The organism is Streptomyces sp. NPDC002573, assembly GCF_042889625.1.
Lineage (GTDB): Bacteria > Actinomycetota > Actinomycetes > Streptomycetales > Streptomycetaceae > Streptomyces > Streptomyces gibsoniae.
Genome location: NZ_JBIARC010000031.1, coordinates 1 through 111,716 on the forward strand (window position 1 = coordinate 1; position 111,716 = coordinate 111,716).

The 111,716-nt window shown below is 69.1% G+C and carries 103 protein-coding genes, 13 pseudogenes and 1 riboswitch; of the genes and pseudogenes, 65 read left to right on the forward strand and 51 right to left on the reverse strand.

The genetic code is table 11. The features are described from left to right. Nucleotides 1–95 precede the first annotated feature (95 nt). Nucleotides 96–386, reverse strand: a pseudogene (locus tag ACFYX0_RS26500) (maleylpyruvate isomerase N-terminal domain-containing protein); the annotation flags it as partial. A gap of 555 nt (nt 387–941) precedes the next feature. Between ACFYX0_RS26500 and ACFYX0_RS26505 the strand changes: the two are divergent. Both ACFYX0_RS26505 and ACFYX0_RS26510 read left to right on the forward strand, forming a co-directional pair. Next, nucleotides 942–1,244, forward strand: coding sequence for a hypothetical protein (locus tag ACFYX0_RS26505; RefSeq protein ID WP_388973673.1), 303 nt, complete (start codon nt 942–944; stop codon nt 1,242–1,244). A 266-nt stretch (nt 1,245–1,510) separates the two neighbouring features. Next, entirely contained in the window at nt 1,511–1,645 is a 135-nt protein-coding gene (locus ACFYX0_RS26510) for a hypothetical protein (protein WP_388973857.1), read from the forward strand. Here ACFYX0_RS26510 and ACFYX0_RS26515 read toward each other — a convergent pair. Next, a pseudogene (locus ACFYX0_RS26515) lies at nt 1,617–1,840 on the reverse strand (TetR-like C-terminal domain-containing protein); the annotation flags it as partial. The gene ACFYX0_RS26510 and the pseudogene ACFYX0_RS26515 sit on opposite strands and share 29 nt — an antisense overlap. A 112-nt stretch (nt 1,841–1,952) precedes the next feature. Here ACFYX0_RS26515 and ACFYX0_RS26520 point away from each other — a divergent pair. After that, complete coding sequence (locus ACFYX0_RS26520) at nt 1,953–2,102, forward strand: hypothetical protein (RefSeq protein ID WP_388973675.1); 150 nt, start codon at nt 1,953–1,955, stop codon at nt 2,100–2,102. Between the two features lie 45 nt (nt 2,103–2,147). Here the strand turns inward: ACFYX0_RS26520 and ACFYX0_RS26525 are convergent, their stop codons facing one another. After that, nucleotides 2,148–2,720, reverse strand: a complete 573-nt coding sequence (locus tag ACFYX0_RS26525) for a hypothetical protein (protein ID WP_388973677.1) — start codon at nt 2,718–2,720, stop codon at nt 2,148–2,150. Between the two features lie 264 nt (nt 2,721–2,984). Between ACFYX0_RS26525 and ACFYX0_RS26530 the strand changes: the two genes are divergently transcribed. Then, nucleotides 2,985–3,350 carry a DUF4440 domain-containing protein gene (locus ACFYX0_RS26530; RefSeq protein ID WP_388973679.1) on the forward strand — a complete coding sequence of 122 codons (366 nt, stop codon included), beginning with the start codon at nt 2,985–2,987 and terminating at the stop codon, nt 3,348–3,350. A gap of 70 nt (nt 3,351–3,420) precedes the next feature. On the opposite strand, the gene ACFYX0_RS26535 is transcribed toward ACFYX0_RS26530, so the two are convergent. The 4 genes and pseudogenes from ACFYX0_RS26535 to ACFYX0_RS26550 form a co-directional block, all read right to left on the reverse strand. Then, nucleotides 3,421–3,795 (reverse strand): winged helix-turn-helix transcriptional regulator, encoded by a 375-nt coding sequence (locus ACFYX0_RS26535; RefSeq protein WP_388973681.1) that lies wholly within the window; start codon nt 3,793–3,795, stop codon nt 3,421–3,423. Between the two features lie 237 nt (nt 3,796–4,032). Next, on the reverse strand, nt 4,033–4,902 hold the full coding sequence (locus ACFYX0_RS26540) for an aldo/keto reductase (RefSeq protein ID WP_388973683.1): 870 nt from the start codon (nt 4,900–4,902) through the stop codon (nt 4,033–4,035). Between the two features lie 75 nt (nt 4,903–4,977). After that, nucleotides 4,978–5,426 (reverse strand): annotated as a pseudogene (locus ACFYX0_RS26545) (nitroreductase family deazaflavin-dependent oxidoreductase). Between the two features lie 517 nt (nt 5,427–5,943). Next, on the reverse strand, nt 5,944–6,933 hold the full coding sequence (locus tag ACFYX0_RS26550) for a helix-turn-helix transcriptional regulator (RefSeq protein ID WP_388973685.1): 990 nt from the start codon (nt 6,931–6,933) through the stop codon (nt 5,944–5,946). A 92-nt stretch (nt 6,934–7,025) separates the two neighbouring features. Between ACFYX0_RS26550 and ACFYX0_RS26555 the strand changes: the two genes are divergently transcribed. Continuing rightward, nucleotides 7,026–7,424, forward strand: coding sequence for a VOC family protein (locus ACFYX0_RS26555; protein WP_388973687.1), 399 nt, complete (start codon nt 7,026–7,028; stop codon nt 7,422–7,424). A gap of 117 nt (nt 7,425–7,541) precedes the next feature. Here ACFYX0_RS26555 and ACFYX0_RS26560 read toward each other — a convergent pair whose 3' ends face one another. Next, nucleotides 7,542–8,009, reverse strand: coding sequence for an SDR family oxidoreductase (locus ACFYX0_RS26560; protein ID WP_388973689.1), 468 nt, complete (start codon nt 8,007–8,009; stop codon nt 7,542–7,544). 251 nt (nt 8,010–8,260) lie between these two features. Between ACFYX0_RS26560 and ACFYX0_RS26565 the strand changes: the two genes are divergently transcribed. The 3 genes and pseudogenes from ACFYX0_RS26565 (at nt 8,261) to ACFYX0_RS26575 (ending at nt 12,986) form a co-directional block, all read left to right on the forward strand. Next, the gene (locus ACFYX0_RS26565; RefSeq protein ID WP_388973847.1) at nt 8,261–12,331 is read left to right on the forward strand and encodes a beta-galactosidase; all 4,071 of its coding nucleotides are present in this window, start codon (nt 8,261–8,263) and stop codon (nt 12,329–12,331) included. Between the two features lie 54 nt (nt 12,332–12,385). Next, a pseudogene (locus ACFYX0_RS26570) lies at nt 12,386–12,514 on the forward strand (IS5/IS1182 family transposase); the annotation flags it as partial. A 34-nt stretch (nt 12,515–12,548) separates the two neighbouring features. Continuing rightward, the gene (locus ACFYX0_RS26575; RefSeq protein WP_388973691.1) at nt 12,549–12,986 is read left to right on the forward strand and encodes a PPOX class F420-dependent oxidoreductase; all 438 of its coding nucleotides are present in this window, start codon (nt 12,549–12,551) and stop codon (nt 12,984–12,986) included. 13 nt (nt 12,987–12,999) lie between these two features. On the opposite strand, the gene ACFYX0_RS26580 is transcribed toward ACFYX0_RS26575, so the two are convergent. Beyond that, nucleotides 13,000–13,644, reverse strand: coding sequence for a TetR/AcrR family transcriptional regulator (locus ACFYX0_RS26580; RefSeq protein WP_388973693.1), 645 nt, complete (start codon nt 13,642–13,644; stop codon nt 13,000–13,002). Nucleotides 13,645–13,730: 86 nt separating this feature from the next. Here ACFYX0_RS26580 and ACFYX0_RS26585 point away from each other — a divergent pair, with 86 nt between their 5' ends. Continuing rightward, nucleotides 13,731–15,230, forward strand: coding sequence for an FAD-dependent monooxygenase (locus tag ACFYX0_RS26585; protein WP_388973695.1), 1,500 nt, complete (start codon nt 13,731–13,733; stop codon nt 15,228–15,230). A 509-nt stretch (nt 15,231–15,739) separates the two neighbouring features. Continuing rightward, a complete protein-coding gene (locus ACFYX0_RS26590; RefSeq protein ID WP_388973697.1) occupies nt 15,740–16,096 on the forward strand; it encodes a hypothetical protein in 357 nt (118 codons plus the stop codon). Nucleotides 16,097–16,171: 75 nt separating this feature from the next. On the opposite strand, the gene ACFYX0_RS26595 is transcribed toward ACFYX0_RS26590, so the two are convergent. After that, on the reverse strand, nt 16,172–17,278 hold the full coding sequence (locus ACFYX0_RS26595) for a LacI family DNA-binding transcriptional regulator (RefSeq protein WP_388973699.1): 1,107 nt from the start codon (nt 17,276–17,278) through the stop codon (nt 16,172–16,174). A 108-nt stretch (nt 17,279–17,386) separates the two neighbouring features. Here ACFYX0_RS26595 and ACFYX0_RS26600 point away from each other — a divergent pair, with 108 nt between their 5' ends. From ACFYX0_RS26600 to ACFYX0_RS26620, 5 genes are all read left to right on the forward strand, one after another. Beyond that, nucleotides 17,387–18,697, forward strand: a complete 1,311-nt coding sequence (locus tag ACFYX0_RS26600; protein WP_388973701.1) for an ABC transporter substrate-binding protein — start codon at nt 17,387–17,389, stop codon at nt 18,695–18,697. Further along, nucleotides 18,694–19,635 carry a carbohydrate ABC transporter permease gene (locus ACFYX0_RS26605; RefSeq protein ID WP_388973703.1) on the forward strand — a complete coding sequence of 314 codons (942 nt, stop codon included), beginning with the start codon at nt 18,694–18,696 and terminating at the stop codon, nt 19,633–19,635. The genes ACFYX0_RS26600 and ACFYX0_RS26605 overlap by 4 nt, the downstream gene beginning before the upstream one ends. Nucleotides 19,636–19,639: 4 nt before the next feature. Beyond that, nucleotides 19,640–20,539 (forward strand): carbohydrate ABC transporter permease, encoded by a 900-nt coding sequence (locus ACFYX0_RS26610; protein WP_388973705.1) that lies wholly within the window; start codon nt 19,640–19,642, stop codon nt 20,537–20,539. Between the two features lie 44 nt (nt 20,540–20,583). Then, nucleotides 20,584–22,890, forward strand: coding sequence for a glycoside hydrolase family 3 N-terminal domain-containing protein (locus ACFYX0_RS26615; protein WP_388973707.1), 2,307 nt, complete (start codon nt 20,584–20,586; stop codon nt 22,888–22,890). A 198-nt stretch (nt 22,891–23,088) separates the two neighbouring features. Continuing rightward, nucleotides 23,089–23,556 (forward strand): hypothetical protein, encoded by a 468-nt coding sequence (locus ACFYX0_RS26620; protein ID WP_388973709.1) that lies wholly within the window; start codon nt 23,089–23,091, stop codon nt 23,554–23,556. Nucleotides 23,557–23,608: 52 nt separating this feature from the next. On the opposite strand, the gene ACFYX0_RS26625 is transcribed toward ACFYX0_RS26620, so the two are convergent. Next, a complete protein-coding gene (locus tag ACFYX0_RS26625) occupies nt 23,609–24,961 on the reverse strand; it encodes a S53 family peptidase (RefSeq protein WP_311699976.1) in 1,353 nt (450 codons plus the stop codon). A gap of 414 nt (nt 24,962–25,375) precedes the next feature. Here ACFYX0_RS26625 and ACFYX0_RS26630 point away from each other — a divergent pair, with 414 nt between their 5' ends. The 7 genes from ACFYX0_RS26630 to ACFYX0_RS26660 all read left to right on the forward strand — a co-directional run bounded on the left by ACFYX0_RS26630 (nt 25,376) and on the right by ACFYX0_RS26660 (nt 35,494). Continuing rightward, a complete protein-coding gene (locus tag ACFYX0_RS26630) occupies nt 25,376–26,671 on the forward strand; it encodes an ABC transporter substrate-binding protein (RefSeq protein WP_388973711.1) in 1,296 nt (431 codons plus the stop codon). Next, nucleotides 26,668–27,636 carry a carbohydrate ABC transporter permease gene (locus tag ACFYX0_RS26635; protein WP_388973713.1) on the forward strand — a complete coding sequence of 323 codons (969 nt, stop codon included), beginning with the start codon at nt 26,668–26,670 and terminating at the stop codon, nt 27,634–27,636. The genes ACFYX0_RS26630 and ACFYX0_RS26635 overlap by 4 nt, the downstream gene beginning before the upstream one ends. Beyond that, nucleotides 27,633–28,490, forward strand: coding sequence for a carbohydrate ABC transporter permease (locus ACFYX0_RS26640; protein ID WP_388973715.1), 858 nt, complete (start codon nt 27,633–27,635; stop codon nt 28,488–28,490). Before ACFYX0_RS26635 ends, ACFYX0_RS26640 begins: the two co-directional genes overlap by 4 nt. A gap of 10 nt (nt 28,491–28,500) precedes the next feature. Next, nucleotides 28,501–30,759: an alpha-xylosidase gene (gene yicI, locus ACFYX0_RS26645; protein ID WP_388973716.1), complete on the forward strand. Its 2,259-nt coding sequence runs from the start codon at nt 28,501–28,503 to the stop codon at nt 30,757–30,759. 31 nt (nt 30,760–30,790) lie between these two features. Beyond that, nucleotides 30,791–31,801, forward strand: coding sequence for a LacI family DNA-binding transcriptional regulator (locus ACFYX0_RS26650; RefSeq protein WP_388973718.1), 1,011 nt, complete (start codon nt 30,791–30,793; stop codon nt 31,799–31,801). A 129-nt stretch (nt 31,802–31,930) separates the two neighbouring features. Next, nucleotides 31,931–34,849, forward strand: coding sequence for a glycoside hydrolase family 3 C-terminal domain-containing protein (locus ACFYX0_RS26655; protein WP_388973720.1), 2,919 nt, complete (start codon nt 31,931–31,933; stop codon nt 34,847–34,849). 78 nt (nt 34,850–34,927) lie between these two features. Continuing rightward, the gene (locus tag ACFYX0_RS26660; RefSeq protein WP_388973722.1) at nt 34,928–35,494 is read left to right on the forward strand and encodes a GNAT family N-acetyltransferase; all 567 of its coding nucleotides are present in this window, start codon (nt 34,928–34,930) and stop codon (nt 35,492–35,494) included. 38 nt (nt 35,495–35,532) lie between these two features. On the opposite strand, the gene ACFYX0_RS26665 is transcribed toward ACFYX0_RS26660, so the two are convergent. Beyond that, nucleotides 35,533–36,300: a class I SAM-dependent methyltransferase gene (locus tag ACFYX0_RS26665; RefSeq protein WP_388973723.1), complete on the reverse strand. Its 768-nt coding sequence runs from the start codon at nt 36,298–36,300 to the stop codon at nt 35,533–35,535. A gap of 278 nt (nt 36,301–36,578) precedes the next feature. Here ACFYX0_RS26665 and ACFYX0_RS26670 point away from each other — a divergent pair, with 278 nt between their 5' ends. Both ACFYX0_RS26670 and ACFYX0_RS26675 read left to right on the forward strand, forming a co-directional pair. Continuing rightward, nucleotides 36,579–37,244, forward strand: coding sequence for a DUF4097 family beta strand repeat-containing protein (locus ACFYX0_RS26670; RefSeq protein ID WP_388973725.1), 666 nt, complete (start codon nt 36,579–36,581; stop codon nt 37,242–37,244). 162 nt (nt 37,245–37,406) lie between these two features. Further along, a complete protein-coding gene (locus ACFYX0_RS26675) occupies nt 37,407–38,225 on the forward strand; it encodes an alpha/beta fold hydrolase (protein ID WP_388973727.1) in 819 nt (272 codons plus the stop codon). A gap of 63 nt (nt 38,226–38,288) precedes the next feature. Here the strand turns inward: ACFYX0_RS26675 and ACFYX0_RS26680 are convergent. From ACFYX0_RS26680 to ACFYX0_RS26690, 3 genes and pseudogenes are all read right to left on the reverse strand, one after another. Beyond that, a pseudogene (locus ACFYX0_RS26680) lies at nt 38,289–38,441 on the reverse strand (carboxymuconolactone decarboxylase family protein); the annotation flags it as partial. A gap of 17 nt (nt 38,442–38,458) precedes the next feature. Next, nucleotides 38,459–39,190: pseudogene (locus tag ACFYX0_RS26685) on the reverse strand (MFS transporter); the annotation flags it as partial. Between the two features lie 2 nt (nt 39,191–39,192). Continuing rightward, nucleotides 39,193–39,849: a TetR/AcrR family transcriptional regulator gene (locus ACFYX0_RS26690; RefSeq protein WP_388973728.1), complete on the reverse strand. Its 657-nt coding sequence runs from the start codon at nt 39,847–39,849 to the stop codon at nt 39,193–39,195. A 216-nt stretch (nt 39,850–40,065) separates the two neighbouring features. On the opposite strand from ACFYX0_RS26690, the gene ACFYX0_RS26695 reads away from it, so the two are divergent. Beyond that, nucleotides 40,066–41,316 carry an MFS transporter gene (locus ACFYX0_RS26695; RefSeq protein WP_388973730.1) on the forward strand — a complete coding sequence of 417 codons (1,251 nt, stop codon included), beginning with the start codon at nt 40,066–40,068 and terminating at the stop codon, nt 41,314–41,316. A 293-nt stretch (nt 41,317–41,609) separates the two neighbouring features. Here ACFYX0_RS26695 and ACFYX0_RS26700 read toward each other — a convergent pair whose 3' ends face one another. Together ACFYX0_RS26700 and ACFYX0_RS26705 are read right to left on the reverse strand one after the other, a co-directional pair. Then, the gene (locus ACFYX0_RS26700; protein ID WP_388973732.1) at nt 41,610–42,341 is read right to left on the reverse strand and encodes a TSUP family transporter; all 732 of its coding nucleotides are present in this window, start codon (nt 42,339–42,341) and stop codon (nt 41,610–41,612) included. A 210-nt stretch (nt 42,342–42,551) separates the two neighbouring features. Beyond that, a complete protein-coding gene (locus ACFYX0_RS26705) occupies nt 42,552–44,168 on the reverse strand; it encodes an ADP-ribosyltransferase domain-containing protein (protein WP_388973734.1) in 1,617 nt (538 codons plus the stop codon). A gap of 187 nt (nt 44,169–44,355) precedes the next feature. On the opposite strand from ACFYX0_RS26705, the gene ACFYX0_RS26710 reads away from it, so the two are divergent. Continuing rightward, on the forward strand, nt 44,356–45,033 hold the full coding sequence (locus ACFYX0_RS26710) for a macro domain-containing protein (protein ID WP_388973736.1): 678 nt from the start codon (nt 44,356–44,358) through the stop codon (nt 45,031–45,033). Between the two features lie 104 nt (nt 45,034–45,137). On the opposite strand, the gene ACFYX0_RS26715 is transcribed toward ACFYX0_RS26710, so the two are convergent. The 9 genes from ACFYX0_RS26715 to ACFYX0_RS26755 form a co-directional block, all read right to left on the reverse strand. Continuing rightward, nucleotides 45,138–45,317, reverse strand: a complete 180-nt coding sequence (locus ACFYX0_RS26715) for a hypothetical protein (RefSeq protein ID WP_388973738.1) — start codon at nt 45,315–45,317, stop codon at nt 45,138–45,140. Continuing rightward, complete coding sequence (locus ACFYX0_RS26720) at nt 45,317–46,546, reverse strand: CaiB/BaiF CoA transferase family protein (RefSeq protein WP_388973740.1); 1,230 nt, start codon at nt 46,544–46,546, stop codon at nt 45,317–45,319. The genes ACFYX0_RS26715 and ACFYX0_RS26720 overlap by 1 nt, the downstream gene beginning before the upstream one ends. Nucleotides 46,547–46,551: 5 nt before the next feature. Further along, nucleotides 46,552–47,775 carry an acyl-CoA dehydrogenase family protein gene (locus ACFYX0_RS26725; RefSeq protein WP_355922695.1) on the reverse strand — a complete coding sequence of 408 codons (1,224 nt, stop codon included), beginning with the start codon at nt 47,773–47,775 and terminating at the stop codon, nt 46,552–46,554. A 1-nt stretch (nt 47,776) separates the two neighbouring features. Next, nucleotides 47,777–48,727, reverse strand: coding sequence for a 3-hydroxyacyl-CoA dehydrogenase NAD-binding domain-containing protein (locus ACFYX0_RS26730; RefSeq protein WP_388973742.1), 951 nt, complete (start codon nt 48,725–48,727; stop codon nt 47,777–47,779). Further along, entirely contained in the window at nt 48,724–49,470 is a 747-nt protein-coding gene (locus ACFYX0_RS26735) for an acetoacetate decarboxylase (RefSeq protein ID WP_388973744.1), read from the reverse strand. The genes ACFYX0_RS26730 and ACFYX0_RS26735 overlap by 4 nt, the downstream gene beginning before the upstream one ends. 1 nt (nt 49,471) lies before the next feature. Next, a complete protein-coding gene (locus tag ACFYX0_RS26740; RefSeq protein ID WP_388973746.1) occupies nt 49,472–50,239 on the reverse strand; it encodes a crotonase/enoyl-CoA hydratase family protein in 768 nt (255 codons plus the stop codon). A gap of 34 nt (nt 50,240–50,273) precedes the next feature. Next, a complete protein-coding gene (locus ACFYX0_RS26745; RefSeq protein WP_388973748.1) occupies nt 50,274–51,431 on the reverse strand; it encodes a CaiB/BaiF CoA transferase family protein in 1,158 nt (385 codons plus the stop codon). Nucleotides 51,432–51,581: 150 nt separating this feature from the next. After that, nucleotides 51,582–52,484, reverse strand: a complete 903-nt coding sequence (locus tag ACFYX0_RS26750; protein WP_388973849.1) for a LysR family transcriptional regulator — start codon at nt 52,482–52,484, stop codon at nt 51,582–51,584. Nucleotides 52,485–52,866: 382 nt separating this feature from the next. Continuing rightward, the gene (locus tag ACFYX0_RS26755) at nt 52,867–53,772 is read right to left on the reverse strand and encodes an NAD(P)H-binding protein (protein WP_388973749.1); all 906 of its coding nucleotides are present in this window, start codon (nt 53,770–53,772) and stop codon (nt 52,867–52,869) included. Between the two features lie 586 nt (nt 53,773–54,358). Here ACFYX0_RS26755 and ACFYX0_RS26760 point away from each other — a divergent pair. From ACFYX0_RS26760 to ACFYX0_RS26785, 6 genes and pseudogenes are all read left to right on the forward strand, one after another. Then, the gene (locus tag ACFYX0_RS26760) at nt 54,359–55,060 is read left to right on the forward strand and encodes a hypothetical protein (protein ID WP_388973751.1); all 702 of its coding nucleotides are present in this window, start codon (nt 54,359–54,361) and stop codon (nt 55,058–55,060) included. Nucleotides 55,061–55,127: 67 nt separating this feature from the next. Next, nucleotides 55,128–55,565, forward strand: coding sequence for a hypothetical protein (locus tag ACFYX0_RS26765; protein ID WP_388973753.1), 438 nt, complete (start codon nt 55,128–55,130; stop codon nt 55,563–55,565). Between the two features lie 204 nt (nt 55,566–55,769). Then, on the forward strand, nt 55,770–56,441 hold the full coding sequence (gene nthB / locus ACFYX0_RS26770) for a nitrile hydratase subunit beta (RefSeq protein ID WP_388973755.1): 672 nt from the start codon (nt 55,770–55,772) through the stop codon (nt 56,439–56,441). Next, entirely contained in the window at nt 56,438–57,040 is a 603-nt protein-coding gene (gene nthA, locus ACFYX0_RS26775) for a nitrile hydratase subunit alpha (RefSeq protein ID WP_388973757.1), read from the forward strand. Before nthB ends, nthA begins: the two co-directional genes overlap by 4 nt. Next, nucleotides 57,037–57,411 (forward strand): nitrile hydratase accessory protein, encoded by a 375-nt coding sequence (locus tag ACFYX0_RS26780; protein ID WP_355922665.1) that lies wholly within the window; start codon nt 57,037–57,039, stop codon nt 57,409–57,411. Before nthA ends, ACFYX0_RS26780 begins: the two co-directional genes overlap by 4 nt. 341 nt (nt 57,412–57,752) lie before the next feature. Further along, nucleotides 57,753–58,684: pseudogene (locus ACFYX0_RS26785) on the forward strand (Dyp-type peroxidase). 87 nt (nt 58,685–58,771) lie between these two features. Here the strand turns inward: ACFYX0_RS26785 and ACFYX0_RS26790 are convergent. Next, nucleotides 58,772–59,125 carry a hypothetical protein gene (locus ACFYX0_RS26790; protein WP_388973759.1) on the reverse strand — a complete coding sequence of 118 codons (354 nt, stop codon included), beginning with the start codon at nt 59,123–59,125 and terminating at the stop codon, nt 58,772–58,774. Nucleotides 59,126–59,378: 253 nt separating this feature from the next. On the opposite strand from ACFYX0_RS26790, the pseudogene ACFYX0_RS26795 reads away from it, so the two are divergent. The 3 genes and pseudogenes from ACFYX0_RS26795 to ACFYX0_RS26805 form a co-directional block, all read left to right on the forward strand. Further along, a pseudogene (locus tag ACFYX0_RS26795) lies at nt 59,379–59,895 on the forward strand (alpha/beta hydrolase); the annotation flags it as partial. A gap of 31 nt (nt 59,896–59,926) precedes the next feature. Next, a complete protein-coding gene (locus ACFYX0_RS26800) occupies nt 59,927–60,196 on the forward strand; it encodes a WhiB family transcriptional regulator (RefSeq protein ID WP_388973761.1) in 270 nt (89 codons plus the stop codon). A gap of 230 nt (nt 60,197–60,426) precedes the next feature. Continuing rightward, nucleotides 60,427–60,663 (forward strand): hypothetical protein, encoded by a 237-nt coding sequence (locus ACFYX0_RS26805; protein WP_388973763.1) that lies wholly within the window; start codon nt 60,427–60,429, stop codon nt 60,661–60,663. A gap of 75 nt (nt 60,664–60,738) precedes the next feature. Here ACFYX0_RS26805 and ACFYX0_RS26810 read toward each other — a convergent pair whose 3' ends face one another. Further along, nucleotides 60,739–60,909 (reverse strand): hypothetical protein, encoded by a 171-nt coding sequence (locus ACFYX0_RS26810; RefSeq protein WP_388973765.1) that lies wholly within the window; start codon nt 60,907–60,909, stop codon nt 60,739–60,741. Nucleotides 60,910–61,290: 381 nt separating this feature from the next. On the opposite strand from ACFYX0_RS26810, the pseudogene ACFYX0_RS26815 reads away from it, so the two are divergent. Further along, nucleotides 61,291–61,587: pseudogene (locus ACFYX0_RS26815) on the forward strand (fumarylacetoacetate hydrolase family protein); the annotation flags it as partial. A gap of 87 nt (nt 61,588–61,674) precedes the next feature. Further along, complete coding sequence (locus tag ACFYX0_RS26820; RefSeq protein ID WP_388973767.1) at nt 61,675–62,034, forward strand: hypothetical protein; 360 nt, start codon at nt 61,675–61,677, stop codon at nt 62,032–62,034. A gap of 105 nt (nt 62,035–62,139) precedes the next feature. Here the strand turns inward: ACFYX0_RS26820 and ACFYX0_RS26825 are convergent, their stop codons facing one another. The 5 genes from ACFYX0_RS26825 to ACFYX0_RS26845 all read right to left on the reverse strand — a co-directional run bounded on the left by ACFYX0_RS26825 (nt 62,140) and on the right by ACFYX0_RS26845 (nt 69,156). Next, entirely contained in the window at nt 62,140–62,991 is an 852-nt protein-coding gene (locus ACFYX0_RS26825) for an NmrA/HSCARG family protein (protein ID WP_388973769.1), read from the reverse strand. Nucleotides 62,992–63,163: 172 nt separating this feature from the next. Next, entirely contained in the window at nt 63,164–64,801 is a 1,638-nt protein-coding gene (locus ACFYX0_RS26830) for an ATP-binding cassette domain-containing protein (protein ID WP_388973771.1), read from the reverse strand. Next, nucleotides 64,798–66,537, reverse strand: coding sequence for an ABC transporter ATP-binding protein/permease (locus ACFYX0_RS26835; protein WP_388973773.1), 1,740 nt, complete (start codon nt 66,535–66,537; stop codon nt 64,798–64,800). The genes ACFYX0_RS26830 and ACFYX0_RS26835 overlap by 4 nt, the downstream gene beginning before the upstream one ends. After that, nucleotides 66,534–67,796: a cytochrome d ubiquinol oxidase subunit II gene (locus ACFYX0_RS26840; protein WP_388973775.1), complete on the reverse strand. Its 1,263-nt coding sequence runs from the start codon at nt 67,794–67,796 to the stop codon at nt 66,534–66,536. Before ACFYX0_RS26840 ends, ACFYX0_RS26835 begins: the two co-directional genes overlap by 4 nt. Beyond that, a complete protein-coding gene (locus ACFYX0_RS26845) occupies nt 67,789–69,156 on the reverse strand; it encodes a cytochrome ubiquinol oxidase subunit I (RefSeq protein WP_388973777.1) in 1,368 nt (455 codons plus the stop codon). The genes ACFYX0_RS26840 and ACFYX0_RS26845 overlap by 8 nt, the downstream gene beginning before the upstream one ends. 354 nt (nt 69,157–69,510) lie before the next feature. Between ACFYX0_RS26845 and ACFYX0_RS26850 the strand changes: the two genes are divergently transcribed. The 4 genes from ACFYX0_RS26850 to ACFYX0_RS26865 all read left to right on the forward strand — a co-directional run bounded on the left by ACFYX0_RS26850 (nt 69,511) and on the right by ACFYX0_RS26865 (nt 74,852). After that, entirely contained in the window at nt 69,511–70,872 is a 1,362-nt protein-coding gene (locus tag ACFYX0_RS26850; RefSeq protein WP_388973779.1) for a dihydrolipoyl dehydrogenase family protein, read from the forward strand. Nucleotides 70,873–71,116: 244 nt separating this feature from the next. Beyond that, nucleotides 71,117–71,299 (forward strand): hypothetical protein, encoded by a 183-nt coding sequence (locus ACFYX0_RS26855; protein WP_388973780.1) that lies wholly within the window; start codon nt 71,117–71,119, stop codon nt 71,297–71,299. Between the two features lie 417 nt (nt 71,300–71,716). Then, nucleotides 71,717–71,892: riboswitch (M-box (ykoK) riboswitch) on the forward strand. A 306-nt stretch (nt 71,893–72,198) separates the two neighbouring features. Beyond that, nucleotides 72,199–73,566 carry a magnesium transporter MgtE N-terminal domain-containing protein gene (locus ACFYX0_RS26860; protein WP_388973782.1) on the forward strand — a complete coding sequence of 456 codons (1,368 nt, stop codon included), beginning with the start codon at nt 72,199–72,201 and terminating at the stop codon, nt 73,564–73,566. Beyond that, nucleotides 73,563–74,852: an NRAMP family divalent metal transporter gene (locus ACFYX0_RS26865; RefSeq protein ID WP_388973784.1), complete on the forward strand. Its 1,290-nt coding sequence runs from the start codon at nt 73,563–73,565 to the stop codon at nt 74,850–74,852. Before ACFYX0_RS26860 ends, ACFYX0_RS26865 begins: the two co-directional genes overlap by 4 nt. A gap of 109 nt (nt 74,853–74,961) precedes the next feature. Here the strand turns inward: ACFYX0_RS26865 and ACFYX0_RS26870 are convergent, their stop codons facing one another. Continuing rightward, complete coding sequence (locus tag ACFYX0_RS26870; protein ID WP_388973786.1) at nt 74,962–75,117, reverse strand: hypothetical protein; 156 nt, start codon at nt 75,115–75,117, stop codon at nt 74,962–74,964. A 101-nt stretch (nt 75,118–75,218) separates the two neighbouring features. Here ACFYX0_RS26870 and ACFYX0_RS26875 point away from each other — a divergent pair. Next, a pseudogene (locus tag ACFYX0_RS26875) lies at nt 75,219–76,351 on the forward strand (thiamine pyrophosphate-binding protein); the annotation flags it as partial. A 143-nt stretch (nt 76,352–76,494) separates the two neighbouring features. Here ACFYX0_RS26875 and ACFYX0_RS26880 read toward each other — a convergent pair. Beyond that, on the reverse strand, nt 76,495–76,716 hold the full coding sequence (locus ACFYX0_RS26880) for a ferredoxin (RefSeq protein WP_388973788.1): 222 nt from the start codon (nt 76,714–76,716) through the stop codon (nt 76,495–76,497). Continuing rightward, nucleotides 76,713–77,912 carry a cytochrome P450 gene (locus ACFYX0_RS26885; RefSeq protein ID WP_388973790.1) on the reverse strand — a complete coding sequence of 400 codons (1,200 nt, stop codon included), beginning with the start codon at nt 77,910–77,912 and terminating at the stop codon, nt 76,713–76,715. Before ACFYX0_RS26885 ends, ACFYX0_RS26880 begins: the two co-directional genes overlap by 4 nt. Nucleotides 77,913–78,109: 197 nt before the next feature. On the opposite strand from ACFYX0_RS26885, the gene ACFYX0_RS26890 reads away from it, so the two are divergent. The 3 genes from ACFYX0_RS26890 to ACFYX0_RS26900 all read left to right on the forward strand — a co-directional run bounded on the left by ACFYX0_RS26890 (nt 78,110) and on the right by ACFYX0_RS26900 (nt 78,897). After that, on the forward strand, nt 78,110–78,376 hold the full coding sequence (locus ACFYX0_RS26890; protein WP_388973792.1) for a hypothetical protein: 267 nt from the start codon (nt 78,110–78,112) through the stop codon (nt 78,374–78,376). 102 nt (nt 78,377–78,478) lie between these two features. After that, nucleotides 78,479–78,622 (forward strand): hypothetical protein, encoded by a 144-nt coding sequence (locus ACFYX0_RS26895; protein WP_388973794.1) that lies wholly within the window; start codon nt 78,479–78,481, stop codon nt 78,620–78,622. Then, a complete protein-coding gene (locus ACFYX0_RS26900) occupies nt 78,619–78,897 on the forward strand; it encodes a hypothetical protein (protein ID WP_388973796.1) in 279 nt (92 codons plus the stop codon). The genes ACFYX0_RS26895 and ACFYX0_RS26900 overlap by 4 nt, the downstream gene beginning before the upstream one ends. A 79-nt stretch (nt 78,898–78,976) precedes the next feature. On the opposite strand, the gene ACFYX0_RS26905 is transcribed toward ACFYX0_RS26900, so the two are convergent. The 5 genes from ACFYX0_RS26905 to ACFYX0_RS26925 form a co-directional block, all read right to left on the reverse strand. After that, a complete protein-coding gene (locus ACFYX0_RS26905; protein ID WP_388973798.1) occupies nt 78,977–80,260 on the reverse strand; it encodes an SGNH/GDSL hydrolase family protein in 1,284 nt (427 codons plus the stop codon). 84 nt (nt 80,261–80,344) lie between these two features. After that, nucleotides 80,345–82,693 carry a glycoside hydrolase N-terminal domain-containing protein gene (locus ACFYX0_RS26910; protein WP_388973851.1) on the reverse strand — a complete coding sequence of 783 codons (2,349 nt, stop codon included), beginning with the start codon at nt 82,691–82,693 and terminating at the stop codon, nt 80,345–80,347. A gap of 243 nt (nt 82,694–82,936) precedes the next feature. After that, a complete protein-coding gene (locus tag ACFYX0_RS26915) occupies nt 82,937–84,814 on the reverse strand; it encodes an alpha-galactosidase D (RefSeq protein WP_388973800.1) in 1,878 nt (625 codons plus the stop codon). Between the two features lie 151 nt (nt 84,815–84,965). Next, on the reverse strand, nt 84,966–85,091 hold the full coding sequence (locus ACFYX0_RS26920) for a hypothetical protein (protein ID WP_388973802.1): 126 nt from the start codon (nt 85,089–85,091) through the stop codon (nt 84,966–84,968). A 2-nt stretch (nt 85,092–85,093) separates the two neighbouring features. Continuing rightward, nucleotides 85,094–86,239 (reverse strand): ROK family protein, encoded by a 1,146-nt coding sequence (locus tag ACFYX0_RS26925; protein ID WP_388973803.1) that lies wholly within the window; start codon nt 86,237–86,239, stop codon nt 85,094–85,096. Between the two features lie 217 nt (nt 86,240–86,456). Between ACFYX0_RS26925 and ACFYX0_RS26930 the strand changes: the two genes are divergently transcribed. From ACFYX0_RS26930 to ACFYX0_RS26970, 9 genes are all read left to right on the forward strand, one after another. Beyond that, nucleotides 86,457–88,610 carry an alpha-galactosidase gene (locus tag ACFYX0_RS26930; protein ID WP_388973805.1) on the forward strand — a complete coding sequence of 718 codons (2,154 nt, stop codon included), beginning with the start codon at nt 86,457–86,459 and terminating at the stop codon, nt 88,608–88,610. Nucleotides 88,611–88,847: 237 nt separating this feature from the next. Next, nucleotides 88,848–89,948: a substrate-binding domain-containing protein gene (locus ACFYX0_RS26935; RefSeq protein WP_388973807.1), complete on the forward strand. Its 1,101-nt coding sequence runs from the start codon at nt 88,848–88,850 to the stop codon at nt 89,946–89,948. Between the two features lie 35 nt (nt 89,949–89,983). Continuing rightward, nucleotides 89,984–91,072: a mandelate racemase/muconate lactonizing enzyme family protein gene (locus tag ACFYX0_RS26940; protein WP_388973809.1), complete on the forward strand. Its 1,089-nt coding sequence runs from the start codon at nt 89,984–89,986 to the stop codon at nt 91,070–91,072. Continuing rightward, nucleotides 91,069–92,151 (forward strand): ABC transporter permease, encoded by a 1,083-nt coding sequence (locus tag ACFYX0_RS26945; RefSeq protein ID WP_388973811.1) that lies wholly within the window; start codon nt 91,069–91,071, stop codon nt 92,149–92,151. Before ACFYX0_RS26940 ends, ACFYX0_RS26945 begins: the two co-directional genes overlap by 4 nt. Continuing rightward, nucleotides 92,148–93,233, forward strand: coding sequence for an ABC transporter permease (locus tag ACFYX0_RS26950; protein WP_388973813.1), 1,086 nt, complete (start codon nt 92,148–92,150; stop codon nt 93,231–93,233). The genes ACFYX0_RS26945 and ACFYX0_RS26950 overlap by 4 nt, the downstream gene beginning before the upstream one ends. A gap of 31 nt (nt 93,234–93,264) precedes the next feature. Further along, nucleotides 93,265–94,872 (forward strand): sugar ABC transporter ATP-binding protein, encoded by a 1,608-nt coding sequence (locus tag ACFYX0_RS26955; RefSeq protein WP_388973815.1) that lies wholly within the window; start codon nt 93,265–93,267, stop codon nt 94,870–94,872. After that, nucleotides 94,869–95,192 carry an L-rhamnose mutarotase gene (locus ACFYX0_RS26960; RefSeq protein WP_355921111.1) on the forward strand — a complete coding sequence of 108 codons (324 nt, stop codon included), beginning with the start codon at nt 94,869–94,871 and terminating at the stop codon, nt 95,190–95,192. The genes ACFYX0_RS26955 and ACFYX0_RS26960 overlap by 4 nt, the downstream gene beginning before the upstream one ends. Before the next feature lie 68 nt (nt 95,193–95,260). Next, entirely contained in the window at nt 95,261–96,121 is an 861-nt protein-coding gene (locus ACFYX0_RS26965; protein ID WP_388973816.1) for an amidohydrolase family protein, read from the forward strand. Between the two features lie 116 nt (nt 96,122–96,237). Continuing rightward, a complete protein-coding gene (locus ACFYX0_RS26970; RefSeq protein WP_355921105.1) occupies nt 96,238–96,948 on the forward strand; it encodes a GntR family transcriptional regulator in 711 nt (236 codons plus the stop codon). Between the two features lie 25 nt (nt 96,949–96,973). On the opposite strand, the gene ACFYX0_RS26975 is transcribed toward ACFYX0_RS26970, so the two are convergent. Next, on the reverse strand, nt 96,974–97,390 hold the full coding sequence (locus ACFYX0_RS26975) for a hypothetical protein (protein ID WP_388973817.1): 417 nt from the start codon (nt 97,388–97,390) through the stop codon (nt 96,974–96,976). A 48-nt stretch (nt 97,391–97,438) separates the two neighbouring features. After that, complete coding sequence (locus tag ACFYX0_RS26980) at nt 97,439–97,927, reverse strand: GNAT family N-acetyltransferase (RefSeq protein WP_388973853.1); 489 nt, start codon at nt 97,925–97,927, stop codon at nt 97,439–97,441. Between the two features lie 31 nt (nt 97,928–97,958). Here ACFYX0_RS26980 and ACFYX0_RS26985 point away from each other — a divergent pair, with 31 nt between their 5' ends. Then, the gene (locus tag ACFYX0_RS26985; RefSeq protein ID WP_388973819.1) at nt 97,959–98,549 is read left to right on the forward strand and encodes a helix-turn-helix domain-containing protein; all 591 of its coding nucleotides are present in this window, start codon (nt 97,959–97,961) and stop codon (nt 98,547–98,549) included. Further along, entirely contained in the window at nt 98,546–99,769 is a 1,224-nt protein-coding gene (locus ACFYX0_RS26990) for an MFS transporter (RefSeq protein ID WP_388973821.1), read from the forward strand. Before ACFYX0_RS26985 ends, ACFYX0_RS26990 begins: the two co-directional genes overlap by 4 nt. 96 nt (nt 99,770–99,865) lie before the next feature. On the opposite strand, the gene ACFYX0_RS26995 is transcribed toward ACFYX0_RS26990, so the two are convergent. Then, nucleotides 99,866–100,435, reverse strand: coding sequence for a dihydrofolate reductase family protein (locus tag ACFYX0_RS26995; protein ID WP_388973823.1), 570 nt, complete (start codon nt 100,433–100,435; stop codon nt 99,866–99,868). Nucleotides 100,436–100,567: 132 nt separating this feature from the next. On the opposite strand from ACFYX0_RS26995, the gene ACFYX0_RS27000 reads away from it, so the two are divergent. From ACFYX0_RS27000 to ACFYX0_RS27015, 4 genes and pseudogenes are all read left to right on the forward strand, one after another. Beyond that, complete coding sequence (locus ACFYX0_RS27000) at nt 100,568–101,140, forward strand: TetR/AcrR family transcriptional regulator (protein WP_388973825.1); 573 nt, start codon at nt 100,568–100,570, stop codon at nt 101,138–101,140. A 211-nt stretch (nt 101,141–101,351) separates the two neighbouring features. After that, a complete protein-coding gene (locus ACFYX0_RS27005; RefSeq protein WP_388973827.1) occupies nt 101,352–101,693 on the forward strand; it encodes a MarR family winged helix-turn-helix transcriptional regulator in 342 nt (113 codons plus the stop codon). A gap of 385 nt (nt 101,694–102,078) precedes the next feature. Beyond that, a complete protein-coding gene (locus ACFYX0_RS27010; RefSeq protein WP_388973828.1) occupies nt 102,079–102,903 on the forward strand; it encodes a serine hydrolase domain-containing protein in 825 nt (274 codons plus the stop codon). 6 nt (nt 102,904–102,909) lie between these two features. Next, nucleotides 102,910–103,167, forward strand: a pseudogene (locus tag ACFYX0_RS27015) (IS630 family transposase); the annotation flags it as partial. A 398-nt stretch (nt 103,168–103,565) separates the two neighbouring features. On the opposite strand, the pseudogene ACFYX0_RS27020 reads toward ACFYX0_RS27015, so the two are convergent. Then, nucleotides 103,566–103,877 (reverse strand): annotated as a pseudogene (locus ACFYX0_RS27020) (transposase); the annotation flags it as partial. A gap of 2 nt (nt 103,878–103,879) precedes the next feature. Between ACFYX0_RS27020 and ACFYX0_RS27025 the strand changes: the two are divergent. After that, nucleotides 103,880–104,162 (forward strand): annotated as a pseudogene (locus ACFYX0_RS27025) (transposase); the annotation flags it as partial. Nucleotide 104,163: 1 nt separating this feature from the next. Here the strand turns inward: ACFYX0_RS27025 and ACFYX0_RS27030 are convergent. From ACFYX0_RS27030 to ACFYX0_RS27045, 4 genes are all read right to left on the reverse strand, one after another. Then, complete coding sequence (locus ACFYX0_RS27030) at nt 104,164–104,673, reverse strand: HAD family hydrolase (RefSeq protein WP_388973830.1); 510 nt, start codon at nt 104,671–104,673, stop codon at nt 104,164–104,166. A gap of 138 nt (nt 104,674–104,811) precedes the next feature. Beyond that, nucleotides 104,812–105,003: a hypothetical protein gene (locus ACFYX0_RS27035; protein WP_388973832.1), complete on the reverse strand. Its 192-nt coding sequence runs from the start codon at nt 105,001–105,003 to the stop codon at nt 104,812–104,814. After that, nucleotides 105,000–105,467 (reverse strand): ATP-binding cassette domain-containing protein, encoded by a 468-nt coding sequence (locus ACFYX0_RS27040; RefSeq protein WP_388973834.1) that lies wholly within the window; start codon nt 105,465–105,467, stop codon nt 105,000–105,002. The genes ACFYX0_RS27035 and ACFYX0_RS27040 overlap by 4 nt, the downstream gene beginning before the upstream one ends. 15 nt (nt 105,468–105,482) lie before the next feature. Next, a complete protein-coding gene (locus tag ACFYX0_RS27045; RefSeq protein ID WP_388973836.1) occupies nt 105,483–105,710 on the reverse strand; it encodes a hypothetical protein in 228 nt (75 codons plus the stop codon). 363 nt (nt 105,711–106,073) lie between these two features. On the opposite strand from ACFYX0_RS27045, the gene ACFYX0_RS27050 reads away from it, so the two are divergent. From ACFYX0_RS27050 to ACFYX0_RS27060, 3 genes are all read left to right on the forward strand, one after another. Next, nucleotides 106,074–106,829, forward strand: a complete 756-nt coding sequence (locus ACFYX0_RS27050; protein ID WP_388973837.1) for a helix-turn-helix domain-containing protein — start codon at nt 106,074–106,076, stop codon at nt 106,827–106,829. Between the two features lie 606 nt (nt 106,830–107,435). Beyond that, the gene (locus ACFYX0_RS27055; protein ID WP_388973839.1) at nt 107,436–108,374 is read left to right on the forward strand and encodes a MerR family transcriptional regulator; all 939 of its coding nucleotides are present in this window, start codon (nt 107,436–107,438) and stop codon (nt 108,372–108,374) included. 318 nt (nt 108,375–108,692) lie between these two features. Continuing rightward, the gene (locus tag ACFYX0_RS27060; RefSeq protein WP_388973841.1) at nt 108,693–109,292 is read left to right on the forward strand and encodes a 2'-5' RNA ligase family protein; all 600 of its coding nucleotides are present in this window, start codon (nt 108,693–108,695) and stop codon (nt 109,290–109,292) included. Nucleotides 109,293–109,440: 148 nt separating this feature from the next. Here the strand turns inward: ACFYX0_RS27060 and ACFYX0_RS27065 are convergent, their stop codons facing one another. Further along, on the reverse strand, nt 109,441–109,848 hold the full coding sequence (locus ACFYX0_RS27065) for a DUF6896 domain-containing protein (protein WP_388973843.1): 408 nt from the start codon (nt 109,846–109,848) through the stop codon (nt 109,441–109,443). 195 nt (nt 109,849–110,043) lie between these two features. After that, a complete protein-coding gene (locus tag ACFYX0_RS27070; RefSeq protein WP_388973855.1) occupies nt 110,044–110,877 on the reverse strand; it encodes an aldo/keto reductase in 834 nt (277 codons plus the stop codon). 189 nt (nt 110,878–111,066) lie between these two features. Between ACFYX0_RS27070 and ACFYX0_RS27075 the strand changes: the two genes are divergently transcribed. After that, the gene (locus ACFYX0_RS27075) at nt 111,067–111,693 is read left to right on the forward strand and encodes a TetR/AcrR family transcriptional regulator (protein WP_355921084.1); all 627 of its coding nucleotides are present in this window, start codon (nt 111,067–111,069) and stop codon (nt 111,691–111,693) included. The last annotated feature ends 23 nt before the right edge of the window (nt 111,694–111,716 follow it).

Below are 111,716 nucleotides of genomic sequence, written 5' to 3' on the forward strand. Positions count from 1 at the left end.
TCAGGGAGCACGCACCGTCAGCGGATGCACGCCCCGGGCAGACACCCGCGCGTTCCGGGACCACGCCCGGCTACACCACTTCATGGGACGCGATCCAGTTCCTGCGTCGACGCGGCCAACCAGGCCAGCATGCCCTCGCGTTCCCGAGGCGCGGACGGGGCGCCATGCGGGGCGGACTTGGCCATGGCGTCAGGCCCTGCGGCGATGGTGGCGGCCCAGGCGCGGCGCCCCTCGCCCAGGTGCTGCACCAGATCGAACAGCGTCCACTCGGGACAGGTCGGCACCCGTACATCGAGGCTGGGGGCGGCAGCGACCGCGGCGCGGAAGGCGGCCGACCGTTCGTCGATGAGTCGCAACAGGTCAGGGAAGTCCAGAGTGTCCTGCAGGCCGGATGTCTATCACTGTGCTCCAGGCGACACGCATGCGGATTTTCACAGCGACGCGGCGGGCGCGCGGCACAGGCCGCGCACCCTCGGATGGCGCGGTGTCCCTGTTCTCATGCGCAGCATAGGTCGAGGTCGCCCGCTCGGGATTCCCGCTCGACCAACACCCCTCAACATCGGAACGACAACAGCCACTTAAGGATGCGGTGGCTGGCCCCAGTTGCCTCGTTACCGAACGCGGACAGATCTGGATGAACAACGCCTGGCCCGGCACCATCTCATGTGGTGCAGCGAAACAGCCGACTCGGCACTGTCGCTGACCGCTCGGCGGGGCCAAGGCCGGCGAGGACAACGCCAAGACCAACGGGGACAGGGCCAGACCGGCATGCGGACGCAGACGACCGCCACACACCGCACCACCACTCCACCGGCGCGCCCAAGGCGGCAACCCCTGTCTGCACCCAGACCCTGCCTGACGGCACCAAGGGCGAGATCTACAGGCTCGGTCAGCAGCACTACCTGCTCGAGATCGTCCTCCGCGGTGACGTCCTGGGAACCATGGAGGCGAACCACCAGGACGCCGGGCTCGACGCCAACGACATGTTCATCGTGCTCACGCAGGACAGCCGGGTCCAGTCCTGGATGGGCGGCGGACACGAGGGACCGGGCATCTTCAAGCTCATGGGCGGCTGGACGGCCAAGGTCACCAAGGTCGGTGAGGACCACTACCGCGCGCGGATCCTCGGCGACGCCGGGGGCGTGTCCGCCTCGCTGGACGCCAACGAGCACGACGCCGGTGTCGAGGTCAACCGTGTCTACATCGTGCTCAACGCCGGCGGTGTGATCGGCGCCCACGTGTAGCCGCCCACCGTGTTTCGGCTCAGCCCTGACCGATCCGCCGGGACCAGGGCCCGCTCGGCGAGCGGCGGGTGCCCCGTGCTGCACGGCGTCAACACGGGGCACCCTCGTGGTAGGTGCGACCGTGCGGCTGGTTACCGGCGAAGGACGTAGGCCAGTCGCCAGGCGGCGGTCCGCAGCAAGCGGGGCTTCGTGCGTGTGGCTCAGCCAGGAGAACCCCCCATGCCGGGACGGCATTGATTGTGCGTACCGTCGATGACGCTCTCCACATGAAGCAGATGCAGCCCTCGGACAGTCGCCGCGACCTCGCCTTTGCAGCTGTCTTCGCCCACGTCGACCTCTCCGACGATGTCGAAGCGGTCGACGGTGGCAGCCTCACATGGCGCGCAGGCCACGGTCGGTGAAGGCGATCAGCCACTCGAAGCTCTCGTCGATGTCGGCGACTGGAAGCCGTTGCCCGCCTGCAACGTGGCGAAGCCGTGGCAGAGGCTGCGGAGCATGCGCAGGGCGTGGTCCACGTCGGACTCTGCGATCTCGTAGCCGCGCAGGACCGCCGATCTGCTGGCTGGCAAGGTAGAGACGGCGGCCAGCGCTTGGTCCGCGCCGACGGCGTAGGAGAGGGAGGCCGCGCTCGGCGGGCCGCCCATGCCCGCCACTGCGCTGGGATAGATCCTCATCGCCGAATTCGCCATCCATGCCTGGAGTGTTGCGGTGGCCACCGGTCAGCGTCTCGACGTCCTCTTGTCCTTGGCCGAGGCCGCGTTCGACACCTACACGCGTGAGGCACTCCGTATGCGCGGCATGGGCCTCCTCGGCGAGCAGGTGCCGCAAGATGCCCCGCGCGCCTCTCTTCGACCATGACCTGGCCTTGACCGGCAGGGATCCCCGATGGGCCGCCCTCGGCTCTCAGTGGCCGGCAGGTGGCTCGAAGCAACCCGCCTCTGGGTAGGGGCCATTGGTTGACACCTGGTAGTTGGTCTTCTGTACGAACGCGGTGACGCAGGCATCGGCATGGACGCGCAGGCCCACCAGGGCGCCCTCGGGCCTGACCTCCCGGCCGTTCTCGAAACGCGAGTTCATCGGCTTGACCTGCAGTGTCCCGCGGAGCAGGTTCCCCTTGGCGTCGAAACTCTCCTCCTGGTAGCCGAGTTTGAGCATCGCGGCGCGGACCGTCTTCGGGTCCCACATCCTTTGCTGCCACAGCCGCTTGAGCACGGGCTCGATGCGGTCGGCTTCCCGCTGGGCGTCCTTGGCGCTCGCGGCGGACATGTTCCCCGCGATCCGGAAGCCGTTGTTCTCGCGGTAGTGAGGGGCGCCGTCGCCGGCCCCCGGCTCCACGTAGGGAGACGCCTTCATGGACGGGCTCGGGGTGGTGTCGGTCCCCTTGGTCATGGTCACGCCGGTCGCCCCCGCGGTCGCGTGCTCCGTGCCGCAGGCGCCGAGTGACAACGTCGCGAGTACGACCAGAGCAGCCGTCACAGCACCCCTGCCGCGCCGCCCGGACCCGCACCGTCCGGCCGCCCCGAACCCAGCAGTTCCCATGAAACCCTCCCGCATCCCTGCGTCCCCCATTTCAAGGTCAAGCTCACGATAGACGCCACCCTTTGCCCGGTCCTGAGTATCCCTACTCACTTGCGCCCGAGAGCCGATACGCAGCGGTGGCGGCGTCGGCGACGGTGTCGTAGCTCACGCTGGGTGATCTATTCGCTGGGCACCGGCGAGATGGGTCCGTAGGGTTTCGGCATGACTGGCGACAGCGAGCGAGCGGTACAAGCAGCCATCGATGGAGAAATGCGCCTGCTCGATCCCGAGGTGCGTGCTTCTGCGGCTCTTGTGCTGGAGCTTCTGGATCCGGAGTTCACCGAGTTCGGGGCGTCGGGGCGTCGGTGGGACGTGGAGTCGATCCTCGCTGTCACGAGCGCCGGAACGGTGTCATCGGAGTCTCCGGTGAAGGTCAGCGAGATGTCCGGGGTCGTTCTTGCTCCGGGCGTCGTTCATCTGACGTATTTCGCCGACAACCAGGGGCGTCGCGCCTGGCGGAGCTCCCTGTGGCGGCTGACGGAGTCCGGCTGGCGCATGTACTTCCACCAGGCGACCTTGACCAGTTGAACCCTCCCGCGACTGCGGAGTTCGGGCGGGGTCGGCTCCTGGTCGTGCAGGGCATGTACTCCGTGCGGGCTCAGCCTTCCCGGGCGGCGGCCTGGCGGAGGTCGTAGGCGGCGCGGGCCTCGTGGACCGTGGCGGCCCGCTTCTCGGTCCAAGCGCACAGGGCCCGCGTCTCCTCGGCGACCTCACGGCCGAGTTCGGTCAGTCCGTACAGCACCAGAGGCGGTGCCACCCTGGGGTCGACGCTGCGCAGGACGAGGCCGTCCCGTTCCAGGGTCCGCAGGGTCTGGGACAGCATCTTGCGGCTGATGCCGCCAAGGGACCGCTGCAGTTCGGAGTAGCGCTGGACGCCGAGCTCGCGAAGGCTCACCAGCATGAGCAGAACCCACTTGTCGGCCAGGTCCACGAACACGTCACGGCTCGGGCAGAGCGCGTCAAGAACGTTCATGGGTGGCGGGTCCGGGTCAGTGCTCGCTGAGCGCTCCTCTGCAGCCATGGCAATATCCTATACCTTGCTGCCAAATGAAGCTATATCTCCATATGAGGCCTAGTCTCTACTGGAGGTTTGTGGTCACGCCGGTGAGGTCGGCGAGACGGCGCCAGTGGGCCCGGGGCAGGGCCTCGCGTGCTTCCGAGGTGATGATCTGCAGGGCCAGGTGGTTGGCGCCGGCGGGCCGGACGTCGCCTACACGGCCTCGCTGAGCGTCTGGAACTCGGCGTTGCTCAGGGTGATCTGCGCGGCCCCGGTGTTCTCCTCGACATGGGACACGCTGGAGGTACCAGGAATGGGCAGCATGACGGGGGAGCGGTGGAGCAGCCAGGCCAGGGCCAGCTGGGAAGGGCTTGCGCCGTAGGTCTTGGCGAGCGTGTCCAGCGGGCTGCCCGGACGCGCCAACTGGCCGGTGGCCATCGGGAACCATGGGATGAAGCCCAGGTTCTCCCGCTCGGCGTAGTCGAGTACGTCCTCGGCCTGGCGGTTGGCGAGGTTGTACAGGTTCTGCACAGAGGTGATGTCCGCGATCTTCTGGGCTTCGCGGATCTGCGACACTGTCACTTCCGAGAGTCCGATGTGGCGTATCTTGCCGTCCTGCTGCATGAGGCGCAGCTCACCGATCTGGTCGGCCAGCGGTACCTGAGGGTCGATGCGGTGCAGCTGGTAGAGGTCGATGTGCTCCACGCCCAGGTGGGTGAGGCTCAGTTCGGTCTGCTGCCGCAGGTACTCGGGCTGGCCCAGGGGGCGCCAGTCGCCCGGGCCCGGGCGGGACAGTCCGCCCTTGGTGGCGATCACCAGGTCGGCGGGGTAAGGGTGCAGTGCCTTGCGGATGAGCTGCTCGCTGACGAACGGGCCGTAGGAGTCCGCGGTGTCGATGAAGTTCACGCCCAGCTCGACGGCCCGGCGCAGCACGCGCACCGCCTCCTCAGGGTCCTTCGGCGGCCCCCATACGCCGGGGCCCGTCAGCTGCATCGCGCCGTATCCGAGCCGGTTGACGGGCAGGCTGCCGCCGAGCCGGAAGACTCCGGAGGCGTCGGCGGGACGTGAGGCTACCTGTGCCATGGTGGGTACTCCCTGGTGTGGTGCGGTGTGGTGCGGGGTGGCGGTATGTGGGCGGCCCGCTGGTATGGCGGGCGCTCAGCCCTGGTCTGCGATCGGTTCCAGGACGAAGAGGGGGATGTCGCGTCCGGCCTTGGCCCGGTACTCGGGGAGAAGCGGGTAGGCGGCGTCCGCGCGCTTCCACCACTCGGCCTTCTCCTGGCCGTGGACCTCACGGGCGATCATGTCCTGCTTGACGGCGCGGTCCTGCACCTCGACGAGAGGGTGTGCGACGACGTTGCGGTACCGGGAGGGGTGCGCGTGGGCGCCGCCGTTGGAGGCGACCACCGCGTAGGCGCCGTTGCGCTCCACCCCCATCAGGGGCGTCTTGCGGATCTTTCCGGACTTCGCTCCCTTGGTGGTCAGGATGATGACCGGCAGGGGCGTCAGCAGGGCCCGCCCTCTTTGCCGTCGGTGGCCTCGTACTGCGCGACCTGCTCCCTCACCCAGTCGGTGGTGCTCGGCTCGTACTCACCGGGCAGAGGCATTGCTCGTGCTCCTAGTCGTTCTTCACGGCATGGGCGCGGGGTTCGCGGCCGGTTGCGGTACGGCCCGTGGTTTCCAAAGTAGACCCCATCTCCACTGGGGCCCAAGGGGCTCTTTGGTTCCTGGGAAGTGACCCTTCGCACGGGAGAAGGCGGGAAGAAAACGGAAGGGCTCGAAAGCAGAAGGAAGCCCTGCCGCCGGGCGGCCGATGTCGGTCGGCGGGGCGCACGGGCGGCGCCGTGGCCGGTGACCGGGCGCTCCCCGGATGCAGGTGCATCCGATCGGGTGTGTGCCTGTCCGACGGGTCGTGGACCTGGGTGAACCGGCAGAGGATCCGGCGCTTCGTGAGTCGGGGCGTGAGCAATTCGTTGGGTGTGGCAATGTGCTGTGCGGTTGCCCTGCTGCTGCTCGGCTTCGCCGTGCGGGAGGCGGCCGTGGTGCGGCGGCTCCAGCGGGCCGGTATTCGCACACACCGGGCACCCCCTAGGTGTGCTGTCCCAGGACGTTGGTAGCACGCTGTCAGGCTTGGCAGGCGTAGGAGGCGAGACGATCGGCCAGCGCGTTGACGAGGTCGCGCAGTTCGTCAGGGCGCTCGATGACGAACGGCCGGTCGAGCGCGGCGAGCACCGGAGGCAGCCAGTCGAGCCGCTCCGCCCTTATCTCCACGCGCAGCCAGCGCTCGGTCGCCTGGTCTTCGCCCGGCATGGGCTCGTGCACCTCCAGGGTCGCAACGCCGGCGGGGAGGTGGGCTCGGATCTGCTCAACTGTCCCGTGGATCCGCAAGGTCACCTCATGCCGGTACTCGGCCGTGGCGAACCCTGACAACACCCGCTGCGCCGGAGCAGGACCGGCGGGCGCCTCGAATGTGCCGGGCAGGGTTCTTGCGTCCGCGATGCGATCGAGCCGGAAGGTCCGGTCCTCGCCTATCCGGGCGTCCTTGCCCGTGACGTACCACCGGCCCGAATGGGCGACGATCCCGTACGCGTGCAGCGTGCGTTCGCTGCCCCGTCCGTCGCGGTCGGTGTAGCGGATCGAGACCGGTCGGCGGTGGCGTACCGCATCGGCGATGGTGAGCAGGACCTCAGCGTCCGGGGTGTCGAACTCACCGGGCTGATCCGTGAAGGCGAGGGCCTCCAGGAGTGCGTCGAGCCGACGGGCGATGTGTTTGGGCAGTACCCGCCGGATCTTCGCCGCTGCCGTCTCGCTCGCCGCGTGCTCCGTCGTCGTCAGCCCTGCTCGGCGGCCGGCGACCAGGCCGAGCAGCACGGCCAGCGCCTCGTCGTCGCTGAGCATGAGCGGAGGCAGGCGGTACCCGGGGGAGAGCCGGTATCCGCCGTAGCGGCCGCGCACCGACTCCACGGGCACGTCCAGGTCGATCAGCTGGTCCACGTACCGCCGAACGGTGCGCCCTTCGACGCCGAGCCGGTCGGCGAGTTCGGCCACGGTCCGGGTGCCGCCCGACTGCAGCAGCTCCAGGAGCGTCAGCACGCGAGCGGTGGGTCGAGGCATGTGTCCAGCCTACGCGAATACAGGACCGATTCTGTCCACTATTTCTCCTAGTCTGCGAAGTACACGACTCCAGCACAGCCAAGGAGATCCCCATGGACTTCGTCTCGATCCGGATCATCACCAGCGACGTCGCGCGCCTCGTCGAGTTCTACGAGCGAGCCACAGGGGTGCGGGCGATGTGGGCCACCGAGGACTTCGCCGAACTCAAGACCCCGAACGCCACCCTCGCGATCGCCGGCACCCGCACCGTCCCGCTGTTCGCCCCGGACTCTGCCCGCCCGGCGGACAACCACAGCGTGATCACCGAGTTCCTCGTCGACGACGTGGACCGCGTCCACCAGAACCTGACCGGCTTCGTCACCGACTTCGTCAGCGGGCCCACCACCATGCCCTGGGGCAACCGGTCGCTGCTGTTCCGCGACCCCGACGGCAACCTCGTCAACTTCTTCACTCCCGTCACCCCGGCGGCCATCGAGAAGTTCGCACGTTGACGCCAGGGCCAACAGCGTCGCTGACCTGGTGGAGTGGAGGCGTTGCGGCGGCAGGCCGCACCACCGGGTGACCGGTCCCCAGCAGCGCGCCCCGCGCTCAGAGGCCGACGCCTTTGATCACGCAGCCGGCAGCAGAGTCGTGCCCCGGTGATCTGGAGGGCGGCGTCGTCGGCCAGAACGGCGACCATCTCGGCGATGTCCTCGGGCGGGGAGGCCCGTCCCAGCGGTGTCGCGGACTCCGACCCGGCGGATCCATGACGCCTGGTGCTCACCGACGTTGGCGTCGGTGGGCACCAGGCCGGCCGCGACGGTGTTGACGCGGATGCCGTCCGGGCCGAGTTTGCGGGCCAGCGCCCGACCCAACGTGTGCTGGGCGGACTTGACCACGGCTCTCTCGGCGAGACCGGGTGCGCCGCCCGTTTCGGTGCCCGTCGCGCCGATGCGGATGATCGATCCGCCGCCGCGGGCGCGCATGCCCGGGACCACCAGGTGGCAGCAGAGCGGCATGTGCTGACCCGCCTTCGCCTCGCCGGTCAGCGTTGTCCGGCGGGTGGCGGCGGCACCGTACGAGCACTCAATTGCCAAGGTAACGCCGTGACTTACGGCTGCCGAGCCTCCCGCGTCACTCGGACCGCGTTGCCCCCGCCCCATTGTGCCGTGCCTCGCACCCCCTTACTGTTCGACTTTGCCTGAGTTTGTTTGATGCTGATTGCTCAGTCGGTATGGAGGCCTCAGTGCAGAGTCATCGGATCGGTTCAGAGGGCGAGAGACCCGGACGCCGTCGGTGGTGGAGGGCGGTCCTCGCCGTGGCCGCAACCATCGGCCTGTCCGCGTGCATGATCGCACCCGCCACGGCGGGAGACACCGGCAGGCAGGCGCCAACCGCCGCACCCGCCACCAGCCCGGGGGCGCACACGGTGAGTCTCGACGGCTACTCCTTCCTCGTCGATGGCAAGCGCACCTACCTGTGGTCCGGCGAGTTCCACTACTTCCGGCTCCCGAGTCCGGACCTGTGGCGCGACATCTTCCAGAAGATGAAGGCCGCCGGCTTCAACTCCACCTCGCTGTACTTCGACTGGGGATACCACTCGCCGAAGCCGGGTGTGTACGACTTCAGCGGAGTGCGTGACGTCGACAAGCTGCTCGACATGGCCCAGGAGGCCGGACTCTACGTGATCGCGCGCCCGGCGCCGTACATCAACGCGGAGGTCGACAGCGGCGGACTCCCCGGCTGGATGACCACCAAGGCCGGACACAACCGCAGTGACGACCCGCAGTTCCTGAAGTACGCGGACGAGTGGCTGACACAGATCGACCGGATCATCGCCCGCCACCAGATGACCAACGGCACCGGGTCGGTCATCGCCTACCAGGTCGAGAACGAGTACTACAACGGCTCGGCCGCCGGCCGCTCCTATATGCAGCACCTGGAGGACAAGGCCCGCGCCGACGGCATCACGGTACCGCTGACCGGCAACAACAACGGCACCTTCAACTCCGGTACGGGTGCCCTGGACGTCGACGGCCCGGACTCCTACCCGCAGGGCTTCAACTGCTCGAACCCCTCGAAGTGGAACGGCGTCCCCGACATCAGCTACGACCACCCCGCCGGCAAGCCGCTGTACTCGCCGGAGTTCCAGGGCGGCGCCTTCGACCCCTGGGGCGGTCCGGGCTACGACAAGTGCGCCCAGCTGATCAACGATCAGTTCGCCAACGTTTTCTACAAACAGAACATAGCCGTCGGCGCGACAGCGCAGAGCTTCTACATGACCTACGGCGGCACCAACTGGGGCTGGCTGGGCATGCCGGAGAACTACACGTCCTACGACTACGGCGCCGCGATCCGTGAGAACCGCCAGCTGGACCCGAAGTACTTCGAGGACAAGCTGATCGGGTACTTCACGCAGTCGGTGGCCCCGCTGACGAAGACCGAAGCGATCAGGGCCACGCCGCCGGACGACTCGGCGGTTGTCGACACCGCACGGATGAACCCCGACAGCAAGACGCAGTTCCACGTCCTGCGGCACGGGAACTCCACGTCCACAACCGTCGACAAGACCCATATCTCCCTGGACTTCAACGCCCAGCCGTCCTCGGACACCAGCTACACCTGGGACGACCCCGACTCCGCGCTGCAGTACACCGGCTCGTGGTCGCACGTGGCCAACCAGAGCTACACCGGCGGCGACTACAAGCACACTGAGTCGTTCTCCAACAAGGCCGGTGACTCGGTCACCGTCCCCTTCAACGGCACCGCGATCCGCTGGATCGGGTCGAAGACCGACAACCACGGCTACGCCGACGTCTACCTCGACGGCACCAAGGTGACGACGGTCGACGACTCCGGCAGCGAGAACCAGGCGGTGGTCTTCCAGAAGGCCGGCCTGACAGCCGGGGCGCACACGCTGAAGATCGTCGTCAACGGCGACCACAGCTCGGGCTCCTCGGACAACTACGTGGCCATCGACGCCGTCGACGTGCCGGCGGCCGCCACCGCGACACCGACCTACCCGGTCGTGCCCCAGCAGCCGGGCACCGCGATCACGCTCGACGGACGCGACTCACACGTGATCGTGGCGAACTACCGGCTCGGGGAAGCCCAGTTGCAGTACTCGACGTCGGAGATCATGACCAACGCGGCCATCGGCGACCGGGACGTCGCCGTCCTCTACGGCGACTCCGGGAGCGACGGCGAGACCGTGCTGCGCTACTCCTCCGAGCCCACCGTGACCACCAGCGGCGGCACGGCCACGACCACCTGGGACGCGGCCACCGGTGACCTGCGGCTGAACTACACGCACAAGGGCCTGATCCGCGTCAGCATCAGCGGCGGCGGAAAGCGCCCGCTGCTGCTGCTCATCGGCGACAAGGCCACCGCGGAGACCTTCTGGCGTCAGGACACGGCGTCCGGGCCGGTGCTCGTGCGCGGCACCCACCTGCTGCGCACGGCGACCAGCCGGAACGACGGCCACACCCTGGCCCTCACCGGCGACAACGCCGATGACAAGAACATCGAGGTGTTCACCTCCGCCGACCATGTCACCTGGAACGGCAGCGCGTTGGACACCCGAGCCACCGAAACCGGAAGCCTCACCGGGACGATCCCGGTCGCGGCCGCGGTCCGTCTGCCGGCACTGACGAACTGGAAGCATGCCGAGGAGTCCCCCGAAGCGGCCCCCGGTTTCGACGACTCCAGCTGGCAGGTGGCCGACAAGACGACCACCAACAGCGTCTCCGGCGTCAACTCGCTGCCGGTGCTCTACGCGGACGACTACGGCTTCCACACCGGTAACACCTGGTACCGCGGGCGCTTCCGCGCCACCGGCAAGGAGACGGGCATCCACCTGGTCTCCGACTCCGGCGGCCAGGCGCAGGCGTTCTCCGCCTGGCTCAACGGCACCTTCCTGGGCAGCTCGACGACGGGCAGCGCCGACTTCACCTTCCCGGCCGGTTCGGTCGAGTCGAAGGGCGACAACGTCATCTCCGTACTCACCGTGAACATGGGCCACGAGGAGGACTACAACTCGACCAACGGCAACAAGACCGCGCGCGGGCTGACCAGCGCCGCCCTCGTCGGGGCGCCGCTGACTTCCGTCACCTGGCGGCTGCAGGGCGTACGGGGTGGTGAGGACCAGCAGGACACGGTGCGCGGCCCGCTCTCGACGGGCGGCCTGTACGGCGAGCGGGCCGGCTGGTCCCTGCCGGGCTACCCGGACGGCAACTGGAACCGGGTGTCCCTGCCGACGACCGACACCCGCCCCGGGGTCTCGTGGTACCGCAACGACGTCACCCTGAACCTGCCGCACGGCCAGGACACCTCGCTCGGGCTGACGTTCACCGACGACCCGTCGCGCAGGTACCGTGCCACGATCTTCGTGAACGGCTGGCAGGTCGGCAACTACGTCAACTACCTCGGCCCGCAGAGCACCTTCCCGGTGCCCGACGGGATCCTGAACCCGAACGGCCGGAACAGCATCGCCATCGCGGTGTGGAACCTGGACGGCAGCACCGGCGGGCTCGGAAAGGTCTCGCTCACCGACTACGGCAGCTATGCCTCGTCCCTGAGCGTCGCCCAGAACGACAGCCCTCGCTACGACCCCCGTACGAACGCGATGCCCAAGCGTCCGGGAGCGGATGTCACCCTGGACGTACCGGACACCGCTCAGTCGGGACAGGCCTTCACGGCCCAGGCGACGGTGCGGTTGCCGCAGGACGGACCGTCCGCGTCGCGGCTGACCGGCTCGTTCCTAGCGCCCGACGGCTGGAGCGTGAGCGCCACGAGCCCCATGTCCGTCCAGCGCCTGCACCCGGGCGGTTCCGCCGTCTTCACCTGGAGGGTCAAGCCGCCGGCCGGGGAACTGCCCTCCGCCTCGGCCCTCACCGGCACGGTGGACTACCGGCAGCGCGGACGGCATGCCACCAGTGGTGACGAGCGCATCGTCGGGGGGATTCCCCCTGCTCCGCCCACCGGGAAGACCGCGGTGAGCGACCTGCCGTTCTTGTCGTCCACCAACGGGTGGGGCCCGGTGGAGCGTGACAGCAGCGTCGGCGAGCAGGCGGCCGGGGACGGCCGTCCGATCAGTATCGCCGGTGTCAGCTACCCGAAGGGGCTGGGCACCAACTCGGTCAGCGACGTCGAGCTCTACCTCGCCGGAAAGTGCTCGCGGCTGACGGCGAACGTCGGTGTCGACGACGAGACCGGTGGCGCGGGAACGGTGACGTTCTCCGTTTTCGCCGACGGCAAGAGCTTGGTCACCACGCCGACGATCAGGGGCAGACAGGCCGCGATGCCGATCGATGTCGACGTCAGCGGGGCGCAGGTGGTCGACCTCAAGGTCGGTGACGCGGGCGACGGCAACGGAAACGACCACGGCGACTGGGGCACGCCGACGCTGACGTGCGAGTAGGACGCGCCTCCGACCAGGACGTGTCCCTTTGGCGGGACGGTCTGTTGATCGGATGTGTCCGTCCGGTCAGTGATCACTGATGCGATGCGGGACCGGATCGAGCCGCTGATGTCGGCCGATCCGGTCCGTGCATGTCGACGGCCCGATCATGGGCGGATTCTTGGAGCGATCGCGTGGACATACTGCCGGGAGGAGATGACCAAGAGGAGGCGCGGCTTTGGCGGCGGAGTTGAACGAGCAGGTGCGTCAGCGGCTGGAGGAGCCGAACTTCTGGTACCTGGCCACGGTGACGCCGGACGGGGCGCCACATGTCACGCCGATGTGGGTGGGACTGGAGGACGGGCTGATCGCCTTCAACACCTCGGTCGGCCGGATCAAGGAGGAGAACCTCCGCAACGACGCCCGGGTCCACCTCTCGCACGCCGACGCCGAGAACCCGTACGACCGGGTGCAGATCTCCGGCCGCGCGGTGCGCTTCGTGGAGGGCGAGGAGGCCGAGCGCGGCATGGACCGGCTGGCCCGCAAGTATCTGGGCCTGAACGGGTACCCCTGGCTGATCGAAGGCGAGCAGCGGGTCCACGTCCTGGTCCAGCCGGAGCGGGTGCGCCACATCGTCGGCGTCGAACCGTTCCGGCCGGGAGTCATCCCTTCCTGAGGCCGGTGGTCGGTCAGCCGCCGTCACGCCGACTGCCGCGCAAGCCGTTCTCCAGCAGGGCGAACGCGTGTTCCGCGTCAGCCACCGCACCCGCGTAGCGCTCGTCGGCCGGCTCCCCGTACGCCAGGCGTGCGGCATTGTCCTGGGCCAGCGCCCACTGGACTGCGACGATCTGGACTGCGGCGAGCCGCGCCGTGAGTTCCGGGGTGTCCGCGGTCTCTTGCAGTGCCTCGGCGAGTGCGTGTTCGGCGCCGGCCTTGAACCTGGCCATCCGCGCCACCAGCGAGGGCGTGTCGAGGATCATCCGGGTGAGGCTGCGAATGTGCGGATGGTCGTTCAGCCCGGTGATCGGGTCCCGCTCGCGCAGCCCCTGGAGGAAGTGCTCGCGCAGCGCGGTCAGCGGGGCGGTCCCGGGCGGGCGGGCCCGCACGACGCGTGCGGCCTCGGTCTCGTGGTCGGCGAGGCGGTGCACCACGAGGTCCTCCTTCGCCGGGAAGTAGGCGAAGAGGGTGCGCTTGGACACCTCGGCCGCCTCGGCCACCTGAGCCACCGAGACCTGGTTGAAGCCGTGTTCGAGGAACAGCGCGATCGCCGCGTCGGAGATCGCTGCGTGGGTCCGCTGCTTCTTGCGTTCCCGTAGTCCTGGCCTGCCGTCCACGTCGTCCACCGTAGCAGAGGGCTGCACCGAGAGGATTTCTGCACCTGGTATACATTTACTCCCAGTCGAGAAATGAGGGGGCAGTGATGGTGCTGACGGAGAGTGCAGCCGAGGTCGTCGTCGCGGGCGCAGGCCCGACCGGACTGATGCTGGCCTGCGAACTGGCCCTGGCCGGGGTTGAGACCCTGGTGCTGGAGAAGCTGCCCGAGCGCATCGAGCAGGTGAAGGGCGGCGGGGTCCAGCCCCGTACCGCCGAGCTGCTGGAGTCGCGCGGGCTGCTGGAGCCGTTGCTGAAGCGGGCCCTGTCGCGTGAACCGGTGGGCGGGCATTTCGCTGCCCTGCCCGTGCCCCTGGACTGCACACCCTGGCGGACCAGGCACCCATACCCGCTCTCGATCCCTCAGTGGCAGATCGAGGAGGTGCTTGAGGAGCGGGCGACCGCCGCCGGTGTACGGGTGCTGCGTGACACCGCCGTCTCGGGGGTCGAAGCGGACGACGACGGTGTGGTCGTGACGGCGGGCGGTCTGCGGGTGCGGGCCCACTACCTGGCGGCGTGCGACGGCGGCCACAGCACGGTGCGGAAGATGCTAGGGCTGCCGTTTCCCGGCAGGCCCGGGACGCATGAGGCGGTGCTGGCCGACATCCGCCTGTCCTCCGTGTCGTCGCTGGTGCCGCGGCAGATGGGGCATATGAGCAGCCTGACCCGCCATGCGGGCGGTTATTGGGCCATGCTGGTCCCGCTCGGTCGCGACCGGTACCGCATCACCTTCGGAAACGGGGATCAGGCGGAGACGGGCCGCGACACCCCGGTCAGCCCCGAGGAGATCACTGCTGCCCTGCACGCCGTGTACGGCCAGGAGACCACCCTCGGCGCCGTGGACAACTCCTCGCGGTTCACCGACGCCACCCGGCAGTTGGAGCAGTACCGCGTGGGTCGTGTGCTGTTCGGGGGCGATGCCGCACACATCCACCCGCCGCTGGGCGGCCAGGGGCTCAACCTCGGCATTCAGGACGCGTTCAACCTCGGCTGGAAACTGGCCGCGGTCGTCCAGGACCGGGCGCCGAGCGGCCTGCTGGACAGCTACCACGACGAACGGCATCCGGCCGGGGCCCGCGTGCTGCATCACACGTCGGCGCAGCGGGTGTTGGCCCATCCGAACCCGAGCGAGGACGTGGCCGCCCTGCGCGACATTTTCACCGATCTGTTGCGGCTGCCCGACACCAACCGCCATCTGGCGGGACTGATGTCCGGACTCTCGCTGCGCTACGAGCTGCCGGGGGAGCATCCGCTGACCGGACAGCGTATGCCGGACACGGACCTGGTCACCGAAGCCGGTCCCACCCGCCTGTCGGCGCTATTCGACTCGGGGCACGCCGTCCTGCTCGACCTCGCCGAAATCGTCCCGGCCGGCCTACGGCTCCCGCCACGAGTGGACCTCGTCCGCGCCGCACGTACCGACGATGTGGGCACCGCCGCCGTGCTCATCCGCCCCGACGGCTACGTCTGCTGGGCTGCGGACACCTCCGAGGCCTGCGAGGACACTCTGATCGCCGCGATCGCCGACGGCCTCGCGAGGGTGGACTGAACCGGGTGCCTGTCACGGCGTGACGGATGCAAAGAGGAGGTGGAGCAGCCGAGGGGTGACGCTCAGCGCCACGGGTGCGGGAAGGCAGCGGCCGGGATGGGTGCGGCGGGGGTTTCTGGCCGGAAATACGCGGAGACCCGCGCCCGTTGGCGCATTACGTTCGGTCCATGATGCGGCACACCAGGAGGCCGACCAGACGGGGTTCGCGGCGGGAAAGGCGGTGGTTGGCGCCCCTGATCGCCGGGCTTGCGGGGCTCGCACTCATCGCCGCGGGTGTGGTGCTGAGCGCCGGCCCCCGTGTCGAACAGCGGACGTTCGAGCGCGCACCGTACTGCGCGACCCCTCCGCCGACTGATACAAGTCATTGCAGACTGCGGCTCTCCATGACCGTCGTCGCGCGGTCTACCTACACCACCCAGGACTGGGATCCGCCGGATCCACCGAACCCGCCGCCGGCGCCGCCCCCGCCGGCCGTCCCCCCGATATACGGTGCCGGACCGTACGTCGGTGTGCTCCGTGACCAAGTCGCCGCGGTCGGCCTCCCGTTGTTCGCAGCATCGAAGACCACGCACTACGAGATCACCGTGCGCACGGCAGACGGGCGGCGCCGCAAGTTCGAGGTCGAGCGGGATTTCTACCAGGTGGCCGAGCCCGGGACCGTCGGCAGCGTGGAGATATGGCACGGCCGTCTGCTGCGGCTGCGGATCGGCTCGCACGTCGACGAGCAGTACCCCCTTCGATGGACGATCCCGTACATGATCATCCTCGTGGGTGTGGGGTTTCTCCTCTACCCGGCGTTCCGCCTCATCCGGTCGATGTACGAAGCCGTCCGGTGGCGCCGCATTGCTCGCCGTCTGCGCCGATGACCTCCGTGGAGGAGCCCGGAGCCGTGGTGGTCCACCCCTGACTGCTGCCGGTGCCGGTCGCCCGCCCCGCGCTGCTCAGGCTTCTGCGCCCGCCTCCGAACCGCGTCCGGGCACCTCTTTCGAAACTTTCGACACCATCGCCGCAGTGTCGATCCCCGGCGAGGGCGCGGCGGTGCTGCTGCGGACGACCAGGCTGGTGGCCAGCTCCACCCGGGTCGCCACCGGTGACGGCTCCTCCCGGCCGAGATCGAGCACCAGTTTGGCCGCCGCCTCCGCCATCTCCGTCAGCGGCTGGCGCACGGTGGTCAGCGGCGGTCCCACCCAGCGGGCCACCGGCAGATCGTCGAAGCCGACCACGCTCAGGTCCTCCGGGATACGCAGGCCCAGCTCGCGGGCCGCCTCGTACAGGCCGAGCGCCTGCAGATCGTTGCCCGCGAAGACCGCGGTGGGCCGGTCGGGGCGTCGCAGCAGCTCCAGGCCGAGCCGGTAGCCCGCCTCGTGGTGGAAGTCGCCGGTCAGGACGAGTGAGGGGTCGACCGGCAGGCCCGCCGTCTCCAACGCGGCCCGGTAGCCGTCCACCCGGGCCCGGCTGCACATCATCCGTGAGGGACCGCTCAGTGCGCCGATGCGGGTGTGGCCCAGTTCGACCAGGTGCCGGGTGGCGGCGAGACCGCCCTGCCAGTTGGTGGCCCCGATCGACGGCACGTCCGCGCCCGGGTCGCCGGCCGGATCCATCACCACGAACGGGATGGACCTGCTGGTCAGCAGCGCGCGCTGCGGTTCGTCGAGGTCGGACAGCACCAGGACGACACCGTGCGGACGGCGGGCGGCGACCTGGTCGGCCCAGGTCCGCCCGGGGGTGAGCCGGCCCGCGCTCTCGGAGAGCACGACGCTCAGACCGGCCTCCCGCGCCACGTTCTCCACTCCCCGGATGACCTCCATCGCCCAGGCGCTCTCCAACTCGTGGAAGACCACGTCGATCAGCGGCGAGCGGATCGCCTCGGTGCGCCGGCGCCGATAGCCGTGCGTGCGCAGCAACTCCTCGACGCGGCTACGGGTCGCCGGGGCGACGTCCGCCCGCCCGTTGAGGACCTTCGAAACAGTCGGAGCCGACACACCGGCCGCACGGGCGATCTCGGCGAGGGTGGCGGTCTGAGTTTCCACGGGCTTCGCAGGGTTCATGCCCGAGATCGTATCCCTGCGCACCCCCTTGACGAACCCCCTTCCCGGCTCTACGTTCCCGGAACATTCGGAGCGCTATTCGAAATATTCGGGAGAGGTTCCTGTCACATGGAGTCCTACAGCAGGCGCTGGTTCCTCGGCGCCGGCGCCACCACCCTGATCTCGGCCGCCGGACTCACCGCCTGCGGCTCCGGTGGGAGTTCCGGCAGCGGCGGCGGCACGATCACGGCGCTCGTCTACGGCGACGACGCGGTCAAGGTGCAGGTGAAGGCCGTGGACCGGTTCAACGCCTCGGCGGCGGCCAAGAAGGCCAAGGGCAAGGTCAAGCTGCAGAAGGTGCCCGGCTCGGAGTACCCGGCCAAGCTGCGCACGGCGATGGGCTCGCCCAACGCGCCGGACGTGTTCTTCAACTGGGGCGGCGGCTCGATCAAGGCCTACAAGGACGCCGGACAGCTGGTCGACCTCACCGACACGATCGCCTCCGACCCGGTCCTCAAGTCCGGCTTCCTGCCCTCCGTGCTGGCTGCGGGCGCGCTGAACGGCCACAACTACGGCATCCCGATGCGCGGCATGCAGCCAGTGATCCTCTTCTACAACAAGTCCCTGTTCGCCGAGCAGAGACTTCAACCGCCCACCACCTGGGGTCAGTTGCTCGACGTCAATGCCAAGCTGAAGAAGGCGGGCCTCACCCCGTTCGCACTGGGCGGCGCGGACATCTGGCCCGAGCTGATGTGGCTGGAGTACCTGGTCGACCGTATCGGCGGCCCCGGGGTCTTCGACAGGATCAAGAACGGCGACTCCGCCGGGTGGGGCGACCCGGCGGTCCTCAAGGCCGCCGAGACCGTCCGGCAGCTCATCGACGACGGGGCCTTCGGCAAGGGCTTCAACTCGGTGTCGTACGTCAACGGCGGCGCTCCCGCGGTCTTCGCCAAGGGCAAGGCGGCGATGCACCTGATGGGGTCGTGGGAGTACTCCACACAGCTCGGCAAGTTCCCGGACTTCGCCAGGAAGGACCTGGGCTGGTGCGCCTTCCCGAAGGTCGACGGCGGGGCCGGTGACATCCGCAACGTCGTCGGCAACCCGACCAACTACTGGTCCGTGAACGCCCGTACGGCCAACAAAGACGCCGCGCTCGCCTTCCTGCGGGACTGCGCCTCCGAGGCGTACGCCAAGGACCTAGTGGCCAACGGCGACATCCCCACCACGTCGAACGCGGAGAAGCTGCTGGGCTCGTCGCCCAACCCCGAGTTCGCCATGTTCCAGTACCACATGGTGCAGCAGGCACCCGCGTTCACGCTCAGCTGGGACCAGGCGGTCGACCCGGACGTCTCGACGCCGATGCTGACCGAGGTCAACAAGCTGTTCGTGGGCAAGTCGACACCCGCCCAGTTCGTGTCCGCCGTCAAGGGGCTGAAGTGAGCGGCGCGTTCACCGCACGGACCGCGCATCCCGGACGGGCCGCCCGGCCCGGGACGCGCGGCCGGGGCACCCGCGGCAGCCGGACGGGAACACGGGCCGGCCGTCCGCACGTCGTCTGGGTCCTGCCGGGCGTGCTGTTCTTCGTCTTCTTCGCGGTCGTCCCGATGGTCCTCGCGTTCTATCTGTCCTTCACCCGGTGGAACGGCCTGGGCGACCCGCAGCCCGTCGGTCTCGCCAACTGGCGCAAGCTGCTGTCCGACGACCGCCTCACCCAGTCCCTGACCGTCACCGTCCTGCTCACCGTGGTCAGCTGGGCGTTCCAGACGGTGGTCTCCCTGCTGCTCGGCGTGTGGGCGGCGGGCCGCCAGCGCAACCGCGCCGTGCTGTCGGCCGTCTTCTTCGTACCGTTCCTGCTGTCCTCGACGGCGATCTCGCTGCTGTTCTACGCCCTGCTCGACCCGAACTTCGGCATCGTCCGCGCAGACACCCTCGGCTCCACCAGCGGCGCCTTTCTCGCCGTCGTGTTCGTCGGCGGCTGGCAGTTCATCCCCTTCCACACCCTGATCTACCAGGGCGGGGCACGGCAGATACCGGAGGTCCTCTACCAGGCGGCCGCCATCGACGGCGCCGGCCGCCTGCGCCAGTTCTTCTCGATCACGCTTCCGCAGCTGCGTCACACGGCCACGACGTCCGGTGTCCTCATGGTCGTCGGCTCACTGACCTACTTCGAGACGGTGCTGATCCTCACCCAGGGCGGTCCCGGCTCGGACACCGCGATCCTGCCGTACCTGATGTACGAGGCGGGCTTCAAGAGCTACGACTTCGGCTACGCCAGCGCCATCGCCTCCTTCCTGGTCGTGGCCGCCACCGCGCTGTCGCTGCTGCTGGTGCGGCTGACCGGCTTCGGCGCGATGCGCAGTGCGCGGGAAGGGATGTGACGCCGTGTCACACGACACGCTTCCGCGTCCGGTGAGGACATCCGCGGCGCGTGCGTCCGCGCCGCCGCGGCGCCGCCGTCGGCACTGGACGCGGCGCGCCAACCCGCTCGCGGGCCTCGGCTCGGTCCTCTGGCTGGTCGTCGTGATCGTCCCGATCTACGCGATGATCTCGGCGTCGCTGACCCGGCAGGACGACGCGCTGGGCAACAACGCGCTGAAGCCGCCGAGCCGGCCGACCCTCGCCAACTACGACACCGTCCTGCACAGCGGCTTCTTCCACTTCCTGGCCAACACCGCGATCGTGGCGACCGCCGTCGTCGCCGCGGTGCTGGTCCTGTGCGTGCCCCTCGCCTACGTGGCCGTGCGCACCCGTACCTTCTTCTCCGGCGCCGCCTTCCGGCTGTTCCTGCTGGGGGTGGCGATCCCCGCGCAGGCGGTGGTCGTGCCGCTGTACCTGATGATCGCCAAGCTGAACCTCTACGACAGCCTGCTCGCCGTCGTCCTGCCCACGGCGGCCTTCGCGATGCCGGTGTCCGTGCTGATCCTGACCGGCACCCTGCGGGACATCTCCGAGGAGTTGTACGAGGCGATGGCGCTGGACGGCGCCTCGGCCACCCGGATGCTGTTCCAGCTGGTGATCCCGCTGGCCAAGGGCGGCATCAGCACCGTTGTCATCTACTCGGCGCTGCAGGCCTGGAACGGCTTTCTCTTCCCGCTGATCTTCACCCAGTCCGACGGCCCACGGGTGCTCACCCTGGGCCTGTTCAACTACGTCAGCCAGTTCGGCGTCGACATCCCCGCTCTGCTCGCCTCGGTCGTCCTCTCCGGCGTACCCGTCTTCGCCGTCTATCTGGTGGCCCGCCGCGCCCTCGTGGGCGGACTGATGGGCGTGGGCGGCAAGTGAGGCGCCGCGCGGGGCGCTCGCCCCGCCTTCCCGACAGGAGTTCCATGACCCCCGCTCCCTGGCGTGACACCGCCCTGCCCGCGGCCGCACGCGTCGATGACCTGCTGTCCCGGATGACCCTGGAGGAGAAGGCCGCCCAGCTCTACGGCGTGTGGGTGGGCGCCGCCACCGACGGCGACGGCGTCGCGCCGAACCAGCAGGCCATGAACACCGACTACGACTGGGACGAACTGATCACCCGGGGCCTGGGCCAGCTCACCCGTTCCTTCGGCACCGCCCCCGTAGCAGCGGCGGTCGGCGCGCGAGCGCTGGCCCGCGCTCAGCAACGGATCGTCGAGGCGGGCCGGTTCGGCATCCCGGCCATCGCCCACGAGGAGTGCCTGGCGGGCTTCACGGCCTGGGGCGCCACGGCCTACCCGGTGCCGCTGGCGTGGGGCGCCGCCTTCGACCCGGCGCTGGTGGAGGAGATGGCCCGGCACATCGGCCGGGACCTGCGCTCGGTCGGCGTCCACCAGGGTCTGGCCCCCGTCCTGGACGTGGTCCGCGACCCGCGCTGGGGACGCGTGGAGGAGACGATCGGGGAGGACCCCTACCTCGTCGGGACCATCGGGGCCGCGTACGTCCGGGGACTCGAGTCGGCCGGGATCGTCGCCACGCTGAAGCACTTCGCCGGCTACTCCTCCTCCACGGGCGCCCGGAACCTGGCCCCCGTGCGGGCGGGCAGACGCGAGTTCGCGGACGTCACTCTGCCGCCCTTCGAGATGGCACTGCGCGAGGGCGGGGCGCGCTCGGTCATGGCGGCCTACACCGAGACGGACGGCGTCCCCGCGTCGGCTGACCCGCGCCTGCTGACCGGACTGCTCCGCGGGGAGTGGGGCTTCACCGGCACGGTCGTCGCCGACTACTTCGGCATCGACTTCCTGCGCACCCTGCACCGCGTCGCCGAGACCCCCGCCGAGTCGGCCCAGCTCGCGCTGACCGCCGGCGTCGACGTGGAACTGCCGACGCTGAACTGCTACGGCGACGAGCTGGTCGCGGCGGTGCGGGAGGGCCGCGTCGCCGAGTCCCTGGTGGACCGCGCGGCCCGCCGCGTCCTGACGCAGAAGTGCGAACTGGGCCTTCTGGACGAGGGCTGGCGCTCCCCGGCGCCCGAGTCGGTCGACCTCGATCCGGCGGAGAACCGTGCTCTGGCCCGCCGTCTCGCCGAGGAGTCGGTGGTCCTGCTCGACAATCCGGACGGCGTGCTGCCACTGTTCCCCGACGCGCGGATCGCGGTGGTCGGACCGCGCGCCGCGGACGCCCTCGCGATGCTCGGCTGCTACTCCTTCCCCGCACACGTGGGCGCGCAGCACCCGGACGTCCCCACGGGCATCGCCATCCCGACCCTGCTGGAGGCGCTGAGCGACGAACTCCCGTACGCCAAGGTCGTGTTCACCGAGGGCTGCGGGGTGTCGGACCCGGACACCTCCGGTTTCGCCGAGGCGGTGGCGCGGGCGTCCGAGGCGGACGTGTGCGTGGCGGTCCTCGGCGACCGCTCGGGCCTGTTCGGCCGGGGCACCTCGGGCGAAGGGTGCGACGTGCCGGACCTCGCGCTGCCCGGTGTGCAGGGGGAACTGCTCGACGCGCTGCTGGCGACCGGGGTGCCGGTGGTGCTGGTGCTGCTGACCGGACGCCCCTACACGCCTGTCCGTCCGCACGGCCGACCGGCCGCGGTGGTCCAGGCGTTCTTCCCGGGCGAGGAGGGCGGTCCCGCGGTGGCGGGGGTCCTGACCGGCCGCGTGAACCCCTCGGGCCGCCTTCCGGTGAGCGTGCCGCGGATGCCCGGCGGCCAGCCGTGGACCTACCTCCAGCCGCCGCTGGGCCTGGCCGGTGACGTCAGCAGCCTGGACCCGACCCCGCTGCACCCCTTCGGGCACGGGCTGTCGTACACACGGTTCACCTGGGACGGATTCACGGGCACGGAGCCCGTCATAGGCACCGACGGCAGCTACGACCTGTCCCTGACCGTCCGCAACACGGGCGGCCGACGGGGCGCGGAGGTCGTCCAGCTGTATCTGCACGACCCGGTGGCCTCGGTGACCCGCCCGGACGTCCGCCTGATCGGGTACCGGCGGCTGGAGCTGGACCCGGGGGAGTCCCGCCGGGTGACCTTCCGCTTCCATGCGGACCTGTCGGCCTTCACCGGTCGCACAGGCGCCCGCGTCGTCGAACCGGGCACCCTGGAACTGCGGTTGGCCGCGTCGAGCACGGACGTCCGCCACACGGCCCGCCTCACGCTCACCGGCCCGGTCCGCGAGCTGGGCCTTGACCGTCGGCTGCACTGCGAGACGGAGGTGTCCATGGGCGGATGACCCTCGAGCATCTCGGCCCGAGAGGCGAGGGAGGTCACTTGGCAGCCTCTGCGCGCGGTGCCGCGTGCCGACTACGGGCGATCTCGGGGTAACGCACCAAGACTCGGCACAGGAAGTTGCACGGTTCGGGGAAGCCAAGTCATGACTCTGCGGTACCTAGGGTTGACGCATCATCAAGGATGCCTCTATCGCTACCTCTTGCGCACTTCGCAGGTGGATCTGCCGGCAGCGGAGGAGGAACTCGGCATACCCGGCCTGGACGCGGTCCTCGATGAACTACGGGCGATGGGCGTGGTCGACGGCAACCTGGTTCCGCTGCCGCCCGCGGCCGCCGTCGACTTGCTCATCCGTCGTCGGTTGGAGCGCACCTCGCGTGAACTGGCCCGCCTCGACGCGGTCTTCTACGTGGTGCGGGAACTGGCGGAGGAGGCCCGCCGCGGCCACCCCGTCGAACTCGTCGAGCGCCTCGAGCACAGCACGGAGGTGAACCACCGTGTCGGCGCACTTCCCGACCGCTTCGAGACGATGAACGCCAAGCCCCTGCCGCGCTCCGCGGGGCACTCGGAGGAGGTCGTGCACGGCTATCGTCGCCGACTGGCCGATGGGTGTGACGGCCGGGTGATGCGGTGGGGCCCGCAACTCGGAGCCGCGCGAGGCGACGGCTGAGGCGGACGGCCCAGGTGCGGAACCCGAGCCGTCCGTGTGGTGTCAGGAGATGTCAGCCGTGCCGGCTCGCCCGGGCCAGAGCCGGGACGAAGCGGAGGGCGTCCAGGGTGCCGACGCCGGTGGCGAGGTCGTAGCCGTTGACCGCCTTGTAGCCGGTCACGCCCTGGTAGCTGTTGTCGGTGCCGTCGTTGACGTCGACGATGCCGTTGCTCTTGGCGTGATGGGCGTTGAGGTCGTACAGCGCCTTCTGGATGTTGCCCACCCGGTGGCCCGCCACCTGGTCGGCGAGGGCGACGATGCCCGAGAAGAGCGGGGTGGCCTCGCTGGTGCCGCCGCTGACGTCCCAGCCGACGGCGGTCGGGTCGTAGCTGGAGTAGATCCAGGCGCCACCGTTGACCGCCGCGGACATCGAGATGTCCGGGGTGCCGCGGCGGCTGCCGACGACGTTCTTCACGCTGTTCTGGAAGGCCGGGCGCGTGAAGACGTGGGACTGGCCGCCGCCACCGGAGCCGTTGTCGTTGTAGACGCTGTCCGGCTTGACGCGGTCGCCCTTGTCGTTCAGGTGGAGCTGGGTGCCGCCGATCGAGGTGACCAGCGGGTCCGAGGAGGGCCAGGAGTTGACGCGCTTCTTGTAGTACGTCTTGCCGTCCGCCTGCATGTCGGTCGCGCCGCCGTCACCGGAGGCGGCCAGCACGGTCACGTGCTTGCGGTTGGCGTCCTGGAAGGCGTACCGCAGGTTCTTGATGCTGGAGAAGTCACCCCTGTCGAAACCGGGGAACGTGTTCTCCGTGGCGCCGAAGCTCTGGCTGATGACGTCGCCGACGCCGTGGTCGATCATGTACTTCTCGGCGGACATCATCTCCGGCAGACCGGTGGTGCCCTCGGTCTCGGAGACCGCCGTCTCCACCACGACGATCTTGGCGGCGGGCGCCACCGCGTGCGCCATCTCGACGTCCAGGGTGGTCTCGCCGGCCCAGCCGGTCATGTCGGAGTTCTTGGGGTCGAAGGCGGGGACGTGCCCCCACTTGACCACCTTCACCTTGGTGCTGGGCAGCCCGAACTGCTTGCTGTAGACGTCGAGGTCGTGCTGCACGGTCGGGGAACCGTACGAGTCGACGATGACGATGGTGCGGCCCTTGCCCGTGACGCCCTTGCGGTAGAGGGCGTTCAGGTCGTACGCGGTGCGGTACTGGAGCGGGTTGTAGCAGTTGATGTGCCACTTGGCCTGGCACTGCTCGCTGGAGAGCGGACTGCTCACGCCGTGGACCAGGGTGTGCCCGACGATGGCCGGTACCGCCATGGTGTGCGGTACGGCGGCAGGCGCTGCGGTCGCCAGTGCGGTGACCGCGAGGGCGGCGACGGAGGTGGCCGCCGCGAGGCCCTGCCCGGAACGGGCTATGCGCATGAATCCCCCTGTGATTCGGAGTCGATGAAGTGACCTCGGCCTCATGAAGAGATCGCGAGGTGGTCCTCGCGCATCTCATCGAACGAGTCATGGACAGAACAAGACCGTTGAACGGACGATGTCGAAGCCTTTACTCCACGATGGACTGCCGACATGCCGGAGGGCTGAGCAAGGGCGGTACGAGGGGCACGGGCGCAGCCGACCTTGTGTCCCGGTCGGGCCCCCTCGCGGCCGAACATCCGCCGCAGGTCGTAGACGCGGACCTGATCCGGCTGAATCACGCACACCCATTGACGCCGTCGGAACCCCCACCTACCTTCCTCCGTCGAAGCGCTTCGACATCACGCATCGAATCGATTCGATGAACGCTGAGTAATCGCTCTGATACCCATCCGACTCCCCTGGAGGCACTGGATGTTGACGGCACGACGGCGGGCGGCGGCGACGGCTGCGGTGATCCTGTCCGGATCCCTGCTCCTGGCCTCCTGCGGCAGCTCGGACAGCGGTTCTTCCGACGGCAAGACGCTCAAACTGTGGCACTACGAGAGTCCGGACAGCGCGATGGGCGCCGCCTGGAACGAGGCCATCATGGAGTTCGAGGCCAAGCACCCGGGCGTGAAGGTGAAGTTCGAGGAGAAGGGCTTCGAGCAGATTCAGAAGACCGCGCCCATGGTGCTCAACTCCTCGGACGCGCCCGACATCATGGAGTACAACAAGGGCGACGCGACGGCGGGCCTGCTGTCCAAGCAGGGACTACTCACCGACCTGACCCCGGAGGTCACCAAGCGCGGCTGGGACAAGAAGCTCAGCGCCGGTGTGAAGACCACGAGTCAGTACGACGCCAACGGCGTGATGGGGTCCGGCAAGTGGTACGGAATACCCAACTACGCCGAATTCACCATGGTGTTCTACAACAAGGACCTCTTCAAGAAGTACGGGATCGCCGAACCGAAGACCTTCGACGACCTCACCGCCGCGATGGACAAGTTCGTCGCCAAGGGCGTCACCCCGCTCGCCGACGCCGGCGCCGAGTACCTGGCCCAGCAGTACCTGTACCAGCTCGCGCTGTCGAAGGCCGACCGCTCCTGGGTCGACAAGTACGAGCTGTACAAGGGAAAGACCGACTTCCACGACGCGGCCTGGACCTACGGAGCGACCACCTTCGCCGACTGGGTCAAGAAGGGCTACATCAGCAAGACGTCCAGCGGCACCAAGGCAGAGGACGCGGGCGTCGCCTTCATCCAGGGAAAGAACCCGATCCTGTTCTCCGGAAGCTGGTGGTACGGCCGCTTCAAGGCGGAGAACAAGTTCGACTGGGGGACCATGCTGTGGCCCGGCTCCTCCCTCACCCTCGGCTCCGGCGGCAACCTCTGGGTCGTCCCGAAGGGCGCCAAGAACAAGGACCTCGCCTACGACTTCATCGACATCACCATGTCACCGAAGATCCAGAACCTGCTGGGCAACAAGGGCGGCGTCCCGGTCGCGGCCGACTCGAACGCCATCACCGACCCACGGTCCAAGACCCTGATCGCCGACTTCGACACGCTCTCCCAGCGCGACGGCCTGGCCTTCTACCCCGACTGGCCCGTCCCCGGCTTCTACGACACCCTCGTCTCCGAGACGCAGAAGCTGATCACGGGCAGTGAGAAGCCGGACGCCTACCTCAGCGCGCTCCAGAAGGCGTACGACCAGGGCGCGCCGAAGCAATGACGATCACCGTCGAACGGGGCGTGCGGACCGTCGGCAAGCGCCCGCACACCGGCCCGCGCCGCCCCCGCCCCCAGACGTCGTACGCGCTCTTCCTGGTCCCCGGCGTGCTCGCGTTCCTCGCCGTGATCATCGTCCCGTTCCTGATGAACGCCGGGGTGAGCTTCACGGAGTGGAGCGGTATCGGCTCACCGAAGTGGACCGGGCTCGCCAACTACCGCCGGCTGCTGGACGACAGCGAGTTCTGGACGTCGTTCCGGCACAGTCTGTTCATGGTCGTCGCCATGGCGGTCGTACCGACGGCGATCGGACTCGTCCTCGCCGCCGCGCTGTTCGACTACATCGGCAAGCACTTCGGCAGCAAGGTGGCCGCCGTGCTGCGTGCCTGCTTCTACCTGCCGCAGGTGCTGCCGATCGCGGTCGCCGGCATCGTCTGGAGCTGGATCCTCGCCCCCGACAACGGCGCCCTGAACGCACTGCTGAGGGCGGTCGGCCTCGGTTCCTGGCAGCAGGACTGGCTCGGCGAACCGGACATCGCCCTCTACAGCGTCATGGGGGTGATGATGTGGGTGCAGCTCGGCTTCCCGCTCGTCGTCTTCATGGCCGGGCTCCAGCGCGTCGACCCCCAGCTCTACGAGGCAGCCGAACTGGACGGCGCCGGCTGGTGGCGCCGCTTCTGGCACATCACCCTGCCGCAGATCAGGCCGGAGATCTATGTGGTGCTGACCTGGTGCACGGTCGCGGCGCTGAAGGTGTTCGGCGCGGTGTACGTGCTCACGAAGGGTGGCCCGGGCGGCGCCACCGACGTCCCCTCCTACTTCTCCTTCACCACGTTCTTCGAGAAGACCCAGGTCGGGTACGGCGCCGCGATCTCCACCGTCCTCACCGTGATCATCCTCGTCCTGGCGATGGTGGGCCTGAAACTCCAGACCCGCGCCGAGGACGCCGAGGAAGGGGCCCGCGCATGACCACCGTACGCACCGAGCTCCGCACCCGGCCCCGTACGGCCGTCGGCCGCTATCCCGTCCTCGTCGCGTTGTGCATCGCGGCCCTGTTCATGGTGCTGCCGTTCCTGATCGTCGCCGTCAACGCCGTGAAGTCCCCCGCCGAGTACTCCCAGCACGGACCGCTCAGCCTCCCCAAGGGCCTCTACACGGACGGTCTGAAGGACTTCTGGCAACGCGTCGACTACGGGCAGAAGCTCCTCAACTCCGTGCTCATCAGCGGCTCGGTGGCCGTCCTGGCGGCCGTACTGTCCGTGCTGAACGCGTACGCGATCGGCATCGGCCGCATCAAGGGACGCGCCTGGGTGCTCGCCTTCTTCGTGCTCGCCAACGTGCTGCCGCAGGAGGCGCTGGTCTACCCGCTGTACTACCTGAGCAAGCAGGCCGGCCTCTACGACACCCGGTTGAGCGTGATCATCGTCTTCACCGTGGTCCAGGCCGCCTTCGGCACGTATCTGCTCGCCTCGGTCCTCGGGCAGTTCCCGCGCGAGATCATCGAGGCCGCCCGGATCGACGGGGCGAACTCATGGCAGGTGCTGTGGCGGATCGTGGTGCCGGTCAGCCGCCCCACCATCGGGGTGCTGCTCGTCTTCTTCTTCATCTGGACGTGGAACGAGTTCCTGCTCCCGCTGGTCATGCTGATCTCCAACGACAACCAGACGGTGTCCGTGGCGCTCGGAGTCCTCCAGGGCCAGCGCCTGATGGACGCCACGATGACCAACGCGGCGGCCCTGCTGGGCGTCCTGCCCGCACTCGTCTTCTTCCTCGTCTTCCAGCGGACTCTTACCCGCGGCATCGCCGTGGGTGCCGTCAAGTAGGGGGTACGGCTTGAAGTTCACCGACGGCTACTGGCTGCTGCGCGACGGCGTCACCGCGGCCCACCCGGTGCAGGTCCTGGACGTGACCACACCTGGGGAAGCCCTGGAGATCCACGCGCCGACCCAGCCCATCCGCCACCGCGGCGACCTGCTGAAGGGACCGGTCGTGACGATCAGTGCGCACGCGCCGATGCCGGACGTCATCGGCCTCACCTTCACGCACTTCGAGGGCGAGCAGCCCCGGGGTCCCCGTTTCGAGATCCAGCGGGACGACGACTTCTCACCTCAGGTGGAGTACGACGAGGAGCACGCCACCCTCACCTCGGGCGCCCTGTCCGTACGCGTCGCCCGCACCGGCCCCTGGCACGTCGACTTCCTCGCCCAAGGCCGTACGCTGACCACCAGCGGCCCCAAGAGCATGGGCATCATGCGTGACGCCACCGGCGCCCACTACCTGCGCGAACAGCTGGGCCTCGGGGTCGGCACCTCGGTCTACGGCCTCGGTGAGCGCTTCGGACCGCTGGTGAAGAACGGCCAGGTCGTCGACATCTGGAACGCCGACGGCGGCACCGCCAGCGAACAGGCTTACAAGAACGTGCCGTTCTATCTGACGGACGCGGGCTACGGCGTCTTCGTCGACCACCCGGGCAAGGTGTCCTTCGAGGTCGGCTCGGAGTCCGTGTCGCGGGTCCAGTTCAGCGTGGAGAGCCAGCAGTTGACGTACTACGTCATCTACGGACCCACCCCCAAGGACATCCTGCGCCGGTACACCGCTCTCACCGGCCGCCCGGCCCTGCCGCCCGCCTGGTCGTTCGGACTGTGGCTGTCGACCTCCTTCACCACCTCCTACGACGAGGCCACCGTCACCTCCTTCATCGACGGCATGAAGGAACGCGAACTACCTTTGTCCGTCTTCCACTTCGACTGCTTCTGGATGCGCGAGTTCAACTGGTGCGACTTCCAGTGGGACCCGCGGGTCTTCCCCGACCCGGAAGGGATGCTGGCCCGGCTCAAGGACAGGGGCCTGCACATCTGCGTCTGGATCAACCCCTACATCGCGCAGCGCTCGCCGCTGTTCGCCGAGGGCAAGGCACTGGGCCATCTGCTGAAGAGGCCGGACGGCAGCGTGTGGCAGTGGGACCTGTGGCAACCGGGCATGGCCCTGGTCGACTTCACCAGTCCGGACGCCCGCGACTGGTACGCCGCCAAACTGGAGGCGCTGCTCGCGCAGGGCGTCGACTGCTTCAAGACCGACTTCGGGGAGCGCATCCCGCTCGACGTGGCCTACGCGGACGGCTCGGACCCGGAGCGCATGCACAACCACTACACGTACCTGTACAACCGCACCGTCTTCGACGTGCTGCGCAAACACCGCGGCGAGCAGGAGGCCGTGGTCTTCGCCCGCTCGGCGACCGTGGGCAGCCAGAAGTTCCCGGTGCACTGGGGCGGCGACTGCGAGGCCACCTACGCGTCGATGGCCGAGTCGCTGCGCGGCGGGCTCAGCCTCGGCCTGTCGGGCTTCGGGTACTGGAGCCATGACATCGGCGGCTTCGAAGGAACCCCCACCCCCGCGCTGTTCAAACGGTGGCTCGCCTTCGGCCTCCTGTCCTCGCACAGCCGGCTGCACGGCAGCTCCTCCTACCGGGTGCCCTGGCTGTTCGACGAGGAGTCCGTCGACGTGCTGCGGCACTTCACCCGGCTGAAGCTGCGCCTGATGCCGTATCTGTACGGGGCTGCGCGCAGCGCCCATGCCGAGGGTGTGCCGATCATGCGGGCGATGGTGCTGGAGTTCCCGGACGACCCTGCGTGCGCGCATCTGGAACGGCAGTACATGCTCGGCCCGGACCTGCTGGTCGCGCCGGTGTTCAACGACGAGGGCGACGTGTCCTACTACGTGCCCGAGGGCGAGTGGACTCACCTTGTGACCGGACGAACGGTGACCGGGCCGCGCTGGGTGCGTGAGCGGCACGGATTCGCCAGCGTTCCGCTGCTGGTCAGGCCGGGCGCGGTGATCCCGGTCGGCGCGGTGGACGGCCGCCCCGACTATCCGTACGCCGACGGGGTCACCCTGCGCGCGTTCGGGCTGGAGCAGGGGGCTGAGGTGACGGTGCCGGTCGGCGACGTGACCTTCACCGTCGTACAGGAGGGGCAGACGCTGCGGGCCTCGTGCAGTGATCCTCGGGCACCCTGGGCGCTGGCGAGCGGGGAGCGGACCGCCCGCGCGGCGGCGGGCACCGGATTTCTGTCGCTGGAGCTGGAGTCGGAGTGAGGGTTCCACCTCTGACAGGAGCTGGACTGACATGGTGAAGATCACGGACGTGGCCCGGCACGCGGGTGTCTCGCCGAGCACCGTCTCGTACGCCCTCAGCGGCAAGCGCCCCATCTCCGAGGAGACCCGGCAGCGTATCGAGGCGGCCATTCGCGAGCTGGGCTACCGCCCGCACGCCGGCGCCCGCGCCCTGGCCAGCAGCCGGTCCAACGTGCTGGCGCTGGTGATGCCGCTGCGTTCCGGGATCAACGTCCCCGTGGTGATGCAGTTCGCGGTGTCGGTGGTGACGGCCGCCCGCGGGCACGATCACGACGTGCTGCTGCTCACCCAGGAGGAGGGCGAGGAGGGTCTACGGCGCGTGGCGGACACTGCGTTGGTGGACGCGCTGATCGTGATGGACGTTCAGATGCACGATCCGCGGCTGCCGCTGCTGCGGATCCTGGACCGGCCGTCCGTGCTGATCGGGTTCCCTGCCTCCGCACAGGGCCTGACCTGCATCGACCTCGACTTCATGGCGGCGGGCGAGCTGTGTGTGGAGCATCTGGCGGGACTCGGGCACCGGGTGGTGGCGCTGGTCGGGTCGCCGCCGGAGGTGTATGTGCGCGGCACGGGGTTCGCGCAGCGGGTGGCACAGGGGTTCACGACGGCCGCAGACCGGCACCGGCTGGTGTCGTCGGTGCACCCCTGCGAGGCCGCGCCGGCCGCCGCCCGCGGGGTCGCCGAGCGGCTGCTGCGGGGGCAGCCCGCGCTGACCGGGGTGGTCGTACACAACGAAGCGGTCCTGGAGCCGCTGATCGGCGCCTTCGAGTCGCTCGGTCTGGCCGTACCCGGCGATCTGTCCGTCACCGCGATCTGCCCGGACGAGCAGGCCGCGGGTGCCCGGATCCCGGTCACCTCCGTCGCCATTCCGTCCGCGGAGGTGGGGGAGCGGGCGGTGGACCTGCTGATGAAGAAGCTGGGCGGGGCGGCGGTTCCGGAAGCCACCCTGCTCGCCCCGCACCTCACACCCCGGGCGAGCACGGCGCCGCGCACCGCGTCTTGACGCCGCGAAGTCCCGCAACCCCGAAGCCGTGAACTCCCGTAGCCCGGTAGCCCCCAAGCCCCCAAGCCTTGATGTTCCGTAGCCCTGAAGATCGTCCCCTTGCAAGATCCTGACCGAAGGAGCCCTGGCATGAAAGGCACGCAAGGAAGACGCAGAACCACCCTGGCCGTGGCGCTCGCCCTGATCGCGAGCTTCGGCGCCACCGTCCCCGTCCACGCCGACGACCCCGGCTACCCTTTCCGCAACCCGAACCTCCCCGTCGAGAAGCGCGTCGACGATCTCCTCTCCCGGCTGACCCTGGACGAGAAGGTCTCGCTCCTCCACCAGTACGAGCCCGCCATCCCCCGTCTCGGCATCCAGTCCTTCCGCACCGGCACCGAGGCCCTGCACGGCGTGGCCTGGCTCGGCAAGGCGACCGTGTTCCCCCAGGCGCTCGGGCTCGCGTCCACCTGGGACCCCGCGTTGATCCAGCAGGTCGGCTCGGCGGTCGGCGACGAGGCGCGCGGCTTCCAGCAGCAGCGCCCGGCCGGCTGGGGGCTCAATCTGTGGGCGCCCGTGGCCAATCTGCTGCGCGACCCACGCTGGGGCCGCAACGAGGAGGGCTACTCCGAGGACCCGTACCTCACCGGTTCGATCTCCACCGCCTACGGCACCGGCCTGACCGGCGGCGACCCGAACCACCTCAAGACGGCGCCCACGATCAAGCACTTCCTCGCCAACAACAACGAGGTCCACCGCGACACCACATCCTCCGAACTGCGCCCCCGCGTGCTCAAGGAGTACGACGAGCAGGCGTTCGAGCCCGCGATCGAGGCGGACGCGGCAACGGGAGTGATGTCGTCGTACAACCTCGTCAACGGCCGCCCCAACACGGTGAACCCTGCCCTGAACGACACCGTGCGCACCTGGACCTCCCAGAACCTGCTGAACGTCACGGACGCCTTCGCACCCGGCAACCTGGTCGGCAGCCAGAAGTACTACGGCAGCCAGGCCGAGGCGGACGCGGCGGCGCTCAAGGCGGGCATCGACAGCTTCACCGACAACGACACGGACTCCGGGCCGACGACCACGGCCGTCAAGTCGGCGTTGTCAGCGAGCCTGTTGAAGCCGTCCGACATCGACACGGCGGCAAGGAGTGTGCTGAGCATCCGGGTCCGCCTCGGCGAGTTCGACCCCGGCGGCGGGAAGTACGGCTCGATCGACGCGTCCGTCATCGACAGCCCCGCGCACCGGAAACTGGCGCGGCAGGCGGCCACCGAGGCGGCGGTGCTGCTGAAGAACGACGGCGCGCTGCCGCTGAGGAAGTCGGGGAACGCCGCGGTGGTCGGGCCGCTCGCGGACACCCTCTACACGGACTGGTACTCGGGAAGTCTGCCGTACGCGGTGACGCCGAAGGCCGGCATCGAGGCGAAACTCGGCACCTCGGTGGCGAGCAGCGAGGGCGTGGACCGGATCGCGCTGAAGGACGCGGCGACCGGGAAGTACGTGACAGCGGGAGCGGGGGAGACGGGCGCGCCGCTGAAGGAGACGTCGCAGAGCGGTGTCGGCTCGCAGTTCGACGTGTTCGACTGGGGCTCTGGCATCGTGACCCTGCGCTCGGCCGCGAACCACAGATACGTGGGCTACAACTGGTCGAACTTCGTCAACGACCAGACCCAGCCCAACGGCTGGTACGTGCAGCAGCAGTTCAAGCTGGAGCGTCAGGACGACGGGACGTATCTGCTGCGCTACGCGGGTTACGAGACCGGGGAGTCCTGGTGGCCGAACCCGGTGTACCTGGGCCCGGTGGACGCCGACGGCACGCTCGGCCTGGTGACCGAGGACAAGGCCGCGCACTACACAAAGGATGTGGTCCGCAGCGGAGTCGACGACGCGGTGGCGGCGGTGAAGGGCAAGGACTCGGCCGTGGTGGTCGTCGGTTCGATGCCGGCGATCAACGGACGCGAGGCCCACGACCGCACCGACATGGGGCTGGCCCCGTCACAGGAGGCACTGGTCATGGCGGTGCGCAAGGCCAACCCCAAGACGGTGGTCGTGGTCGAGAACAGTTACCCCACCACGCTGGGCGCCCTGCAGAAGGAGGTCCCGGCACTGCTGTGGACGACGCACGCCGGCCAGGAGACGGGCAACGCGCTCGCGGATCTGCTGTACGGCGACGCGAACCCGGCGGGCCGCCTGACGCAGACGTGGTACCGCTCGGAGTCCGACCTGCCATCGATCCTGGACTACGACATCATCAAGTCGGACCGGACGTACCTGTACTACCAGGGCCGGCCGTTGTTCCCCTTCGGCTATGGCCTGTCGTACACGACGTTCCGCTACGGCGACCTGAGGCGGACGGCCGACGGCTACCAGGTGGCGGTGACCAACACGGGCCGACAGGCCGGTGACGAGGTGGTCCAGCTGTACGTCCACCAGCGGGCATCCCGCGACAAGCAGCCGCTGAAGCAGCTGAAGGCGTACGAGCGGGTGTCGCTGAGGCCGGGCGAGACGAGGACGGTGCGGCTTCACCTTCCGGATGCGGACCTGGCGCACTGGGACGTCACGCGCTCGAAGTGGGTGGTGGAGACGGGGGCGTACGACGTGATGGTCGGCGCGTCGTCGTCGGACATCCGGGCGTGGACGTCACTGAGGGTACGGGGCGAGACGATCCCGCCTCGCGACCTGTCTGCCGTGACCCGTGCCGAGAACTTCGACGACTACAGCGCGATCAGCCTGGTGGACGAGGCGAAGGCGAGCGGGACGGCGGTGTCGGCTACGGCGGACGGGGCGTGGCTGAAGTTCACGGATGCGCGGCTGGGTGCGGGCGCGTCGACGGTGACGGCCCGGTTGGCGGGCGCGACGGGAACGCTGCAGGTACGGCTGGGCTCGCCGACGGGCAGGCTGCTCGGCACGGCACACTTCGACGGGACGTCGTCGCCGTACTCGTACGCCACGGTGACGGCTCCGCTGACGGGCGCGGCCAAGGGAGTACGGAACGTGTACCTGGTGCTGAGCAAGGGGCTGCGGCTGTCGACGTTCAGCCTGGAGCCGGTCAGCGGCGGTTGACCCGGCCGGGCACTGGCAGGACAGGTACGGGCCCGATTCCACGTACCCCATTGCAGTGACCCGTACTGCAAAACAATCATGGCTGTCATGGCGCGGCCGAGTCAGTACATCGAGTGCGGAGACCTCGTCCTGCGGCGCTGGCGGGGACAGAGCGATTTTGTTCCGGCGTTTAAGTTGATCGAGGAGTCCCTGGAGCACCTGCGTCCATGGATGCCATGGGTCGCCGGTCACAGCGAGAAGAGCACCAGGGACTTTCTCGCGAAGTCCGAGGCGAAGTGGGCAAACGGCGACGCCTACAACTATGCCATCACCAAAGACGGCACGATCATCGGCATGTGCCAGACCTATCGCTGGGTCGAACCCCAGGGATGGAGGGTGGGGTACTGGCTGCATCCTGCCGCCACCGGCCAGGGCATCGCCACGAGAGCGACGGCGGCCATGGTCGCCGAGATGTTCGCCCTGCCGGACGTGGAGTACGTGGAAATCACGCACGACCTGGCCAACGCCCCCAGCGGCGCAGTTCCCCGCCGGCTGGGTTTCACCGAGGTCCGGCGCGAGCAGGCACCACCACCCGCAGCCCCCTCGGGAAGCGGCATCGAGGTGGTCTGGCGCCTCAACCGCGCTGATCGGACTCCCATTTCCTGACGGGTCGTGGCGGATGGTCCGCAAGGCGATGCCATCACCTACTTGCCGGCGACCGCCATGAGCAGCGGTTGGAAGAAGCCCGTCTCGTGCGGCATCCGCCACTCGGGGTCCACAAACCCCGCGTCGGCGACGAGGCCGGCCAGCCGGTCCCGGCCGAGGGCCCAGTAGGCGGTCCGGCGGACCCGGACGCGCCATTGTCCGTCTGCGGGCAGGAGTTGGAAGTGCTCCAGGTCGTAGTGCTCACCGTCCTCATGCCACTGCCAGAGCTGGAAGGAAACGGTCCGTTCCCCTCCGTCCGCGGGCTGGTGGACCTGGGGAGGCGTCGAAGTGGGTCGGTTGCACAGGAGGTCGTCGTAGGGGCGGGTGCTGAGCAGCAGCAGGCCGGCGGGACGCAGCACGCGGCGCATCTCCGCCAGGGCGGCGTGGACGTCCTGCTCCGTCAGAAGATGGGGAAGGGAGTTGTCGGCGCAGACGACGGCATCGAACCGGGCGGCGGCGAACGGCAGGCGTCGCATGTCGGCCACTGCCGTGCACAGCGTCACCTTGCGATGGGCGGCCTCACGCGCGGCACGTGCGGCGGCGCGGGGGCTGAGGTCGGTCCCGGTGACGTCGTGCCCGTGCAACGCAAGCCCGATGGCCTGCGTGCCGATGCCGCAGGAGCAGTCGAGCACTGACGCGCCGTCCCGGCCCATGAGGGCATGCAGGGCATCCCCCTGTCGACGAATGCCGGTGTCCCAGTCTGCGTAGATCAGGTGGTAGTCGTCGGCCAGTTCGTCGTAGAAGTGCGCCACGGAGTTCTCGGACATGGCCCGAGGCTACCGGCGGCACACCGAGGACTTCGCGGGCCTGTTCGGCGGGGTAGGTGAGGCTGTCTGCCGGCCCCAACGCGATCTGAGCGTTCATTTCTCATCCATTGCAATGATTGCGAGCCGGATCGTTGCGTTGCTAGTTGGTCAGTTGCAACATTTTCTGTGCACTCACCTGCAAGATTGACGATTTTATGCAACGAGCGTGTTGCAGAGATATGGAAAGCAACGTAGCGTTTCCGATGTCAGAAACAACGACCCGAGCTTGGGAGAGCACGATGCAGAAGTTCGAGACCCCCGCCCCGATCTCCGCCGTCCTGGACATCCCCGCTGGACGCATCCAGTTCATCGCCGCCGACCGCGCCGACACCACCGTCGAGGTCCTGCCCGTCAACCCCTCCAAGCGGCGCGACGTCCAGACCGCCGAGCAGACCACCGTCACCTACGCCGACGGCGTCCTGCGGATCCACACGTCCGAGCCCAAGAACCAGCTCTTCGGCCCCTCCGGATCCCTGGAGGTCACCGTCCAACTGCCCGCCGGCTCCCGTATCGAGGCCAAGACCGCCAGCTCCGAGCTCCGCGGTGTCGGCCGCCTCGGCGACGTCGTCTTCGAAGGCGCGTACCGCCAGATCAAGATCGACGAGGCCGCCAGCGTCCGCCTCACCGCGACCGACGGCGACGTCGAGGTCGGCCGGCTGGGCGGCCCCGCGGAGATCAGCACCGCAAGGGGCGACATCCGGATCGCCGAGGCCATGCGCGGCACGGTCGTGCTCAGCACTCAGTCCGGCGACATCTCGGTCACCGCCGCCGCAGGCGTCTCGGCCGCCCTGGACGCCGGCACCAGCTACGGCCGTATCAGCAACGCCCTCAAGAACGATGGCACCGCCGAGCTCGACATCCGCGCCACCACCTCGAACGGCGACATCACCGCCCGCAGCCTCTGAAGGCGGAACAGCACTGTCCGGCCGGGCTTACCGCGATCGAGATCCTGCCGGTCGTCGCCGACGACGCGGCCGTCCTTCCCCAGGCCCCCGCGATCCACGTACAGGGGCCTGGGGGAGTCGTACAAGACGTACAAGACACTCTCATACGACCAGGTGGAACACATGACGAAGAACAGCACTCACTCGACCGATTCGAAGTGGACCGGCATGGTGCTGGTCGACGACACGGCCCTGGCTGTCACCGACACCGGCGGTCCCGGTGTCCCCGTGGTCTACCTCAATGGCCAGTTCGCCACTCAGGGGTACTGGCGTCGGGCCGTCGCCGAACTGGGGACCGGGTGGCGGCACATCACCTACGACGAGCGGGCTCGCGGTAGGAAGTCGAAGCGTTCGGCGGACTATTCCTTCGAGGCCGCCGTCCGGGATGTCGATGCCGTCCTCGCGGCCAGGGGTGTGGACCGAGCGGTGCTGGTGGGCTGGTCCTACGGAGCGTGCGTCGCGGCGCACTGGGCCGGCAGGAATCCGGAGCGTACCGTGGGCGCGGTCCTGGTCGACGGCGCGTTCCCGTACGACTGGCTCGACGAGGCCATGGAGCAGCGCATCCGGAAGCTGTTTCGGCGGATGGCCTGGTTCACGCCGCTGCTGCGCCCGACGGGCCTGACCCCGCGGATGACCGCTGAACAGCAGGCGAACAGCAACATCGAGCTCGGCAGGCTCTCCCGCGAGCGCGAACTCGGCCCCGTGCTGGACAACATCACCGTCCCGACGCGGTATGTGGTCGCATCGGGAACATCCCTGGGAAGCCGCGGTGATGAACAGGAGCGGATACGCACCAGCCTCGATACGGTGACCGCCCGCAACGCGAACATCCACATCAGCGCGAAGGTCGCCAGCAACCACGGTGCGATCCTGAGGAAGGACTCCCCGGCCATCGCCGAGGCCGTACGCGAGGTCGCGGCTCTCGATCGCGGGCGACACTGAAGACACGACCAGCGCACCGACGCCGACTGCACGTCCTCACAACCACCACCATCGTCATCGTCGTCCAGCTCGGCCGCGGTCGAAGTGGTCGGCGACGGCGGCCCGGACCTCGTCGGTCACCCCCGGCGCGCCGTCCTGGATCCGGGTGGCGGCCTCAGTCAGTGCGAGCGCTGCCCGCTCCGCCTCGCTGAAGAACGGAGTCTCGCGCCAGCCGATGTGCCGGCGCTGCCGGATCAGCGAACATGTGGCGTCCCGGGCGGTCTGGCCGGACCGTTCTTGGCATGTGTCCTGTGCGGCGCGGCGGATGGCTCTCCTTGTGGTGGTCGTGTCTCTGTGGTCTTGCTCGGCGGGCCGGGCGTTGAGGGCAGCAGGGCCGCCGGAAGTAGGCCGAGGGCCGTGAGTGCGGCAAGGATCAGCAAGACGGTGCCGATTGCCGAATGTTCCGCGGCGGGCGTCCTGGTCGCACCCGCGGCGATGGCGATGCCCAGGGTCGGACCGATGTTCATCGCGGTCTGCTTCAGCCCGCCGACCACCCCGGCATACCCGGGTGGTGCGTCGCCGACGACGGTCCCGGTAGCGGTGACCATCACGGTGGCGAACCCTGCACCGAGCACAGCGAACACCGCGCCCATGGCCAGCCACGTGCTGCCCGGACCGAGCCGGGACAGCCCCGCAATGCCGGCGACGACAAGGCCAGTACCGGCGATCGCGCTACGGCGCGGGCCGTACCGACGCAGTGCGCTGCCGGCGAGGGGCGCGCCGAGGACCATGAGGGCGGTCAGCGGAAGGACGCGCAAGCCGCTGTCGAACGGACCGAGCCGGAGCACGTCTTGGAGGTAGAAGGTGGCCGTGAACAGCGCCCCGAACAGGCCGGCGGAGGTGACCAGCAGGATCGCCATGGACGCGATCACCGGAGTGGATCGCGCCACCGCGTGCGGCACGATCGGGTGCGCGGTGCGGAGCTCCGTCACGCGTTCACCGGGCCCAGATGAGCATCCAGCACCGCCTTGACGAGCCGGTCGAGTTGGTCGCCATGGGGTGCACCGCCTGGCGGTTCGGCGTCGAGGGCGAGTTGGAGACTGCCCCACGTCCACAGCTGGGCGATGCCGTGCAGGTTCGACCACAGGGCGGCAGCCGTCACAGGCGGCGGTGATCCAGCCGCGCCTGGCCCGCCGGGGTGTGCGACTTCCCGCTCTGCCCGGCATCGGGCGACCAGGTCGACGATGTGGTCGAACAGGGGGAGCGTCGCTTCCCGCAGCCGTGACCCGCCCCCCGACGCGTACTTGTCGCTGCCGAGCAGGTCATGACGGAACATCAGCTCGAACATCCCACGGCACTCCAGCGCGTACCCGACGTACACCCCTGCGGCCGCCTGCAACTGAGCCCGCGGCGATGACATGTCGGCGATCGCGGCGGTGAAACGGGCTCCGAGGGTTTCGAAGCCGCGCCGGGCGATCGCGGAGAGCAGGCTGTGGTGCGTGGGGAAGTACCGACGCGGTGCCCCGTGCGACACCCCCGCGCGGCGGGCGATCTCGCGCAGCCCCAGCGATGCGGAGCCCTCGCTCGCCACGAGATCCACTCCGACGTCGATCAACCGCTCCCGAAGGGAGCTCTCGCCATCCATAGACACTGTCTACCAATTGCCGTAGACAATGTCTACTCCGTGGTTGGGGGAGGGTCTGGTCGTTGCAGCTGATCCTCGACGTCTTGCTCCCCCTGGGACCCTTCAACAGATCGTCAGCGTATGGAAGCATCGGCATCGCACTGGCGGTAGAACCCTCATGACCAACAGGAGCTGTATCAGCGTGAGGTCATTGGTCGGGCCGAGGGTAGACCCGGTATGAAGGCACCCGATGCCGTTGAGGATTCCGCCGAGACCGCTCCGCTGACCTACCGACAGGTTCTCGCTAGTCGTAACGTTCCCCAACTCCTGCTGGCCGCCTGCCTGTCGCGACTCGCCGGCGGCATGTTGCTCTTCGTCATCGTTCTCTATGTCATCACGGAGTTCCATTCCGTATCGATGGCGGGCTTGTGCGGGTTCTTTATGACGTTGCCGGGATTTCTGGTGAGCCCGATCGCGGGGGCCGTCCTCGACCGGCTCGGCGCGGTTCGGGCCGTGGCGCTGGACACCATGTCCAGCGCCGTCTTCATCAGCGGCATCGCACTGCTCGCGCTGGGCGGGGTGTCGACCGAGCCCGTCCTCTTCGTTCTGCTCGCGCTCTACTCACTGACCAGCCCGCTGACCGCCGGCGGGATCCGGACCCTGTTCCCGAGATTCGTGCCAGAGGCCGCCTACGACAAGGCCAACGCCCTGGATCTGAGCACCTTCTCCGCGATCGACGTGGTCGGTCCGCTGCTGGCGGGTGCGATGTTCGCAGCGATCGGCCCGAATCCCACACTGTTCGCCATCGCGGGCATGTACGTCCTGGCCGGGCTCAGCCTGAATCTGCTGTGTGGGGGCACTGCCGGGGCGCCGTCCGCTCCCCGTCGGCACCTGCTGCGCTCGGCCTGGGAGGGCATCACCTACCTCTTCCGAAACCCCACTCTGCGCGGGCTCGCGGTCTCGTACGCGCTGTACCAGGCCGCCGCCGGCATGCTGATCGTGATCGTGCCCGTCGTCGTGGCCGAACGGCTCGACGGGGGCAGGCCGGTCGACCGCTATGTCGGTCTGATGTGGGCGATCACCGGTCTGGCCGGCGCGGTCGGCGGCCTGATCGCGGGCAAGGTGCTACGGGTGGGTGTAGCACGCCGCTACATGGTCGCTGCGACGCTGGTGTGCGCTGTGGCGATCTTCCCGGTGAGCGCGCTCGGCTCGCTGGTGACGCTGGGCATCGGTCTCATGCTGGTGGGCCTGGCCGAGGGCGCGGTGAACGTCAGCCTGCTGTCGCTGCGCCAGCGCCGGACCGAGCCCGACCGGCTCGGGCGCATCATGACCGTCTCGATCAGCGTCAACCTGATCGGCTTCCCGATCGGGACCGCGCTGGGCGGCGCGCTGGCCACCCACTCGGTCACCGTGGCGCTCGCCACCGCGGCGCTGCTGGCGGTCGGTTCGGCCGCAGCCGCCCGGTTGCTGATCCCGCGTGAGGCCTGATCCGGCTCGCACGACCGGACGGCCGCCGTCACCGAGGCTTTCGTCGCCCTGCTGGACGAGGAAGACCAGCTTCTGCGCCTGGAGGCCTCCTGCGCTCTCGCCCACCGCGACGACCCGCGCACCAACTGGGCCTACGAACGCGTCGGTCCGCTCGGCCCCGGGTTCGACCATGATCACCGCGTGGCCGCCCACTGGCGCTACCGCTCGCGTAACCGGTCCGACCGGACCTGACGGTCCAGCTCAATGTGTGACGCGGAGGGCTCGCCGGCACCCATGACATGAAGCGGACGTCATCACATCCCCTGCAGCCCCTTGACCAGGACGGAGAGGCCACCGGTCAGGGCCAGGGCGAGGATGAGCCGCCGTACCCACTGCTCCGGAACCCTCGGTGCGAGGGCCCTGCCGATGAGGGCGCCCGCCACCATCGCGGCCGCAGCCACCGACCAGGCTGTCCCGCTCAGCCGCGGCACACCGTTGGAGGCCACCGAGAAAACATTCACAATAATTCCGTAAAACTGCGCATTCGGTACGAACTCGCTGACCCGCCATCCCGCATTCACCGCGTACAGCGAATACGGTGGCCCGCCGACACCTGCGGCGGAATTCATGAATCCACCCACGGCACCTGCGGTCACGGCGCCCCGGGTCCCGGTCAGAGCGGATATGCGCACGCCGCCCATCACGAAAGCCACGGTCACCGTAACGAGAATGCCGACACCGGCCAGCAGTACGGGCTCGGGAAGCCGGGCGGCCACCCATGAGCCCGCGGGCACCGTGCATGCGGAGGCGATGACCAGGGGGATCATGGCGCCGATCCGCACCCGTCTCCAGCCCGTGGCGAGCCCGGCAATGCTGATGACTCCGGCTGCGCAGTTCGCCAGCACCACCCCTGGGGCGGGCCCGAGTACCAAAACGAGCGCGGGTACCGCGATAAGCGCGAATCCCATTCCGGTCAGCCACTGCACCGAAGCGCCTAACGCGACTATGCCGCCCAGCAGTAGTTCGGCCGCCCCAGTGCTGGCCACAGCAAGCTCCTCCGTTACCCGGGATGATCTCCGCCATCCTCTCCGGGCGACGAGCGATGACGCAATGGCCTCGTACCGACCGGCTGACGCCGACGTTCCTGCTCGTTCACGACGTCGTACACGTCGGCTACGACAGTGAGCCGGGACGAGCCGGCGAGGAGGCGGGGCGGCCGCCACCCTGCACAGGCGGCGGCTGGTGCCGGTGTCCGGTCAGGCGACCAGGGTCCGCTCCTGCAGCTCCGTCAGTTTCACGGTGTACAGGCCGCTGCGTTCGGCTTTCACGTCTGTCACCTTCAGCTGGGTGCCCGGCGGGAGGATGAACTCCTCCTCGCCGGTGAACGCGGAGAAGTCGCGGATGCTCACGGCCCGGGCGGGGACGACCTCGAACAGCGTACGTTTGCCGCGGCTGCCGAGGAACGCCTTGGCCACACCGAGCTCGGACGTGCACGAGGACACGCCCCACCAGGTCACGGTCCGTCCGAGCGGGTACTGCGCCCGCAGGTCCAGTGCCACACCGCGCCACAACGGCTCGGTCCGGGCGGGCAGTTGCGACACCGCCGAGAAGAGCAGCCGCAGATACGGCAGGTACGGGAGGAGTCTGGTCCGGTCCGGGGAGCGCAGGGTGGCGTTGATCTCCCGGTAGAAAGCGGACTCGCAGGTGTAGAGGTACAGGGTGGCGATCGCGTCGACGGGCAGGCCGGAGGATGCTTCGTCCGCCCGCCGTTTGCCGAACTCGTGCGACCGGTCGACGTGCCGGTCCAGTCCGGGCAGCAGCGCGGCCACCGGGGCGACGGCGTCGCGGAAGTCCATGAGCGGGGTGTCGAACACACCCGTGATCGCGTCAAGGACGAGACCCTCGTCCTTGACGCTGGAGAGCCGGTCCAGGTACAGCTGGTGCAGCTCCATGGTGGACGCGATGAACGCGCCCATGCGGTCGGCGATGTCGTCGCCGGCGCCACCCGTCTTGGCCGCGAGCTTGTTCCAGCCGGTGCTCGGCAGCCAGTCGATCCCGTCGGCGCCCAGCGATGCCAGGGCCGCGTTCACCATGCTGAAGTGGTCGCCGTCGCAGAAGATGTCGCCCTGCGCTGCGGGGTTGGCGTGGTCGATGTGCCGGACCTCGACCTCGGGGTACTTCTTCTGGAGTTCGAGAGCAACCTTCTTCAGACTGCGCGCGTGCGCCCCCCACCACGCGAAGACGACCCCGCGGTCCTCCTCGTCGGCGTTCTGCTTGGCGTTGAGGATCTCCTCGACGATCCGCTCGGCGACCGGTCGCCAGAACCGGGTGTGCCGGTCGGTGCCGATCGCCCCGTCGCTGCTGGCCGTCAGCGCCGCGTTCAGGAGCAGCACACCCTGGGTGAGCATCGCCTGGAACCACTCCGGCGGCTGGACGGTGTCCTGCTTCTTCAGCAGCGCGCGGACGTCGGCTATCGGGGTCTTCTTGGCGATGCCGTACTTCCACATCGCCGCTGCCTTGATGATGCAGCGGACACTGACGACCCTGCCGAACTGGCTGTCCTTCCAGTCGTGGAAGGTGTTGTCGAACATGGCGATGCCGGTGGCGCTCTCCGGCCGTGGGTACGGGTTCTGACCGAAGATGACGACCTTCCACTTGTGTGGCGCATTGGGCTTGAGCGCCTGGAAGGTCAGTTCGCGGGCGGGGACGACCTCCGGGGTTCGGCCCGGGCCGATGAACGTGGCCGCGTCGGGCTGTGCCTCGATGACCGGCTTCAGCAGCGGAAGCCACGGTTCACCGCCGCCCTTGAACAGTTCCGCGAGGGCCAGCGGGTCGTTCGGGTCGGGCGTGGCGGGGGTGTGGGCAGCGCTCATGGAGGATGGACTCCGATGGTCGAACCGTGGTGGTGGAAGGCCTGATCGGCGAAGTGCCCCGAGGATAAGTCAGCCCACTGACAGTGCCTTTGAGGTTCGTGGGGGCGCTGGGCGGGGCGGCCGCAGTGTCAGTGGCGCCCGGTAGCGTCCCGATCAGTTGCGTGACCGCTTCCGATCGGAGTGAACCATGACCGTAGACCGTGTGCAGTCGCCCCTTAGGGTCGTGCTGACCGACATCAACACCGCAGTGGTGCAGGCGTGGCGAGCGGCGTTCGCCGACATGCCCGAGATGGAGATCCGCCAGGGCTCGATCCTCGACGAGGACGTCGACGCATGGGTCAGCCCCACCAACTCCCGGGGCCGCATGGACGGTGGGGTGGACGCGGTCGTCAAGCGGTATCTCGGCGCGGGCATCCAGCTGCGGGTGCAGAGGGCGATCCGCAGCCAGTTCGCGGGAGCGCTGCCGGTGGGCGGCGCGGTGTGTGTTTCGTCGGGGGCGGTCAAGCCGAGGTTCTTGATCTCGACGCCGACGATGGAGACGTCCTCGCAGAACGTCAGCGAGACACTGAACGTCGCCCTGGCCTGTGCCGCCGCGTTTCAGGCGATCCACCAGCAGAACAAGAAGGCGCCGGGCAGCATTCGGTCGGTGGCGCTGGTCGGCATGGGCGCCCAGACGGGCCGGGTGCCGGCGCGGGTGTGTGCCAACTTGATGTGGACGGGCTACACCCTCTTCAACGACTACTCCTTCGAGGACTACGACGACCTGCGCAGCACGATCGTCGCGCAGCTCGACGACATCGAGAGCGCGCCCGTGGACAAGCGGGTCCGTATAGTGCCGCCCAAGCGTGCCAACTCGCGTCGCTGACGGGGCGTTTGTTTGCCCGTCTGGCGCACCTTGCCGTGGGCGACCGCGCCGGGAGGCAGCCAGCCCGTGCGGCGAACCGCTCGCTCCGTCGGCGCCGCCAGCGCTCAGGCCGAGGCCTCCAGGCGGTGAAAGGCACCGTCGAACTCTCCCGAGCCGAGCAGCTCGGCGATCACTGTCACCATCCCTTGGACGCCTGGAGACCGTACGATCAAGCCGTCAGAGCACCAGAAGCACCGGCCGTCTGCTGCCTCTCCGGTCTCTTCCCACAACTTCACCGTGCGCATCACGCCGCCTCCTGTTCCGGCGCGCCGGGGATCGCTCCCTGGGCGCGCAGATGGGCGATCTCGGCGGGGCGGAATCCCATCTCGGCGAGGATCTCGTCGGTGTGCTCGCCCAGTTCCGGCGCTCGCTTCGCGGGCACCTTCGATATGCCTCTCAGGTTGACGGGGCTGTTGACGGTTTCCGTCAGCCCGGGAACCCCTTCCAGCGGTACGACGATGTCGTTCGCGCGAAGCTGCGGGTCCTGGGCGGACTCCTCCGGTGTCTGAATCAGGCTGTAGGTGATGCGTTCCCGGTCCAGGACGTCCTTCCAGTGGGCGAAGGGTCGTGAGCGGAACTCGGTGTCGAGCAGCTCGCTCACCGCGGCGGCGTTCTCGACCAGGGCCTCGAGGTCCGCGAAACGGGGATCCTCGAGCAACTCGGGGTGTCCGATGGCCCGCGTCAGCCTGGGCCAGTGCACCGATGAGGCCGCCAGCATGAACCACCGGCCGTCCGAGGTCCGGTAGGGGTTCGTCAGCGCGTTCACGGGCGCGCTGCGGTCGTGCGGCTCGAACGGCGTGCCGCCGGCGAGCGCGCCGGCCACGAGTGTGCCCGTGGCCCAGACACCCGTGGCGAGCAACGACGTCCCGACGCTGGCGCCTTGTCCCGTCCGAGCACGGCGGAACAGGGCCGTCACGATCGCGGCGTAGATCGCGATCGCCGACGTGTAGTCGCCGCTGCCCCAGACCGGCACCGTCGGCGGAGCTCCCGCGTCGCGGGTGGAGGCCAACAGTCCGCTGCGCGACCAGTAGGCGGTCAGGTCGAAGCCCGGCTGCCCGGCGTCGGGGCCGGCGTCACCGAAGCCCGTGATGTCGGCGTAGACGACCCGCGGGTTCCAGCTTGAGACCTGGTCGTAGTCCAGGTGCAGCTTCTCGCGGGTGCCGTGCGGGAAGTTGGTGATCACCACATCGGCCCACTCTACGAGGCGCTTGAGGATCTCGGTGGTCGCCGGGGACTTCAGGTCGATCACCATGCCGCGCTTGTTGCGATTGGCGAGGTGCCAGCCGTAGTTGGCCTCTGCCTGGGGGCTCGGCGGCACGAAGCTCAGCCGCCGCTGGGGGTCGCCCGCCCCCGGCGGCTCGACCTTGATGACGTCCGCGCCGAAGTCGGAGAGCATGGTGGCCGCGGCCGGTCCCGCGATGTAGGTCGACGCGTCGAGGACCTTCAGTCCGGTGAAGACGGATTCGGTGGTCATCGTATTCACCCCACGAAGGCGCTGTGGCCGGTGATGGACTTGCCGACGATGAGGGTCTGCATCTGGTGCGTGCCCTCGTAGGAGTACAGGGCCTCGGCGTCGGAGAAGAACCGGGCTACGTCGTACTCGAGGAGGATGCCGTTGCCGCCGAAGATCTCGCGGCTCCAGGCGACGACCTCCCGCATCCGGGCCGCGACGAACTCCTTGGCCAGCGCGGAGTGCTCATCGCGGAAGATGCCCTGGTCCTGCAGCCGGGCGAGCTGTATCAGCATGCCCCAGGAGGCGGTGATGTTGCCGAGGCTCTTGACCAGCAGGTCCTGCACCATCTGGAACTTGGCGATGGGACGGCCGAACGCTACGCGCTGCTTGGCGTAGTCCAGCGCGAGTTCGTAGGCACCGATCATGACACCCAGGGCCTGCCAGGCGACGCCGCTGCGAGTCTGGCGCAGGACCTCGGCGACGTCCCGGAAGCCCTTGATGTTCTGCAGCCGGTTCGCCTCCGGCACGCGGACGTCGGTCAGGGTGATCTCGGCGTTCTGCACGATCCGCAGCGCGATCTTGCCCTCGATCTTGACCGGCTTGAAGCCGGGGGTGCCCTTCTCGACGACGAAGCCCTTGACCTTGTTGTCGTCGACGTCCCGCGCGAAGACCACGACGTGGTCGGCGAAGGTGGCGTTGCCGATCCACTTCTTGGCGCCGTTGATGACCCAGGTGTCGCCCTCGCGCTTGGCGGTGGTGCGCATGCCGCCCGATACGTCGGAGCCGCCGAGCGGTTCGGTCAGGGCGAAGGCACCGATCTTCTCCATGGTGGCCATGGCGGGCAGCCACTTGTCGCGCTGCTCCTGGTCGCCGCCGTAGTAGATGGAGTAGAAACCGAGCCCGTTGTGGACGCCGAAGAACGTGGCGACCGAGGCGTCGACGCGGCCCAGCTCCATGGCCAGCATGCCGCCGAGCAGATGACTGGCGGCCGCCCGGTGCTCGCCGTAGCCCTCGTAGGCGAGGGCGGCCAGCCCGCTGCCGCGGAACTTGTCGATCAGTTCGACGGGGAACTCGGCCTTGCCCCAGTACTCGTTGACCAGCGGCTTGACCTCCTCGCGCAGGAAGGTGCGGGCCTTGAGCAGGATCTTGCGCTCCTCGTCCGAGAGCAGCGTCTGGTAGCGGTAGAAGTCGGCGGCCAGCAGGTCGTCCAGCGGCGCGACGGGGGTGGGGATGGGCGCGGTGACGGTCATGTCAGTTCTCCTTCTGGTGCTGGTTGCGGCGGATGTCTTCGAGGGCGGACAGGACGCCGAGTTGCCGGCGGTCGCGGGCTTCGGCGAGGTCGGTGTACGGCGTGGCGGCGTATGCCTTCTCCACCGCCTGGATGACCCGCTCCCGGTCCTCGGGGTCCTGCGACGGCTGCCCGAGGGGCATCTGCTGCAGGGACGAGCCGATGTGTTCGGTGATGTGGCGGTAGCCGCCGGGCCCACCGCCCAGGTGCGCGCCCAGGAACGGACCGACCGTCGCCCAGCGGACGCCGAGCGAGTGGGTCACGACGGTGTCCAGGTCCTCAGGGGTCACCACGCCCTGCTGGACGAGGTAGACGGCTTGGCGGCTGAGCGCGTTCTGGAGCCGGTTGCCCACGAACCCGGGGATCTCCTGGCGTTCGACGACGGGCGTGCGGCCGACGGTGGTGTAGAAGTCGACGGCCGCCTGCACGGCTTCCTCGGTGGTGCGTTCGCCGGGCACGACCTCGACGAGCGGCAGCAGGTGGGGCGGGTTGAAGGGGTGCCCGATGAGGATGCGGCCCGCGTCTTCGAGTCCTGTGGTGAAGGCGGTCGCCGGGATCGCCGACGACGAGCTCAGCAGCAGTGCGTGTCCGGGGGCCTCCCGGACCAGCTGCGCGAACAACTCCTTCTTGAACTCGACGCGTTCGGGCCCGTTCTCCTGGACTACGTCCGCGTCCCGGACCGCCTCGGTGATGTCTGCCGCGAGATGTACGCGGTCGGCGAGGCCGTCGGTGTCCAGGCCCTGTGCGGCCAGGTGCGGGCCGAACGCGGCAAGCGCCTCGGCGACCGCCTCCGACAGGTCGGGGCGGGGATCGCTGACATGGACGGTGAGGCCGTGTGCGGCGAACAGTGCCGTCCAGGACAGTCCGATGGTGCCCGCGCCGATCACGGCGGCGGTACGAAATGGGTGTGTCACTGCGCGTATCCCTTCAGGTAGTCGAAGACCGGCTCGACAGGGGCGAGGGTCAGATCGGTGAGGATGTGGCTGGCGGAGACGACCTCCCGTACGGGCAGGTCTGCCAGCGGGGCGAGGACATGGGCGAAGAGCTGGAGCCGTGCGGGGCCGGTGTAGGCCTTCTTGACCACCACGTCCGTGATCTGGGTGCGTACCAACTCCTGGACGCGCATGTGACGGTGGTAGCCCGGGACGGACTTGAGCATGAAGGTCGGCACGGTGATCTGGTCCCTGGCCGTGTCCATGTCGAGGGCCCGGTGTTTGTAGCCCATGGTCGCGGTGGCGACACGGAGGGTTCCGTGGTCGAGGGTGCCGACGAGCGCCCCGTGGTCGACGTACAGCCTGGGCGACCCGAGGACCTTGGGATAGGCGCTGACCTCGCGTCCCGAGGCGGTGGCCGGGAAGTTGTCGAGGTACATCGCGTGCAGGTACTCGCCCCGCTCGCCCTCGAAGAGAACCTGGATCGCCTGCCCGGCCTCGGTGTAGGGGCCGAATCCGCTGACGTCGCCCATCTTCATGACCTCGAAGCGGACCAGCGGCTCGCCGATCTGAAGGGGTTCGGGAACGACGGCACGCAGCGCGTCCGGGTCGGTGCGGTAGACGACGTTGAGGTACTCGCGGTCGGTGAAGCGGGGGACCGTCGGCGCATACGCCGGGCTGGTCAGCGGGGTGGTCGGATGCTGTCGGACGTCTTCGATCCGCATGTCACCGCCCCGTCCACTGTGGGGTCCGGCGCTCGGTGAAGGCGGTCATGCCCTCCCGGACGTCGGCCGAGGCCATCAACTCGCCCATCACCGCGCGCTGCGCTGCGAAGGCGTCGGCCTCGGGCGCGCCGTCCGCGGCCCGTACGACCGTCTTCACGGCGGCCAGCGCGAGCGGAGCGTTCGCCGCGAGCTGGTCGGCGAGCAGGAGGGACTTGTTCACGGCGTCACCGGCGGGTACGACCCGGTTGGCCAGGCCCAGTTCGCCGGCCCGGCGGCCGCTCACCGGCTCGCCGGTCAGCAGGAACTCCATCGCGAGGTGGTACGGGATGCGGCGGGGCAGCCGGATCACTCCGCCGCCGGCGGCGATCAGCCCCCGCTTGACCTCGGGCAGACCGAAGTGAGCGTCCTCCGCGGCCACGATCAGGTCGCAGGCCAGGGCCAGCTCGAAACCGCCCCCCATGGCCCAGCCCTCGACGGCGGCGATGAGCGGTTTCGTCCGCTCGGCCTCGGTCACGCCACCGAATCCGCGGCCCGGGATGTTCGGGGACTCGCCGCGCAGGGCGGCCTTGAGGTCCATGCCGGCGCTGAAGGTGCCGCCGGCGCCGGTCAGCACTCCGGCCCGGAGCCCGGGGTCGGTCTCCAGTTCGTCCAGTGCCTTGGCCAGGAGCGTGGCGACCTCGGCGTTGACGGAGTTGCGTGCTTGTGGGCGATCGATCGTGATCAGCAGGGTGGTGCCCGCCCGGTGGGTGCGCACGTCGGTGGTGCTCATGGGTTGCTTCTCTCCGTGCTGCGGGGGAGGGGGTTCAGTGGTCGGACAGCTCGGCCAGGACGTCGGCGGTGTCCTGGCCCGGTATCGGGGCCAGACGGCGGATCGAACCGGGTGTGGCGGAGAACCGCACCGGGATCCCGATCGTGCGGACCGGTCCCTCGGTCGGGTGGACGACCGTCTCCAGCAGATGCCCGTTGCGGACGTAGGGGTCCTCGTGGGCGTGCTCCAGCTCCAGCACGGGAGCCATCGGGATGCTGTGCTTGGCGCACACCTCCGCCCACTCCGCCGTGGTCAGCGCCGGGGCACACTCGTCGACCAGCCCGGCCAGGGCGTCAAGGTCGGCCATGTCGACGGCCTGCCCGTTGACCCGGGGGTCCTCGGCGAGGTCCGGGCGCCCGGCGGCGACGAAGAAGTCGCGGAAGTTCTGCGGGGTGTAGGGGACAACGCAGGCGAGTCCGTCCTTGGTGCGCCGCGCCCGGTGCTCCTTCGACATCGACCTCGGATGGCCGGTGGGTCCCACCGCCGGCTCGAATTCGTGCCCAGCAAGATGCTCGACCAGGTTGAACGCGAGCAGCGTGTCGGTCATCGGGACCTCGATGTGCTGGCCCTGCCCGGTGCGGCAGCGGTGCAGCAGGGCGGCGAGCACGCTGTAGACGATGGTCAGCGCGGAGACCTTGTCCGCGATGATCGTCGGCAGGTAGACCGGCGTGCCGAACGCGCGGTGGGTGATGTCGACCAGCCCGGAGGCGGCCTGCACGGTCTCGTCGTAGGCGGCGTTTCCGGCGCGGTCGGAGTCACTGCGGAAGCCCTGACCGTGGGCGTAGACCAGGCCCGGGTTGCGCGCGGCGACGTCCGCGTAGGTCAGGTGCAGCCGATGCAGCGCGGCCGGTCGCATGTTGGTGATCAGCACGTCCGCCGTGTCGATCAGCTTCAGGGCCTGCTCGTGTTGGTGTGGGTCCTTGAGGTCGAGGGTGACACTGCGCTTATTGCGGTTGACGTTCAGGTTCAGCGCGGTCATGCCCGGTGTGCCGCGATACCGGCCCACCCGTACGGTGTCGGAGGGCGACTCGATCTTGATCACGTCGGCACCGAGGTCGCCGAGGATCTGGGCCGCGTACGGCCCCATCACCACGGTCGACAGGTCGATCACCCGCACCGCTTCGAGCGGCCCGGCGGCGAAGGATTCCGTCATTCTCTCTTCCTTCAGCGTCGCGTTTTATCGCTTCTGACCACAACGCTAAATGAGGAGCGGAGGAGGCGGAATTATCAAAAAGGAAACAGCGGTGTGACCGCAGTGGTCACACCGCTGATCGAAACGTTTCCGGTGGCGATTTCCGGGGGCTCAATCTATGATCATGGGCCCGTCGAAAATCTCGCGCGCGGCGGCGACCAGGCCCTTGAGATCGCTGTCGGCACGGTCGCGACGCCACACCAGGGCGGTTTCCAGCCGGGGATGGAAGTCCGTGAACGGCAGTACCGTCACGTTCTCCAGCTGATATCCGTGTATCGGATTCTCCGGGGCGAGAATGGAAATGCAGAAGGCCAGTCCGCTGGAAATAACCTCGGACACCCCGTTGTAACCGGTGTCGGTGAGACACAGGCGATGCCGGACACCGCCCTTTGCCAATGCGCGTTCGAGGACGTCGAAATACGCGACCCTCACCTCTTTGGGCGGGGCGACATACGGAAGGCCCGCCAGATCGGCGAGAGCGACGGAATCCCGCCCGGCGAACATGTCGGCCGGCACCGCCGCCCCCATCCGCTCCGACATCACGCTCGCCTGCTCCAGAGCGGGGTCGCTGAACGGCAGCCGGGCCAGCGCGAGCCCGAGTCTGCCCTCGCGGACGCCGGCCACCAGAGCCTGAGTGCTGCCGGGCCAGCGCTGGAGCTCGAACTGCTCTTGGACGCGTTCGGTGAGTGTGCCGACCCGCGACCGGAGTTCGGGGTGCAGTCCCGGGGGTATGCCGATGAGCACGGTGTCGCGCTGCTCCCGGGTCGCCTCGCGCAGTCGCCACGGTATGGAGCTGAACTCGTCGAGCACGTCGCGAGCGATCGGAAGGAGCGCCGAGCCGACCGGGGTGAGCGTGACACTGCGCGTGTCGCGGTCGAACAGCTGCTGTCCGAGTTCGCGCTCCAGATCCCTGATGCGCTGACTCAGAGGTGACGTCGCCATGTGGAGCCGCCGGGCCGCAGCCGAGAAATTAAGCTCCTCAGCGACCGCGACAAAATAGCGCAAATGGAGCATTTCCACGTCATCAACGATAGCCCTGCTTTGCCGGCGGAGCTGGGCCGGGCGCGAGAGTGGCGAGCAGCCGCAGGGTCGGCTTTTCACCGGTTCGATCGGCTGAACGCGGCCGTCCTCGGCGCAGAGACCGGCGGCGCCGGACCGTTGGAGTCGCCTGGGGCGATCGCGCGTCTCGGCCGGCTCTTCGTGGACAACGGTCGCGCGCCACCCCGGTGCCTCCGGGCCGCCGTACCGGCGCTGCGTGCCGTGGCGACGATGCGATCGTCGCCACGGCGCCGGTGTCGAGCGACGCGCGGGTCCATACGGTCAGTGACCACCGAGGTCGTCATCGGAAATCGCGTAGGAGCGACGCCCGTGCGGCAGCCGGGCGTGGCTGGAACGCTCAGCCCAGGTAGAAGTCCCTGCGTGCGGCCACGAAAGCCTCGATCGATCGAGCGGGTACGCCCGTCACGCGCTCGACGTCGTCGGATGTGCGGTCGTAGCGGTTGTCCTGGTGGAGACGAGCCATGATGGCGATGTGCTGCTCGATGTGCGGCGGCAGGCCCAACTTGGCAAGGATCCCCTCCCGCCACCTGTCCAGCGGCACATCCACGTAGGAGACCGTGCGCCCCAGTGCCCGCGAGAACTCCTGGGCCATCTCCGTCGTGTCGACCGTGCGGGGCCCGGTCAGCTCGTAGACGCGCCCGACATGCGGGTCCGGGTCGCGCAGCACGGTGGTGACCACTCGGGCGACGTCGTCCACGGCGACCGGCGAGGTGCGTCCGGTACCGAAGGGGAGTGCGATCGTGCCGTTCATCCGGATCGACCGTGCCGCAGAAGTGGTGAAGAGAGGGTTGTTCAGGAACGACGTCGGCCGGATGTGGATGACCGGCAGGCCCGACCAGTTCAGGACCTGCTCCGCCAGCCAGTGCAGCCGCTGCTGGTGCGACTCGCCGTTGCTGGTGGCGGTCATCTGGGACACCGTCATCTGCGACATGCCGACCAGGGCGTCCAGCTTCCCGTGCTCGCGGGCCACGCTGGCCACCACGGTTGCCGCGAGCAGATGGTCCGGCGAGACGGGCATCGCGAAGTACATCCGCCCAACTCCCTCCAGCGCGGCGGCGACACTCTCGGGCCGGGTCAGGTCGCCGACGACCACCTCTGCGCCAAGCGCACGCAGCCCGGCCGCACGATCGTCGTCGCGGCGCACCATCGCCCGCACCCGCACGTCCTGCGCCCGCAGTTGCTCCAACACTGTGCGGCCGACCTCGCCGGTGTGGGCGATGAGGACGGGTTTACTGACAGCCATCAAGAGATCACTTTCTGTGTCTGGGGGTGATCTTCGACCATGCGATGCGCGTGCGGATGGGGGAGTTGCGGACGGTGGGGCTGTCCGGCCGGAGGAGACGCGCCATCCGCCATTAGGAGCGTATGCTCCTAATGGCGGGGCGGCAAGATCGGACCCGGTCATGCCCGCCGGGCCGGCATCGGCCGGCGGCACCGGACATCCCCGGCGCCGACGCTCGGGAGCTTCGTCCGTCAGTCGGAAGTTCGGCCGCCACACCGTATGAGACCCATCCGCAGAATCGGGCGAGCGTCCGACCTTGGGGGCGCACCCTCGGGGGAGTGGCTCACGAGGTTTGTCGGCGCAGTGACCATCGTCTCCCCCAAAGTGCACTCCACCTGTGATAGGGGCACATGCTCTCATCGTAAAGCGCCAGCTCAGGCGCTGGTGGCGATGACGTGCGGACCGGGCCGGACGGGGCGTGTCAGCTCTTGCCGCTCAGGAAAATAGGAGCATATGCTCTTAATCGCCTGGTGAATAACCATGGCCCTCATGGCAGCGCAGCAGCCGCATGCGTGGCAGGGCTGCGCTTCGAGAAAGGGAACTGCCTGTGTCGATCAAGAGCAAAGTGTTCACCACCGCGGCGACAGTGATCCTGGCCGGCGGTCTCACCGCCGCGGAAACGCTGTCCGCGAGCGCGGCGACTCCGCAGTGCGGTGAGCGCTGCATCGACATCTACAGCAAGAAACTCGGCACGGCGGATGACCCGCGCTTCGTCGAGACCGTCTACAAGGGGCTGCCGAAGGTCGGCCAACCGACGGTGCTGCACCGCGCGAGCAACACCAACTCGGCGGAGGACTTCATCCCCCGCATCGGCAAGGTGTCCCACTTCTACGCGTCCGGCCTCGTCTCCTCCGAGGTGAACCGTCACTATGGCGACCTGCGCGCGGCGCAGATCCAGTACGCACCCTTCGGCAAGGCCGACGGCCTGTGCGTGGGACTGGCCGCCACCGCGTACCAGAACGAAGGACTCACCCTGCACCCGTGCGATCTTCCGGGGAGGACCGTGTGGATCGTCGACACGGCGGATTCGCCCGCAACGGCGGCTGAGGGCTACTTTCCGCTGGTCAACGGCTCCACCCGAGACTTCGCCCACCCGTTCGCGATGACCTGGACGAGTCGTGCCGGCTGGGGCCGTGCACACTCGAACCAGCTTCCACCTGCGCAGATCCGGGTGCGCAGGCTGACAGGAAACCCGACCCGCGTACCCGACGGCCAGCTCTGGGGTACGAACCTCGGCGTCGTGGAGTAGGTCGGAGAACACCACCAGGAGGCGCATCCTGCGCAGGATCAATCTCCGCTCCCATGTCCCGGTAGGTGTGGCGGCGGCAGTGATCGCCGGCGCTCCGCCGGCATCGGCCAGTACCGGCAGCGCACACAGTGCGCATCAGCAGACGGAAACCCTTCAGCTGGTTGCCAAACAGACTCAGTCCCAACTCATCGATGTGGGCAAGAAGGGACGCAGTCTGGGCGACGAGCTCGTCATCGCCGAAGACCTGTATCAGAACGGGAAGAAGGTCGGCGACCACAGCGTGGTGTGCACCTACGTGCACATCGGCCCGGACGAGCTGCAGTGCCTCGGTACCTTCTCTCTGCCTCAGTGGCACATCACCGGGCAGGCGCTGCTCCACCTGCCGTCCACCTCCGCCGTCGCCATCGCCGGCGGCTCGGGTGCCTACAGTGCGGTCGGAGGCTACGTCCACACGGCCCCCGCCGGCGCGACGGAGAGGCATCTGACCTTCCACGTCACCCGCTGACCGTTCATCGGGACCACTTCGCCCCGGTGAAGGACCAGGCGTCGCCATCGCTCCATTGCGAGCGTGTGCTCACATGCGGCCCGCATTCGCGGCAGGCACCGCAACCGACTGAGTGAGTGCGGCCCGCGCGTGACGCCGGGCACGGAGGCCAAATACAATTTGAGTAGTTATGTCTGCCCGTGCAGGCGAACGAGAGGTTGTGCCATGGACGGTATCGCCGACATGGGGGGCACCCAGGGATGGGGGCCCGTTCATCCACCGACACCCGATGAACCCGTCTTCGCGGAGGACTGGCAGCGCAAGGCCTTCGCGTTGGCCATTCTCTCCAGCCGCGTCGCCTCCGGCGGCATCAACACGGATGCCTTCCGGCACGCGCTGGAGCGCCTGGACCGAGCCGCCTACCTGGACGACGGCTACTTCGGGCGCTGGCTCAACGCCGGTGAGCTGATGCTCACCGAACGCTCCGTCCTGGCGCCGGGCGCGATCGAGGCCCGGGCCCGCAACCTGCGTGGCGAACACGTCGAGGAACCGCCGATCCCCACCCCCGACCGGCCCCACTACGCACCCACGGCCGAGGGTTCGCTGCGCTCCGTGGAAGCCGCCCCGGCTTTCGGTGTCGGCGAGCGCGTACGCGCCAAGGACATCTCACCCGCCGGACACACCCGGCTGCCGGGCTACATCCGGGGACACACCGGAGTCGTAGAGCTCATCCAGCCCGCCCATGTGCTGCCGGACACCAACGCACACTTCCTGGGCGAGAACCCGCAGCACGTGTACTCGGTGCGGTTCGACTCACACGAACTGTGGGGTGCCGACGCCGAACCCTTCACCCTCACCGTCGAAATGTACGAGAGCTACCTGGAGACCACCGCATGACCACCTCCGACACCAGCTCGGCCGAGACCCTTTCCGTGGCTCTGCGTACCGAGGCGCTCGAGCAACTGCTCACCGAGCGGGGCCTGATCGACCCGGAGGTGATGAACGGCATCATCACCCACTACGAGACCAACGTGGGCCCGCTGAACGGGGCCAAGGTCGTCGCCAAGGCGTGGGCCGACCCCGACTACCGGCGGCGCCTGCTCACGGACGGCACCGCCGCCATCAAGGAACTGGGGTTCTCGGGGGCGCAGGGCGAGCACATCGTCGTCGTGGAGAACACTCCGACCACCCACAACGTGGTGGTGTGCACACTGTGTTCGTGCTACCCGTGGCCGGTGCTGGGGCTGCCGCCGAGCTGGTACAAGGACCCCGCGTACCGCTCGCGAGTGGTGAGGGAGCCGCGCGCCGTTCTCTCCGAGATGGGTCTCGAACTCGACGACGACGTGAAGATCGTCGTCCGGGACTCCACCAGCGAGGTGCGCTGGCTGGTGCTGCCCGAACGCCCGGCCGGCACCGAGCATTTGTCCGAGGAAGAACTCGTGCCCCTGGTGACCAGGGACGCGATGGTCGGCGTGGCCAAGGTGACGGCGTCGTGAGCGCGCCGCTGGACATCGAGGGCCCGGCCGCACCGCCCCGCTCCAACGGTGAGCTGGTGTTCGCCGAGCCGTGGGAGAGCCGCGCCTTCGGCATGGCCGTCACTCTGTACGAGGCGGGGGCATTCACCTGGCCGGAATTCCAGGCGGCGCTGATCGCCCAAATCGCCGCCTGGGAGGCCTCAGCGGCGCAGGACGAGCCGTACGACTACTACCGGCTCTGGCTGGCCGCCCTTGAGAACGTGCTCGCCGGTCTGTGTGCCGTGTCCAGGGAGGAAGTCACCACACGCGCCCGGACCCTGGCCCGACGCCCCGCGGGCCACGATCACCGTGACCGTCCCGATCACCACGAGCATCACGACCACCCGCACTGACGCGCGGCACCCTTGCTCGCCGCCCCGAGGCATGGGCCCCGGTCACCGTCGTTGCTCACGGCAACGGGGCCGGGCACACTCACCAACCAGCCCGGCTCCAACGCGGAGCTCGCGGCGTTCACCGACTTCGCCTTCCGCTGAGCGCGACGGGACACGCCACCGGCCGACGGCGTAGCCGTCCGTTCGTGCTCCGGGGGGAGCCACATTTCCTCGTCGACAGCCCCAACGCCGTCGTTGGAGTGTTTTCATCGACTGGTCAGGCCGCGTCGTGTGGTGCACGAGATCAGGAGAATGCATTGACTGCCGAGTCCCCGTCCGTGACCGGTTCGCAGCCGCAGCCGGTGCTCAGCCCGCTGACCAGTGCCGCGATCTTCCTGGTGGTCACCATCGCTCCAGGGGTGAGGAGAAGACACGGGAGGTGCTGGCCGACCTCCGCTCCCTGGAGCGGGCCTTCGGCTTCGGCGTGCCCGAGGCCGCCTTGAGCTGTGTGGCAGGGATCGGCTCCGATGCGTGGGACCGGCTCTTCGACTACCCGCGCCCGATCGGCCTGCATCCCTTCCGGCCGCTGAAGGGATCCCGGCACAGTGCGGTGGCCGCCCCCGGAGACCTGCTCCTCCACCTGCGTGCCACCCGGCTGGACCTGTGCTTCGGGCTCGCCACAGAGATCATGAACCGTCTGCGCGGCGCGGTGATCGTCGAGGACGAGGTGCAGGGCTTCAAGTACCTGGACTCGCGCGACCTGTTGGGCTTCGTCGACGGGACCGAGAACCCGGTCGGTACGGCCGCCCGCGAGGCTGTACTGATCGGCGAGGAGGACCCGGCCACGCCGGTGGCAGCTACGTCATCGTGCAGAAGTACCTGCATGACCTGGACGCGTGGAACGCCCTTCCGGTCGAAACGCAGGAGCGGATCATCGGCCGTACCAAGGCGACCAACCTCGAACTGGACCAGGCCGCCCCCCACGCGAAGCTGAACACCGTCGCCGGGCCGGACGGGGAGGAGCAGAAGATCCTGCGCGACAACATGCCCTTCGGCAGCCCCGGCCGCGGTGAGTTCGGCACCTACTTCATCGGCTACGCGCGCACCTGAGGTGACCGAGCGGATGCTGCGCCATATGTTCCTCGGCACACCGGACGCCACCCACGACCGGAATCTCGACTTCTCCACGGCGGTCACCGGCACGCTCTTCTACACACCCTCCGCGGACTTCCTCGACCAACTGCCCGCACTCCCCATGTCGGATGCGAAGGCGGGCGTCCTGGCTGCTGATTGAGGGGCATGGCCCGACGAGCGTGCGGACAACGATCCTTCGCAGCTCCCGGTCGGTGGCGGCCGACCACCGTGCCCACATCCTGGTGCGTCAGCAACTGGCGCGGCGTTCCATCCCTTCCCGGGACAGGCCGAGTTCCAGCCGCCACGCTCTCGCATCCGGCTCGCGTCGGACATCGCCCGCCCAGTAGGCATCGACCGCGTTCCGCGCGTCGCGCTGCAGTGCCCGTTTGACGGACCACATCGCCGAGAACAGGCCCTCGGTCCGGTGCCGGGTGCCGGGGTCGTGGACATCGAGCGGCAGACGGATTACCGCAAGCTCAGTGTCCGTGCCCCGCGACCAGCGCTTCCCCTTGTTCTTCCCCCGGTATCGGCGAGCAGGAGCAGGAGCAGGAGCAGGAGCAGCGTCGGAGGCGGGCACGGGCTCGCCCAATCCTGTGCTCACCAATGCTCCCACCTCCTTCTCTGACTCATGCCGGACGACGTCACCTGTCCGCAGTTTGACCAGTGCGGCAATCAACGCCAAGGCTACGAGACCCCACTGACAACGCGCCGTGCCACGAGGGGACTTCGGTCTCTACGAAGGCCTTCATGCGCCTGAGTCTTGCCCACTGCACCTCGGGCGATCTTCGTGCCTCCACCGGTTTGACCGGGCCGCACATGCGGTACCTCGTCGGGCAGCTGTGGGAGCTCGCATCCTCGACGGCACGCGGCTGGCCGTGGCGGGAGATTCGGTCGACGGCAACATGACGGCGGCGCTGATCCTGATGGCCAAGGAGCGCGGCGGTGTCCCGCTCGTGCAGCAGGTGCTGTTCTACCCCGTCACCGACGCGAGCTTCGACACAGGCTCGTACCACCAGTTCGCCACCGGCTACTTCCTGCGCCGGGACGGCATGCAGTGGTTCTGGGACCAGTACACCACCGATCCCACGGAGCGCGCACAGATCACCGCCTCCCCGCTGCGTGCCACCACCGAGCAACTCGCGAGCCTTCCCCCGGCGTTGGTCGTCACCGGCGAGGCCGACGTGCTGCGCGACGAGGGGGGAGGCCTACGCCGACAAGCTCCGCCGGGCGGACGTTCCGGTCACCGCCGTACGGTTCCAGGGCATCATCCACGACTTCGTGATGCTCAACGCCCTGCGCTCCACCCAGGCCGCCCAGGGCGCCATCACGCTCGCCGTCCAGACGCTGCGCACCGCACTGCAGCAGGCCTGACCCGCCCACAGCTGATCGGCACGGTGCGGACATGAAGCCCCCGAACGTGAAACCACACCTGAGCGAGTGGAGCCGGCAGAGCCTGGCCGCGTGCCGCGGCATGGACAGCTCGGTCTTCTTCTCGCCGATGGGTGAGCGGGGAGGCCGTCGGCGCGATCGTGAAGAGCGAGCCCAGTCGATCTGCCGCACCTGTCCGGTGCTGCGCGCCTTCGCCGCCTTCGCCTTGCAGACCGGACAGACACACGGAGTGTGGGGAGGCCTCACGGAGTCCGAGCGCCGAACCGGCGCGCCGGGCCGGTGACGCCGGTACCGCTCGACCTGCCGCCGGCGCGGTCCCGGCGCTGTCCCCCGAAGGCAACAACCGGAATTCTGAACGCAATGCGGTACGCCGTCGGACAAGAACCCGTGCGTTGTCGGCATACCGGCGACGGTGACGCCCGGATACGTTGGCGTCGTAAGACCGCCCGGCAGAACCGAACGCCGCCCGACAGGCCGCTGGTGCCGGCAGCTCTCCCTACGGAGGATGACCGCGTGAACACAGAAGAGCCGCCCTCGGACAACGGCCACCCTCACATCCGCCACATCATGGATCGGATGACCGAGCACCACCGCCGCGCTCAGTCCGAGCGTGAGGAGGCCGCGTTGGAGGACGCGATCGAGGGAGCGGGATTCGACCTGGCGGCCGACATCGCCCATCCCGCAGCCGGCCACAGGGAATCCGGGTACGACGTGGAGACGGACCTCGGCGTCCAGCCGCAGGAGCCCTAGGCGCCCGCCCCTGTCCGGCGACCCCGCCTTCTCGATCTGTTCCGGCCTGCTCGTGTCCCGAGCAGGCCGGTCCGCTCAGCCGTTCCAGTCGCTGAGGAAGTCGAGGAGTTCCGCGTTGACGACGCCGGGGCGTTCCTCCTGGCAGAGGTGTCCGGCACTGGGGGACGGGTACGCCACGGACGTTCCGCGCCAGTTCCTTCCACACGTCCAGGACCTCGTGAGGTGGTCCATCAGTTCTGCGCTCATGGATTCTCGCTCGTGGAGTCGAAGGAGATTCGTAGGCCCTTGGGCGGCCGCGCGGATGATTCGGCTTCTTCGGTCCGCTGTTTGAAATGAGTACGCCGCTCATTGCCCCGTTGGGAAGGATATCGACGCCCTCCACGGGCATTCTTCTCCGAGAACGCACCACGTGTGCTCTCACAGTGCACAGGCCTCCGCCACGTGCTTCTCGAGTGCCTAGACTCCAAGTGCCGACCTACCGCAACCTTCGGTCGGTTGGGGAAGTCGGCACCGAAGGGCGAGCGCGGATCGCGTCGCCGCCCGCCGATTCTGAATTTCGACGGAGATTCCTATGGCACTGCTCGATCCGGAACCCGGGAAATTGCGTCCGCGGGCCACCGCCGGCCCGGCCCCTGGCTGGTGACTCCGGACGAGTTCGACAACCCCGACGATCTGGAACTGATCTGCGCCGTCAACGGCGTGGAGGTCCAGCACGACCGCACCCGGCACCCCTCATCTTCTCCGTCCCCGCCCTCATCGCCAAGCTGTCCGCAGTACTCCCGCTGCTGCCCGGCGATGTCATCTTCACCGGTACCCCCCCGGCGTCGGCCTCTGGCGCTCGCCGCAGCGCCGGCTCACCGCCGGTGACGAACTGGTCAGTCCATCCAGGGCATCGGCGAGCTGCGCCAGCGGTTCGTCGACTGAGCGCCCCCTGTCTGGCTTATCCCGCAGTGGCGCACGGCATCCCCGGTAGGCACCCATGTCTCCCGTTCGAAAAGAAGGAACAGCACCATGCCCAGGAACAAAGCAGGCATACGGACCGGGCTGTTGGCCGCGGTTGTGGCGGCGACCCTCGTCGTCGCCGTCACAGGCCCGGCGACCGCCGCTTCCGGCCCTGTGTCGGACGTACGCTTCGCGGCGCATCCGAACATCGCCGACGGACAGCGACCGGAGAACATCACCCTGGAACCCGGCGGCGGTGCGGACGTCACCTTCGCCTACTCCCGCCAGGTCGCCCGCATCACCCCCGACGGCCGGGCACATGTCCTCGCAACCCTGCCGGCGCCCCCGGCCGGGTCCACCACCCCCGTCCTGACCTCACCGTTCCTCGGCGGGATCGTCGCCGTCCGGACCGTTCGCCAGACCGTGTGAGCCAGCCGGCACGGCCGGTACTGCGGAACCCGCTGTCGGCGACGCCATGGCGTCGCCGACAGCGGCGTAGGACGAGGGAGTGCTTCCCGGAGGGGGCCGACCGGTTCAGCGGGCGGGCGCCCACGTCCGGTGGGCCCAGTCGGCGAAGCCGGTCCAGCGGACCTCCGGATGAGCGTCGTGGAGGGCGGGAATGTCGACGCGATAGCCGGGGCCGTTCAGAAACGTCCACATCGCGTGCATGTCCGGGTCGGCGATCGCCGACAGCGGTACCCGCTCATGGCGGACCTCCCGCCCCACCGCCGCGCCGAGTGCGGCCGCCATCTGCGTGGGAGTGGGTGCATCGCCGGCCAGCTCGATGCGCTGTCCCACGAAGGGAGCAGGGTTGAGCAGCACTTCCGCCGCGAATGCGCCGAGGTCCGGGCGGGCCAGCTGCTGCAACGGCCGATCGGGTGGCAGCGGCAGATCGAGAACTCCGCCGAGGATGCGCTCTGCTCCACCGAGCGCGTTGTCGAAGAAGTACGTCGGCCCCAGAATCGTGTAAGGGACATCGCCTGCGGCCAGCTCCGCCTCGACGCGCGCCTTGCTCTCGAAATGCGGCACCCCGCTGTCCTGGTCGGCCCCGGCCACAGAGCTGAAGACGAGATGCGGCACGCGCTCCTCCGCGGCGGCGGAGAGGATGGCGCGCCCCTGGTTCACCTCCGCCTCGACGCCGGCCTCGAAGGGAGTGGTGAAGGCGAAGACACCCGTCACCCCACGCATCACCGCGGCGAGTGACCCACGATCGCTCAGGGATCCCGCCACCACTTCGACACCCTGGTCGGCCAGTTCCCGCGCGGCTGAGCGGTGGGGATCACGTACCAGCGCCCGGATCCGCGCGCCTCGGCCCAGCAGCGCGTCCGTCACTGCCCTGCCCTGTCCGCCGGTCGCGGCCAGCACCAAGATGGGCTCGTCGGTCATCGAAGAACTCCCTTCCTCGCAGACGATCCCTGAAGGATCTTCTGCCGTTTCCACGGTAACCAGCCGTCTTGGACGACACGCCCGTGGTGCCCGGACGAGTGAGAAGAGGGCGCTGTGAGACCTGTCCTGGTGCACGCACAGTCATCACGACCGTGCGACTACACGGCCGGTGTCATCGCACGCGTACGGCTTCCCTGATCGAGCTTCGGCTGACGCCGAGACGGACGACCGCGGTCGGCGAGCGGTCAAGCAGATCGAGGTCCTGCTCCTGAACGGCGATCACCAGCCCGGTCTCGGGCAGCATCCGGGGCAGCGCGGCCAGCAGCGCCTCGGCGGTGGGGCGGTCGAGACCGGCGGTGGGCTCGTCGAGCAGCAGCACCGGAGGGCGTCTCAGCACCGCGCGCGCGGTGGCAAGGCGCCTTCGCTGCCCCTGCGACAGCAGACGCCCGCCGGTGCCCACCGAGGCGTCGAGCGGCAGGGCCGCGAGGCCGACCGCTTCCAGGGCGGCCCGTAGGGCGGTGTCGTCGGCCGAGGGCGCGACCTGACGCAGATTGGCCGCCACCGTGTCGTCGGCCAGCCAGTCGTCTGCCTCCACCAGCGTGACCGTCTCGGCGACGGTCCGGGCCGGCAGCTCATGCACGGGCGTGCCGTCGAGGAGGACCGTGCCGGCGGGCGCCGGCAGACGTCCGGCGAGCTGCCCGAGCAGGGTCGACTTCCCGCTGCCATTGGGGCCCGTGACCAGAACCAGGCCAGGGCCCTGCAGGGTGGTGGTGAGGGTCGCGGACGTCGCGAGGAGCGGGAGGCCGACCGTCGCCACGGAGCGGGCGGCCGGCCGCTGTCGGCCCACGGGCCGCTCCTCGGCAGCAAGCGGCGCGAGACGTTCGGCTGCCTCGCCTGCCTGGGCCAGGTACTGCAGCAACCAGGGCAGTCTCTCCAGCAGTTCCCAGCCGGCGGCCACCAGCAGTACCTCGCCCACCACGACGGCGACGGGCTGGGCCGGAGCTGCGCCCAGGCCGATGAGCAGGACCGACGCCTGGCCCAGCGCGGCAAGAAGGCGCAGGCCCAGGCGGCCCAGTCGCTCGGCTCGGGCTGCGGCCCACTCGGCGGACTCGACAGCCGTCATGGCAGTCGTCGCCGTCCGTTGCGCCTGTGGCACGGCGTCCAGGCACCGCAGTTCGTTGAAGGCTGCCCGACTGCCGAGCAGCGTGGTACGGAGTGCGGCCCTGGCCTCGGCGGCAGTGGCCAGACGGGCTCGGGCGAGACGGTGTGCGCGCCGGGCCCAGACGAGACCGGCCCCCCAGACGACCAGTTCGGCCGCTCCCAGCAGCGGCATCGCCCACAGCAGCAGGATCTCGACCAGGCACGCGGTGGTGACCGCCGCGACCAACGGTGCGAAGACGTTCGCGGGCAGTCCCGCGACGGTCTCCACATCGGTGGTGAGCCGGGCGAGCAGCGTCCCGTCGCGTTGTCCGCGCAGTTCACGGGGCGTGAGGCGGGCGGCACCACGGGCCAGCCGACTGCGCAGCGCCACGGAGGAGTTCAGCAGTGTCTGGTGGTTGACCAGGCGTTCGAGGTGGCGCAGCCCGGTACGGGCCAGGGCCAGCGCCCGGACGGCGCCCGAGGGGTACATCCAGGACCAGGTGGTGATGCCCTGCAGGGTGACCACGGCACAGGTCGTCAGGAACCACCCGGACACGCCGAGAAGTGCGACGCCGCTGAGTTCGGCCGCGGTCGCCGGCAGCAGGCCGGTCAGCAGGGCACGGCGCGGCACCGCCACGCGCAGCAGGCGCCAGGCGCAGGTCCGTTTCATCGGGCTCTCCCGTGGTCCAGGGTGACGACCTGGTCCGCCAGGGGCAGCAACGCCGGACTGTGGGTGGCGAGCAGGACCGTACGGTTCCGGGTCAGTGTCCGTAGCGCCGACAGGACCCGCTCCTCCGCTTCGGGGTCGAGGTGCGCGGTCGGTTCGTCCAGGCACAGCAGAGGTGCGTCCCGGAGCAACGCCCGGACGAGGGCCAGTTGTTGGGACTGGCCGGAGGACAGGCCGGTGCCCCGTTCGCCGAGTGCTGTGTCCAGCCCCTGCGGCAGCGCGGTCAGGAGGTCTTCGAAGCCGAGGGTGGCGATGGCGCCGAGCAGGTCGTGGTCGGTTGCCGTGGGCCAGGCGAGGAGGAGGTTCTCGCGCAGGGTGCCGGGCAGCAGGTGTGCCGGCTGGCCCACCCAGGAGACTCGGCTCGGTTCGGCGGGCAAGGGCCGTCCGTCGACCAGGTGGAGCGCGCGTCCGCCGTGCGGGGCGGACAGACCCGCCGCGACGGCCAACAGGGTGGACTTGCCTGCGCCGCTCGGTCCGGTGACGGCGAGGCACCGGGTCGGTGCGAGCTGCACGCTGACGCGGTCCAGGGCGGGTGCCTGACGTCCGGTGTGATGAACGGTGACGGCTTCCAGGCGCACCCCAGGGGGCGCCGTGGTCCGTCGTGTCGGCCGGAGCGGCTCGGCGGGCGACGGGACGTTCTCACCGGGTGCGGCCAGGAGCGGGGCCAGGAGATCCGCGGCGGCGGCCGCCTGGGCGCGGGCGTGGTAGCCGGCGGCCAGGTCCCGGGCCGGGGCGAAGTAGGCGGGCACCAGGACGAGGACGAACAGCGCGGCGGACAGGCTCATATGGTCCGGGACGACGGGCAGGCGCAGATAGTCGAGCAGGACCAGCCCGCAGTAGGTCGCCACCACGGCGAGGGTGCCGGTGATGAGCAGTTCGACCCACGCGGTCGACAGGAAGGCGATCCGCAGCACCTTCTCGGTCCGCCCGGCGACCTCCCGGTCGTCCTGCTCCAGTGCATGGGCCGCGTCGTCGTGCGCGCCGAGTCCGACCAGAGTGGGCAGCCCGCGCAGATGGTCCAGCAGCCGTGACTCGTGGGCGCGGATCGAGCCCAGCTGGGCACGGACGGCGGTCTGCGTGCCCAGGCCGATGACCTTGAGGTTGGCCGGCAGCAGCGGGGTGGCGGCCACCACGAGCAGGGCGACGAACCAGCTGCGGCAGGCGATGGCGGCAAGGACGAGACCACTGCCCAGCAGCATGGTGGTCCGCGCGGGCAGATAACCGGTGAGCCAGTCGGTCAGCTGGTCGACCTCGCCGTCGACGGCCCGGGCCGGCGCCGCGTCGTCCAGGTCGGTGCGCGCCGGCCCGTGGGCGGGCAGGGCCGTCTCGATGATCCGGCGGCGCAGGGTCTCGCGTACGGTACGGGCACCGCGGGCGGCTGCCGCGTCACCCGCGGCCAGCAGCCCGGCGCGCAGGGTCACTCCGGCCGCCGTCAGGAGGGCGGGCAGCAGTACGGCCGTCGCGGGCAGATCGCCCCGTAGCGCCGACAGCCCTCGCTGCGCACCCCAGGCGAGCCCGCCCGCCCACAGGACGGTGCCCGACTGGGCCGCGCCGCGCAGGATTCCCGCGCGACGCAGCTCGGAACCGCCGACGGCAGCCCAGGCCTTGAGCCTGGCGGGGACCGGGCTCTCGTGTTTTTCCGCGGCCAACTCGTCCAGGAGTACGGCAGTGTTGCTCACGAGGTGGTCTCCGCCTCGGCGTCCGTGTCGAAGTAGCCGGCGCGGTGGTCACGGCGGTCGCCGACGACCCAGGCGGCCAGTGCCGTACAGCCCAGAAGGACGACGCCGATCGGGCCGATCAGGTCGGAGACGCCGCCGAACACATCCTGGGAAAGAGCAGTCGCCAGGATGCCGAGCACTACCAGCAGGGCGCGTCGCACGATCGTCCGCGGCGCGCTGCCGGGCGCCGGTACGGCCGGAAGGGGGCGGACGCGGGCGGACAGCGGCGGGACGGGGTTCTCCACCGGATCGCTGTACTTGCCGCGGAAACTGCGCCACGCGTAGATGTTGTACGCGAGGACGAACGGCATGCACAGGCCGACGCCGAGGACCAGGAGGAGCTGGGAGGAGTGCGGGCTCGCGGCCTGATGAACGGTCAACCGGGGTGGGACGACGACTGGCATGGAGACGACCGCCAGCCCCAGCAGCCCAGTGGCTGTCATGGTGGCCACGGCCGCGAACGGCCGCCAGTCGGGGCCGCGGCCGAAGCCGTACCAGGCGACGACGGCGGCCACGACGGCGACGGCGACCGCGAGCCAGAACAGCACCGCCCGCACCGGCTGGCCCAGATGGAACTGCTGCGGATCGGCGTCTTGCAGCAACAGGCCGAGTACGAGCCCCATGATCGCAGTGGCCGTCAGCAGGGACCGTCCGGTACGGCGGACCTCCGGCCGGGACCACCCTTCGGTCTTGTCCTGCAGCCAGGCGGCTCCTGCCAGCAGATAGACGACGACCAGACCGAGGGCGCACAGCACGCCGTAGAGGCCGAACCAGTCCAGGGCCCCGCCCTGGAAAGTCCCGTTCCGCTGTTGCGGACCGGTGAGCAGGGCACCGAGAACAAGGCCTTGGCACACGGTCGCGGTGAGCGACGCCCAGCCGAACAGCAGCGCCCATCCCCGACGGTAGGTGCCGGCCGCGCTCTGCATCTCAAGGCCCAGTCCGCGCAGAATGATGGCGACCAGCATGACGATCAGTGGCAGATAGACGCTGGGCAGGACCACGGCGTAGGCGCCGGGCAGGCCCGCCCACAGCACGACACCGACCAGGATGAGCCAACTCTCGTTGGCGTCCCAGGCGGTGGCGACGATCTCGCCGTACTCCCGTCTGCGCTCGGGCTTGGCCGCCAGACTGAGCATGCCCACCCCGAGGTCGTAACCGTCGAGGACGACGTACATGCCGAGCGAGAAGAGAACCAGGGCATAACCAACATACTCAAGCAACGAGGGCCTCCGATACGTCGGGCGAGGCGGGTCCACCGGGCAGGGCCTCGGGTCCGGCCTTGACCGTACGGACGATGTAGCGCGCCCAGATGACCAGCAGGGTGGCGTAGAGCAGGACGAAGCCGGCCAGGCTGGCGGCGACTTCGGGTGTGGTGAGGTGGGAGACGGCGTCAGCGGTGCGCAGTTGGCCGTACACCACCCAGGGCTGGCGGCCCGTCTCCGCCACGATCCAGCCGCCCGTGATGGCGATGATCCCGGCCGGGGTCATCCACACCATCCACCGGAGGAAGCGCGGCGAGTCGAACAGGCGCCGCCGCATGCGCAGGACCACGCCCGCGAAGGCCGTGCCGAACATGAGCAGTGCGGTGAAGTACATCGCGCGGAAGCCGTAGAAGGTGGTCCACATGTTGGGGCGTTCGTCGGGTGGGGTCTGGAGCAGACCGGGCGTCTTCGTCTTGCCGCTGAGGTCCTGGGCGATGGCCGAGCCGAGGTAGGGGACCTCGACGTGCAGCCGGTTCTCGCCCTTGCCCGTGTCGGGGACGACGAGCAGGTTGTAACCGTTGTTGTCGCTCTTCCAGTTGCCCTCGAAGGCCTCCAGCTTGGGCAGCTGGTGCTGTCCCATGAAGACCGCCGTGCCGTCTCCGACATACAGCTGAATCGGCATCAGCACTCCGAGCACCCCGAGGGCGATGGACAGACAGCGCCGGGCCATGGGCTGGGCGTGGACCCGGTTCTTGACCAGGTACCAGGCGGAGATGCCGCCGACGAACCAGGCGGCGCTGATCAGCACGGCCAGCAGCATGTGCGGGAAGCGGTGCGCGAAGGCGGGGTTGAACAGGATGCTGAACCAGTCCCCGGCGTGGAACTGGCCGTCGACCTTCTGGTAGCCGACCGGGTCCTGCATCCAGCTGTTGGCCGACAGGATCCAAGTGGTGGACAGCAGGGTTCCGAAGGCGACCATCCAGCTGGCCAGGGCCATGGTGCGCGGTCGGATCCGCCCGTCCCCGTAGAGCATCAGGCCGATGAAGCCCGCCTCCAGGAAGAAGGCGGTGATCACCTCCATACCGATGGTGACCCCGATGACCGGGCCGACCGCATGGGCGTACGTGCCCCAGTTGAGGCCGAACTCGAAGGTCATCACCGTGCCCGCGACGACGCCCAGTCCGAAGCCGACGGCGAAGATCTTCTTCCAGAACCGGAAGATCTGCAGGTACAGAGGATTTCCCGTGCGTACGTAGACCGTGTACACCACGGCCAGGAGCACGGAGAGCCCTACGGTGAGCGCGGGGAAGGTCATGTGGAAGATCGCGGTGATCGCGAACTGCCATCGGGACAGTTCGACGACGGTGGGCGAAGCCATGGGTTCTCCCGGGGAGCAGCAGACTTGACAGGGCATCGGGCGTGGGCCGGGTCTCAGGGCCTCGCCGGAGGGCGCTCAGGCGTGGGACGGCGCGGTGTACACGGTGGTCATGACGGGCCTCCTGCGATGCTGTGCTGAAAATGCACGCCTGACGCTAGGGGCTGAACCGGGGGACAAGTTGCCCCGAAGTGCACGTGCAGCTGCCCGTCAGCGCACCGAGCGTCCGTCGGCTCGCCGTGCGTTCACTCTCAGGCCGACAGCCGTGCGCTCACAGGCACGAGCTGCCGCGCGACTGTCCTAGCCTCTCTGTCCGACGGCCGGTCGGACGGCCGTACGAGCAGAGAGACGTGGAGCATGAACGAGCAGGTGGACGTGGTCGTCATCGGCCTGGGGCCCGGCGGCGAGTACGCGGCGGGCACGCTGGCGGAGTCCGGCCTGGAGGTGGTCGGTGTCGAGGCGGAACTCGTCGGCGGCGAGTGCCCGTACTGGGGATGTGTGCCCAGCAAGATGATGATCCGGGCCGGCAACACGCTCGCCGAGACCCGCCGTGTCTCCGCCCTTGCCGGGCACGCGGACGTCACCCCTGACTGGGGCCGGGTCGCCGACCGTATCCGTGACGAAGCCACCGACGACTGGAACGACCAGGTGGCGGCCGACCGGCTCGCGGCCAAGGGGGGCCGGCTCGTCCGTGGCAGGGGACGTCTCACCGGGCCGCGGCAGGTCACGGTCGGCGAACGCGTCCTTCAAGCGCGCCGGGGTGTCGTGCTGGCCACCGGCAGCAGGCCCCGGATCCCGCCCGTACCCGGCCTCGCGGCGACACCGTACTGGACCAACCGGGACGCCATGGCGGCCAAGGAACTGCCGACGTCGATGCTGGTCCTGGGCGGGGGCGCCATCGGTGTGGAAGTCGCTCAGGTCTTCGCACGCTTCACCTGCCGCGTCACCGTGGTCGAGGGCCAGGACCGGCTGCTGTCCCAGGAGGAACCAGAGAGCGGGGAGCTCGCCGCGCAGGCCCTGAGGGCGGACGGCGTGACGGTGCTCACCGGACTTCGCGCCCGTCAAGTCAGCCATGACGGCACCGAGTTCACCGTTTTCCTCGAAGGAAGCGCGGAGCCCCTGCGCGCCGAGCGCCTGCTCGTCGCCGCCGGGCGGTATTCCGAACTCGCTGATCTGGGCGTCGAGACAGTGGGCCTCGATCCGGCGGCGAGGATCGTGCCCACGGACGGCCGGATGCGGGCGGCGGAGGGGCTGTGGGCGGTCGGTGACATCACCGGCCACGGCGCCTTCACCCATGTTTCGACGTACCAGGCGCAGATCGCCGTCCGCGACATCCTCGACCGGCCCGGCCCCGACGCCGACTACCGTGCGCTGCCCCGCGTCACCTTCACCGATCCCGAGATCGCGGCCGTGGGACTCACGGAGCGACAGGCCCGCCAGCGGGGCTTGCGGGTGCGGACCGCGGTGGTGCCCAGCTCCTCCTCGACCCGCGGCTGGATCCACGGTCCGGGCGGCGAGGGGTTCATCAAGCTGGTCGAGGACTCCGACCGGGGCGTCCTGGTCGGCGCGACCTCGGCGGGACCGGCAGGAGGCGAGCTGCTGTACGGACTGAACGTCGCCGTCCACGCGGAGGTGCCGGTCGAGCGGCTCCAGAACATGATCTACACCTACCCGACGTTCCACCGGGCCATCGAGCCGGCCCTGGCCGCTCTCCGCTGACCGGTCCGGCCCGGCCCTGGCGCGTCCCGCGTCGAAGGCCGGGCAGAGTGGCGTCGTCCCCCGATCCGTCGGCGTCGCGCCTGCTCGACACGGTCTCCGCCGTGGTGATCGACTCGACGGTGCTGGGGAACAATCGGGATGGAGCGGACGGTCGGCGGCTCGACCCGCTGACCGCGCCGGTACTGGCCGCGGACCATGCCACCGGAGTGACGGTCCTCTCTCCGAGGGCCGGCGCATCGGCGACATGTTGTCCCCTGCCGAGGAACTCCTCGGCAGGCGTGAATGCCTCGTCGACCAGTTATGCGCGCTGCGGAACAAGGGCCACGCGGTGCTGATGGTCTCCGGCACCGACACAGAGCCGGCCGCCGGGGACATCGCGGTCGCGGTGCCCGATGCCCCCGGGCGCCGAGACGTGCTGGTCGGCTGATCCGGTGTGCGTGGACGGTCTGGAGGATGTCTTGCACGCAGTGCCCGCGGCCCGGACGGTTTCCCGACACTCTGTCCAGCCGGCACTGGCGGGATCAGCCGCCGGACCATTGCTCGCCCTCACGGCCCCGAAGCACGGCTTCGCCCTCATCCCCGTGCACACCGTGACCTTCGTCCCTCTGCCGTGGGCAGTCGTAGCGGCACGCCGGTCCACCCGCGCCCCGAGGCCGGCCCGACGCCATGCATGACGCCGGCGGACCGTGTCTGTCGGCCCTGCGGCCCTACGTGCCGCGATCAGGCCCTTGCCGCCGGCGAGGCGGAGGCGGCGACGGTCACGGTCCCGTAGGTGCGAGGTCAAGCGCCGGTCATGGATTGGGAGGGCGGGGCAGCGAGGGCGTATCGTTAACGCGGTTTTGATGAGGCACCTCGTTCGGTGAGGCGTCTTCACGGACACAGGCCACTGATCCCACCCGTCGAGAGACGCTCCGGATCAGGACAGGTCTCCCCGGCCCAAGGGGTGACCCCAAGTGGCTTCCCCGTGCGTATGGGGGACACGCCGTGGAGTGCCAAAGCTCTGACGAGTTGGGGTGCGCCGGTCTCCGGTCGGCTGCCCTTGCCGTATGGCCGTCGTGTCGCGCGCGGCCGCCGGGATCGGGAGGAGGCGAGCATGGACAGTAGTCCGGGCCATAGTCGGCCCCTTTCCGCGTTGTCCTCGCCGTCCCTCCGCGGCCTGAGGCAGCCCGTTCTCCTCCACTGACCCGACCCCGCCTGGCACCGTCGCTGGCCTGCCCTGGCGAGGAGGGCCGCCGTGTGTCCTGGCGCCGAGTCCGGTGGCAGGGGGAGCGTGCGCTGCCGCGGCCGCCCGGTGCCCCGCCATGCCGGGGCAAGGGGGTGTTCACCTTGTCCGTCAACACTCTGCTCATGTCCACCTCGGCCCGTCTGCGTGACCGCCGCGTCGATCTGGAGCGCCGCGCCACGGCCTCCAAAGCCGTCCGTACGTCCCTGGTCTCGCTGGCCGGACTGATCGGCGGCCCGGTCACCAACCAGGCCGGGGAGGAGGTCGGCCGCGTGGTCGACGTGGTTGCCCGGCTCTACGGCGAGGAGTCGTATCCGCCGGTGACCGGACTGATCCTACGGATCGGGCGGCGGCGTACGTTCCTCGCTTCGGACGCCATCGGCAAGGTGCACGCCGGACACGTACGGTTGCGCACCGCGCGGATCGACCTGCGGGACTTCTCCCGGCGCCCGGGTGAAGTGCTGCTCGCCAGGGACGTCCTCGACCATCAGCTGGTGGACGTGGACGGTGTACAGGTCACCCGGGCCGCCGACCTGTACCTGGCGCCCCTGGTCGACAAGGTGCTCCTGGTCGGCGTCGACGTCTCCCTGCCCACCCTGTTGCGCCGGCTCGGCCCGCGTCGCTGGCAGGCGAGGCCGACCCCGGAGCGGGTGCTGGACTGGCAGGCAGTCGCCCCGTTCGGCGAGCAGGCCACCGAAGGACCGGCCGAGGTGCGGCTGCGGGCCTCTCGGACCGCGCTGCACCGGCTGCGCCCGGGCGAGCTGGCCGACATCCTCGAAGACCTCGGTCGCAGCGAGCGGCAGCAGTTGCTGGAATGGCTGGAGCCGGAGCAGGCGGCCGACGCGCTGGAGGAGATGGAACCGGCCGAGCTGGAGAATCTTCTGCGCGAGGCGGCACCCGACCACGCTGCCCGGCTGGTCGACGAGATGGAGCCCGACGAGGCCACCGATGCCCTGCGCGACCTCACCGGTGAGGAGCGTGAGGCGTTGCTGACCCGCATGCCGTCCGGCGAGGCGGCGGAGCTGCGCCGTCTGCTGCGGCACCGGGAGGGCACGGCGGGTGGTGCCATGACCACCCTCCTGGTCACCGCCCGCGCGGACGATACCGTCGCCGAGGTGCGGGGCCGTTTGGCCGAGCAGGCCGAGCACCGCACCGAGATCGATGCCGTCGCTGTCGTCGACGAGCGTGACCGACTGCTGTGCGACATCACCCTGTTCGACCTGGCGGTGGCCGAGGATACGTCCCTGGTGGCTGATCTCACCGCCTGGCTGGCCCAGTTCGGCACTCCTGTCACCGTCCGCCCGGACACCCCGCTGGCCGAGGCCGCCGACCAGTTGGTCGCCGCCCGAGCCTCTTCCCTGTTGGTGGTCGACGACGCCGACCGCCCGCTCGGCCGAATCCTGGCCGACGACTTGCTCGATGCGATGCTGCCCGAACGCGGGCGCCTGCACTTCCGGAGGTTCCTGCAGTGACCGGCGACCTGGACACCGTCACCCCGACCCAGGAGGCGGCGCCTGCCCGTCGCACCGGCTGGCGGCGCATCACCATGGTTGCGGCGATCGCGGGCCCTGGCCTGGTCGCCGCGAACGCGGGCAACGACGCAGCCGGCATCGCCACCTACGCCTCGGCAGGATCCCAGTTCACCTACGGCACCCTGTTCTTCATGGTGCTGGTCACCATCGCCCTGGTGATGGTGCAGGAGATGGCCGTCCGACTCGGCGCCCACACCGGCAAGGGACTTGGCGCCCTGATCCGCGAGCAGTTCAGTCTCCGCCTGACCGCACTGGCCGTGTTCTGCCTGCTGCTGGCCAACACGGGCCTGGTCGTCTCGGAGTTCGCCGGTATCGGCGCCGCCTTCGAGCTGCTGGGCGTCCCCAAATGGGCGGTCATCCCGCCGGCGGCGATCCTGCTGTGGGCGCTGGTGCTGTTCGGCTCCTACCACTGGGCCGAGCGCATCTTCCTGATCATGTCCCTGGCGTTCTTCGCCTATCCGATCGCGATGATCCTCGGCCATCCTGACTGGGGCGCCGTAGGCCACCATCTCGTGATCCCCCACATCGAGCCCAGCAAGGACTTCATCCTCCTCGCGGTGGCGTTGATCGGTACGACGGTCAGCCCGTACATGCAGTTCTACGCGGCCGCAGGCGTCGTCGACCGAGGCGCCAGGCCCGCCGACTACCCGCTCATCCGGGCCGACGCCGTGCTCGGCGCCGTCTTTGCCTGTGTCATCAGCCTGACCATCATCATCTCCACGGCGTCCGCCATCGGCGGGACGGGCCCGCTCGACTCCGCCGCCCAGGCCGCCGAAGCTCTGAAGCCTGTTGCGGGGAAGAACGCCGAACTCCTCTTCGCCGTCGGTCTGATCGGCGCCTCCGCCCTGGCCGGGGCCGTCGTGCCGCTCTCCGCCAGTTACGCCATAGGAGAAGCCGCCGGCGTGGAGCGCTCGGTCTCCCGCAGCTTCCGCGACGCCCCACTGTTCCTGGGCCTGTTCACGGCCCAGATCGTGCTGGGCGCCACGGTGGCGATGACCCCGGTCGACGTCATCCAGCTCCTTATCGGAACCCAGGTCCTACAGGGCCTGATCAGTCCGATCGTTCTGGTCTACCTGCTCGTCCTGACCAACCGACGGTCGCTGCTGGGCGATGCCGCCAATGGGCCGCGCTACCGTATCGCCGCCACGGCCGTGGTCGTCGGCGTCGCCGCCATGTCCACCGTGCTGCTCGCCCAGACGGTACTCGGCTGGTTCGGCCTGGCGTGACCCTGGGACGCGGCGCGCGGTGGGAGAACCCCGGTGCCATCGTGTCCACGTTCCCGTGTTTGCCGCCGCCAGCACCGGAGGGAGATGAGCGTCTGCGCAGGCGCCCTCATCAGTCGGGGGTCCGGGCGACGCCGTCCAGCTTGTCCGCCTTCGCATCGGCGACGAGCGAGGAGAGCTGGTCGGCGCTCATCCGGACGCGCTGACCGTAGTCGTCGGTCAGGATGACCGTGCGCTGCCGGAACCGATCTCGTGCACCGACAGTCAACTGTGGCTCATCCCGCTCACTAACGTGATCCAGGCGTGAGGCGGCCCCGCCGTGCCCTCGCAGGGCGGGGCCCGCGGTGATGCCGGAATTCGAGGAGTGCCATGGCCAAGCAGACCATCGCGGAACAGTACGTCGACCTGATGGCGCGTGCCGGTGTGCGCCGCATCTACGGCGTGGTCGGGGACAGCCTCAACCCGGTGGTCGACGCGGTCAGACGGCACGACACGATGGAATGGGTCCAGGTACGGCACGAGGAGGTCGCGACTTCGCCGCCGGCGCGGAGGCCCAGCTCACCGGCCGGCTGGCCGCCTGCGCGGGCTCCTGCGGTCCCGGCAACCTCCACCTGATCAACGGGCTCTACGACGCCCACCGCTCGATGGCACCGGTACTCGCGCTCGCCGCCCACATACCCAGCGGCGAGATCGGAACCGGCTACTTCCAGGAGACCCACCCCGACCGGCTGTTCGCCGAGTGCAGTCACTACTCCGAGCTGGTCTCCTCGCCCCACCAGATGCCGCGCGTGGTGCAGACGGCGGTCCAGCACGCCGTCGGCCGGCGTGGTGTCTCGGTCGTGGCCCTGTCCGGCGACACCGCTGCCGAGGACTCCCCGGACGCGGCACCCGAACTCGCCATGCCCCTGGACCTGCCCGCCATCCGCCCCAGCGACCTGGAGATCGCCCGGCTCACCGAACTGGTGGACGCCGCCGAACGCGTCATGGTGTTCTGCGGGCGGGGTGTCGCCGGAGCGCATGCCGAGGTGATGGCGTTCGCCGAGAAGACCAAGGCACCGGTCGGTCACGCGCTGCGCGGCAAGGAGCACGTCCAGTACGACAACCCGTACGACGTCGGCATGTCCGGTCTGCTCGGCCACGGAGCCGCGTACGAGGCCATGCACGAGTGCGACCTGCTGCTGCTCCTCGGCACCGACTTCCCGTACACCGACTTCCTGCCCCGCCATGTGCGGACCGCGCAGGTGGATGTGCAGCCCGAGCGGCTGGGGCGGCGCACGCAACTCGATCTCGCCGTCTGGGGCGACGTGGGCGAGACCCTGCGGTGCCTCAGGCCCGCGGTGCGGGAGAAGCCGTCACGCCGGTTCCTCGACCGTATGCTGGAGCGGCACGCCCACGCACTCGAGGGCGCGGTGAACGCCTACACCCGCAACGTCGACAAGCACACCCCGATCCACCCCGAGTTCGTGGCCTCCGTGCTGGACGAAGAGGCCGACGACAACGCCGGCCCGCGCGGGCATGAGGTCGGCCGTTGAGGGCCGGAGTGATTGCCCAGGACGCCGATCGGACGCGTGACATGTGCCGTAGACGCGAGAGCCCCCACCGACGCGCGGTGCGGGCTGCTCGGTCGGGTGCGGTCGCCCCGGCGTCAGGCGCCGTCGGCTTCCGGCTCGTGGAAGGTGATCGCCCCGGAGGGGCAGACTCCGGCGGCCATCTGTGCGGCCGCGCGATGCGCGGTGGGCGGCTCGGCGTGCAGCAGGAGCACGCGGCCGTCGTCGGGATCCTGGTCGAAGACCTCGGGGGTGGTCAGTGCGCACATGCCGGCGCCGATGCAGCGCTCACGGTTGACGCGCAGGTGCGTCGTCCTCATGACTGCTCCGTGTCCCAGGTGACCGGGAGGCTCTTGACCCCGTAGATGTCCGCGGTCTCCGGGCGCAGGTCAACTTCCTCGGCCGGTACGGCCAGACGCAGTGTGGGGAAGCGGTTGATCAGCGCGGGGAGCGCGACCCGCAGTTCGACGCGGGCCAGTTGCTGGCCCAGGCACTGGTGGATGCCGTGGCCGAACGCCAGGTGCCCGACGCTCTGCCTCTGGATGTCGAGCGTGTGGGGGTCGGTGTAGCGCTCGGGGTCGTGGTTGGCGGTGTGGTACGACAGGACGACCGTCGTGCCGGCCTCGATGGTCTGTCCGCCCAGCTCGACGTCCTCCAGCGCCGTCCTCATGAACGACTTGGCGACGCTCAGATACCGCAGCAGCTCCTCCACGGCCCGGTCGGCGAGCGCGGGATCGGCGCGCAGCGCTGCCAGTTGCGCCGGGTTCTGCAGCAGCGCGAAGGTGCCGAGGGACAACATGTTCGCGGTGGTGTCGAGCCCGGCCGCCAGCAGAATGAGGCTGACCCCCTTCAGCTCCTCATCGGTCAGGTCGCTGTCGGTGAGTTCGCTGAGCACGTCGTCGGTGGGGTTCGCGCGCTTGGCGGTCACCAGTTTCGCGAGGTAGTCCTGGGTCGCGGTGTAGGCCGCCAGCAGCTCCTCGTCGCTCGTCTCCCCGCCCATGAACGAGTCGATCTGCTCCTGGAAGGAGCCCCGGTCCTCGTACGGCACTCCCAGCAGCTCACAGATGATGATGGCGGGAATGGGCTTGGCGAACGAGGTCACCAGATCAGCCGACGGCCCGGCCTTCTCCATGGCGTCCAGGCATGCGGTGGTGATCTGCTCGACCCGCTCGGTGAGCAGTCGCATGCGCCGCACGGTGAACTTGCCCACCAACGGCTTCCGGTAGCGCCCGTGCTGAGGCTCGTCCATCAGCAGGAACTCACCGGGCGGCGCGGGAGGAATCTCGAAGTCGACCACGTTCAGGAGCTCTTTGCGCGAGCTGAACCGGGGATCGGCAAGGACCGACCTGACCAGGTCGTATCCGGTGATCAGCCAGCCGGGTCTTCCGCCGGGGTGGGTATAGCGGCTGATGGGGCCGTGTCGGCGGGCGTCGATCAGCTCTGCCGGCGGGTCGAAGGGGCAGCCGGGCTGACGCGTCGTCGGCAGCGTTGTGACGGTGTGGAGGGAGTCACCCATGGCCATTCCTCATCTCGCGATAGTCCGTGTTCGACACATCACGAAAGCTACGTTGCATTCATAATTTCGTCAATCTCGCTTAGAGTTGAACCGCAGGTAGTCGGTGGCAAATTGGTGCAATGGGTTGAGATTGAATGCAACGTAACGTTGCAATGAATGGCGACGAAGGCAATACTGACGGCATGCCAGGAGGACGGTTGACCCAGCAGGACCGCCAGCGCATCGCGAGCGGACTCGCCGGGAAGATCGTCGAACCGGCGGGCCAGTCAGGGATGCCGAGGACGATGGCGCGCGTGCACGTCGACCTGCTGCTGTCCGAGCACGGCGCGGCCTCCATCTCCGCGGCCGTGAACTTCCCGGTCCAGGAGGGTTTTGTCGGGCGCGATCGCGATCCGCAGCGGCGTCGCGACATCTACGCGGTCGATGACGACGCCTGCTCACCGTGCGATGCTCTGACGGGCTGACAGGGTGACAGATTCCCGCATCAGGAAGGTGATTGCTGTGCAGTCCCCTGGCGAGCGGGATGGGCGCGGCGGTCGGCCTGTCGGCGCGAGGGGAGTCCGGCTATGACTCCGGCTGAAGCACGCGGTTGGTACGAGTTGCAGGAGCTGGAGGACGGCGTCGTACGCATCACCGAGCCGCACGTCGACAAGCCGCTGCGAGCCGATCTGTGGTGGTTGCGCGGCACGGACCGGGACCTCGTCGCATGAGTTCCGCGAACGGGGGCCCACACGCCCCCCGCTTCATCGCTCTCCTGGAGGAGCGCAGCGGCGCGCTGTTCACCGGCGATGTGATCTACGACGGCGACCTCATCGACGACCTCCCCGAATCCGACCCGTCCGACTACCGGCGCAGCATGGCGCTCCTGGCGGACCTGGAGGTCTCCGTCGCCAACCAGGGACACGGCCGCAGCTTCGACGGGAGCCGTCTGCGCGAACTGGCCCACACCTGCCTTCACGCGACCGGACGCCCAGGCCCGTCATGACTGTCGCACCGTTCCGGGCAGCCGGTCCGGCCCCCGCCGAAGACGTCGCCGCCTCGGAAGGGACCGGTGCCCGGTGGCGTCAGCTACGCAGGAGCCGCAGGTCGATCGCGTCGGACATGGCCTTCATGCCCGCGTCGTTGGGGTGGATGTGGTCGCCCGAGTCATAGGCGGGGTTGAGGGCGGCCGGGTTCGAGGAGTCGCGCATGGTCTGGTCGAAGTCGATGACGCCGTCGAACGCGCCGCTGGTGCGGATCCAGTGGTTGACGTCCTGCCGGATCGCCTCGGCGGCGGGCGTGTAGTAACCGTTGCCCTGGTCGGGCATCAGGGTCGCGCCGATGACGTTGACGTGCGCGGCGTGCGCCTGGTCGATGAGCGTGCGGTAGCCGTTTACGAGATCCTGCGCGGTCAGCGGTCCGCCGTCGGGTCCGGCGTTGTTGCCGATGTCGTTGATTCCCTCGAAGAGGATCACGTCCTTGACGCCCGGCTGGCCGAGGGCGTCGTGCCCGAAGCGCTTGAGTGCGCTGACGCCCTGCCACAGGTTGGGCACGTCCGTGAGGACCCGGTTGCCGCCGATGCCGGAGTCAACGACGCTCAGCTTCTGCGGGCCCGACCCGGCGCCCAGTCGGCGGCCGAGGAAGTCGGGCCACCGGGTGTAGGTGCCGGTCGAGGAGTGGTAGCCGTCCGTGATGGAGTCGCCGAAGGCGACGACGGTGCCCCTCGCGGTCGGCGACAGCACGTCCAGCCCGGCCAGGTAGTACCAGGAGGTCGTGGTGCTGCCGAACGCGGCTGCGCTGTCGTCACCGGCGTGGTTGCCGGAGGCGATGTAGGTGGTGTCGAACGCGTCGGAGTGCCAGGTCGACATTCCCGTCGTGCCGGGCACGTAGAGGCTGACGAGCAGGTTCTCCCCGGCGCTGACCGAGATCGGGATGACGTCGCTGACCGCCTCCGCGCCGGCGGGGATCGTGACGTGGCGCGAGCCGCCGAAGGTGATGTTACGAGTGGTGCCGCGTGTCGCCTCGCCACCGCTCGCCTGGACGGCCACGTCCACGGCGCTGACATCGAGCGGGGCGGGGCTGTACCGGTTGGACAGGGTGATGCGTGCGCCCGAGCCTGCGACGCTGCTGTGCACCACCATCCGGATGGTCTGGTTGTCGAAGGACGGGCCGCCGGTCGTCATGCCGGGTGACCAGGCGCTGACCCGTGTGCCCTTGCCGTGCGCCGGGGACACGGCGGCGCTCGCCACGTTCGCGGTGCTCAACGGTACGACCGTCAGGGCCATGCCAGTCAGCACGCCGAGCACGGACAGCAGGGACCTGCGACGCGGTCGGCGGGCCGCCGCCGTGCTTTCCCTATTCGGGGACATCGTCGATCTCTCCACTCTTCTCGCTCTCCACTCTTCTCGTCGTACGCGGCAGGCTCGGCTCACCGAGCGGCTGCCGAACCGGCCTCAGCCGAGGTTGCGCAGCGTCACGGACTCACCGGGCGTGAGGCTGACCTTGCGCGAGGTGCCGCCCGCGAAGACGGTCGTGTCACGGCCGCCGACGCTCTTCAGCGTCACCTGCGTGACCTTTCCGTTCCTCCACTTGAGGTCGGCGACGAAGCCACCGCGGACGCCGACGCCGGAGATCGAGCCGGATGTCGCCCATGCGGCGGGCAGAGCGGGCAACAGTTCGACGTGACCCGGCCGCGAGTACACCAGCATCTCGACCATCGCGGAGGGGGTGCCGAAGTTCGCGTCGATCTGGAAGATGCCGCGGCCTCCCCCCATGTCCATGATGTCGAAGAGGTTCGACGCGCTGCCGTTGCTGCCGTTCACCGACGGCTTCAGGTTGTTGACGACGAGCTGGTAGGCCTTCTCCGCGTTCTTCAGCCGGGCCCAGCACAGGCTGCGCCAGGCGTTGGACCAGCCGTAGCTGTTCATCCCACGGGCGGTCAGGAGGGCCGTCGCGCCCGCGAGGATGTCCTTCGGCGTGGAGTCGTCCGGACGGATCCGGTCGCCGGGGAAGAGGCCGAAGAGCGGGGAGAGGTGACGGTGCGTGGTCTCGCCCAGGTTGTCGGGCGACATCCACTCCTCCAGCCAGCCGGTCGTGGGGCTGACCACGGGCAGGTACAGGCGCTCACGCAGGCCGTCGACGGTCGCGCTGTAAGAGATGTCCTGGCCCAGTACCCGGGTCGCGGTGTGGTAGTTGCCGAAGAGGTTCCAGACCAGTTCCTGCGCGTAGGTGATGCCCTTGGCGTCCTGCGGACCCTGCTCGGGGGACCAGTCGCTGTCGTCGACGAGGACCTCGCGCGAGGCTCCGGAGGCATCGGTGACGGTCGTGGTGATGAGGCGGGCCTCCCAGAACTCCACGGCACCCTTGAGGAGGGGGTAGATCTTTTCGAGGTAGTCGCGGTCCTGGGTGAACTCGTAGTGCTCGAACAGGCTCTGGCAGATCCAGGCGTTGGCGCCGGGGTGCCACCACCAGCCGCTGCCGCCGTAAGGGTTGGTGGAGAAGGCCACGGCCCAGCCGGCGACCTTTCCAGAAGAGTTGCGGTACCTGTTGGTCGAGGTGTTGAACAGCCGCTGCGTGACGTCCGTCCACGAGGACAGCTGCGCGAGGCAGTAGTCCGCGAAGGCGTCGAAGCAGTCGGACAGGCCCGCCCGGTCGGCCATCCAGTAGTTCATCTGGACGTTGATGTCGGTGTGGTAGTCGCCCATCCAGTCCGGATCGTTGCCGTCCAGCCACGGGCCCTGGAGACCCATCGGCAGGGTGCCCCGCGACCCGGAGATCATCAGATACCGGCCGAACTGCAGGTAAGCCGACTCGAGTTCCGGGTCGGCAACGTTGTCGCGGTAGCGCGCCTGCAGCCGTTGCCAGGTGTCCAGTCTACGCTGAGCGGTGGACGACGTACCGAGGTTGACGTCCAGTTGCTCGAACACCGGGCGGAAGTCGGCGACATGGGTGTGCAGCAGCGTGCTCGCGGAGTGGCCGGCGGCGGTCAGAGCCTTGGTCCGGGCGAGGCGCTCCGGGTCCACGGACGGGTCGCGGAACGCGGCGGCCGCGTCGGGCGCGTAGTTGGTGCCGCCGCTGACGACGACCGTGAGGTCCTTGCAGTTGCTGAACGAGATCGATGTGCCGTTGACGGCGACCTTGCCGGTGCTGCTGCGGGCCGTGACGGCGGCGCCGTACTTGAGCCCGTTGGCGAAGGAGGCGCCGAACGATGCGTAGGCCCCCGTGCGGTCGGCGGTGGTGGACTCGCCGTGCGTGCCGGTGAGGGAGACGGTACCGGTGTAGGTGCCGCCGCCCTGCTGGGAGAAGTACAGGACGATGACGTCATCGGGGCGGCTGGCGAAGATCTGCCGCTGGTAGGTGACGCCGGACAGGTCGTACGAAGCACTCACGAAGCCCTGGGCCAGGTCGAGGGTGCGACGGTAGTTGTCGACGGAGCCCAGGTCGTGCGCGGGGATGTCGACGGTGAGCTTGGCCAGCAGGGTCAGGGAGCCGAAGTCGTCCCGGCCGTAGGGGAACTGGCCGTCGCTCTGCAGGGTGTCGTTGAGACCGCCGGTCCACAGCGTGGCGTCGCTGATCGTCAGCAGCTCGCTGGAGGGGTCGTTGCCCGCGAGCGCTCCGAGGCGCCCGTTACCGACCGGCAGACCCTGCTGGATCATCGAGTCGGGGGAGCCGGGAGCCTGCCACCACAGCTGGTTCTTCGCGGCGGCGGCCGCGGACAGCAGGGGTGAGGAGGCGGGCCGGAGGGGAGCGGCCGAGGCGGTGAAGGCGGGCAGACCGCCGAGGGCGGCGGCCGTGCCGGCCATGGCGGCGAGGGCGAGAAAGCCTCGGCGGCTCGGGTGGTTGTCGCGCGCTTCGCTGTGCTGGGTGTCCACGTTGTGCACTCCATGTCGAGGGAACGGCGCATGCGGGAACGACGGATGCGGCCCGTCGGGCGTGGTGTGAGTCGAATGCGGCGGGTGCGGGCACGCCCGGACGCTGCGGGGCCGTGGGGGGAGAGTCCCCGGGTGCGGAGCCCGGTCGTGGCACGACCGGGCCCCGCGGGGAGATCAGGCGGACTTGGGTACGTCGATCCTGTCGATGTCAGGTGAGTAGTCCCAGCCGCTGTCGAACGTGATGGAGTTGGCGCCCGCCTTCAGCGCCAACTGGACACTGACGGTTTCGACCGTGCCCCAGTCGCCCGTGGAGGGGAACCTGAGGCTGGTGCCGTTGCCGCTGTTGGAGTAGACGGTCACCGAGCGGCTGTCGCCGCTGACGTAGGCGACGTTGACGGTGTAGATGCCGCTCTTCCGTACCGTGATGTCGTTGAACTGGAGCTTGCTTTCGAGGTAGAGGTTGCCGACCTTCTTGCCGCCGGAGCAGGAATCGCATGTGGCGACGGAGGCGTTGCCGGTCAGGGTGTTGTTCGGGGACTCGGCCTCGTAGCTGGTGGTCGCAAGCCGGGCGCCGCCGGGCTTGACGGTGAACAGCCGGGAGCCGTGCGTGGGCAGCGTCGCGGTGATCTTGTTCTTGTACGAGCCGAGGTCCTGGTGGCTCCACAGGTCACGTACGGAGGCCGCGCCGGTGAAACCGAAGGACGCCCAGTCGGCGGTGACGGAAGCCGGTGAGTTGCCGAGGTTGAACAGGGCGACGGTGTAGCTGCCGTCGGGGTTCTTGGCTCCCCACACCTGCTGGTCGCCCATCGGGGTGACGGGACGCGCGACGGGCGAGGTGTTCTGGTCGACCCCTATGACTTCCTGGTTGGTCAGTAGGGAGAGGCCGTAGCTGTCCAGCTTGGTGAGGTCGTCACCGGTGAACAGGGGCGACTTGTTGATGGCCCACAGGGTCATGTAGCTCTGCCGCTCGGCCTGGGTGAGGCCGTCCATCGCCCCGTTGCCGACGTCGATCGCGTCGAGGTCGTTCCAGCCGCCGGGCCCTGCCTTGGTGCTCCACGCAGGGGCGTCGTTCCATCGGTCGTTGACCGAGTTCTCCCAGGTGACCAGGGTGTCGCAGTAGCACTCGACGTCGGTGTCGATGCGCCAGCCGTTGGAGTACTTCTTCCAGTCGGCGGCGTGACCGATGTCGAGCGACCAGGAGAGCTCCAGGTGGATCGGTCGCCCCGTGTCGGCGATGGCCTTGTGCCAGGCGGCGACGTCCGCGACGTTGTCGTAGTTGTCACCCGACTTGAACGAGCCGGGGCCCACGCCGTCCAGTTTGAGGAAGTCGTACCCCCAGTCGGCGAACATCTGCGCCTGCGAGTCGACGTACTTCTGCGCGCAGGGGTTGTCGAAGTTCAGCTTGTACGCGCTGTCCCAACCGTTGGTGGTGCGCAGGTCCGGGTAGACCGCGTCCGCGGTGGTGCAGCCGGGCGCGTTCCAGATCGGCACCTTGCCGTCGCCGTAGGCCCCCTTCTCCAGGCCGACGGGCAGGTAGATGCCCGCCTTGAGGCCCTTGGAGTGGATGTGGTCGGCGACCGACTTCATGCCGTGCGGGAACCGGACCGGGTCGGGCGTCTGCCGGCCGTACTGGTCGAACTCGGACGTCCAGTTCTCGTCCATCCACCAACCGGCGTCGATGTTGACGTAGGTGTAGCCGGACTTCTTCAGCGTGCCGGCGAGGGCGTCCGCCTGCTTCAGGACGTTCGCCTCGGTGAGGTAGCTGTAGTTGCCGTTCGGGTTCAGGCCCGGGTAGTGGGAGGACTGCATGCTCCAGCTGGACCAGCCCATGTACGGCTTGGCTGCCGTGCCGGAGGTGGTGTCCGCCGTGGTCGCGGTCGAGGTGACGGCCGTGGTCGTGGACTTGGAGCCGACGGCCACGGCCTGGGTGGCGGCGGCCGGGACCGCTGTGGCGAGTCCGGCCGTGACGACCAGGGCTGCCATCGCTCTGGTGATACGGCGCGGGAAGCCGGGGAGAGCTCCGCGCAGGGCTCTGTAAGGGGATGACCGCATGGGTCGCCTCCTGGGGTGGGGTGAGCAGAATCGAGCGGTGGTACCCGGTGGGGGACGGGCGTTGTTCCGGGCAGAGGACGGGTGTGGTGCCGGACGGGACACCGGAGCGAAGCGGCGGGGTGGCCGGCCGCGGGAGCGCCGGGCCGGCGGCTCAGCCCCTGCCCAAGTCGATGGTGAGCCCGCTGATGGACGGTCGTCGGAGCATGTCGTACATCAGGGACGGGAACGTGCGGTGCGCAGGGAGCGCGGGGATCGCGGTCATGAGAGCACGCGGCATGGCTACTCCTCGTACGTGTCTGATCCCATGAAGGACTGGATGGCGGTGGCCGCGGCCCCGCGCGCCCACTCCTCGAACGGCAGGGGACGTGTCATCACGTCGCACTGCGCGGCGGTACCGAAGGCGGACGCGGCGAACGCGTCACGGATGCCCTCGGAGACAAGGTCGTAGGCGGCAAGACCCTCCCCAGAGATGATCACCAGCTCGGGACCGAGGATGTTCGCCAGGAAGCCGATGGCCTTGCCGATGGTTTCGCCGGCCCGTGCATAGACCTCTCTGACACCGGGGTCTCCGCTGTGGGCCAGCTTCAGTGCCTCGGCCATGTCGGTCACCTGCCCGCCCGTGGCGGCGCGGACCGCGTGGAGTATCGCGGGGTCCGCCGCGATCGCCTCCACACACCCCCGATTGCCGCAGTGGCAGAGCGGCCCGAGCGGGTCGAGGGACAGATGTCCGATCTCGCCCGCCACGCCGTGCGCGCCCGACACCACCCGCCCGTGCACCACCAGGCCGCAGCCGATGCCGGCACCCACGGTCACCAGGGCGAAGTTCGAGCGACCGACACCGGCCCCGAACCAGTGCTCGGCGACCGTGAGCGCCCGCACATCGTTGTCGACCGTGACCGGCAGCGCGGTCGCGGTCCCCACGATCTCGGCGAGCGGTACGTCCCGCCACTCCAGGAAGGGCGAGTAGCGGACCACACCGTCCTCACGGTCCACGTCCCCCGAGATCGCGATGCCGAGCCCCCGCACCCGCACACCGAATCCGTCGGCCTCCGTGAGCAACTCCTGCACCAGCGCGGTGATGACGGGGAGCACCTCCTCCGGCTCACGGCCCGTCAGCCGTACGTGCCGGGACTCCCGGATACGGCAGCACAGGTCGGCCAACACCGCGATGATTTCGTCGCCCGTGATCTTGATCCCGATGAACAGCGCCCTCCCTCCGTCCACCCACACCGGATTGGCCGGCCGCCCCACTGCGGGCCGCGCGGCTTCGTCCACGCCCTCGACCAGATAGCCGAGCTCCATCAGCGGACGGACCGCCTTGGTGACGGCGGCCGGAGAGAGCCTGGTACGCCGCGCCACCTCGGTCCGAGTGAGCGGACCGTGGGAGAGCAGCGTGGTGAACACCAGGGAAGCGGCCGGCGTCATCGTCGGAGCCGCCTCGGGGGAGGGGGCCGGGCACATGGCCGGAAACTTAGGGAGGTTCTTTTTTGCTGTCAATAAATAAAGCACACTCCTTTCCAAGAGTATGCGTTGACCAGGACAAACCTGTGAAACGTAGCGCGAGGACAGGCGTTGACACCTGATCAAAGGCAGGGTTGGCTGCGCACTGCTCCTGTGCTGCGCTCTCCCAACGTGAGGATCCATGTCTGCCATCTCCTTCGACCCCACCTCAGGCGTCTGGCTGCTCTCGACCGCGCGCACGTCGTACGCGCTGTGGATCGACCCCACGGGAGCGCCCTGTCACCTCGCCTGGGGACCTCGGCTGACCCTTGCCGCGGCCGGTCAGCTCGTACCTCTCCCGGCCGGGGAGGTCAGCAGCTTCGAGGGCCGCTCCCCGGCCGGCGAGGAGCTGCCGGTCGACGGCGGGGCCCGGTACGGAGCGCCGTCCCTGCGGGTGCGGTTCGCCGACGGCACCCGGGCCTTCGAGTGGGCCCACCTGAGCCACCGGATCAGCGAACCGGCACCGGGAACGACGGGGCTCGCCCTTGAGTTCCGTGACCGCCACTACCCGCTGACGGTCACGCTCCACTACCGGGTGCACGACGACACGGACGTCATCGAGCGCTGGACCGTGCTGCGCAACACCGGGCGGCAGCCGATGGCGCTGCTGCGCGCGGACTCGGCCGCCTGGACGCTTCCGCTGCGCGACGACTACCGGATCAGCCATGTCACGGGCCAGTGGTCGGCGGAGAGCCTGCTGCACCGGGAGCCGGTGCCGCACGGCGAGACCGTGCTCACCAGCCGGCGCGGCATCACCAGCCACCACGCGAACCCGTGGCTGATGCTGGACGCGGGCGGGGCCACCGAGGACCGGGGCGAGGTGTGGAGCGCGGCCCTGGCCTGGAGCGGAAGCTGGCACCTCATCGTGCAGCGCACGCCCGACGGACGTACGTCCTTCACGGGCGGAGCGGGGCAGGACGGAGCGGAACTGCCCCTCTGCCCCGGGGAGGAGTACACGACCCCGCGCTTCGCGGCCCTGTACACCGACGGCGGCTTCGGCGCGGCGAGCCGCGGCTGGCACGGATACGTCCGAGGCCATGTGCTCCCCTACCCCGACGAGACGCGCCCCGTGCTGTTCAACTCCTGGGAGGCCACCGGCTTCGACGTCGACGAGGCCGGTCAGCAGGAGCTCGCGGTCCGGGCAGCCGAGCTCGGGGTGGAACTCTACGTCGTCGACGACGGCTGGTTCGGTGGCCGCCGCGACGACACCGCCGGACTCGGTGACTGGACCCCGGCCGCCGAGCGGTTCCCGCGGGGGCTGGGCCCGCTCGCCGACGAGGTCCACCGGCTCGGCATGCGGTTCGGTCTGTGGGTGGAGCCCGAGATGGTCAACCCGGACAGCGACCTCTACCGGGCGCACCCCGACTGGGTGTTGCACTTCCCGCACCGCACCCGCACCGAACTGCGCAACCAACTGGTGCTCAACTTCGCGCGTGACGACGTCGCCGAGTGGGCGTACGGATGGCTGACCCGGTTGGTCGCGGACAACGGGATCGACTTCCTCAAGTGGGACATGAACCGCGCCTTCAGCGAGGCCGGCTGGCCCGCCCGCGAGGACGGCCAGGACGTGCTGTGGACGCGATACGTGCACAACGTCTACGCCGTCATGGACCGGTTGCGTGCTGACCACCCCGGGCTGCGCATCGAGGCGTGCAGCGGTGGCGGCGGCCGCGTCGACCTGGGCATCCTCTCCCGTACGGACCAAGCCTGGCCGTCCGACAACACCGACGCGGCGGACCGGGTCTCCATCCAGCACGGCTTCGGCCAGATCTATCCGGCCCGGGTGATGGCGGCCTGGGTGACGGACGTGCCCAACCAGCTCACCGGCCGCTCGGTGCCGCTTCGTTACCGCTTCCATGTCGCGATGGCGGGGGTCCTCGCGGTGGGCGGCGACCTCGCGCGCTGGACACCGGAGGAACTCGCCCAGGGCGCGGAACTGGTGGCGGAGTACAAGAGGGTCCGGCACATCGTGCAGCACGGCACCCAGCACCGACTGCGCGGTCCCGTGGACGACGGGCCGACCGCCGTGCAGTACACCACCGCCGACGGCCGGGAGGTCTTCTTGCTGGTGTGGCAGCGGGCACCCCGCCACGGCACGCCGCGCTCCGCCCTCAGGCTCGCCGGCCTGGACCCCGCCGCGCGCTACCGGGACGCCGCAAGCGGCGCCGTGCACCATGCGTCCGTACTCACCGGATACGGGATCACGCCCGAGCTGCCGGCCGGTGACTGGTCCAGCACGTCCCTGCACCTGATCAGGGTCGACGACGTGGCGGCCGACGGCACCGACCCTCTGTGAGACACCAGTTTCCTATATGATTCCGGCCCTGATCTGAACCGGTAGCGACCGGCCGGCGGATCAGCGTGACCGGATTCCGGTGTCGCATAGCATATGTGAGTGACCGTCAAACTGTGCCCTGACCTGCAATATCCGAGCGATCGTCATCGAAGGTGCGGTTCAGGGGGTTGACGCGGGGCGGTGCCTGACTGAACATCGCCCTACCGATTTCCTATTTGATTCTGGGGAGTGGTGGAGATGCGTCCCCCGACCCGTTCCGTTCTGTCAGGAGTCGTCGCAGCCGCTGTGCTCATGGCGGGCTCGGCGGCCTGCACCATCAAGTCCTCCGGCGCGCCGTCCGGCGTCCGGGCCCAGGCCCCCGCGTCCGGCAAGTCCGGTACGGGAACGGCTGAGTTGGCCGACGGATCGGGCACCAAGGTGGCCCTTGTGCCCGGCGGCGCCCACCCGTACTTCCAGCCGTGGAAGACGGCGGGGGCCGCAGCGAAGAAGAAGTACGGCCTCGGGGACGTGACCTTCGACGAGACCTCCGAATGGGACCAGCAGAAGCAGGACAACCTGCTCTCCACGCTGGCGGCCCGCGGTTACAACGCGTTCGGGATCTTCGGGGTCTCGCCCACCGACATCAACACCACCTTCACGGACCTCAAGTCACAGGGCTTCGCCGTGGCCTCGCTCGCCTCCTGCCCGGCCGGCGGCACCGACAAGGCCGACTTCTGCCTGTCCACGGACGTGGAGGTCGCCGCCTACAAGGCGGCCAAGGCCGCGATCGACGCCATGGGCGGCAAGGGCACGCTCGTCCACCTCACCGGCAACAACGTGGACGCCAACACGCAGCTGCGCATCAAGGGCGTGTCCAGGGCGGTGAAGGAGACCGGCGGCAAGGTGAGGCTGCTGCAGACCGTCACCGACGTCGACAAGGACCTGCAGACCGCGCAGAAAGCGGTCTCCGACCTGCTCGCGGCGAAGGGCAACCAGATCCAGGGCATCGTCACCACCGCCTACAACCCCGCCGTCGCAGCCGCCGACGCCGTCAAGAGCTCCGGATCCAAGGCCAAGGTCGTCGCCATCGACGACGACGCCAAGATCCTCAGCGCGATCAGGGACGGCTCTGTCGCCGCCACCGTGGTGCAGAACCCCGTGGGGCAGGCCGAGGTGGGGACCTGGGCGCTGGCGCTGCTGCAGACGCGGCAGTGCACCATGCGCCACCCGGGCCAGATCATCGACTCCGGCTCGTTCGTGGTCACCCAGGCGAACGTGGGCACCTACGACTCGGCCAGGAAGGCGAAGACCGAGCAGCTCAAGAAGCAGTTCGCAGACACCTTCCTCGTCTGCGCGTGACCGCCGACGGCACTACGGAAAGCGGGCCTCGCACGATGACCATCATCACGACCGCCACGGCACTGCTCGCCGACATCGCGGTGGAGAAGGACCGCACGGACGCCGTGCAGACCTTCGTCAAGCAGGAGACGATCCTTGTCGGGATCACCACCGCGGACGGCCTGAGGGGAACCGGCTACGCCTACACGATCGGCACCGGCGGATCGTCCGTCCTGGCCCTGCTCCGGGAGCACCTGCTGCCTCTCCTCGCCGGAGCGGACGCCCGCAACGTCGAAGCCCTGTGGCAGCGGCTGTTCGCCACGACGCGGGCCACCACCACCGGAGCCATCACCTCCCTCGCCCTCGCCGCCGTGGACACCGCGCTGTGGGACCTGCGGTGCAGGCGCGCCGGCGAACCGCTGTGGCGGCTGGCCGGCGGCCACCGCCAGGAAGTCCCGCTCTACGACACCGAAGGCGGCTGGCTCCACCTGAGCACCGACGAACTGATCCGATCCGCACTGGAGGCCCGGAAGGCAGGGTGGGCGGGCGTCAAGGTCAAGGTGGGCAAGCCCCACGTGGCCGAGGACGTCGAGCGATTGCGCGCCGTCCGCGAGGCCGTCGGTCCGTCGATGCACATCATGACCGACGCCAACCAGTCGCAGACCCTCTCCTCGGCACTCCGCCTCGCGGCCGCACTCGAACCCCACGGACCGTACTGGCTCGAAGAGCCCCTCCCGGCCGACGACGTCAGCGGACACGCCCGCCTGGCGGCCGCGACCAGGATTCCCGTCGCCGTCGGCGAATCCCTGTACTCCGCCATGCAGTTCCGCGGATACCTGGAGTCGGGCGCCGCCTCCGTCATCCAGGTCGACGCCGCACGGATCGGCGGCATCACACCGTGGCTCAAGGTCGCGCACACGGCGGAGAGCCACAACGCCATGGTCTGCCCGCACTTCCTGATGGAACTGCATGTCAGCCTGGCCGCCGCGGTGCCCAACGGCATGTTCGTCGAGTACATCCCGCAGCTGAGAGCCGTGACCCGCACCGAACTGACGGTCCGCGACGGATGCGCCGTGGCACCGGACGTGCCGGGCATCGGGATCGACTGGGACATGGACGCCGTCGACAACAGGAGGGTGGCATGAAGGCACCCGCCGTGACACCGGAGAACGACAGCCGGGCCGACGGGGCGGAGACCGAACCGCGGCCCGCGCAGCGGCTGCCGTTCTGGGTGAACCAGCGGCTCGGTCTGCTGGTGCTCACCGTCGCGCTCGCCGCACTGTTCGGCGTCCTACAGCCCGCGTTGCTCGACCAGCGGCTCGTACTGTTCCCCCTGCTGAGGGACATCTCCACGCTGACCGTGGTGGCGCTCGCCCAGATGGTGGTCCTCTCCGTGGGACACATGAACCTCGCCGTCGGCCGGATGGCGGCCTTCGGCGCCCTCTTCGCGGGCCTCGGTTACGACCGCCTCGGTCTGCCGCTTCAACTCGGGCTACTCGTCTGTCTGTTCGTCGGCGCCGTCATCGGCGCCCTGACCGGCTGGATCATCGCCCGTACCGGCGTGAGCTCCTTCGTCGTCACCCTGGCCATGGACTTCGCCCTGCTGGGACTGGTCTCCCTGCTCTACTCGGCGCTGACCGAGAACGCGGCCTTCACCACACAGCCGGACGGGCTCATGGACCTGCGCTCCACCTCGCTCGCCGACATCTGCGTCGGCCGCGTCTGCGGGTCCCCGGCCGTCCCGCAGCTGGCCCAGTTCACGGTCCTGGCCCTAGGCGGCCTGGGCTTCCTCTACTCCCGCACCCGTATGGGCCGAGAACTGCTGCTGACCGGCGCCAACCCGGCGGCCGCGGAGCTGTCGGGCATCCCCACCGGCCGCCGCGTGATCCTCGCGCACACCCTCTCCGGACTGCTCGCCGCGCTCGCCGGCTTCATGGCCGCCGTCAGCACCGGCACCTTCCGCGCCTCCATCGGCGAGGACTTCATGCTGCCCTCCTTCCTCGGCGCCGTCCTCGGCGGCACCCTCCTCACCGGCGGCGTCGTCTCCGTACTCGGCGTCCTGCTGGGCACATCGCTGGTCGGCGTGATCCGCAAGGGCCTGGATCTGCTCGGCGTCGGCCTGGAGAGCCTGAACATCTACCTCGGCTGCGTCCTTCTGCTGGCCCTGTCGGCCGACCGGGTACGCACCGTCGTGTCCTATCGCAAGGTGGTGCGCTCCACGTGATCACCAGCAACGACCGCGCAGCCCGCACCGGCGCGGCCCTGCGCCGCTTCTCCCGCTCCACGACCATGACACTGCTGTGCGTGACCCTGGCCGGATACCTCGCCCTGGGAGTGGCCTCGTCGGGCGAGTTCTTCCAGGGCCCGTCGGTACGGACCTTCCTGCAGTACCTGGCCACGCCCATCCTCATCGGACTGGCCCAGATGACCGCTCTGTGCGTCGGACAGCTCAACCTCGCGGTCGGTGCCCTGGGCGGCTTCACGGCCTGTCTGACGGGTGTCCTGATGGCTGACGACGGGGTCCCGGCACCGATCGCCGTAGCGGCGGGCGCCCTCGCGGCGACGCTGGTCGGTCTGGTGACCGGTGTGTTCATCGTGGCGACACGGATCAACGGATTCATCGTCACGCTCGGAACGATGACCATCCTGCTGGGAGCCCAGTACCGGCTGGCCGGCACGCGAACCATCGACGGCTACTCACCGACCCTCAAGCACCTGGGCCGGGCCGCCCCGCTGAACCTCCCGCTGGTGTTTCTCACGGCGCTCGCCGCGGCGGCCCTGATGGCCGCGTTCCTGTACCGCGCGACCGCCGGTCGCCGGCTCCTCGCGGCAGGCGGCAACCCGCTGGCGGCAAGACTGTCGGGCATCTCCACCGACCGGCAGATCGTACTCGCCCACACGCTGTCCGGCCTCCTGGTCGGCGTCGCCGCCATGACCGCGACGGCGTCGCTGCCCGGCGTCAACCGCAGCGTCGGCGGAGACTGGCTGCTGCCGAGCTTCGCCGCTCCCATCATCGGAGGTGTCGCGCTGAGCGGAGGATCCGTCGCGGTGTTCGGCACGGTGCTGGCGGCGTTCGTCATGCGGCTCATCGACGCCGCGCGCGCCCAGTTCTCGCTCGACCCCAGCTGGGTGAACTTCCTCATCGGCCTGGTCGTGCTCGGCACGGTGGTCGGCGGCCGCATCCACCAGACCCACGTCGAGAAGAAGGGCAAGGGGCGCGAGGGACGAGGGAGCACCCCGCCGGCGCCGATCGGCCCGGGCCCGACGCCCGACGCCGCCCTGCCGAACACGGGAGGTGCCCGATGAGCGACATCCTTCCGGACACGAAAGGTGCGCGATGAGCGACGTTCTTCTCGAAGGCCGGGAGATGGTCAAGGTCTTCCCCGGAGTACGGGCCCTGGACGGCGTCGGCCTGCGCCTGACGGCCGGCTCCGTGCACGCGCTGCTGGGTGAGAACGGTGCGGGGAAGTCCACCTTGATCAAGGTGCTGACCGGCGTCCACACCCCCGACGGCGGCCGGCTCACCCGGCGCGGCCAGGAGGTCCAGCTGCGCTCGCCGCTGGAGGCCACCCGGACCGGCATCGGCGTCGTCCACCAGGAACGCAACCTCATACCCGACTTCTCGGTGGCGGAGAACATCACACTGCAGAGCCCTCCCTCGCGCCGCGGGCTCGTCGCCCGGGAGGCCATGAACGCACCCGCCCTGCGCTGCCTGGCGGAACTGGGTCTGGACCTTGATCCGCTGCGTCCGGTCCGTGAACTGTCAGTGGCCCAGCAGCAGTTGGTGGAGATCGCGAAGGCACTCCACACCGAGAGCGAGGTGCTGTTGCTCGACGAGCCGACCGCCTCGCTGTCCCCGCAGGAGGCCGAGCGCCTCTTCGACGTCGTCCGGCGGCTGACGGCCCGTGACACGTGCGTCGTCTTCGTGAGCCACAAGCTGGAAGAGGTCTTCGCCGTCTGCGACACCGTCACCGTGCTGCGCGACGGCAGGTCCGTGCTGGAGTCCTCACCGCTCGCCGACCACACGCACGACGACATCGTGAACCTGATGGTGGGCCGCGCCCATACGGCGACCGAGATGCGGCCGCGCACCCCGGCCCGTACGGCCGCCCCGGTGCTCGCACTCGATCGGATCTCCACTGCCGACGGTCACCAGGACATCTCCCTGGAGGTGCGGCCCGGTGAGATCGTCGGTCTCTACGGACTCGTCGGCGCCGGACGCAGTGAACTGGTCAAGGCCGTTCTGGGCCTCGATCGGGTCACCGGCGGCGAGATCAGGGTGAACGGCAAGCCGGCCCGGATCGCCTCGCCGCGCCAGGCGCTGCACGAGTTCGGCATCGGCTACCTGACCGAGAACCGCAAGGAAGAGGGCGTCTTCCTCGAACAGCCGGTCCATCGGAACATCACGGTCACCGTGTGGAAGAGGCTGGCGAGGGCCCTCGGGTTCATCTCCGCCGCCGAGGAACGGAACGTTGCGCAGGACCTGGTCGAACGCCTCGACATCCGTGTCTCGGACCTCGATCAGAACGCGGGTGAACTGTCCGGGGGCAACCAGCAGAAAGTGAGTCTCGCGAAGTGGCTCGCGGCCGACACCCGGCTGCTGGTCGTCGACGAGCCGACCGTGGGTGTCGACGTACGTACCAAACACAGCTTTCACGAACTGCTCTGGGAGCTCGCCCGCGGAGGTCTGCCGATCCTGCTGATCAGCAGCGACCTCACCGAGATGATCACGCTGGCGGACCGTGTGCTGGTCATGGCCGACCGCCGCATCCGCGGCGAGGTCGACAACGACCGTGACTACGACCGGATGAGCGGCCGGATCATCCGCATCATCCACGACCGTGCGCTGTCGGCAGTGACCGCGGCGGAGAACCCGCAGAGCCGGCAGAGCCCGCAGAGCCCGGAGGACGCTGGGAACGAGGGGGAAGCGGAGGACGCGGAATGAGGCGTGTGGCGCAGGTGATCAGGGTCCGCCCGGAGCAGTTGGAGACATACCGAGACCTGCACCGCGACGTGCCCCAGCCGGTGCTGGACACACTGCGGGACTGCCACATCGGGAACTACTCGATCCACCTGCTCGGCGACCTGCTGTTGGGCTACTTCGAGTACCACGGTGACGATCTGGCCGCGGACATGGCCCGCATGGCCACCGACGAGGCGACACAGGCGTGGTGGCGGCTCACCGCACCCTGCCAGCAGCCGGTGGAGCAGGCGGCACCGGGGGAGTGGTGGGCGTCGATGGAGCAGGTCTTCCTCATGCCCTGATGTCCCCATCGTCGAGGACGGATCGGAGAAGGGATGGCGACGGAGATGGAGATGGAGAAGCGAGCCGCATGAGTGAGACGCCGCTCGTCGATGCCCACCACCATGTGTGGGACCTGGCCGTACGGGACCAGGAATGGATCACCGGCCCCGAACTCGCGCCGCTGCGCAGGACCTTCTCGCTGTCCGATTTCCGTCCGCTGACCAACCGGGCCGGGGTCGCCGCGACCGTGATGGTACAGACCGTGACGGTCCCGGAGGAGACCCCCGAGATGCTGGCGCAGGCGGCGTCCGACCCGCTGGTCGCCGGTGTGGTCGGATGGACCGGTCTGACAGCCCCCGATGTGACGGACACACTGGCCAGGCTGCGTGAACTGCCGGGTGGCGGACGGCTGGTGGGCATTCGGCACCAGGTGCAGTCGGAATCCGACCCGCGGTGGCTGGTACGGGAGGATGTCCTGCGGGCTCTGTCCGCGGTGGCCGACGCCGGCCTGACCTACGACCTTGTGGTCCGCCCGCACCAACTGCCCGCGGCCACCGCCGCGGCTCGCCGTCTTCCGGGTCTCAGTTTCGTCCTGGATCACATCGGCAAACCCGCCATCGCGTCGGGCGCGCTCGAACGGTGGGCTACGGAACTGCGGGCCCTGGCGGCCGAACCCAACATCTTCTGCAAGCTGTCCGGCCTTGTCACGGAGGCCGACTGGCACGGATGGACGGTCGACGACCTGCGTCCTTTCGCCGAGACGGTTCTCGACGCCTTCGGACCGGACCGGGTCATGTACGGCTCCGACTGGCCCGTGCGCACGGTGGCCGCCGACTACGGGGAGGTGCTCGATGCGGCCCGTGCCCTGACGGTCGGGATCAGCGTGGACGAACGGGCCCGCGTTTTCGGCGGCACGGCCGTGAACGCCTACCGGCTGCGCGTGCCCTGAGGCCGCGGACGCCTGCGGCAGGTTTCACCGCGACGGAGAGGCCACGGGGCAGGGCTCTCACGTCGGTAAACTGCTCTCGTCCCGACGCCCCCGGAGCAACAGGAGCAGGAGAACGGATGCCACCGCATGACAGTTCCTCTGCCGGGGCCCCGGAGTCCGAGGGAAGAAGCCAAACCGCCGGCCCTGGTCGCCAGGTCCTTTCGGACAGCGTCTACGAGCAGATCAAGGCCATGGTCATGGACCATGAGATCGCCCCTGGCGCACGCGTGGGGATCGAGGCGCTGTCGCGCGCTCTGGGTGTCTCGCCCACGCCCGTCCGCGAGGCACTGGCCCGGCTCGAGTCCGACGGACTTGTGGTGAAAAGGTCGCTCTCCGGGTACCGGGCGACCGAGTTGCTGACCCGCCAGGGCCTTGAGGAGCTCTTTGAGATGCGCCTCCTCCTGGAACCGCGAGCAGCAGCGCTCGCCGCCATCAATGCCACTGAGGAGCAGCTCGACTCCCTCGAGCGGCTCGTGGAGGAGATGCAGACGCATCCGGGGCCGACAGGGCGATACGCGGACTACCGCGACTTCGCCGCTCTCGACCAGCGCTTTCACGACGCGATCGCAGTGGCCTCGCAACGTCCGCTGCTCGCCGATGCGGTGGAGCGGCTCCACTCGCATCTGCATGTCTTTCGCCTCAGAAGCGTCGGGAGCGCCGACGACCCCACACTGGCGGAGCACGAACGTGTCGTACGCGCGATACTCCGCCGCAAGCCCGACCGCGCCGCCGAAGCCATGGCGGAGCACCTCACACGCAGCCTCCAGCGGCAGTTCAGCGAGGAGTGACGCCGCGCCTGCGGCGGCTGTCTGGTCATCCCCCCTCGCGAGCCGAATCCGGGAGGTGACCGAGATGTTTGAGGACGCGCTCGCGCAGGAGGAGGTACTCCTCCCGGCGCCGGGGCAGAGGTCCCGGCGGACGTTTGACGACACGGGCTGCGGTGACAGTCTGGCCATCCTGGAACCGCTCACGCGTGAGGTCCAGCTCCAGACCGCTGGGCAGCCGATTCCACCAGTGAAATCCGTGCTGCATTCCGCCGCAGTGGACCTCTCCGACCATGAGGTCGCCACCGAAGATGTCGTTCACGATCAGAGCCGTGATGTCACAGTGACCCCACGCCGGATTGCCGGGCTGCCAGCCGGCACGAGCGAGGTCGTCCGGAGAACAGGTGTCGGCGGCCCAACTCACGCGCAGAGCTCTGTCGATGTCCAGCAGGTTCCAAGGGGTCATGCCGCCAGCATCGCAGCCGCCACTGACATCGGCTCCGGCCTCGGCGGTTCAGACGAGGGGCAGCCGCATGATCGTCAGGTCGAGCCAGCGGCCGAACTTGGTTCCGACCTCCCGCACTGTTCCGACGTGGTGGAAACCGAACCGTTGGTGCAGCCGGATGGACGCAGCGTTCTCGGCCTCGATGTCGGCGATCATGACGTGATGTCCGGCCTCGCGCGCCGAGGCGATGAGGGCGTCGAGCAGCGCGGAGCCGACACCCAGCCCATGCCGGCCTTCACGGACGTAGACCGAGTCCTCGACCGTGTGGCGGTATTCGTCCAGTTCCCGCCACGGGCCGTAGACCGCGAACCCGGCCACCTCGCCCTCCGCCTCGGCCACGAACGCCGATTCGCGCTCCAAGTGGGCTGTCAGCCAGGCGACTCCCGCGGCGGGGGACCGCGGGGTCTGCATCCGCAGGGCCGTCGACTGCTCGATCGCATCGTTGCGGATCGCGCGGACCGCCTCCGCGTCGCCCAGCTGCGCGCGGCGCACCGTCACGGTCACCGAGTTTCTTTCGTATATTGGATTTATGTCCAACATAGTAGATCCTCTGGTCGGGCAGATCGCCGCCCGAGTCCGCACCGAGCGAGAACGCCGTCGATGGACCCTGGCTCAGCTCGCGGACGCGTCCGGGGTGTCCCAGGCCATGATCAGCAGGATCGAGCGGGGCGAGAGCAGCCCCACCGCTGTCGTCCTCGGCAAGCTGTCGGCCGCATTCCAGCTCAGCATCGCCTCCTTGCTCGCCCTTGCCGAGGGGACGCAGGACGCGACAGAGGCGGTGGCCGGCGTGCGCCGCCCGGCCGACACGCCCGAATGGCAGGACCCCGGCACCGGCTACCGGCGCCGCCAGATCACCGGCCCACGCTTCCCCGCGGAGGTCGCCGAGATCCGGCTACCCGCCGGCGCCCAAGTGCCGTATCCGGGCGCCGCGTTCGCCTTCGTACGACAGATCGTCTGGGTCCTCGACGGCCATCTGACCTTCCACGAGGGCGACACGGTCCACGAACTCGACGCGGGCGACACCATCGAACTGGGCGAACCCACGGAGCGCGTCTTCGCCAACACCACCAACGCGGAATGCCGCTACGCCGTCATCCTCACCCGTGGCGCGCAGCCATGACGCGTCCCCTTCCCCGAGGCGGCGCGCTCCTGCTGGCCTGCATAGCCGGGACGGCGATCGCGAACAACTATGCCGTCCAGCCCGCGCTCGCCACGGTCGCAGCCGACATCGGAGTCCCTGACTCCGTGACCGGCCTCGTACCCACCGCCGCGCTCGCCGGCTGCATGACGGGCTTCGCCCTCCTGCTCCCTGTCACCGACCGCCTCGCCCCCAACCGGCTGGTCGCGGCGCAGCTCACCGCCCTGGCCGCCGCCCTCACCCTCGCCGCGGCCGCGACCGGCGCGAGTGTGCTCCTGGCCGCCTATCTGCTCATCGGCGCGACCGCCAGCGTCGCGGCCCAAGCCAGCGGCATCGCGGGCCGCCATGCCTCGCCCGGCTGCCGCGCGACCGCCGTCGCCACCGTGGCCGCCGGGATGTCGGCAGGCATCCTGCTCAGCCGCCTGGCGGGCGGAACCCTCACCGACATCATCGGCTGGCGACGGATGCTCCTCGTCTTCGCCGCCCTCGCTCTGCTCGCTGCGATCGCCGCCGCAACGCTTCTGCCCAATCAGCGCCCACACTCCGACCACAGCTACCGCGCCGCCCTCACTTCGCTTCCCCCACTGCTGCGCGAGTTTCCGCAACTGCGACGCGCGGTAGTCGTCGGCGGGCTCTGGTACTTCGCCTTCAACCTCATATGGGTGGCCCTCACGCTCGCCCTGGCCGAACCGCCCCACTCCCTCGATCCCACGACCATCGGCCTGTACAGCCTGGCGGGACTCCTCGGTCTCGCAGTCCTCCCGCTCCCGCTCACTGGACGCCCCACCGACCGGCACACCCCGACCACTGTGATCATCACCTGCATGCTGGCCGCCGCAGCCGGAACCGCCCTGCTCGCCACCGGTCTGAACACGCCGCCGACCATCACCCTCGGCCTCGCCCTCTTCGACGCGGGCTGCTTCGCCGCGCAAGCCGCCAACATGAGCCGCATCATCGCCCTCGACCCGCGACGCTCCGGCAGCCTGACCAGCGTCTACCTTGTGCTGTACTTCGCCATCGGAGCCATCGGCACCGCCCTTGCCGCGCCCGTGCTGAACACCCTCGGCCGGCAGGGCACCACCCTCACCGCCCTCGCCACACTGCTCCTGGCCGCCGTCCTCGGACGCTCCGGCACCCGGCGCAGCCGAGGAAAGTCGACTGACGGTAAAGGCGGTCGTCTCGTTCCGCACTCGCAGACATGAGAGCAGCGGGGGACCGGCAGGGGCGCTCAGGGCCTCCGGCCCGGTCCTATGGCCACGGTGGCAGCCAGTAGCGACAGGGCGGCGAGTCCACTCACGTCATTTCCTCGTGTAGGTGACGATGCTGACACCGGAGTCGAAGTCGCGGCGTGCGGTGGGTCGAAAGCCGGTGGGTGCGAACGGGCCGTCGAACAGCGGGATGCCACTGCCGATGACGACCGGATTGCGTTTGATGATCAGTTCGTCGATCTCGGCGAGCAGCGTGGCGGCCAGCTTGCCGCCCCCGGCCAGCCAAATGTCCATGCCTCCCTGCCTTTTCAGATCGCGCACCAGCGCGGCTGGGTCGTCGGCGACGATCTCGACCTCCGGGTCGGCGGGGGCCAGGGTGCGGGAGACGACGTACTGCTTCAGGTGGGTGTAGGGACTGGTGATGCCTGCTTTCAGGGCCGGCTCATACGTGCCGCGGCCCATGATCACGGTGTCGAAGTGCCGGTGAGGGGTGGCGCTCAGGCCGAACGGTCCGCGGACGTGCACCGGCATCGTCTCGGGATACTCGGCGAGAATGGCCTCCTGGACCTCGCCCTCGAAAGGGAGGAAGTCGTAACTGCCGTCCGGACCGGCGATGTAGCCGTCGAGGGTGGCAGCGACGTAGTAGGTGAGCTTGCGCATCTGGTCCCTCGTCCCTGTGAAGACGCGGCGGGTCGGGTCTGTGCGACCTCGCTGCTGTACTGTGCTTGTAGTGGTTTGAACGTAGTACTGCACATGCAGTGGTGTCAACGAGAATCGTCCATGGAGCTGTCGATGCGTCAGAACCCGGCCCGCCGCACCGCCTTGCTCGACGCCGCCATCGAAGTCCTCGCCCGCGAGGGCTCCCGGGGTCTGACGCTGCGCGCCGTCGACAAGGAAGCCGCCGTACCCACCGGGACGGCGTCCAACTACTTCGCCAACCGCGCCGATCTGCTGGCCCAGGTCATGGGACGCACTCGTGAGCGCCTGACCCCCGATCCGTCCGAGTTGGCCGACACCCTGAGCGCCGAGCCGTCACACGAGCCGGTCAGAACCCTGATGCTCCAGCTCGTCGAGCGCATGCGCCGCGAACGCAGCAGCCATCTGGCCATGCTGGAACTGCGTCTGGAAGCCACCCGGCGGCCCGAACTCCACTCGGAGCTGGCGGATTTCTTCACCGCCGAGCTCGAAGCCAACATTGGATTCCACCTGGATCACGGCCTGCCCGGCGACCGTACCGGGGTGGTCCTGCTGTACCTGGCCATGCTGGGGTTGATCGTCGATGACCTGACCGTCCCGGAACTCCTCACGGAACACCAGCTCGACGCCCTGATCGACGCCATGGTGACGCGCCTCCTCCCGGGATGAGCTGCCGACCCAACATGGCCTTCGTGCTCCGCCTGCTCCCACCCCCCGGCACCCAGCGGCGTCAGCGCGACGGCAGAGCCGAGCAGTCGGCCCAACCATCCGATTCGCGCCGAGAGATGGCTCTGACGTCTACGTGCAGCGACGGTGCAGGACAGGGCGGCAAGGATGAGGCCGAGGAAGAGACCGACGCTGGTGTAACCCATGCCGGACAGTGTGTTTCAGGACTCGGAAAGGCACGGGGGAGGGTGGAGTTGACGTCAGGTCTCGCATCCGAGGGGGCGTCGACCGCACCACGATGGTGACCCTCGTCGACGCTTTGGAGGACAAGGAACTCGTCGAGTGGCGCCGCAGCCCCCAGGACCGACGCAAGAACATCGTGCAGCTGACGCCGGCCGGAGGGGAACGCCTGCACGACGCCGAATTCCCTCGCCAGGAGATGGAGCGCCGCTTCCTCGCTCCGCTCTCCAAGACAGACGCCACACGCTTGGTTCGCGCCCTGCGGTCCCTCGTCGGCGCCCCGACGAACGCCGACCAGGCGTCTGACTCGGCATGAAGCGCGCTGACGGTGGTGGCCCCATCTATAGACCCTCGTAATCAGCGAGACAGTTCTTCTCCCACGGCGTCAGGGCCTTGGCTGTGGGCGCGACAACGGTACTGTCCGGCGGTGGGTCCGTGGCGTCCGGCCGGTCCTTCGGACGGGTCCTGCTCACCGAGGGCGATGGGGTCCCCGTGTCGACGTTCCGTTCCGACGGAGGCGGCATGTGCGCCACGTGGTACTCATGCGCCCATGCGTCGGTGGAGGAACGAGTCATCCCCCTTGCGCGTCTGACCGGGCAGGAGTGTCGGCGCTACGGACCGGGGTTCTTGCGGACGGACTGGAAGACCCGTTTGACCAGCGTGCGGTGCTGCAGAAGGTGTCCCAGGTGAAAGGAGCGGCGATGCGCCGTATCCCGACGTGTGTGCTGAGCGACGCGGGCCCGCCCGAGGCGACCGCCGGGCACGCGGTGGACCGTTGTGTCGAGATCGGCTCGGTGACGAAGGCGCTCACGGCGACTGTGCTGTCGGCCATGGCGGACGACGGCACGGTCGGGCTCGAGGATCCGGTGGAGCGGTGGCTTCCGGCGCCGCCCGGAACCGGGATCACCCTCTTGAATCTCGCGCAGCACACCTCGGGGCTTCCCCGGCTGCCGCCGCGTGTGGGGCGGCGCGATCCTTACGCGGCGTTCGACCAGGCGGAGCTGCTGCGGCTGGTGCGTAGCCTGGACACCGTCGTCCAACCCCGCCAGGGGGAGGAGGAGTACTCCAATTTCGGATACGCCGTCCTCGGCGCGGCCCTGGCCGTGGCGGGCGGGGCCGCCTACGAGGAACTGCTGCGCACCTATGTCCTGGATCCGCTGGGTGTGACCGAGGTGACCGTGCATCCGCCCCTGGAGCAGCGGCTGTTGGCTCCTGGGCTGCTGGGTTTCCGGCGCAGGCCCTGGACGATGGACGGGGCGATCCTGCCGGCGGGCGGGTTGTGGGCGACACCGCGAGCCGTCGCCGACCTCATCGTAGGGCTGCTGGTGGAACGGCGGTTGGGCGAGCCGGCCCCCGGCTGGCAGACCACGGGACCGTTGTGGTGGCACAACGGCGCCACGCGGGACGCCTCGGTGTTCGCAGGGGCGATGGAGGACGGACGGTGGGTGGTGGTCCACCGCTTGGGCGGCGCGCCCGAGGAGACGGACCGGGCAGGGATCCAGGCGCTGGAGCGCTCGGCTGCGTGACGGCGTGTGTGCTTCACCCCGTCCTACGCGTCCTGGGCCAACCCGATCAAGGCGTACTTCGGACCGCTGCGGCAGTTCACCGTCGCCAACTCAAACCACCGCAATCACACCGCGCAGACCCGGGCCCTGCACGCCTACCTGCGCCGGCGCAACGCCAACGCCCGCCACCCCGACGTCCTGGCCGCCCAACGCCGCGAACACGCTCGCATCCGCTGCGAGAAGGGCATCCGATGGGGCGGACGCCCACTCACTGTCACGGCCTGAGCCCTCAAGCAGGATGCGAGCCTGAGGCTGCCGCGCTTACGGAAGACGCACTGACCGCCTCGCGGTCATCAGCAGGCTCAATCGCCTTCAGCACAGGCGGCGAGACGGCCGCGGCAGCCAACGGGCCATCGCTCATCCACCTCGGCTGCGACCGATCGGCATGTCATACAGGCCGTCGCCCTCAGCGGGGACCAGGAGTACCCGTACCCGGTCAGCCCTTGCTGCTCGATATGCACACCACACAACGTCAGCGTGGTCCCAACGGCGTGCTCGACCTCGGGGATACCGGACTCATCCACCGCGGCACACCACCGGTCTGCAGTGGGTTGATACGGCGGACGCGGCACCCCGCCGGACTCCATGACGATGGCGGTCGCGAGGCAATGTCCGCAGGTCACCCGCGGTGCGCGGGTGGGGCAGTGCGGTGCGGCGAGGTACCGAAACCGTCGGCGGACGCGGGCCGGGGCGAGCCGGGCGGGCTCGGCCGGCTTCTCCCAGGGGCGGCGGAGGTCGGCGGCGGCTTCACCGGTCATGCCGGTTGCGGAGGACCACAGCCACACGGGCAGCGGGTCCTGGCCGCCGGGGAGGTGGTCGACCGCCAGGCGGACCAACATGCCCTCGATGAAGGGTGGTTCGCCCTCGTGGCAGATCCACGCGCTACGGGTGGTCGGCCGGGGGCGGATGCGGTCCCAGGCCATGGCCTGATCGGTGCAGCGGGAGCCTCTTCGTGCTCTATACAGGCGTCCCGTGGCTGCACCTGCCGCAGGAGCTCGGCTTCGGCTCGGGCATGACACGATGTGCTGAAGGCGGCTGCGGGACTGGAACCAGGCCGGCGTGTGGCAGCGTCTCCATGAACTGCTGCTCGCCGAGCTGCGGACGGCCGGCATGCTCGACTTCTCCCGAGCGCCGTCGACTCCAGTCACATCAGGGCGATGAAGGGTGGCCCGGCCACCGGCCGCTTCCCGGTGGACCGGGGCAAGACCGGCAGCGAGCACCTCAGGGACTGGTCAGAAGCCCTTGCGTGACCAGCAGACCTCGTACCTCCGCCAAGGACGCGGCGCGCATGTGTGCATGCTGGAGTGATTCCTCTGGGTGGGTTGTCGTCAAGCCGATCACGGTACAACCGGCTGCTACGGCTGCGTGTGTCCCCGCCGGCGCGTCCTCCACGACCAGACACGCCGAGTCGGCGACCCCGAGTCGGGCCGCGGCCAGGGCGAAGCAGTCCGGTGCGGGTTTGGCGTGTTCGACGTCGCCGCCGTAGACCCGCACGACGGGAAGGGGGAGTCCCGCTGCCGCGAAACGGGGTTCGACAAAGGCCCTGTCGCCGGAGGTCACGATTGCCCAGGGACTGCTGGACAGTTCCCTGAGCAGATCCGCGGCCCCGTCCACCGGCCGGATGCTGTCCGTCTCCCGGCCCAACAGTCCGTCGAGCACCTGCCGTTCGACGATTGGGTCCAGATGCGCAGCAGCGTCGGTCGTGTCCCGCGTCGTGGTGTAGGGGATCAAGCGTCACGCGTTCCGGTACGAGGCCCTGGACGATCTCCGCGGAGGCGGTAGCCCACGAGGTGCCCTGCTGAGGCGAGTTGAAACCCGGACCCGGAGGAGTGACTGCCCCTGACCTGGGGATTCCGGCGCCTTGATCGCCTACACCACGAGCAGGGACACTATCGCAGCGTCTTTGACGGTGTCCTCGGGGCGGCGTCCGAAGGTGAGCTGCCATACCCTTTCAGGGTCCAGGCCACGCGCCAGCGACCAGGTGTTCCAGACCTTTCGGCGAGCGGCTGCCGAGTCCAGCAGGACTCCGTCCACGTCGAAGAGCACAGCACAGACCGTCATATCGCCATGTTCCCAGGCGGGGCCGGGCCGGACAGCGGACAGGGGATGCCAGGCGTAGGAGCGACGGTATGTCTTCGCGACCGTCTCTGCCGCTGCCGGAGTTGCCCTTGCCCCTCGCTTTGTCCTGTAGGGGGGTTGGAGGAGGTGGTCGCGCGCTGGGGCGGTCGGGGCGTGCGCGTCCGCCCGGACGGCGGTGCCTCGAGGACGCTGACCTCCGACTTGCCTCTGGTGGCGTACAGGTCGGCTGTGCCGCTGCCGAGTCTGCTGACGCGGATTTCGCCGGAGACGGCGTCGTGGGAGACGAGGGCGGAGAGGGTTCTGACGGCGATGGTCTTGCCGACGCCGTTCGGACCGGGCAAGGCGAAGATCGTTCCTGTGGGAACGGCCAGGTCGAGGCCGTCGAGCACGACCTTGTCGCGTGAGGACTTGCGCAGTCCCTGGGCCGCAGTGGCCGGGTTGGCCACGAGCGGGGCGCTCCTTCAGAGGCGGCGGGAGGTGATGCCGTCGTGGGCGGTGGTCGCGTAGATGTCCAGGGTGGCGGTGCCGTCGGTGTTCCTGAGCGCGTTGTGGATCCGGCCGCAGACCGTTCCGGTGTCCAGCGCCTCGATGTATCCGCAAGCGCCGAGGATCTGACTCTTCGCCGCCTGGGCCTCGATTTGCAGGCCACGGTCGCTGTATGCGACTTCGACTTGCTCCGCCGCCTTCACCTCGCACCCTTTGAGGCGTCTGCAGGCAGGACTTCGGCCGTGATGTCGGCTCGGTCGGCGGCGACGAACTGGGCCCGGCCCGAAGGGATTTCGAGGACGGCAGCGGTGGGGGGAGGGGGTGTCTAATTTCTGCATCGTGCTCTCCTCCTGCACTTCGTGTTTCTGGTGCCAGAAACGCTACGTTGCGTTCATGTATGAAGCAACTAGTTCGTTGCAGGGCGTTTGGGTATCAGCTCTGGCAGGGGCCGAAATATCGTTGCAACGATTCTATTTTTAACGCAACGACGGCGATCTTGTTCGTTGCATTGATGTGAGCGCGAACGCTATGATGGAAGCATCAAGGAAGCGTGAAGGGAGATCGCGATGCCGGGAGGCAGGCTCACCCAGCAGGAACGCCAGCAGATCGCGCTGGGGGTGGCCGACGGGCTCGCCTACGCGGAGATCGCCAGACGTCTCGACCGTCCCACCTCGACGATCACGCGTGAGGTGATGCGGAACGGCGGCCCCACCGCCTACCGTGCCGACCTGGCCCACCGCGCCACCGAACGTCGCGCTCACCGGCGCAGGCAGGCCGCTCCCCGAGGACTGCAGGCGCCCGCGCAGGCACACGGGCGCGACGCCGAGGCCGTGCGCGAGTACGAGGAGATGTTCACCACCCTCCTCATGCAACAGGGCCTGCCCAAGATGATGTCCCGGGTGCTGACCTGCCTCTACACCTCCGATGCGGGCAGCCTCACCGCGTCCGAACTCGTCCAGCACCTCCAGGTCAGCCCGGCGTCCATCTCCAAGGCCATCACGTTCCTCGAAAGCCAGGGCCTCGTCCGCAGGGAGCGCGACGAACGCCGACGCGAGCGCTACGTCGTCGACAACGACGTCTGGTACCAGGGGATGATCGCTGCCGCCCGATCCAACGCCCAACTCGCCGAGACCGCGCGACAGGGCGTCAGCATCCTCGGCCCCGGCACGCCGGCTGCGGCCCGCCTCGAGAACATCGCCCGCTTCGTCGACTTCGTGGCCGAGAGCATCTCCCGCGCCGCGGACCAGGCCCGCGAGGTCCTCTACATGAAAGCCGAAGTGACCGCGGGCGGCATTGCCGAGCCAAGTTCAGATCGCGGATAGACAGCCGCCTTGATGGCCACAGCCAGTTGTGCCTGTGTCGAATTCTTCACCCTGACCCGCCCCCGTCGGGTGCCCGTCAGGCGGACTTGTTCATGCCGGGACGCTGAGGTCGGCAGGTTGTCGTCGATGCCGTCCTGCCGACGCGGTGAGCGAGACCGATGGAGCGGCGGATCCGGCCCAGGAAGCCGGGTTCGTGCCATTTCAGGGGTGGTCATCCGCTACGAGTGAGACGCCCCGCCGGCTCTCCGGCGGGACGTTCGCGTGTCGCCACGCCTGACGAATCGAGGTCAGGGATGGCCGGTCACAGTTGAGTCGGTCCCGTAAATCGATCCCAGTAGCCCGGCGGAAAGTCACCAGGTTTGGTACTTCGGGCGCGTCCCTGCAGCAACTCGCCGGCGTCGGGATCGACCACGGATTCCGGCCCGGAGTCGGGTTCGCTCGCGCCCGGCAAATGGAGGAAAACCAAACGAGCCATCTGCTGGACGACGGTCAGGATCCACAGCGCACCTCGGGGTACTAGAAGCAGGTCCACCTGGACCGCCTGCGGACGTTGAGGCGTGGGCTCAGACTTGAGTCTCCTTTAGGGGGAGACAGGAGGGTGGGCTCATGGACGGCGGCACGCTCTATTCGATCGGTGAACTGGCCCGACGCACTGGGCTGACGGTCAAGACGATCCGGTTCTACTCCGATCGCGGCATCGTGGTGCCGACCGACCGCACCCCCGCCGGCTACCGGCGTTACGCCCCGGACGCCGTCGCTCGCCTTGCCCTCGTGCGGACACTGCGCGATCTGGGAATCGGCCTCGACGCGATCCGGCGGGTCGTCGATCAGGAACTCACGCTCAGCGAAGTCGCCGCCGAGCACGCAGCCGCACTGGATGTACAGATCAGCATCCTGCGTCTGCGACGGGCCGTGCTGACGGTCGCCGTCAATCGCGCCCCCACCTCCAGGGAGATGGAACTCATGCATCAGCTGGCCACGCTGTCCGAAGCCGAACGCCGACTCCTGATCGACGGCTTCCTCGACACCGTCTTCGAGGACTCCGACGGCAGCCCCCACCATGCCGCAGCCCGGCGCTCCATGACACCCGAACCTCCCGACAACCCCACAGATGAGCAGATCAGGGCATGGGTGGAGCTGGCCGAGCTGTCCCTGGACCCGGACTTCCGCGCCAGTGTGCGAGGCCTGGCCAAAGGCCACGTGGCCGACTTGCCGGACGGCACCCTCACGCGGCCAAGCCCGGACATGGTCGCCATCGCTCGCCATCTCGTGGGCCCAGCCGTGGCGTCCGGCATCACCCCGGATTCGTCCCAGGCCGACCCTGTCGTCGCAACGTTCACCGCACGCTGCGCGCTCGCCTACGGTCGTCCCGACGATGCTGAGCTGCACCGATTGCTGCTGCACCGCCTGGAAACCGCGAGCGATCCACGCAGGGACCGCTACTTCCAGCTGCTCGCGTTGATCAACGGCTGGCCGGCACCCGAGCACCTCGCCCCAGTGATCGACTGGTCCGTCACAGCTCTGCGTATACGGACGGCTCGATGACGCCATAGTCTTACGACGAGGCGAGCGCGACATGATGAGTTGACGATCAGGAGCGGGGACGGGACACAGGAAACCGCTTCGGATGCACGATCGTGGAAGCCCAAGATCCCGGTAACGAGGGGCAGCTGACGGGACGCGTGGTTCTCAACGCCGGGCCGCCCCGGTCCCGGCGGCTGGTGGGTCGATGAGACGCCCAGGTGTCGGACTGCTGCCGCCCGGCAGGCCCGATCCGGGGGATCCCGCGGGTCCGGCCGTTCGCCGACGCGATCGGCACCGAGTCTCCGGACGGTTCCGGCCTCCATTTGGGACCATGACCATGTGGATGGGAATCCGGCTCTCGGCGGGGCCGAGCCGATGGGTGTGCTGGAGGTGGCGCCGACGGCCCGGACGGCGGTGGCGTGGCTTCCGCCGCGGGACCTCTGGCCGGGGATTCAGGACATCCGCTGGGAGCACGATCCGCAGGTACGGCGATGGCCACCGCATGTGAACCTGCTGTTCGGCTTCGTGCCGGAGGAGGAGTTCGCCCGGGCCGTGCCGCTGCTCTCCGCAGGGGCGGCCGAGACCACGGCGTTCACGGCGCACCTGGCCGGAGTGCGGTACTTCCGGCATCGGCACTACGCGACAGTGTGGCTCGATCCGGCCGCGGCGGGCCCGGCGCCTTGGGCCCGTCTGCACCAGGAGCTGGCGCTGCGGTTCCCGCTCTGCCACGGGCGCGGCGGCCGCTTCACCCCGCACCTGTCCCTCGGCCGCACCCAGGATCCCAAGCGCCTGGCCGACGAGTGTGCCGTTCGGCTCGGCGCGCTGTCGGCGGTGGTCGAGGAGGTGGTCCTGCTCTCCCGGCGGGGCGAGGAGCGCATGCGGCCCCGGGCCGTGATCACCCTGGGCACGGGCGAGGTCCACCGGCTCCAGGAGTCCTAGACGGGGGCGTCGGCGCGGTAAGCGCTCGGGTGGCTGCGGCAGCAGCCGGGCTGTGCGCTTCCGGGGACTTCGGGGACAAGATCATCGGACCCCCGCGGCCTCTGCTCGTCGAGGCCGCAGACAGCCACCGCCACCCGACATGTCGATCTCAAGCTGAAGTGTTGATCTTGGCCATGCTGAACCACCCGGGCCGCACCTCGGCCAGCAGAGGCTTCAACGACTCCACTGCGCATCGCACCTCCTGCTCCGTGGGGGCAAGAGGCTCCGGCAGGCTATGCCCGTAACGGCGCAGGCGCCAGAAGTCGAAGATCTCCGCCCCGTCGGCCGCGAAGTCCACATCGATCTCACTGCCGTCCTGGCTGATGAAGAGGCAGCCTGCTCCGTGCACCTTGTAGAGGTAGTCGCCGATTTCACCGCTACGGCTGACCTGGTGCGAGCGGACCAGAGCGAGCATCTCCGCCAGTTGCTCGAGCGGCGGGATCGCCGCCCGCATGGCGTTGCCGGCCGTATGGAGAGCATCGACGAAACTGATCACAAGGGTGCGCGCTGCCGTCACGCGCGGCCCTTCCGCAGCCGAAGCCCCAAGTTCCACAGCGCGTCACCCCCTGCGTTCATGTCCGGGCGATTGTTCCACGAGGGCTTCCATCGTCTCCGTCGGAGGACGGCATTCTGAAACGATCAGTTGGAAGCCTTCGCGGGCACAGCGACGGGCGAGGGAAGTGCCGGTGCCGCCGGTGTCGAAGACGGCGACCTAGTCGAGGGCGATGTCTCCAGAGCGGGTCTGGACGGCGTCCAGGGCGGAGAGCGTCGCCTTGTCGAGCGTGACTGCTCCGGCCTCCACGTTCGCCTCCAAGTGTTCGGGGTCGGTCGTGCCGGGGATCAGCAACACGTTCGGGGCGTGGTGGAGCAGCCAGGCCAGTCCGACCTGTGCAGGGGTGGCGCTCAGCTCACGCGCGGCGGTGATGACGGTGGGTTCGTCGGTCACCTTCGGCATTCCGTCGAAGGCGCTGCCGAGGGGGAAGTACGGCACCCAGGCGATGCCCTCCTCCAGGCACAGGCGGAGCATGGCCTCATCGTCGCGGGCCAAGAGGCTGTAGGCGTTCTGCACACATGCGATGCCCGCGGGCAGGGCGCTGCGCAGGACGTCGAGGGAGACGCTGCTGAGGCCGATCGCGCCGATCTTGCCTTCGTCGCGCAAGGCGGTCATCACGGCGAGCTGGTCGTCGAGGGCGACGACCTGATCCCCTTCGGCACGCAGACCAGGGCCGGTGTCCGTACGGCGGAGATTGACCAGGGGGATCTGTTCCAGCGCGAGACTTGCCAGGTTGTCCTCGACGCCGGCCCGCAGCTGCTCGGGGCGCTGTGCGAGGCGGAGGGGAAGCGGGCCGCCGGGGTCGGGTTCGGCGCCGACCTTGCTGACCACGATGACATCGTCCTCGGGGCGGACGGCTTCGCGGATCACCTCGTTCACGAAGCCGTGGCCGTAGAACTGGGCGGTGTCGATGTGGTCGATGCCCAGCTCGATGCAGCGGCGCAGCATCGCGATCGCGGCCTTGCGGTCGTTCCGCAGGCGCTCCAGCTGCATCGCACCGAAGCCGATCCGGGAGACGGTACGACCCGCGAGCTGTCCTGAGCCGCCGGCGCGCTGCGCGACCGGACGCGGTGACCTGAGGAGATCGGGCAAGGGAAGTCATTGGCTCTCTCCTTCGCGTGGGACCATGGATGAAACGGAGTCTCTCCGCTTCACCGTAGCGCTAACCGGAGGTCCTCCGTTTTGCCTGAGACCGAACCCACGCCCACCGGCCGTAGCGCGGCAGCGTCCGGTCGGCCCGAACGTGCCGACGCCCGGCGGAACCGCGACAGACTCCTCGGCGCCGCCAAGGAGGCCTTCGCCGCGACGCCGGATACCGTTCCGCTGGACGCGATCGCCCGTGCGGCCGGCGTCGGGATCGGCACGCTGTACCGGCACTTCCCGACCCGTGAGGCGCTCGTGGAAGCCGTCTACTCCGCAGAGCTCGACGAGGTCGTGTCCAGCGCGCCGGTGCTCCTCGACGAACGTGAGCCCGCAGCCGCACTGCGCGCGTGGATGACCCGGTACGCGGCTTTCTTCAAGATCAAGCGCGGCATGTCCGACACGCTGCGTGCGGGCTGGGCGTCCGGCAGCATCGCCACGCCCGCGACGCGGGAACGCATCACAGCCGCCATCGCCATGATGCTGCGCCGTGGTGCGGAGGCCGGTTCGCTGCGCTCTGACGTCGATCCTGAGGACGTCACGATGATGCTCCTCGGCGTGTTCCTCTCGACCACGGCGATCGACTCGCCGGAGAGGGTTGACCAGCTCCTCGACCTGATCGTCGACGCACTGCGTCCGGCTCTCGAACCGAAGGAGCGGCGACGCTGATCGACCGCAGCGCACCGTGACAG

Bases quoted from the DNA above. Each gene is read 5' to 3' on its own strand.
- ACFYX0_RS26940 (WP_388973809.1), top strand. From the start codon at position 89,984: ATGACCATCATCACGACCGCCACGGCACTGCTCGCCGACATCGCGGTG.
- ACFYX0_RS26985 (WP_388973819.1), top strand. From the start codon at position 97,959: ATGTCCAACATAGTAGATCCTCTGGTCGGGCAGATCGCCGCCCGAGTC.
- ACFYX0_RS26720 (WP_388973740.1), bottom strand. From the start codon at position 46,546: ATGACCACCGAATCCGTCTTCACCGGACTGAAGGTCCTCGACGCGTCG.
- ACFYX0_RS26830 (WP_388973771.1), bottom strand. From the start codon at position 64,801: ATGAAACGGACCTGCGCCTGGCGCCTGCTGCGCGTGGCGGTGCCGCGC.
- ACFYX0_RS26755 (WP_388973749.1), bottom strand. From the start codon at position 53,772: ATGGCTGTCAGTAAACCCGTCCTCATCGCCCACACCGGCGAGGTCGGC.
- ACFYX0_RS26630 (WP_388973711.1), top strand. From the start codon at position 25,376: ATGTTGACGGCACGACGGCGGGCGGCGGCGACGGCTGCGGTGATCCTG.
- ACFYX0_RS26640 (WP_388973715.1), top strand. From the start codon at position 27,633: ATGACCACCGTACGCACCGAGCTCCGCACCCGGCCCCGTACGGCCGTC.
- ACFYX0_RS26885 (WP_388973790.1), bottom strand. From the start codon at position 77,912: ATGGGTGACTCCCTCCACACCGTCACAACGCTGCCGACGACGCGTCAG.
- ACFYX0_RS27055 (WP_388973839.1), top strand. From the start codon at position 107,436: ATGGACGGCGGCACGCTCTATTCGATCGGTGAACTGGCCCGACGCACT.
- ACFYX0_RS26965 (WP_388973816.1), top strand. From the start codon at position 95,261: ATGAGTGAGACGCCGCTCGTCGATGCCCACCACCATGTGTGGGACCTG.
- ACFYX0_RS26745 (WP_388973748.1), bottom strand. From the start codon at position 51,431: ATGACGGAATCCTTCGCCGCCGGGCCGCTCGAAGCGGTGCGGGTGATC.
- ACFYX0_RS26625 (WP_311699976.1), bottom strand. From the start codon at position 24,961: ATGCGCATAGCCCGTTCCGGGCAGGGCCTCGCGGCGGCCACCTCCGTC.
- ACFYX0_RS26660 (WP_388973722.1), top strand. From the start codon at position 34,928: ATGGCTGTCATGGCGCGGCCGAGTCAGTACATCGAGTGCGGAGACCTC.
- ACFYX0_RS26900 (WP_388973796.1), top strand. From the start codon at position 78,619: ATGAGTTCCGCGAACGGGGGCCCACACGCCCCCCGCTTCATCGCTCTC.
- ACFYX0_RS26925 (WP_388973803.1), bottom strand. From the start codon at position 86,239: ATGACGCCGGCCGCTTCCCTGGTGTTCACCACGCTGCTCTCCCACGGT.
- ACFYX0_RS26715 (WP_388973738.1), bottom strand. From the start codon at position 45,317: ATGCGCACGGTGAAGTTGTGGGAAGAGACCGGAGAGGCAGCAGACGGC.
- ACFYX0_RS26690 (WP_388973728.1), bottom strand. From the start codon at position 39,849: ATGGATGGCGAGAGCTCCCTTCGGGAGCGGTTGATCGACGTCGGAGTG.
- ACFYX0_RS26810 (WP_388973765.1), bottom strand. From the start codon at position 60,909: ATGAGCGCAGAACTGATGGACCACCTCACGAGGTCCTGGACGTGTGGA.
- ACFYX0_RS26710 (WP_388973736.1), top strand. From the start codon at position 44,356: ATGACCGTAGACCGTGTGCAGTCGCCCCTTAGGGTCGTGCTGACCGAC.
- ACFYX0_RS26600 (WP_388973701.1), top strand. From the start codon at position 17,387: ATGGAGTCCTACAGCAGGCGCTGGTTCCTCGGCGCCGGCGCCACCACC.
- ACFYX0_RS26740 (WP_388973746.1), bottom strand. From the start codon at position 50,239: ATGAGCACCACCGACGTGCGCACCCACCGGGCGGGCACCACCCTGCTG.
- ACFYX0_RS26975 (WP_388973817.1), bottom strand. From the start codon at position 97,390: ATGACCCCTTGGAACCTGCTGGACATCGACAGAGCTCTGCGCGTGAGT.
- nthA (WP_388973757.1), top strand. From the start codon at position 56,438: ATGACCACCTCCGACACCAGCTCGGCCGAGACCCTTTCCGTGGCTCTG.
- ACFYX0_RS26850 (WP_388973779.1), top strand. From the start codon at position 69,511: ATGAACGAGCAGGTGGACGTGGTCGTCATCGGCCTGGGGCCCGGCGGC.
- ACFYX0_RS26595 (WP_388973699.1), bottom strand. From the start codon at position 17,278: ATGAACCCTGCGAAGCCCGTGGAAACTCAGACCGCCACCCTCGCCGAG.
- nthB (WP_388973755.1), top strand. From the start codon at position 55,770: ATGGACGGTATCGCCGACATGGGGGGCACCCAGGGATGGGGGCCCGTT.
- ACFYX0_RS26695 (WP_388973730.1), top strand. From the start codon at position 40,066: ATGAAGGCACCCGATGCCGTTGAGGATTCCGCCGAGACCGCTCCGCTG.
- ACFYX0_RS26990 (WP_388973821.1), top strand. From the start codon at position 98,546: ATGACGCGTCCCCTTCCCCGAGGCGGCGCGCTCCTGCTGGCCTGCATA.
- ACFYX0_RS26585 (WP_388973695.1), top strand. From the start codon at position 13,731: ATGGTGCTGACGGAGAGTGCAGCCGAGGTCGTCGTCGCGGGCGCAGGC.
- ACFYX0_RS26705 (WP_388973734.1), bottom strand. From the start codon at position 44,168: ATGAGCGCTGCCCACACCCCCGCCACGCCCGACCCGAACGACCCGCTG.
- ACFYX0_RS26565 (WP_388973847.1), top strand. From the start codon at position 8,261: ATGATCGCACCCGCCACGGCGGGAGACACCGGCAGGCAGGCGCCAACC.
- ACFYX0_RS26895 (WP_388973794.1), top strand. From the start codon at position 78,479: ATGACTCCGGCTGAAGCACGCGGTTGGTACGAGTTGCAGGAGCTGGAG.
- ACFYX0_RS26960 (WP_355921111.1), top strand. From the start codon at position 94,869: ATGAGGCGTGTGGCGCAGGTGATCAGGGTCCGCCCGGAGCAGTTGGAG.
- ACFYX0_RS26635 (WP_388973713.1), top strand. From the start codon at position 26,668: ATGACGATCACCGTCGAACGGGGCGTGCGGACCGTCGGCAAGCGCCCG.
- ACFYX0_RS26510 (WP_388973857.1), top strand. From the start codon at position 1,511: ATGAAGCAGATGCAGCCCTCGGACAGTCGCCGCGACCTCGCCTTTGCA.
- ACFYX0_RS26945 (WP_388973811.1), top strand. From the start codon at position 91,069: ATGAAGGCACCCGCCGTGACACCGGAGAACGACAGCCGGGCCGACGGG.
- ACFYX0_RS26880 (WP_388973788.1), bottom strand. From the start codon at position 76,716: ATGAGGACGACGCACCTGCGCGTCAACCGTGAGCGCTGCATCGGCGCC.
- ACFYX0_RS26910 (WP_388973851.1), bottom strand. From the start codon at position 82,693: ATGGCCGGCACGGCCGCCGCCCTCGGCGGTCTGCCCGCCTTCACCGCC.
- ACFYX0_RS26930 (WP_388973805.1), top strand. From the start codon at position 86,457: ATGTCTGCCATCTCCTTCGACCCCACCTCAGGCGTCTGGCTGCTCTCG.
- ACFYX0_RS26970 (WP_355921105.1), top strand. From the start codon at position 96,238: ATGCCACCGCATGACAGTTCCTCTGCCGGGGCCCCGGAGTCCGAGGGA.
- ACFYX0_RS26650 (WP_388973718.1), top strand. From the start codon at position 30,791: ATGGTGAAGATCACGGACGTGGCCCGGCACGCGGGTGTCTCGCCGAGC.
- ACFYX0_RS27070 (WP_388973855.1), bottom strand. From the start codon at position 110,877: ATGCAGCTGGAGCGCCTGCGGAACGACCGCAAGGCCGCGATCGCGATG.
- ACFYX0_RS26735 (WP_388973744.1), bottom strand. From the start codon at position 49,470: ATGCGGATCGAAGACGTCCGACAGCATCCGACCACCCCGCTGACCAGC.
- ACFYX0_RS27000 (WP_388973825.1), top strand. From the start codon at position 100,568: ATGCGTCAGAACCCGGCCCGCCGCACCGCCTTGCTCGACGCCGCCATC.
- ACFYX0_RS26920 (WP_388973802.1), bottom strand. From the start codon at position 85,091: ATGCCGCGTGCTCTCATGACCGCGATCCCCGCGCTCCCTGCGCACCGC.
- ACFYX0_RS26540 (WP_388973683.1), bottom strand. From the start codon at position 4,902: ATGGCACAGGTAGCCTCACGTCCCGCCGACGCCTCCGGAGTCTTCCGG.
- ACFYX0_RS26665 (WP_388973723.1), bottom strand. From the start codon at position 36,300: ATGTCCGAGAACTCCGTGGCGCACTTCTACGACGAACTGGCCGACGAC.
- ACFYX0_RS26505 (WP_388973673.1), top strand. From the start codon at position 942: ATGGAGGCGAACCACCAGGACGCCGGGCTCGACGCCAACGACATGTTC.
- ACFYX0_RS26855 (WP_388973780.1), top strand. From the start codon at position 71,117: ATGTTGTCCCCTGCCGAGGAACTCCTCGGCAGGCGTGAATGCCTCGTC.
- ACFYX0_RS26725 (WP_355922695.1), bottom strand. From the start codon at position 47,775: ATGACCGTCACCGCGCCCATCCCCACCCCCGTCGCGCCGCTGGACGAC.
- ACFYX0_RS26995 (WP_388973823.1), bottom strand. From the start codon at position 100,435: ATGCGCAAGCTCACCTACTACGTCGCTGCCACCCTCGACGGCTACATC.
- ACFYX0_RS26555 (WP_388973687.1), top strand. From the start codon at position 7,026: ATGGACTTCGTCTCGATCCGGATCATCACCAGCGACGTCGCGCGCCTC.
- ACFYX0_RS26845 (WP_388973777.1), bottom strand. From the start codon at position 69,156: ATGGCTTCGCCCACCGTCGTCGAACTGTCCCGATGGCAGTTCGCGATC.
- ACFYX0_RS26615 (WP_388973707.1), top strand. From the start codon at position 20,584: ATGACCCCCGCTCCCTGGCGTGACACCGCCCTGCCCGCGGCCGCACGC.
- ACFYX0_RS26670 (WP_388973725.1), top strand. From the start codon at position 36,579: ATGCAGAAGTTCGAGACCCCCGCCCCGATCTCCGCCGTCCTGGACATC.
- ACFYX0_RS26820 (WP_388973767.1), top strand. From the start codon at position 61,675: ATGCCCAGGAACAAAGCAGGCATACGGACCGGGCTGTTGGCCGCGGTT.
- ACFYX0_RS26675 (WP_388973727.1), top strand. From the start codon at position 37,407: ATGACGAAGAACAGCACTCACTCGACCGATTCGAAGTGGACCGGCATG.
- ACFYX0_RS26800 (WP_388973761.1), top strand. From the start codon at position 59,927: ATGAAGCCCCCGAACGTGAAACCACACCTGAGCGAGTGGAGCCGGCAG.
- ACFYX0_RS26655 (WP_388973720.1), top strand. From the start codon at position 31,931: ATGAAAGGCACGCAAGGAAGACGCAGAACCACCCTGGCCGTGGCGCTC.
- ACFYX0_RS26955 (WP_388973815.1), top strand. From the start codon at position 93,265: ATGAGCGACGTTCTTCTCGAAGGCCGGGAGATGGTCAAGGTCTTCCCC.
- ACFYX0_RS26750 (WP_388973849.1), bottom strand. From the start codon at position 52,484: ATGCTCCATTTGCGCTATTTTGTCGCGGTCGCTGAGGAGCTTAATTTC.
- ACFYX0_RS27050 (WP_388973837.1), top strand. From the start codon at position 106,074: ATGCCGGGAGGCAGGCTCACCCAGCAGGAACGCCAGCAGATCGCGCTG.
- ACFYX0_RS26530 (WP_388973679.1), top strand. From the start codon at position 2,985: ATGACTGGCGACAGCGAGCGAGCGGTACAAGCAGCCATCGATGGAGAA.
- ACFYX0_RS26825 (WP_388973769.1), bottom strand. From the start codon at position 62,991: ATGACCGACGAGCCCATCTTGGTGCTGGCCGCGACCGGCGGACAGGGC.
- ACFYX0_RS26905 (WP_388973798.1), bottom strand. From the start codon at position 80,260: ATGTCCCCGAATAGGGAAAGCACGGCGGCGGCCCGCCGACCGCGTCGC.
- ACFYX0_RS27010 (WP_388973828.1), top strand. From the start codon at position 102,079: ATGCGCCGTATCCCGACGTGTGTGCTGAGCGACGCGGGCCCGCCCGAG.
- ACFYX0_RS26535 (WP_388973681.1), bottom strand. From the start codon at position 3,795: ATGAACGTTCTTGACGCGCTCTGCCCGAGCCGTGACGTGTTCGTGGAC.
- ACFYX0_RS26550 (WP_388973685.1), bottom strand. From the start codon at position 6,933: ATGCCTCGACCCACCGCTCGCGTGCTGACGCTCCTGGAGCTGCTGCAG.
- ACFYX0_RS26915 (WP_388973800.1), bottom strand. From the start codon at position 84,814: ATGCGGTCATCCCCTTACAGAGCCCTGCGCGGAGCTCTCCCCGGCTTC.
- ACFYX0_RS26935 (WP_388973807.1), top strand. From the start codon at position 88,848: ATGCGTCCCCCGACCCGTTCCGTTCTGTCAGGAGTCGTCGCAGCCGCT.
- ACFYX0_RS27035 (WP_388973832.1), bottom strand. From the start codon at position 105,003: ATGACGGTCTGTGCTGTGCTCTTCGACGTGGACGGAGTCCTGCTGGAC.